Genomic DNA, 104,515 nt, shown 5'->3' on the forward strand with positions numbered 1-104,515 from the left:
ACCTCCGCGGCCACCCACCTCACCTACGGGTCGCAGCCGACGGCGATCGACCACGAGGGCTGCAACGCCTGACCCCCGGGACGGACCCCGCGCCTCCTGCCTCCGACGGACCGTCGGAGGCAGGGTCCGACGCGGACCACGACGACGGCCCCGCACGCGCGGGGCCGTCGTGCGTCCCGGGGTGGGACCGACGTGGGACCGCCGTGCGGCGGACGCACCGCTCCGAACGTGACGGACGACGTGTTCACACCGTCATCCAGGGACGAGCATCCCCGTATCCCACCCCTTCCCCTCGCACATCGGACGACCATGCCCCGCACACGCACCACCCGCCGCGCCGCCCCGCTCCTCACCGCCGCCCTCGGCGCCGCGCTGCTCGCCGGCCCCGGCACCGGTGTCGCCGCGGCCGCGAAGCACACCCCCTGCCCGACCGCCGGCAAGACGATCGCCAAGGCGACCGGCCCGAACCTCCGCGTCTGGCGCGAGGGCACGACGATGAAGGCGTGCACCCGCAAGCCCGGCCAGCGCCGCTACGTGCGGACGCTCGGTCCCTGGAGCACGGCGACGAAGGTCGCCGTCGGCGAGGGCACCGTCGCGTGGACGACGACGAGCCAGTCCGACGAGCACGGGCTCGTCGACGCCATCACGACGAAGGACGTCCGGACGGGGGCGACCTGGCTGAAGACGCTGCGTGCCGCCCCCGCGACCGACGCGGCGACGCCGGCCTCCGACGACCGGGTGCTGAACCTGATCACCGACAGCCGGGCGACGTCCTGGGTGACGTCCCGCGGCGTGATCGCGTCCGCGGTGCGGAAGGTCGACACGGAGGCCACGACGCTCTACGGCGAGGGCATGCCGGGCGCGGTCCCGTTCCACGTCGACCGGATCTTCGCGCTCGGCGTCGCCGGACCGGAGAACGCGGAGGCCGTCGCCAAGGGCCTGAAGATCGCCTACGGCGGCGACGGCGACGAGTGCGGCGGCGTGACCGACTACCAGGTGCGGATCCCGGCGTTCGGGACCCGCAAGGAGTCGACCTTCGTCTACGCGTCGGAGGACTGGACGAACCCCGCGAGCTACTGCCACTGACGCGCCACGCGGCCGCCCCGGACGACGGACGGCCCGGCCCCGGCGACGTCGCCGGGGCCGGGCCGGGCCACTGCGGCCGGACCGTCGGGGCGCGGGGCGGCGGTCACTTCACCTCGCGCCGCATCGTCCGCCAGACGCCCACCGCGATCGGGATCGCGATCCAGAGCGCGCTCGCGGTCGCGACCCGGGCCCACTCGGTGCCGGAGGCGTTCCCGTCCGCGAGCGGGGACAGCGCGAGGTTCGGGTCCACCCACCTCAGGGGATCCTCGAGCCCGCTCGCGAGCTGGCCGAGCAGCGTGAAGATCGTCGGCAGCACGAAGAACGCGACGATCGCGACGGCCGGCGCGAACAGCACGAGCCCGAAGCCGAGCCCCCACAGCACGCTGAGCTCCTGGAACAGGACGGCCTGCGCGAACGCCCCGCCGCTCGTGGTCCACGGGTCGGGCAGGTCCGCGGTGAGCGAGCCGACGGCCGTCGCCGCGCCGGCGGCGAGCACGGCGATCACCAACCCGGCGAGCCCGAGGACGAGCACCGCGAGGCCCTTCGCGGCGATCACGCGGTCGCGGCGCGGGACGAGCGCGAACGTCGACAGCGCCGTCCGCTGGGACCACTCTCCGGTCGCGGCGAGGATGCCGATCACGGGCAGCAGGACCCCGAACGGCAGCAGGGTGATCTGGAAGGCGTCGAGGAACGTGCGGTCCTGGACGTCCCCGGTCAGCATCCGCGCGAGCGCCGCGGCGACCGCGATCAGCGCCGCGGCGATCAGGAGCCAGCGGCCGGCGCGGGTGTCGACCATCTTCCGGAGCTCCACGCGGGCGAGGGCCGGCGCGGAGGGGGCCGAGCCGCGGAGCCCGCGGACGGCGGTGGCGGGTGCGGTGGCGGTGCTCATGCGGCGATCTCCTCCCGGCGCTCGGCCGGGGTCGTGGTGAGGGACAGGAACAGGTCCTCGAGCCCGGCCCGGTCGGCGGGCCGCAGCTCGGTCAGCACGAGGCCGTGCTCGGCGGCGACGCGGCCGACGGCCTCGGCCTCGCCCTCGACGCGCTGGGCGCCGTCCGTCGTCGTGACCGACGGCAGCTCCGCCGCGGCGAGCGCGCGGCGCAGCGCCGCGGTGTCCGTGGCGCGGACGACGACGCCCGCCCCCGCGAGGAGCGCCGAGAGGGAGTCGTCGGCGACGATCCGGCCCCCGGCGATCACCACGAGGTGGTCGGCGACCGCCTCGATCTCGTGCAGGAGGTGCGAGGACAGGAGCACCGTCCCGCCGCGGTCCGCGAAGTCGCGGAGCAGACCGCGCATCCAGTGGATCCCCTCGGGGTCCAGGCCGTTGGCCGGCTCGTCGAGGACCAGGACGCGAGGGTCGCCGAGCAGCGCGTGGGCGATGCCGAGGCGCTGGCGCATGCCGAGCGAGTAGTCCCCCGCCCGGCGCCGCGCGCGGTCGCCGGACAGCTGCACGAGCTCGAGGAGCTCCTCGACGCGGTCGTCGCCGACGCCGAGGACGCGGGCGGAGACCGTCAGGATCTCGCGGCCGGTCCGCCCGGCGTGCTGGGCCGAGGCGTCGAGCAGCACGCCGACCTCGCGGCCGGGGTTCGGCAGCTCGCGGAACGGCACGCCGAGGACGCTCGAGCGGCCGGCGCTCGGGGACGTCAGTCCGCAGAGCATCCGCATGGTCGTGGACTTGCCGGCGCCGTTGGGGCCGAGGAAGCCGGTGACCGTCCCGGGCTCGCAGCGGAACGACACGTCCTGCACCGCGGTGTGGGCGCCGTAGCGCTTGGTCAGGCCTTCGATGTCGATCATGCGATCCACACTGGCGCCGGGACTCCCGGACGGCATCGGCCGGCGGGCGGTCGTGACCCCCGACCTTCGGCGGGGCGGCATCGTCCTTCGTCGGTGGTCCCGTCCCGACCCTGCGCGTACGCTTGCGCCATGGGACGTCCGACGGCGAGCTCCGCGCCCGTGCGCGCCATCAGGACGCTGCTCCCGTCGGTGCTGCTCGGCGCCGACCGCGGTGCCGCGCCCCCGGTCGGTCCGCGCACCACGCGGGACTGGGCCGTCGACGTGCTGTGCTTCGTGATCGCGATCGGCGTCGGCGCGCTCGGATACCTCGGGCAGTACGGCTCGCCGCTCCACGACCCCGTCGCGGCGCTCGACCTGATCGCCGGCGCCGTCCTCACCGTCGGCCTCTGGTTCCGCCGGCGGTGGCCGATGGGCCTCGCGGTGCTCGGGACGCTGCTGAGCGCGTTCTCGCTCTCCTCCGGCGGCGCCGGGCTGATCGCGCTGTTCACGCTCGCCGTCCACCGGGACGCCCGGTACGTCGCCGCGATCGCGGTCGTCCAGTCCCCGACGATCTTCCTCTACGCCGCGATCTGGCCCGACGACACGCTGTCGTTCTGGTGGCTCGTCCTCTTCGTCCACGTCCTCCTCGCGTTCGTGCTCGCGTGGGGCATGGTCGTCCGCGCCCGGAGGCAGCTGGTGGCGTCGCTGCGCGAGCGCGCCTCCCGCGCCGAGGGCGAGCAGCAGCTGCGCGTCTCGCAGGCCCGGACCCAGGAGCGCGCCCGGATCGCGCGGGAGATGCACGACGTCCTCGCGCACCGGATCTCCCTCGTCAGCCTCCACGCGGGCGCACTCGAGTTCCGCCCCGACGCGTCGCCGGAGGAGGTCGCCCGTGCCGCCGGCGTGATCCGCGCGAGCGCCCACGACGCGCTCGAGGACCTCCGCCAGGTCATCGGGGTCCTCCGCGACGGCGACTCCACGGGCGAGGACGGGGCGCCGGTCCCGGGGGCCGAGGAGATGCGCCCCCAGCCGGGGCTCCGGGACCTCCCGTCGCTGCTGCGCGAGTCGCGCGAGGCCGGGGTGCGGATCGACGAGCAGCTCGACGCCGACAGCGCCGCGATCCCGGCCGCGACCGGGCGGACGGCCTACCGGGTCGTCCAGGAGGGCCTGACCAACGCGCGCAAGCACGCGTGGGGCGCGGTCGTCCGGGTGCGGTGCGGCGGATCGCCGGGCGACGGGCTCACGGTCGAGGTCGCGACGCCCGCCGCCGTCGGCGCCGCCGGGCCGGCGTCCGGGATCCCCGGCGCGGGGACGGGCCTCGTCGGGCTGCGCGAGCGCGTCGAGCTCGCCGACGGCCGGCTCGAGGCCGGCCCCGCCCCCGGCGGCGGGTTCCTGCTCCGCGCGTGGCTGCCGTGGCCCGCGTGAGCGGTCCCGTCAAGGTCCTGCTCGTCGACGACGACGCGCTGGTCCGCTCCGCGCTGAAGATGATGCTCGACGGTGCAGAGGGCGTGCGCGTCGTCGGCGAGGTCGACGACGGCGACGGGGTGCCGCGGGCGGTCGACGACCTCCGTCCCGACGTCGTCCTGATGGACATCCGCATGCCGCGGGTCGACGGCCTCACCGCCACCGAACGGCTGCGCTCCCGACCCGCGCCCGGCGGCGACCCGCCGCAGGTCGTGGTCCTGACGACCCTGAACGCCGACGACCAGGTCCTGCGGGCCCTGCGCGCCGGCGCGGCCGGGTTCCTCCTGAAGGACACCCCGCCGGCCGACATCGCTCGGGCGGTCCGCCTGGTCGCGACCGGCGAGGCGATGCTCTCCCCCGCGGTCACGCGCCGGCTGATCGACCACGTGGCCGACCCGGCCCGCGACGACCGGCGCGGCCGGGCCGAGGAGCGCCTGACCGAGCTCACCGACCGGGAGCGCGAGGTCGCGGTCGCCCTCGGCCGTGGCGGCTCGAACGCCGAGATCGGCGCCGAGCTCCACATGAGCGTGGCGACGGTGAAGGCGCACGTCTCGAGCGTCCTCCAGAAGCTCGACCTGAACAACCGCGTCCAGATCGCGCTCTTGGCGCACGACGCCGGACTGGTCTGACGGGTCGCCCGCCTACAGGACGACGAGCCGGTCCCGGTGGACCGCCTCGGCGGGGGCCCGGGGAAAGACCTCGCGGACCTGCTCGGTCCGCTCGCCCATGACGCGGCGCAGGGCGCCCGACGCGTAGCCGGAGATGCCCTTCGCGACGAGCTCGTCGCCGTGACGGACGTCGACGGCGTCGCCGACCTTGAAGTCGCCCGTGACCCCGACCACGCCGACGGGCAGGAGCGACGTGTCGTCCCGCGACAGCGCGCGGCGCGCCCCGTCGTCGACCTCGATGGTGCCGCGGGCGGGCTTCGCGTAGCGGAGCCAGAGCTTGAAGCTCGACCAGCGGGCCTCGCCGGCGACGAACCGCGTGCCCTCGTCCTCGCCCGCCAGGACGCGCGCCAGGGCCTCGGGGCGCAGTCCGGACGCGACGACGGTTGGGATCCCCGCGGCCGCCGCCATGTCGGCCGCCAGGGCCTTCGAGCGCATCCCGCCGGTGCCCAGCGACGAGGTCGTGGTGCCGACGTCGTTCTCGGTCAGCGCGGCCTCGACGTCGTGGATCTCGCGCACGAGCCGGGCGGAGGGGTCGGTCCGCGGGTCGGCGGAGAACAGGCCGTCGGTCGACGTCAGCAGCACGAGCCGGTCGGCGCCCTGCATCATCGCGACCTGCGCGGCGAGCAGGTCGTTGTCGCCGAACGAGATCTCCTCGGTCGTCGTCGTGTCGTTCTCGTTGATGATCGGCACGGTGCCCATGTCGACGAGCTTCGCCAGGGTCCGGCGGGCGTTGACGAACGCCTCGCGGTCGCCGAGGTCGTAGAGCGTCAGGAGCACCTGCGCGGCGATCAGGCCCTCAGCGGCGAAGAGGTCGTCCCACGAGCGGAACAGGCGCCCCTGCCCCACTGCGCTGGCGGCCTGCAGCGCGTCGATGGCCGTCGGCCGGCTCGGGAGCCCCAGCTGCTGGATCCCGCGGGCGATCGCCCCGCTGGACACGAGGACGAACCGCTCGCCCTCCGCGTGACGCCCGGCCACGGTCGCGCACAGCGCGGCGAGCAGATCGGTCCGGAGCAGGCCGTGGTCGTCGACGACGACGCTCGAACCGAGCTTGATGACGGTCAGGGACATCGACCGTGGAGGGTAGTGCTCTGGGAAGCGATACTCGTGGCGGTTCCACCCCAATCGGGCGGCGGCGCTGCTTTCTCGCTCGCGACCGAGTTCGACCTCGGCCGAGTACGCTCGGGGTGTGCGAGGCCCGGCTGTCATCCCCCTCATCGTGCTTGCGTGCGTGTGGGGGTCCTCCTACCTGTTCATCGACGTCGCACTGGATGACTATTCACCCGCCGTCGTGGCATTCGGCCGTCAACTCCTCGGAACTCTCGTACTCGTGCCCATCGCCCTCCGGAGTGGCGCGCTCCACGTGGACAGGACGTCGGTCGCATGGGTCGTCGTCGCCTCCATCGTCATGGTCACCGCTCCGACGCTCTTGATCGGGCTTGGTCAGCGAACGGTGTCGCCGTCCCTCGCCGGTATCCTGGTCTCGACGACTCCGGTGCTTGCGGCAATCGCGGCACTCGCATTGCACGATGCAGATCGCCCGGGACCTGCTTCGATCGTCGGCGTGCTGGTCGGAATGGTCGGCATCGTGCTGATCTTCGGCGTCGACCTGCAAGGACGCGACGCGATCGGCGGAGGCCTCCTCCTCCTGTTGGCGAGCTGTGGGTATGCAGCGGGAGGCCGAATCGTTCAACGGCGACTGCAAACAACCCCGCCTCTGGGCCTCGCGGCATATGGAAGTGCAGTGAGCGCTGTCGTCCTGGCACCCCTCGCCGTCATCAACCTGCCAACACATGCTCCAAGTCTGGGCCCAACCCTAGCCGTTATCGAGCTTGGTTTGCTCGGCACAGCACTCGGGTGGGTGTTCTACTACGGACTGATTCGCCGTATCGGCTCCCAACGAGCCGCCCTGTCGATGTACCTCGCGCCCGTAGCGTCGGTGGCACTCGGCGTCTCCTTGGCCGGCGACCCCTTGCGTGGAACGACGATCGTCGGACTCGGCCTCGTCCTGACCGGCAGTTGGATCGCAGCAAGTTTCCGGAGCCCTCACGCGCACCGAGCGAGCCCTCCGGGCTGAGGTGCCCTCGAGACGACGACGCCCACGGAACGGGACCATCGCTCCCTGCTCCCTCTGGTCGATGCGCCTGAACACCGTCGTCCTACCGAGGTGGATGCCCTACCGAGTTCGAGACGGACGGGCGATGGGCCCTCACGACGAAGCGTCGCGCTCAGATCTCGCCAGATCCACTTCCTCGGCGAACTCCTTGATCAACCGAGGCCGAATATCCTCGAGCACGATCTCGAAGTAGCGACTGTTGCACCACGTCGTCAGCCACGCGTGCCATTTGGCCCACGTGTCATCCCCGATCATGTTCCGACGTTTGACCTCCCACGCCTGCTCGAAGATCTCGATCGCCGCCCGCGTGTATCGGTAGCAGCGCCGCTCATCGACGGTCATGGTCCTCCATGCCCCCCAGTGTTGGCCTCGCTGAGCGACGTTCAAGACCGACACCCGATCGTCGTGCCACGGATCCCAGATGCAATCGAGCGACGGATCCTCGACTGCTCGCCACAGGTGTTCCATGTAGGAATCGTTGACGTGTGAATAGGCCGCGAACCCCGCTGCGACTCGTTCCCCACGCACCTGTGAACCCAAATACCAAAGGCTGACGACGACGACGACGAGTTGTGCGAGAGTCAAGAGGACGGTCACGTCCTCCGAGCTGAGTCCTGCGACACTCGCGACGAACATCGGGCCAATCTACCCTCCCGGTAGTGCGCGCGCAGCGCCGCAGAATCTCGGCGCATCGGCGCCCTTGCGCGCCGCTGATGACTCGCTCTGGGTGGGGTCGGTGCTCGTCATACCGCCACGGTACGATCGCCTCGATGCCTCTGTGCGAGGTTTCTGGTTGCGAACCGTGACCCGACGCGAGCCACGCGCCGACGGAAGCACACCCACGACCCAGCCGCAAGCCACCACGGCCTCGGAGACGAAGTGACAGACGAACCCGCTCGTCCGGGCGGCACGCAGGAGGTAGCACCGTCCGATCGTTCCCCGGGGGACGCTCGAGGCGCGTCGCGATCGCGAGCGATGCGGTTGACGAAGGACCTCGACCTGCTGCGCGGTCTCGCGGCCGACAGCACCGGCGAGGGTCTCGGGGTCGTCCGCCTGGCCACCGCGATCGGCCGCGACAAGAGTCAGGTCTCCCGCAGCCTCCGCGCGCTCGTGGAGACCGGTCTGGTCGAGCGCGACCCGTCGACCGGCCGGTACCAGCTCGGCCTGGAGCTCTACGCGCTGGCGGCGGCGACCGCGCAGCGCCGGCTGATGTCGGTCGCGCCCGACGTCCTCCGCCACCTGGCGGGCGAGCTCGACGAGACGGTCCACCTGTGCACGCTGCACGGCATCGACGTCCTCACGCTCCGTTCGGAGTCCCCGCCGGTCCGGGCGACGGCCTGGGGCGCGTGGGAGGGCGAGACCGCTCCGGCCCACGCCACCAGCGCGGGCCGCGTGCTGCTGGCCGGGCTCCCCCCGGCGGCGCTCCGGGACCGCTACCGGGCGGCCGAGCTCTCCGGGACGGCGCCGCGCAGCCGGGTGCAGAGCGTCGAGGAGCTCATGGCCGTGCTCGCCGACGTCCGGGCCGACGGCACCGCGATCGTCCGCGAGGAGCACGAGGAGGGCGCGGTCGGCGTCTCCGCGCCCGTCCACGACTTCCGCGGCGACCGCGTGGCGGCGATCAACGTCAGCGGCGAGCGCCGCCTGATGGAGCCGCACCTCGACGACGTCCTCGCGTCGGTGGCCGCGGCGGCGGTCCGACTCTCCCGTCTGCTCGGCGCGCCGACGACGGTCGACGGCCACATGCCGCGCCGCCCGACCTGAGCCGGCCGGCTGGTCGCAGCATCGCGGCCTGCGGCGCACCACCCGCAGCCCTCCGCGGCGTCGGGACGCGCCGCGGCCTGCGGGCGGCTACGCGTCGGGGTCGAACTCGAACAGGACGCCGGCGATCTCGACGTCGTCGCCTGGCTCGAAGCCCTGCTCCTGCAGCGCCTCGATGACGCCCATCTTCCGGAGGCGGGTCTCGACGTACTCGAGGGCCTCCTCGTTCTCGAGGTCGTGCCGCGAGAGGAGCCTCATGATGCCGGCGCCGAAGACGCGGTAGCCGTCCACCGTCCGCTCGACGGCCCAGTCGCGCTCCACGCGGGGGCGGTACACCTTGTGGTCGGCGAGCGGCACGTCCGAGAGGTCCGGCGCGTCCGGGCCGAACGCGGGGCGCTCGGGGACGGTGCGCAGCAGCAGCGCGCGGAGGGCGTCGACGCCCTGCCCGGTGGCGGCCGAGGTGACGACGATCGGCACGTCCGGGACGGGCGGCTCCTCCCACTCCTCGAGGACGGAGGCGTCGGGACCGTCCAGCCGGGTCCGCCACTCGCGGGCCGCCTCGTCGGCGGCCTCGGGGGTCAGGAGGTCCGCCTTGTTGAGGACGAGGACCCGCGGGAGGCTCGCCAGCCGCGGGTCGTACGCCGCGATCTCGGCCTCGATCGTCGCGTGGTTCTGCACGGGGTCTGTGCCGTCGAACGGCAGGAGGTCGACGACGTGCACGAGCATGCGGCACCGCTCGACGTGCGCCAGGAACTCGTGCCCCAGGCCCTTGCCCTCGCTCGCGCCCTCGATCAGCCCCGGGATGTCCGCGAGGATCAGCTGGCGGCGCTCGCCGTCGATGGTGCCGAGGTTCGGCTCGAGCGTCGTGAACGGGTAGTTCGCGACCTTCGGGCGGGCGCGGGTGGCGCGGGTGATCAGCGACGACTTGCCGGCGTTGGGCATGCCGATCAGCCCGACGTCCGCCAGCAGCTTCAGCTTCAGGTCGATCCATCCCTCGTCGCCCGGGAGGCCCTTCTCGGCGAACCGCGGGGCCTGACGCGTGGCGCTGGCGAACCGGGCGTTGCCCCGGCCCCCCGACCCGCCGCGGGCGATGACGACGCGCTGGCCGGGCAGGACGAGGTCGTGGACCGTCCCGTCGAGGCCGGTGACCTGCGTGCCCGGCGGGACCTTGACGACGAGGTCCTCGCCGTCGTGCCCCTTCTTCAGCGCGCCCTCGCCGTGCCGGCCGCGCGGCCCCTTGTAGTGGACCCGCCGGCCGAACGACTGCAGGTCCCGGTACGAGTCGTCGCAGAGGAACTCCACGTTCGAGCCCCGTCCCCCGTCTCCGCCGTCGGGCCCGCCCATCGGCACGTGGGCCTCGCGCCGGAACGACATGCACCCGTCACCACCGTTGCCGCCCTGGACGAAGATGTGCGCGGAGTCGGAGAGCACCGAGGGATGGTCGCAGGTGGGGGTCGGGCGGCGGGGTGCGGGCGCGGATCGATGCGGTGCCGTCAACCGGCAGGCGACCGGCACGGGGCGCGGGTGGCGCGAGGTCGTGAGCCGGGGTGTGCTGCGGTGCAGCCGCTCGAGGCGGGACGCCCGTCGAGTGGCAGGGTGCTGCGGGCCGCTCGGGAGCCTTCGCGAATCGGGACACCGTCGGGCCGCGAGATGCGCCGGGGACCGCGATGTGCCAAGCCCCCCGGAATCGTCTGACCTTGGCACTTCGCGGTCGTGCAGCGACCACCAGGTGCCACGGTCCCGCCGCGATCCGGGGGCTTGGCACCTGGTGGTCGTAGGCGACCCTCCCGGACGGGCTGGAGTTCCGACGCCGCGGGTCCGCTTGGGGTCGACGTCGCCGACGACGCCGGCCACACCGTCAGCGACGCGGTCCGCCCCGAGGCCGCTCGCGGGCCACGGCCAGCACGGACGCGATCACCCCGACCACCACCTCGGGGTGCTCCGTGAGGTCCTCCCAGATCACCGGAACGACGTCGTATCCCTGGGCCTGGAGGCGGGCGCTCTTGCGGCGGTCGCGACGAACGGCGATCCGGTCGCCGTGGAAGGTGAAGCTGTCGAACTCCACGACGGTGCGCTCGGCGTCCCAGAGCCCGTCGACCTCGAACCCCCCGACGCGCGTATTCATGCGCGGCTGGGGCAGTCCCGCACGGCGGAGCAGCTCCAGCAGCAGGCGCTCTGCCTCGGAACGGGCGAAGACGCTGCCCGCACCGATCACGCGCGCCACGATCGGCAGCCCCGTACGGCCTCGCGACCGCGAAAGCAGTGCCCGGACTTCGGGGCGTCGGCAGGATGTCGAGAAGCAGCGCGGCACTCGCATGGCTCACGAAGGCCCCGGGGCCGGCCGCGAGCACGGCGGCCATGGCTCGGGTCTGGAACGTCGGCGGCACGTGGCCCGTGGCGTACACCCCGACGAGCATCCGGGTCATCCAACCGCTCGCGAGGCGGCTCCGGACCACTGATCGGCTGACCCCGCAGGCCTCGAGCTGCCAGGTCGCGACGACCCCGTGCTGCGCGGCAGCGAGGAACGCGATCGCGTGATCGCCACGCAGATCCGAAGGGACCGTGACGCCGGCACGCGGCACGACGAATCGCGCGACGAGGCCGGGAGTCTTCAGGTCCCGGTCACCGGTCGCCTGGAGCTCGATCGCGGAGACGCGGCCCATCCGCCCATCGTGCCCGCGCCCGCCGCCCCACACCGGGGGGACACGGTTCCGGTGCGGTCCCGTCACCGGTCCGACACGTCCCGCGCCCGCTCCCACCGACCCACCCCGCCCCCTTTGCCAGACTCGCCCCATGAGCGACCGCAAGACCCTCCTGATCACCGGCGCGTCCACGGGCATCGGCGCTGCGACCGCGCGTACCGCCGTCGCGGCCGGCTGGAACGTGGCACTGGCCGCACGGTCGAGGGACAAGCTCGACGCGCTGGTGGAGGAGATCGGTGCGGAGCACGCGCTGGCGACGACGTGCGACGTGACCGAGTTCGCCGAGCTCGAGCAGGCCGTCGTCGCCACGCAGGAACGCTTCGGCGGGCTCGACGCCGTGTTCGCGAACGCCGGGTTCGGGGCGAAGCGGGGCTTCCGGGAGGAGTCGCCGGAGCAGTGGCGCGACATGGTGCTCACGAACGTCCTGGGCGCGGCGCTGACGATCCGCGCGACGATCGACCCGCTGACCGCGTCGAAGGGGCACTTCGTCATCACCGGGTCCGTCGCCGGCCGTCGCCCGCTGCCGGGCAGCCTCTACTCGTCGACGAAGTTCGCGGTCGGGGCGATGGCCGAGTCGTTGCGTCAGGAGCTGAACGGCACCGGGGCGCGAGTCACCCTCGTCGCGCCCGGCATGGTCGACACCCCGTTCTTCGACACGAAGCCCGAGCTGGAGGCGCTGCACCCGGAGGACGTCGCGAACGCGGTCGTCTGGGCGCTCTCGCAGCCGGCGCGGGTGGACGTCAACGACATCCTGATCCGGCCGACGGCGCAGGACGGCTGACCGACGGGCCGGGTGACGGGACCGCACGTCCAACGAGGCCCGGCGGACCGCCGGGCCGACAGCAGACCGGCAGGCCACCCGGCGTGCGGACCGCCCGGCCGGCCGGCGGGGACGGGCAGGCCACCGGCGCACCGCCCTCCCACCGGGGCGCGGACGCCTCGCCCGGCCCGGAGTCGGTCCGCACCGGACGGCGTCGCCGGTGCCCCGAACCCCTGGCGTGGGGCCGCCCCGTGCGGGTAGCGTGCCGCCCATGAGCCTGATCTCACCCGCCAACGCCATCCGCTTCCTCGGGGCCGGACGCATCGTCTTCGGGATCGCGATGATCGCGGTGCCCGAGAAGGTCGGGCAATCGTGGCTCGGTGCGGGCGGCACGACGCCCGAGGCCGGCGTGGCGATCCGCGCGGTCGGCATCCGTGACGCCCTGATCGGGATGGCGCTGGTGCACACCGCGACCGATCCACAGCGCGGCTACCGCTGGGCCCGTACGAGCTCGTTCGGCGACATCACCGACCTCCTCGCCACGCTGGCCGCGGCGAAGGCACTCCCTCGCTCCGGCGTGATCGGCACGGTGGCGATGGCCGGTGCGGCCGCCGCGTCGAGCATCGCCGTCAGCGAGTGGGTCCGCCGCGAGGAGGCCTGAGCCGCGGAACCCGGTCCGAGGCCTCGCCCGGCGCGGCGCGGTCGGCCGTCGGAGGCGTCGGCCGCCGCGGGCGCGAGGTCGTCGGCCGCCGGGGCCGCCCGTGAGCTTCGCGCCGCCCGGCCCGCGCGCCTGGAACGACGACGACCCGCCGGTGGCGGGTCGTCGGTCCTGCCCCGACCGCGACGTGCGCGGCGGGTCCTGCGAGGTCTGGTCGCTCAGTCGGCGGCGACGGCCTCGGGGGCCGCGTTCGGGACGACCGAGACGGTTCGGCCGCGCCAGCCGCGCGTGAACGCGACGGTGCCGACGGCCTTCGCGTAGAGCGTGTCGTCCTTGCCGATGCCGACGCCGACGCCGGGGCGGAAGACGGTGCCGCGCTGGCGGACGATGATCTCGCCACCGGTGACGGACTGGCCGCCGAACACCTTGACGCCGAGGCGCTGGGAGTTCGAGTCGCGGCCGTTGCGGGAGGAGCCGAGGCCCTTCTTGTGTGCCATGAGTTCTGGTGCTCCTTCGAGGTCGGCGTTACGCCGAGATCGAGTCGATGCGGATCTTGGTGAGCGGCTGGCGGTGGCCCGTGGTGCGCTTGTAGCCGCGCTTGGGCTTGTACTTGAAGATGCGGATCTTCGGGCCCTTGACGTGCTCGACGATCGTGGCGCCGACCGTGGCGCTCTTCAGCGCGGACGGGTCGACGGTGATCGCGTCGCCGCGCACCAGGACGGGCTCGAGCGTGACGGTGCCGCCGACCTCGACGTCGAGCTTCTCGACGAGGAGCTCGAGGCCCTGCTCGACGCGGTACTGCTTGCCACCGGTCTTGACGATTGCGTAGAGGCTGCTCATGCGGTTACGGCTCACTCGGACGAGATGGGCTCTGCGGTCTCACCGGAGGCGAGGTCCTCAGGGGACGCGGCAGAGCGGCGCGCACCTCTGGTGCGGCGCCGGACAGGAGACGATACGTCATCGGGATCGTCCGCGTCGGCTGCCGTGTCCGGGGTGTTCTCCTCGGAGGTCGCCTGCTCGGCGGCCTTCGCGCCTCCCCGGCCGCGACGTCCGCGTCCGCGGGACCGGCGACGCGGCTTCCGCGGCTCCCCGTCCTCGTCCTCGCCCCCGTCCTGCGACGTCGTCGTCCCGACCTCGTCGACGGCCGCGACGATCTCCGAGGCGGCCTCGACGACCTCGTCGGCGGCGTCCTCGAGCTCCTGCGGGTCGAGGGGCGCGTCGTCGTCGGCACCGACCTCGTCGAACGCGGCGTCCGGCTCGGCGCGCTCGTCGCGCGGCACGTCGGACTGCTCGTCCTCGGACTCCGCGACGGCGTCGATCTCGGCCGCGCGGGCCTTGGCGCCACGGCGCCGGCGCGAGGAGCGCTTGTTCGTCGCGCCGGTGGCGGAGCCCGAGGGCGCGCCGGCGGCGGCGTCGACGGGCAGGACCGCGTCGGGCCCGACCAGCACGGCGCTGGCCGACGTGCGGCCGGCGCGCTCGATGCGGACGAGCTTCTTCTCCCCGACGAAGCGGCCCCCGTTGGTCACGGACACGACGTAGCCGCCGACCTTCGCGACCGCGTCGTCCACGTTGTACATGTGGGGCTCGACGATCTGGACGAGGACCTCCTCGCCCTCCTGGAAGGGGATCGCACGCTCGCGGACGTCGTCGATCGAGCCCTCCATGACGACCTCGAAGTCGTCGAGCGGCAGGCGCTCGGTGCCCTCGAAGACGAAGTAGCGGCCGGTCTGGGCCTCGAGCTGGTGGAGCACCTTGGCGCTCTGGCCCGTGAACTCGGCGACGACGCCCGGGTGCATCCGGACGAGGAACGCCTGCGAGGACTCGGGGGCACGGGAGGCGAGCTCGCGCAGCTGGCGCTCGAACTCGATCGCCAGGGTCTCCTCGCTCTTGATGACGCCGTCGCCGTCGCACGTCGGGCAGGCGCGGGTGATGACCTCGCGCACGCCCTCCGTGACGTTCTGGCGCGTCATCTCGACGAGCCCGAGCTTCGAGATCTCGGCGGTGAAGGTCTTCGTGCGGTCGTCGCCGAGCTTGTCGCGCAGCGTCTTCAGGACGTCGCGCTGGTTCTTCGCGCGCGCCATGTCGATGAAGTCGATGACGATGATGCCGCCGATGTCGCGCAGGCGGAGCTCGTTGACGACGGCCTCGGCGGCCTCGAGGTTCGTCCGGGTGATCGTGTCCTCGAGCCGGGCCTGCTTGCCCTTGCCCGTGAACGACCCGGAGTTGACGTCGATGACCGTCAGGGCCTCGCCGTAGTCGATCATCAGGTAGCCGCCGGAGGGCAGGTCCACGCGCCGGCCGAGCAGGCCGTCGATGACCTCCTCGACGTCGTGGGACTCGAACAGCGGCTGCGACTCCTGCCACAGCTCGACCTTGTCGACGAGCTCCGGCGCGGTGCGCGTGAAGAACGACTGCAGGCGCTGGACCTGCTGCGGGTCGTCGACGATCGCCTTCTCGAACTCCGAGGAGAAGATGTCGCGGACGACCCGGACGGAGAGGTCGGCCTCCTGGAAGACCATGCACGGACCGGTCGTGTCCTGCGCCCGCTGCTCGAGGACCTCGTGCAGCTTGAAGAGGTACGGCAGCTCGCGCTCGAAGTCCTCGCGGACCGCACCGCGCGCGGCGGTGCGGACGATCGCGCCGCCGCCGTTCAGCTCGAGGTTCTTGACCTCCTTGCGCAGCCGGTTGCGCTCCTGGTCGTCGACCTTCTTGGAGACGCCGACGCCCTCGCCCTTCGGCGCGTACACGAGGTAGCGCCCGGCGATCGTCAGGTCCATCGTGACCCGCGCGCCCTTCGTCTTCAGCGGGTCCTTCGTGACCTGCACGACGAGCTCGTCGCCCGGCTTGATGAGGTCGGAGATCTTGACGTGGTCGCCCCCTCCCCCGTGGCCGCGCCGCTGGACCTTGACGCCCGGCAGGCGGATCTCGTCGACGTGGAGGAAGGCGTTCTTCTCCAGCCCGATGTCGACGAAGGCGGCCTCGAGGCCGGGGAGGACGTTGTCGACGCGGCCCTTGTAGACGTTGCCGACGATCGAGCGGTTCGAGCGGCGCTCGAAGTAGAGCTCCGCGACGCGGTAGCCCTTCGGGGACCCGGACCGGCCGCGACCGCCCCGTCCGCGACGCCGACGACCGCCGGCGGACGCGCTCTCGCCGTTCTGCTGGCCGGCGCCCTTGGCGGCCTGGCCGGACGGGCGGGCGTCACCGGCTTCGGTGGACTCCAGGAGCGCCACGCGGGTTTCGCCGCGATCCACGCTCACGAGGACCTGTTTCCTCATGGGGTTGCCTTCAATCGGTTCTGTCCACGGTCGGGCCGCGTCTCGCAGCTGCCCTGCCCTGCGCGTAGATCGCCTGCAGCAGGCCGATCGCGAGATAGGTGGACAGCACGGAGGACCCTCCGTAGCTCACAAGTGGGAGTGGGATGCCGGTGATCGGCATGATGCCGACGTTCATCCCTGCGTTGACCAGGACCTGGAACAACAGCATGGCCAAGATACCCGCCGCGAGGACCGCGCCGTAGAAGTCTCTGGCCGTCGAGAGGATCCGGAGCCCTCTCCACATGATCAAGGCGAAGAGCGAGAGTATCGCTGCGGCGCCCACGAAGCCGTACCGCTCGCCGGCGGAGGCGAAGATGAAGTCGGTCTGCTGCTCGGGCAGGTAGCCGAGGGTCTGCTGCGTCGCCTCGTCGCCGCGGCCCGTCTTCTGGCCCGAGCCGATGGCGGCCTTGGCCTGCTTGAGCTGGTAGCGCGGGTCGGTCTGGCCGGGCTCGACCCGGTGGTTCGCGTTCGGGCTCAGGAAGGCCGTGATGCGGTCCGCCTGGTAGCCCTTCAGCACGTTGACCCCGGCGGCGGGCAGCACGCCGAGGGCACCGACGATCACGATCGTCGCGATCGTCCCGATGATCGCCAGGTGCCGGCCGGGCGTGCCGCCGATCAGCAGCACCGCGAGGGCGATGGCGCCGTAGACGAGCGACGTCCCGAAGTCCGCGGTCAGCGCCCCCGGGACGCCCGCGAGCGCGAGCACGCCGAACGTCGTCGTCCAGGAGTGGACCGCCGTCCTGCGTCCGACGATGAAGCTCGCGGCGACCACGACGACGAGGACCTTGCCGAGCTCGGACGCCTGGAAGCTGAAGAACCCGAGGTTGATCGACAGCGTCGAGCCGTTGACCTTCTGGCCGAGGAACGCGACGGCCAGGATCGACCCGATCATGAAGGCGTAGAGCGGCCAGCGGATCGCCTGCCAGCGGGCGTAGTCGATGCGGGAGACGACGGCCGCGACGCCCAGGCCGACGATGCCGTAGGCGACCTGGCGGACGACGAAGGCGTTGCCCGTCGTCGCGCCGGCGATCGCCAGGCACGAGCACGCCGTCAGCGCGATCGCGGCGAAGGCGAGGACGGGGTCGAACGGCAGGCCGACGTCGACGATGTCGGAGAGCGTGCGCCTGCGGCGCTGCGGGGAGCGGAGGCCGACCTGGCCGGCGGAGCGTCCGGTGGCCATCACTCGGTCGCGTTCGCGGAGCTTCTGGCGGCCTCGCACGGGGCCGTCGATTTGGGCTGCTGGTACCACGTGCGCAGCATCCGGCAGACGACCGGGGCGGCGGTCGTGGTGCCGAAGCCGCCGTTCTCGACGGTCGCGACGACGACGATCGGCCGCTCGGGATCGGGGACCATCGCGGCGAACCACGCCTGGTCCGGGCAGGACGACTCGTTGCAGCGCTGCGCGGTGCCGGTCTTGCCGTAGACGGGGAACGCGTTCTGGTCCCAGCCGGCGAAGACCCCGGCCGCCGTGCCGTCGGGCGTGGCGGTCACCGCGTTGAGGCCCTTGAGGATGTCCTGCTTCCAGGTCGGGTCGCCGACCTGGACCGTGCGGCGCGGCTTCGGCTTGAAGGCCTGGAGCAGCTCGCCGTCCTGCTTCTGGATCTGCATGCCGAGCTGCGGCGTCGGGAAGTGCAGGTCCTGGGTCGGCCGGCCGCGCGGGTCGTAGAGCCCGGCGTATGCGACGGCCACCTGCAGCGGCGTCGCGAGGAAGTCGCCCTGGCCGACGGAGAGGTTGATGTTGTCGCCCAGCAGGAACTGACCCGTCGGGTCGAAGACGAGGCCGCAGGACGCCTTCCCCTCGTCCTTGCGGCACTGGAGCTCGCGCTCGTTCTGCTTCTTCCGCCACGCGGCGTCCGGGACGGTCCCCGGCGTCTCGCCCGGCAGGTCGATCCCGGTGTCCTTGCCGTAGCCGAAGAGGCGGGCCCACGTCTGCAGCGGCTTGTTCTGCTGGCGGAACAGCTGCTGACCGATCTCGTAGAAGTAGACGTCCGAGGAGATCTGCAGCGCACCCTCGAGGTTCGAGCTGCCGAGGTCCTCCTTGCCGGCGTTGCAGAACTCCTGCTTGAGCGTGCCGACCGTGATGCACGAGCCGCTCGGGCCCTGCGTCTCCGGGGTGATCACGCCCGTCGAGAGGCCCGCCAGCGCCGTCACCGGCTTGAACGTCGAACCCGTCGCGTACTGGCCCTGGATCGCCCGGTTCAGCAGCGGCACCCCGGCGCGCTTGCCGACCAGGCGGCGGTACTTCTTCGTCGACAGCGGCCCGTAGACGGTGTTGAGGTCGACCGTCGGGTAGGACCCCATCGCGAGGATCTCGCCGTTGCGCGGGTCCATCGCCACGTAGGCGCCGCCGGCGCGGTAGCCCGTCTTCGAGTCGATCGAGTCGCCGGACTTGGGGCCGATGACCTTGGACATGCCGAACTGGCCGGTCTTCTCCAGCGCGGTGTCGATCGAGAGCTGCAGGCGGCTGCCCTGCTTCGGGGCCTCGTCCGAGACCTTCCCGGTCGGGCGGCCCTGGGCGTCGACCTCGACCGTCTGCTCGCCGTCCTTGCCCTGCAGGAAGCTGTTGTACTCGAACTCCAGGCCGTTCTGACCGATCAGCTGCCCGGCCTTCAGGTCGCGGTACTTCGCCTCCTTGAGCTGGTCCTCGCTGATCTGCCCGACGTTGCCGAACAGCTGCGCGGCGACCGACCCGTTCGGGTACCGCCGCAGGTACTCCTTCGTCACCGTGATGCCCGGGAACTCCGCCTGGCGCTCCAGCAGGTAGTTGCGCAGCCCGGCGCTGACCTTCCGGCTCTTCAGCGCGACCCCGCCGTAGGGCAGCTTCACGGTGCTCGAGACCACGCGGTCGTAGAGGGTGCGGGTCGACGACCCGAGCAGCGGGGCCATCCGGGTCAGGAGCGCGCGGAGCCGCGGCGACGCGTCGCGACTGACGCGCAGCTGCGCGGGCTGCCTGCCCGCGAGCGTCCGCTCGGCCTGACGGTCCGCGGCCTTGCGGTAGCGCGCCACCCGCCGGCGGGTCTGCGTCAGCCGCCGCGCCGCCTGCGCGGGCGTCTGCCGGGCGATCCGCCGCTTCGCCGTCGCGCTCAGCGCGTTGTCGTGGTTCCGCTTCTTGTCGTCGACGAGCTGGTCGGACAGGTTGCCGACCGCGACGTCGTACTCGCCCTGCTTCTGGCCCCAGTTCGCGATCGTGGTGCGGTCGTCCTCCGGGATCGCCTCGGCCTGCAGCGTCACGACCGTCGACGCGTCGTTCTCGACCAGGGGCTTGCGGTCGCGGTCGACGATGTTGCCCCGCGGGGCCGCGACGCGGACGACGCGCGCACCGTTGCTGGCGGCCTCGGTCAGGTACTGGTCGCCCTGCAGGATCTGGAGGAACCAGAGCCGCAGGAAGAGGATCGCGAAGACCCCGAACGCGATGATGCCGAAGGCGGCCACGCGGAGCGCGAGCTGCGGGGTCGGTGTCCTGCGGTCGAGGGAGCTCATCGGATGCGCACGTCGATGTCGGACGATGCCGAGCGGCGGCCGTAGTTGCGGCGGCGTCGTCTGCGGCGGGCCTCCTCGGGGAGCATCGGGAGGAGCCAGGCCCGGGTCCGATTATGCACGGGCAGCGCGATCAGGGCGTCGATCAACGACGTGCCCCCGATCACCCACACCATCCGGACGTTCACGGTGACGCCCTGGGTCAGGAGCAGCTCGACGAAGCTGTAGACGAGCAGCCCGGCGGCGGTGCCGAACAGGCCGATGACCACCGGGACGACGCTGGACTCCGGGTCGCGCATCTCCCCCAGGCGTCCGGCGGCGTACGCGACGACGACGTACACGAGCGACGTGATGCCGCTGGTCTGGCCGGTGATCTGGTCGATCAGGAGCCCGACGCCGAAGCCGTACGCGATCCCGCTGACCGGGCCGGCCAGCAGGGCGACCATCAGGACCGAGAGCAGTCCGAGGTCGATCCCCATGCCGAGGAACTGGACGCGCCCGAAGAACGACAGCTGGAGCATCGCGACGAGGAACCCGAGCAGCACGAGCCGCAGGACGGGCTTGGGCCCGAGCGCGGCGTGGTCGGGGAGCCGCGGCCGCCGTCGCCGGCGGCGGCCGGACCGACGGACGGTCGGCGGCCGGTTCACGGAGCCCCGGACGTCGTGGTCCGACCGGACGTCGCCCCGTCGGTGCCGGTCTGGCCGGTGTCGGTGCTCCCGGCCCCGGTCGTCCCGGCGCCCGGGGTCGTCGTGCCGGTGCCGCCGGTCGCGCCGTTCTCGCCGGTCGTCGCAGGGGTGGAGCCGGTGGTGGTCGCCGCGGTGCCCGTGCTCGTCGTCGGCCTGTTCGCGGACCCGGAGGTCGTCCGCCCGCCGCGGTCCGGCTGCGCGGTGCTCGGGCACGAGGCGACCCTGCCGGTCGGCCGCGCGCCGCTCGCGCGGTTCCCGTTGACGACGCGACGGAGCACCTGGACGTCCTCGAGCGTCTGGAGGTCCACGAGCGGCTTGATGTGGCCGATCTGCTCGTCGGTGCGCCGGTCGCTGACGCTCGTGATCCTCCCGATCGGGAGGTACGGCGGCGCGTTGGACGGGAACTTGCTCGTGTCGTCGACCGTCCCCGACGTGTACACGAGCGCGTTCTGCTTGATCGTGCTCGTGGACGGCACGAACTCGAGCTCGAGGTCCGAGAGCGTCCCGGCCCCGGCGCCGCGCACCGTCAGGACCGGCTTGACCCCGGGGAGGTACGCGCCGACGGCGACGTCCTGACTGGGCAGCAGGGAGACCGTCGCGTTGTTCAGCCGGACGCCGCTGACGAAGCCGACCAGCCCGGCGCCCTCGCCCGCGGCCCCGACGACGGCCTGGCGGTCCTGCACGCCCTGGGCGGTGCCCTGGTCGATCGTGATCGTGGTCGCCCAGGCGGTCGGGCTCTTGCCGATGACGTTCGCGGGGAGCGGGTCGTTGCGCTGCAGCTTGAGGCTGTCGACCATGTTCGACAGGCACTGCATGTTCGGGAACTTCCGCAGCTCGCCGTTCAGCCGGGCGTTCTCGGCCCGCAGCTGCGCGGCGTCCTTCTTCAGGTCCTGGTTCTCGCCCTTGGCGTCGGCGGTGTCCCCGACCCAGTGGACGAGGTCCCGTGCGGGCTTGGCGATCTTCGAGCCGCCCTCGCCCAGGGCGCCGAGCGGTCCGCCGGACGCCCCTCCCGCGGCTCCGAAGCCTGCGGTGATGAGGACGAGGCAGACCGCCACGAGGGCGGCCAGGATCAGGCGGCGTCGGCGGCGGGCGGCGGGATCGATCACGTGGGAGGGTGGGTGCGCGGGGAGGACGACCGGGGAGTCGGCGCGCGGGGAGCCTAGCTCCTAGTAGCGGTTGCGACGCCCGCCGCGACGCGAGTGGCCGCGGTTCATCCGGTGGATGACCTCGAACTCCTCGAGCGAGCGGCCGGAGCCGACGGCCACGCAGGTCAACGGGGACTCTGCCAGGTGTGCGGGCATCTGCGTCTCCTCGCGGAGCCGCTCGTCCAGGCCGCGGAGCAGCGAACCGCCGCCCGCCAGCATGATCCCGCGGTCCATGATGTCGGACGAGAGCTCGGGCGGCGTGCGGTCCAGCGTCTCCTTCACGGCCTCGATGATGGTCGACAGCGGCTCCTCGAGCGCCGTACGGACCTCCTCGGACGTGATGACGACCGTCTTCGGCAGGCCCGAGACCATGTCGCGACCGCGGATCTCCGTCTGGACCTCCTCGACCATCGGGTACGCGGACCCGACCTCGAGCTTCACGTCCTCGGCCATCTGGGTGCCGATCAGCAGCTTGTACTCGCGCTTGGCGTAGGCGACGATCGCCTCGTCGAACTCGTCGCCGCCGACCCGGACGGACTGCGAGACGACGATGCCGCCGAGCGAGATCACCGCGACCTCGCTGGTGCCGCCGCCGATGTCGACGACCATCGAACCGGTCGGCTCGGCCACGGGCAGCCCGGCACCGATCGCGGCGGCCATGGGCTCCTCGATGAGGTAGGCCTGACGGGCGCCGGCGGAGATCGAGGCCTCCTCGACCGCGCGCTTCTCGACGCCGGTGACGCCCGAGGGCACGCAGACGACGACCCGCGGGTGCGCGAACCGGTTCTGGTGCGCCTTCTGGATGAAGTGGCGGAGCATCTCCTCCGTCACGTCGAAGTCCGCGATGACGCCGTCCTTCAGCGGACGGATCGCCTGGATGGTGCCCGGCGTGCGGCCGAGCATGCGCTTGGCCTCGATGCCAACGGCGTGGACCTCGCCGGATCGTGAGTCGATCGCCACCACGGATGGCTCGGAGAGCACGATCCCGCGGCCCCGGACGTACACCAGGGTGTTGGCGGTGCCGAGGTCGACCGCCATGTCGCGGCTGCCGATCCCGGTCAGGTAGCTGAAGATGCTCATCGAGGCAGGTTCCGGTTCCGCGAGGTCTCGGGGGTCGGGCACTCGTCGGGGGGACGCCGTGCCACGCCACCGCCGCGGAACGAGGGCGGAGTCTATCGGAGGGGCCCCGTCCGCCCGCCGGTGCATCCGGCCGTGCAGGCCCGCGCGAATCGCCTGCTCGCATCGGGGCTACCGCCGGTACGGTCGGGGTGGTCGCACGGGGAGCGTGCGGGGCGTCACGGTCGGAGCACGGGAGTCCGGTCGGCGACCGGGCTCAGGACCGCAGCAGCCCCGGCACCGCCCGGACGATCAGGCCTACCGGCAGGCCCACGACCGTCCACCAGTCGCCCTCGATGCCGTCGACGAGCAGGGCGCCGCGGAGCTGGATCGCGTAGCCGCCCGCGCGGCCCTCCCACTCCCCCGTGCCGACGTACCAGGCGACGTCGTCGTCGCTCAGGGCCCGGAAGCGGACGAGGGTGAGGGCGGCGTCGGCCAGGAGGACCTCGTCCGCCCCGTCGGGGCCGCCCGCGCGGACGACGGCCGCCGAGGAGGCGACGTGGTGGCCGTCCCCGGACCACCGGCGCAGCATCGTGGCGGCCTCGGCGGCGTCGGCCGGCTTCCCAACCGCCCGGGGCGCGTCGGCCGTGCGGTCGACGATCACCGTGTCCGAGCCGAGGATCAGGGTCCCGGCCGGCTGGTCCCGCGCGACCGCGCGGGCCTTCAGGAGGGCGTTCTGCACCGCGACCGCGACCGGGTCGCCGTCGGTCAGCTCGTCGACGCCGGGGACCACGACGCGGTGCTCGACGCCGAGGGTGGTGAGGATCGCCCGGCGCTGCGGGGATCCGGAGGCGAGGACGAGCTCGCTCACGGGCGGGTCCGGACCGTCGGGGCGGACGGGGCCGGCCGGTGCCCGGTGGGTGCCGCGTCCGCCCGCCGGGAGCGGATCCCGGGAGGCGGCGCGGCACCCATCGATCAGCCGATCTCCGGGAAGAAGCGCTTGATCTCGATCTCGGCGTTCTCGTCGGAGTCCGAGCCGTGGACGACGTTCTCGCCGGCCTCGATGGCCAGGTCGCCGCGGATCGAGCCGGTGGCGGCCTCGAGCGGGTTCGTGGCGCCGATGATCTGGCGGGCGACCTCGACGGCCGACGGGCCCTCGAGGATCGCGGCGACGACGGGGCTCTGCGTCATGAAGGACACGAGCTCGCCGAAGAACGGCTTGTCGTCGAGGTGCGCGTAGTGCTCCTCGACGACCGACGTCTGCAGCGGCACGAGCTTGAGCTGCTGGATCTTCAGGCCCTTGCGCTCGAAGCGGCCGAGCACGTCGCCGACCAGCTGGCGCTGGACGCCGTCCGGCTTCACGAGGATGAGGGTGCGGGACATTCGGTCACTCCTGCGCGGCGCTGCGCGCGTCTGGGTCTGCGGACGCCGGACAGTCAACCAGTCGCGGCGCGCGCGCGACGCGAGGGTGCCGCGGCACCCCGGAACGACGACCGCCCGCGACGGGGCGGGCGGTGGCGGGACGCCGCGGGGCGGCGCCGATCCGGGCGGGACGGGACGGGACCGTCCCGGGCTACGCCTGTTGCTCGGTCTCGCGCGCCTCGGAGCGCCCACGGCGCCGGCGGCGCGGCGTGCGGCCGGCGATCTCGGTCTCGCAGTACGGGCAGATGCGCCACTCGGGATCGAGCGGGCGCGCGCAGCCGGTGCACTGGTCGCGCAGCTTCTTCAGGCACGACGGGCAGCGCAGGAAGTCCTTTTGGACCTGGTACTCGCAGTGCGGGCAGAGAAGCACGCCGGACTGCAGGAGCCGGGCCTCGGCGGCCTGCATCTCGAGCTCGCGCTCGCGCACGTCGTCCAGGTACTCCGGGGGCCGCACGACCATGTAGATCACGGTGCCGGCGAAGGGGAGCACGAGCGCGGCGACCGTCGCCGTGCCGATGAGGACCGGGTCCGTGATGCGGCGCCGGGCGTCCGCCCACGTGTAGTAGACCAGCGCGAGCCAGATCAGGACGACGAACAGCACGAGCAGCTTGACGACCACGTCGAGCGTCGAGTTGTCGATGCCGAAGACAGCGAGGAGATCAGGCATGGGGATCAGTCATGTGGATCACAGGGCGGGGGTTCGCCGTCGCAGGGGGGATTCCCTGCAACCGGCCGGGATCGGTCAGACGAAGGCCCGTCCGAGCCCGTAACCGACACCGAAGAAGACCAGGATCACGAGGGCGACGACGGCAGCCACGGCCAGCACCATCCGGAGGACGGGGATCGAGTCGTCGTGGCGGGGCGTCGTCGGGGCCATGGTCAGAATCGCGCTCCCGGTCCGGCGCCGCGACCTCGACGGAGGTCCGCCACCAGGTGCAGGGAGCCGGTGACGAGCACCGTACCGCGCGATCCGGCAAGTGTACGGGCCCGGAGCAGGGCGTCGTGCGCACCCTCCACGACGTGGACGTCCCGGCCGGCGAGCGCGGTGCCCGCGGCCTGCGCCAGGGCGTCCGCCGGCAGTCGGCGCGGGTTCGACGGCGCGGTGGCCACGAGGACGTCGCACCAGCGGTCGAACGCGGCGAGCATCCCCGCCGGATCCTTGTCGTCGAGCACCCCGACGACCGCCACCACCGGCCGGGACGGCGCGGCGTCGTCGAGCGCGCCGGCCAGGGCCTCGAAGCCGGCCTCGTTGTGCGCGCCGTCGTGGATCACCACGACGCCGTCCTCGCCGGGTCCCGGGCGCTCGACGGTCTCGAAGCGGCCGGGGACGACGACGTGGGTGGCGACCTCGCGCTCGGCCGCGTGGTCGCGGTCCGCGCCCGGGCCCAGGTGCGCACCGACCGCGGCGATCGCCGTCGCGAGGTTGCGGCGCTGGTAGCGGGCCGCGCCGGGGGTCGGGACGTCGGCGCCGGGGTCCGGGTCGGCCTCGACGACCGTCCCGCCCTGCTCGGCCGCGCGGGCCTCGGCGACGTCGTGGGCGGACGACGGCAGCCCGTCGGCGAGGACGAGCGTCCCGCCCGGCCGGAGCACGGCGACCTTCTCGGCGGCGATCTCGGCCACGGTGTCGCCGAGCCAGCGGGTGTGCTCCAGCGAGATCGAGGTGAGGACCGCGACGGCCGGGCGTGGCGTCCCGTCCGGCCCCGGGCGTCGGGCGTCGGGCAGGACGTTGGTGGCGTCCCAGCGGCCGCCGAGCCCGGCCTCGACGACGGCGCAGGCGACGCCGGACTCCGCGAGGACGAGGAACGCCGCGGCCGTCACGGCCTCGAACTGCGTGACCGGTCCGTCGAGGGCGTCGTCCGCGGCCTCCGGTCCGTCGGCCTCCAGCGCCTCGGCCGCCTCCCGGACCCGCTCCACCGCCGCCGCGAAGAGCCCCGGCGCGGCGGGCTCGCCGTCGACCATCACGCGCTCGCGGAACGACACGAGGTGCGGCGACACGTACGCGCCCGACCGCACGCCGCGGCGGGCCAGGAGCGCCGCCGCCATCGTCACGGTCGACGTCTTCCCGTTGGACCCGACGACGTGGATCGCCTCGAAGCGGGTCTGCGGGTCGCCGAGGCGCCGCAGCAGCGCGGCCATCCGGGCGAGGCCGGGCCGGATGCCGAAGAGCTCCCGGCCGAGCAGCCACTCCTCGGCGGCGCGCAGGCGATCGTCGGACCCGAGCTCGTCCTCGCCGGACGGGACGTCGGCGATCACAGGGTGCGGAGCTCCTCGCGGAGCGCATCGACCTTCGCGCGCTCGGCGGCGATCACCTCCGCCGGCGCCCGGGAGACGAACTTCTCGTTCGACAGGCGGCCCTCGGTCGACGCGATCGCCTGCTCGACCTCGGCGCGGCGCTTCTCCACGCGGGCGCGCTCGGCCTCGGGGTCGACGTGCTCGCCGGCGAGGATCGCCAGCTGACCGCCGGGGATCGCCACGGGGACGGCGTCGCCGGCGTCGGTCGAGGACTCCAGGCGGGCGAGGCGCGCGATCAGGGCGAGCGCCTCGTCGTCGTAGCCCTCGGCCTCCACGCGAACCGGCAGGACCGGGCCGGGCGGCACGTTGGCGCCGTTGCGCCACGAGCGGACGGTCGTGATGACGTCGATGACCCGGCCGAGGCGCTCCTCGGCGTCGGACGACAGCAGCGCGTCGTCGGTGGCCGGCAGCGGCGAGACGGCGAGCAGCCCCTCCGCCCCGGGCAGGGTCGACCAGGACTCCTCGGTCACGAACGGGATCACCGGGTGCGCGATCTGGAGCGTCCGGCGCAGGGCCCAGCCGAGCACGCGGGCGAGGTCGGGGTCGGTCGCGGCGTCGCGGCCCTTGACGAGCTCGAGGTACCAGTCGCAGAGCTCGCCGTAGACGAAGTCGTAGAGCCCGAGCGCGGCCTTCGAGAAGTCGAACTCGTCGATCCGCTGCGCGGTCTCGCGGGCGATCCGCTCGGTTCGCGAGACGATCCAGCGGTCCTCCAGCCGGGTCGGGAGCGTCTCCCCCGTGACCCCGGCGGCGGCGCCCTCGAGATGCTCCTCGAGACGCCCCACGGCGAACCGCACGGCGTTGCTGAGCTTCGTCGTCAGCTGCTTGCCCTGCGCGATCTTCTCCTCGGAGAACCGCACGTCCTGGGTCGAGGACATGGCGAGCAGGCCGAAGCGCACGGCGTCGGCGCCGTAGGCGGGGAAGTCGCCGGGATCCTCGAGCTTGCCCTTCTTGCCCTTCTTCGCGAAGACGGCCGGGCGGGGGCCGCCGTCGATGAGGTCGAGCGGGTCGATGCCGGTGCCCAGCGACTTGCTCATGCGGCGGCCGTCGGGCGCCTGGATGACGGAGTGGCAGTAGACGTCGGTGAACGGCACGTCGCCGGCGAAGCGCAGACCGGTCATGACCATCCGGGCGACCCAGAGGAAGAGGATGTCGCGGGCCGTCGAGAGGACGGAGGTCGGGTAGAACGCCTCGAGCTCGGGCGTCTCCTCCGGCCAGCCGAGGGTCGCGAACGGCCACAGCGCCGACGAGAACCACGTGTCGAGGACGTCGGGGTCGCGCTCCCAGCCGTCGCCCTCGGGGGCCGTCGTGCCGCAGTAGACCTCGTCGGCGCGGTACCAGACGGGGATCTGGTGGCCCCACCAGAGCTGGCGGGAGAGCACCCACGGGCGGATCTCGTCGAGCCACGCCAGGTAGCGGCGCGACTGGCTCTCGGGGTGGATCCGGACGCGGCCGTCGCGGACGACGTCGGCGGCGGGCTTCGCGAGCTCGTCCATCCGCATGAACCACTGCAGCGAGATCAACGGCTCGATGCGCTCGCCGGAGCGCTGCGAGAACGGCACGGTGTGGACGTAGGGCTCCTCGCCCCGGATGGCGCCCTGCTCGCGCAGCGCGTCGACGATCGCCGTCCGCGCCTCGGCGGCCGTCAGGCCCTCGAACTGCGGGGCGTACCCGCCGGTGATCCGGCCGTCCTCGCCGATGACGTTCAGCGGCTCGAGGCCGTGCCGGTTGCCCAGCTCGAAGTCGTTGGGGTCGTGCGCCGGCGTGATCTTCAGGCAGCCGGTGCCGAAGTCCGTCTTCACGTAGTCGTCGCCGATGATCGGCAGCTCGCGGCCGACGAACGGCAGCACCACGGTCGACCCGATGAGGTGCTTGAAGCGGTCGTCCTGCGGGTTCACGGCGACGGCGACGTCGCCGAGCATCGTCTCGGGACGCACCGTGGCGACGACGACCTCGGTCAGGTCGCCGACGGCCTCCTTCAGCGGGTACGCGATCTCGACCAGGGTGTCGGTCTCCTCGCGGTCCTCGACCTCGAGGTCCGAGATCGCCGAGCGCGACCCCGGGTCCCAGTTGACGAGGTAGGTGTCGCGGTAGATCAGGCCCTGCTCGTAGAGCGCCACGAAGACCTTCAGGACGGCCTCGACGTACCCGTCGTCCATCGTGAAGCGCTCGTGCGCGTAGTCGGCGGAGCAGCCCAGGCGTCGGAACTGGCCGATGATCGTGCCGCCGTACTGCTGCCGCCACGCCTGCGTACGCTCGAGGAACGCCTCGCGACCGACCTCCTCGCGGCTCGTGCCCTCGGCGACCAGCGCCTGCTCGACCTTCGTCTGCGTGGCGATGCCCGCGTGGTCGGTCCCGACCGTCCAGCGGACGTTCTTGCCGCGCATCCGGTTCAGCCGGATCAGGGCGTCCTGGATCGAGCCGTTGAGCGCGTGGCCCATGTGCAGCGCGCCGGTGACGTTCGGCGGCGGGATCGCGATCGAGAAGGTCTCCCGACCGTCGTCCGCGGGGTCCGACCGGAAGACGCCCGCGTCCTCCCACCGCGCGAAGACCTCGGGTTCGGCCCGCGAGGGCTCGTAGCGCGTGGTCTCCGGCGAATCGGGCATCAGGAGCCAGTCTAGGATCCCCCTCGGAAATGCGTTCGCCCCTCGCCCTGAATCCGCATCCGGTCCGAAGCGCCCGTCGTACGAGCAGATGATGGACATGTACCTCGAGCGGCACCCGTCGCGATCCCGTCGGCGCGTCGCCGCCCCGCCGGTCGTCCTGATCCACGGCCTCGGCGGGGACCGCACCACCTGGAAGCACGTGATCGACGGGATCACCGAGTTCTACGACGTCGTCGTCGTGGAGGTCCCGGGGTTCGGACGGTCCCGCCCACTGCCGTCGAACGTGACCCCCACCCCCCGGGCCCTGGCCGAGACCGTCCACGGGCACCTGCGCGCCAACGGCGTCAAGCGCTTCCACCTCGTCGGTCACGGCCTGGGCGGGTGGATCGCGCTCGAGATCGGGGACATCGCGCCGGACGGCGTCGTCTCGGTGACCGGCCTGTGCCCGGCCGGGTTCTGGCCGCACCCGTCCGGCGACCGGCAGCGGAAGGCCATCCGCTCGGCCCGCCGCTGGTCGGCACTGGCCCCGATCGTCTTCACGCTGCCGTTCATGCGCAACGGTCTCCTCGTCGGGACGCTCGGCGGCCCGGGCGGGCTCCCCTACTCGGACGGCCTCGAGATCGTGCGCGCCTACGGCGCGGCGGACGACTACGTCCGGGTCAACGAGGCGATGCTCGCCGAGGTCTACAACGTGACCCGCCGCCTGACGCCGTTGGCCAAGCGCGTCCCGGTGTTCCTCGTGTGGGCCGGCGACGACCGCATGGTCACGCCGCCGAAGATCAACCCGCCCGAGGGCGTCTACCAGCACGTGATCCCGTACGCGGGGCACATGCCGACGTTCGACGAGCCGGAGCGGTGCGTCGAGGTCCTGCTGGCCGCGGTCGACAAGGGCATGATGCTCACGGAGGCCGTGTGATGCGGGTCGCGGTCGTCGGCACCGGCAGTGCCGGCCTCGCGTGCGCCCACCGCCTGGCGGAGCGGCACGACGTCCGGATCTTCGAGTCCGCCGCGCGGCCCGGTGGTCACACCCACACGCGCGACGTGCACGTCGACGGCGGCACGTTCGCGGTCGACTCGGGCTTCATCGTCTGCAACGACCACACGTACCCGAACTTCCTGGCGCTGATGGACGAGCTCGGCGTCGCGCTGCGGCCGACGAACATGAGCTTCGGCGTCACGGCCCGCGAGTTCGACTTCGAGTACCACGCCGAGTCCGTCAACGGCCTGTTCGCCCAGCGCCGCAACGCGATCGACCCGCGCTTCCTGCGGATGGTCGCCGAGTACGTGCGGTTCAACCGGGTCGCCCGGCGCTTCCTGGCCTCCGGCGACGAGACGACGTCGCTGCGGGAGCTCCTGCGCCGCGAGCGCTTCTCGACGTGGTTCGCCGAGCGGCTGATCGTGCCGCAGGCCAGCGCGGTGTGGTCCGCGGACCCCGCCCAGCTCTGGGACTTCCCCGCGATCTTCCTGATCCGCTTCTTCGAGAACCACGGGATGCTCTCGCTGCGCGACCGGCCGCAGTGGATGACGGTCGTCGGCGGCTCGCGCGCCTACGTCGACGCCCTGCTCCGGCCGCTTCAGGACCGCCTGGCGCTCGGGACACCGGTCACCGGCCTCACACGGCACCCGGACCGCGCGACGGTCCGCACGGCCGACGGGGCGACGGAGGACTTCGACCACGTGGTCCTGGCGTGCCACAGCGACCAGGCGCTCGCCCTCCTGGAGGATCCGACCGACGCCGAGCGGGACGTCCTCGGGGCGATCCCGTACCAGGAGAACGCGGCGACCCTGCACACCGACACGTCGGTGATGCCCCGCCGCCGCGCAGCCTGGTCGAGCTGGAACGCCCACCTGCTGCGCGAGCCGAAGGACCGCGCGACGCTGACCTACGACATGAACCGGCTGCAGGGCTTCGACACGCCGACGCGGCTGCTCGTGACCCTGAACATGGACGAGTCGATCGCCGAGGACCACGTGCTCGAGCGGATGACCTACCACCACCCGGTGTTCACGTCCCAGGGGCTCGTCGCCCAGCGGCGCTGGGACGAGGTCTCCACCGTCGAGGGCCGCACGCACTACGCCGGCGCCTACTGGCGCTGGGGGTTCCACGAGGACGGCGTGTGGAGCGGCCTGCGGGTCGCCCGGGCGCTCGGGTCGACCGTCCCGCTGCACGAGCCCCAGCCGGCCCTCGCGTGAGCGTCGTCCCCGAGAGCGTGGTCGTGGTGCCCACCACCGCGCGAGACGCCGCGCCGCCGGCGACCGCCCGCACCACGAGCGCCGCGGGCACCGGCGGGCACGGCGTCGACCGCGGGTCCGCGGTCTACCTCGGGGACATCCGCCATCGCCGGCACCTCCCCCGCGAGCACGCATTCGCGTACCCGACCGCGATGCTCCTCCTCGATCTCGACGAGCTGCCCGGGTCGCTCGACGGCCACCGCGGCTGGGGCGTCGAACGCCGCGCGCCGCTGTCCTTCCGACGCGCGGACCATCACGGCGACCCCGCGGTCCCGCTCGCCGACGCGGTCCGCACCACGGTGGACCGCGAGACGGGCCGCCGCCCCGCGGGCCCCGTCCGCCTGCTGACCAAGCCGCGCATCCTCGGCCGCGACTTCAACCCGGTGACGTTCGCGTACTGCTACGCCGCCGACGGCCGGACCCTCGAGGCCGTCCTCGCCGAGGTCACGAACACGCCCTGGGGTGAGCACCACGCCTACGTCGTCGACGTCCAGGACGCCGAGGTCACGGGCGGCGCCGCCGACCCGCAGTACACCTGGGGCATCGAGAAGGCGTTCCACGTCTCGCCGTTCATGGCGATGGACCACCGCTACCGCTGGCGCCTGAGCGCGCCCGGCGAGCGCCTGTTCGTGCACCTCGAGAGCCACCGCGAGGGCGAGCGCGTCTTCGACGCCACCCTCACGCTGCGCCGGCGTCCGCTCGACGCCGCCGGGCTCCGCTCCTTCGTCCGCCGCCAGCCGCTCGGCACCCTCGCCGACGTGGCCCGCATCTACGGCCACGCGCTCGCGCTGGCCGTGAAGCGCGTCCCCCACTTCCCGCACCCCGACCGCTGAGCAGCCCATGCCCCGCCTCATCACCGACGACACCGCCCGCTCGATCTCGCTGCGGATCCTGCGCGCCACGGACCACGGCGAGCTCCTCGTGCGCGAGCCCGACGGCCGCGAGCACCGCTTCGGGACGGTCGGCGCCCCGCTCCGCGGCGAGATCCAGCTCCACGACGAGGGCGTCTGGCGCGAGTTCCTGCGCGGGTCGCTCGGCGTGGGTCGCACGTACGCCGAAGGCCGCTGGAGCAGCCCCGACCTCGTGTCGCTGGTCGCGGTCGGCGCGCGCAACATGCCCGCGTTCGACCGGCTCCGCGGCCGCTTCAAGCACCTGCTGCTCCCCGTCCAGCACGTCCGCAACGGGGCCCGGAACACCGTCGCCCGGGCCCGCCGCCAGATCTCGGCGCACTACGACCTCAGCAACGACCTCTTCGGGCTCTTCCTCGACCCGACGATGAGCTACTCCTGCGCCGTCTTCGAGCGGCCGGAGATCGACCTCGAGACCGCCCAGGTCGAGAAGATCGACCGCCTCTGCCGCAAGCTCGGCCTGCAGCCGGGGATGTCGCTCGTGGAGATCGGGACGGGCTGGGGCGCGCTCGCGATCCACGCCGCCCGCGAGTACGGGGTCGACGTCACGACGACGACGATCAGCCGCGAGCAGCACGCGCTCGCGCGCCGGCGCATCGACGAGGCGGGCCTCGCGGACCGCATCGACCTGCGGCTTGAGGACTACCGGGACCTGAAGGGCCAGTTCGACCGCCTCGTGTCCGTCGAGATGATCGAGGCCGTCGGCTGGCGCGACCTGCCGACCTTCTACCAGTGCTGCGACGCCCTGCTCAAGGAGGACGGCCTGATGGCCGTCCAGGCGATCACGATCGACGACGGCGCCTACGAGATCGAGAAGCGCCAGCGCAGCTTCATCAACACGATGATCTTCCCCGGCGGGTGCCTGCCCTCGCAGCAGGTCATGGGGCGCCTCGTCACGTCCGACACGCGCCTGCGCACCGTGGACGTCGAGGACCTGACGCCGCACTACGCCGAGACCTGCCGACGCTGGCGCGCGACCTTCAACGCGCGACTCGACGAGGTCCGGGCGCTCGGCTACGACGAGACCTTCATCCGGCTCTGGGACCTCTACCTCGCCTACGTCCAGGCGGGCTTCCAGGAGCGCCGGATCGAGCTCGTGCAGGAGGTCTACGCGGCCCCCGGCTACGCGGCCGCCGACGAGGCGCGGGTGCTCGAGGCCCGGACGGCGGGCGCGACCGCCTGACCCGTCAGCGGCGCTTCTTCCGCGCCGCACGGAGGCCGACGCCGGCGACCGCGGCGCGCTTGCCCAGCGCGACGAGGTCGAGCTTGGCGGTCAGCGCGCGGAACTCGGCCTGGTCCTTCGCCGTCAGGCGCGACGGCACGCCCTTGCTGTCCTTCAGCAGGCCGATCAGCCGCGAGCGCTCCCGCTTCGTCAGCTGCTCCTGCCAGTGGGCCTGGCCCTCGCGCAGCAGGTCGAGCACGACGAGCCACGGGAGGACACGGCGACCGGCGATGCGGGCGGGGGCGCGGCGGAGGAGCGACATGCCCGGGACGCTACCCGGCGGCGCGCCGTGGCACGCCGCCGCTCGCCGGGACCGCGCCCGCTAGGCGGATTCGGCGATGTCGTCGCGGTCGTCGCCCGCGACGGCCTCGGTGACGAGCGTCGGGCGACGGCCGTCGGCGATCGTCTCGCGCGTCACGACGCATTTGCGGACGTCGCGGCGGCTCGGGAGCTCGAACTGCACGTCGAGGAGGGCCTCCTCGAGGATCGACCGGAGGCCTCGGGCCCCGGTCTCGCGCTCGAGCGCCTTGTCGGCGACGGCGTCGAGGGACTCGTCGGCGAAGACGAGCTCGATGTCGTCGAAGTCGAAGGACGCCTGGAACTGCTTCACGAGCGCGTTCTTCGGCTCGGTGAGGATCGTGATCAGGTCGCCGCGGGAGAGCTGCCGCACGGCGGTGACGACCGGCAGGCGACCGATGAACTCCGGGATCAGCCCGTACTCGACGAGGTCCTCGGGCAGCGCGTGCTCGAAGAGGCGGTCGGCGGGGAGGTCCTCCCGCTTCTCGGCCCCGGCGTCGACGAATCCGACGGACCGCTGGCCGGTGCGGCGCTTGACGACGTCGTCCAGACCCGCGAACGCGCCGCCGCAGATGAACAGGATGTTCGTCGTGTCGATCGTCAGGAACTCCTGGTGCGGGTGCTTGCGCCCGCCCTGCGGGGGCACCGACGCCTGGGTGCCCTCGAGGATCTTCAGGAGCGCCTGCTGCACGCCCTCGCCGGAGACGTCGCGCGTGATCGACGGGTTGTCCGCCTTGCGCGCGATCTTGTCGATCTCGTCGAGGTAGATGATCCCGGTCTCGGCCTTCTTCACGTCGAAGTCGGCGGCCTGGATCAGCTTCAGGAGGATGTTCTCGACGTCCTCGCCGACGTAGCCGGCCTCGGTCAGCGCCGTGGCGTCGGCGATCGCGAACGGGACGTTGAGGATGCGTGCGAGCGTCTGGGCGAGCAGCGTCTTGCCGCAGCCCGTCGGCCCGAGCATGAGGATGTTCGACTTCTGCAGCTCGACGTCGACGTCGGCCCGCTGGGCGAGCCGGACGCGCTTGTAGTGGTTGTAGACCGCGACCGCGAGCGTGCGCTTCGCCGCGTCCTGGCCGACCACGTACTCGTCGAGGATCCCGAAGATCTCCTGCGGCTTGGGCAGGTGCTCGATGTCGAAGCCGGGCTGCGCCGAGAGCTCCTCGTCGATGATCTCGTTGCAGAGCTCGATGCACTCGTCGCAGATGTAGACGCCCGGACCGGCGATGAGCTTCTTGACCTGGCGCTGCGACTTCCCGCAGAACGAGCAGAGGAGCTGCTCGCCGCTCTCGGTGGCTCGGGCCATGGTCGTCGCGTCCGTTCCGGGGTGTCTCGGGGTGGTCCGGCCGTCAGGCCTTCGCGACCACGTTGTCGATGATCCCGTAGGCCTTGGCCTCCTCGGGATCCATGAAGTAGTCGCGCTCGGTGTCCTTCTTCACCTTCTCGAGCGGCGTGCCCGAGTGGTGGGAGATGATCTGGTCGAGCTTGCCGCGCAGCTCGATGATCTCCCGCGCGTGGATGTCGACGTCCGTCGCCTGGCCCTGGAAGCCGGAGCTGACCTGGTGGATCAGGATCTTCGAGTTCGGCAGCGACATCCGCTTGCCCGGCGCGCCGCCCGAGAGGATGACCGCGCCCATCGACATCGCGATGCCGACGCAGATCGTCCGCACCTGCGGCTTGATCATCTGCATCGTGTCGTAGATCGCCAGACCGGCGTACACGGAGCCGCCCGGCGAGTTGATGTAGATGGAGATGTCCTTGTCCTCGTCGTCCGAGGCCAGGTGCAGCAGCTGCGCGACGATCAGGTTCGCGATCTGGTCGTCGACGGGCGTCCCCAGGAAGATGATCCGCTCGTTGAGGAGGCGGCTGTAGATGTCGAACGCGCGCTCGCCGCGGGCGGTCTGCTCAACGACCATGGGGACCATCGGACTCATGCTGGGGTTCCCTCTTCGGTGTGGGGATGACGGGTCCTGCCGGCGCCGGGGCGTCGACGGACGGGACTCTGAAAGACCTGCGCTTGAGCGTACCAACCGCTCCCGCGCACCCCGCCGCCCGGGGGAGCCCCGGGCGGAGGGGCGACGCGGCCGGGACTACGCCTCGGTCGGCGCGTCCTCGGTCGGGGCGTCGGCAGCCTCGGCCTCGTCGCCCTCGGGGGCGTCGGCGGCCTCGTCGGCCGCGGCCTCCTCGGCGGCCCACGGGCGGCCGCCGCCGGTGGCGGCGTCCTCGCCGGGCTCCGGCGTCCAGAGCAGGCCCTTGGACTTCGCGTCCTCGACGGACACGGCGGTCGCGGCCTCGACGAGCTTCTCGATCGCCTGCTGCTGCGCGACGTCGGAGACGAGCTCGTCGCGGTGCCCGTCGCGCACGAGGCGCTTGAGCAGCTTCTCGGGGGTCGTGCCCTGCTGCGCCGCCGGGGCGTTCAGGACGTCCAGGAGGTCGCCGTCGCCGGGCTCGATGCCCTCCTGCGCGATGTACGCCTCGACCGCGGCCTCGCGACGGAGCGACCGGGCGGCCTCCGGCGAGGCCTCGCCGATCAGCTCCTCCTCGGTCTTGCCCGACATCTGGAAGTAGAGCTCGCGCTGGATGCCCTGCTGCGCCAGCTGGTTCAGCGTGCGCTCGAGGAGCTCGGCGGCCCGCGCCCGCGCGAGGGAGTCCGGGATCTCGACCTCGGCCTTGAGCATCAGGGTGTCGATGACGGCCTCGCGGTACTCGCGCTCGACGTTCGTGCCGTCCTGCTCGCTGAGGCGCTGCCCGATGTCCTCGCGCAGCTCGTCGAGCGTGTCGACGCCGGCGGCCTCCTCGGCGAAGCTGTCGTCGAGCTCGGGGAGCTGCTTCTCCTGCACCTCGTGCACGGTGACCGAGAAGATCGCCTCGACGCCCTGCAGCGCCTCGGCGCCGTAGTCGTCCGGGAACTGCACGGTGACGTCGCGGTCCTCGCCGCCCTTGGCGCCCTGCAGCTGGTCCTCGAAGCCGGGGACGAGGCGGCCGGAGCCCAGCTCGACGAGCTGGTCGCGGCCGGCGCCGCCCTCGAACTCCTCGCCATCGATGCGGCCGACGAAGCTGATGAGGACGGTGTCGCCCTCCTTGGCCTCGCGGTCCACGGCGACGAGCTTCGCCTGGCGCTCGCGGAGCTGCTCGATCTCCTTGTCGACGCGCTCGGCGTCGGCGACGGCCTCGCGACGGCCGACCTCGAAGGGCTCCAGGCCGCCGAGGGTGGCGACGGGGCGGACGCTGATCTCGAAGTCGAACGTCAGCGGCTGGCCGGCGGCCGGGGCCTCGCCGATGTTGACCTCGGGCTCGCCGACGGTCTTGATGTCGGCCTCCTCGATCGCCGCGACGAGCCAGGTGCCCATCGTGCGGCGCAGGGCCTCGTCGAGCACCGTCTCGCGGCCGTAGCGACGGATCACGACCGGGGGCGGGACCTTGCCCTGTCGGAAGCCCGGCATGCGGAGGTCGCGGGCGAGCACCTTGGCGGTGTCGAGCATCGCCTGCTCGAGCGCCTTGGTGGTCACCTCGGCCTCGACCTTGACGCGGGAATCGGGGAGTTCGGTGACGGTCGTGGAGACAGCGGACATGAGAATCGGCAACGATAGCGTCGTGACAGACCCCGGGGCTCCCACGCGGCTGGACCGCACCCTCCTCGCGGTCGTCTCCGGCCCGGTCGGGCACCTGGTGGGGACGGCGCTGGAGGTCGGGGCCGCGCTGGCGCCCGTCGTCGCGGCGCGGGTGCGCGCCCGGTTCGCTCGCCGCGGCGCCTGAGCGTCGCCCGCGACACCCCGGAACGGCCGCGGCGCCCGTGAGGGCGCCGCGTGGTCCTGCGGGTGCCGCGCCGGAGCGCGGCGGGTGTCCGTCGGCTCAGCAGGAGACCGTCAGGGCGACCTGACGGTCGGCCGGCTGGTTGGCCGAGTTCTGCACGATGACGCGGAGCTGGTTCGCGGCGGCCGCCTGCACGTTCGCGGTCGCGCCCGGCGCGGCGTCGGTCCCGTAGACGGTGACCTGCGGGACGCACTTGCTGATGTCCGCGTCGGCGGTCACCAGGTACCGGCCCTCGGACTCGCGGGCACCGGCGGTGAAGCCGCTCTGGTTGGCCAGCGCGCCGTCGGTGCCGACGATGGTCTTCTTCGTGCCGGCCTTCGCGGCGGCGGCGGCGGTGTCGGCGATCTGCGACGCGTCGAGGCCGTCGACCTTGTCGGCGTTCAGGCCGGTCGCGACGCCCGTGGCGTTCGTCGTGAACGGGGCGACCTTGCTCTTGTCGGAGGCGATCGTGTTGATCGTGCCACCGAGCACGCCGCGGAAGCGGAAGTTGAACGCCTGGCCGTTGCTGAGGTTCGAGGCCTCGATGCAGCCCTGCCCGGAGGCCGCCGCGCGGCAGCCGTAGATCGCGCCGCCGCCCGCGCCGAGGTTGGACTGGCGGGTGCCGAAGTTCGAGCTGTTCGCGATGACGCGGGTCTCGGACGTGAAGGTGCCGTTGCGGGTGCCGCCCTTCAGTTCCTTGCCGTTGCTCGCGCCGACGGCGAGCGGGGCGGCGATGGCGACGGACACGGTGGCCGCGGCGGTGACGGTCAGGACGCGGCCGGTGAAGGCCGAGCGAATGCGGGACATGGGGGGTGTCTCCTCGTACTGGTGTGCGTTACACCTCCATCAACCACGCGGGCGGCGCGGAGTTGCGGTGCACGCCGAAATGCCTGGGCGATGCAACGTCCCGCCCACGGGCATCCGGCGGCCGGACCAAGAGGTCCCCGGAACGAGCGACGGCGCCGCTGCGGGGCAGCGACGCCGTCTGCGCGAGGGGCGAACGACGGGGCTCGAACCCGCGACCGCCTGGACCACAACCAGGAGCTCTACCGACTGAGCTACGTCCGCCGCGCGCTGGTCAAGATACCGCGTTGCCCGCCGGTCCGCCCGCCGGGCTCGCCGTCACTGGATGATGCAGGGCTGCGACGGCTGGCCCTTGATGCGGAACTTGATCTGGGTGACGAGCTTCGGCTTCTTCTTCTGGAACGCCGCGCACTTCAGGTTGGCGTCCGCCGTGTCCGTGGCGTCGACCACCCCGTTCTGCTTGACCTTCGGCAGGCTCTTGATGAGCTTCTGCTGGGCCTCGTCCTCCTTCGAACCGCCCCCACCGCACCCGGAGACGCCCAGTGAGGCGACCAGGAGCACCGGGAGGGCGACGGATCTCGTGCGCGCGTGCATCGCGCGAACCTATCCGCTCGGCGCGAGGGACGTGCACGTCGTCCGCGCACGCCCGGGTGAGGCGCCCCCACTTGGATTCGAACCAAGGACCTGCGGATTAGAAGGCCGCTGCTCTATCCAGCTGAGCTATGGGGGCAGGGGTCCTCGAGGGACGCCGGTCAGGCTAGCGCGGGGCGTCGCGCCGCGGTCGGTCGGGCGCGGTGCGGAAGACGCGGTCCCACCACGGGGCGCTGATCCCGAAGCCCCGGGTGTCGTCCTGGAAATGGTGGCGCATGTGCTTCTCGCGCAGGCGGCGTCCGAACGCCGTCCGCGGCGTGTGGTGGTGCAGGGCGTGGTGCGTCATGTCGTACACGAGGTACCCGACCAGGAAGCCGACGCCGACGGACAGGCCCGAGCCGATCCCGAAGAGCGCCACGAAGCCCAGCACGAACGCCGCGGAGCCGGGGACCGAGACCGCCGGCGGCATGACGAGGCGGAGCGGGTCGTTCGGGTGGTCGTGGTGCACGCCGTGGACCATCCAGTGCAGGCGGGCGCCGAACCCCTTCTCGGGCTCGATGTGGAAGACGATCCGGTGCGTCCAGTACTCGACGAGCCCCCAGAACGCCCAGCCGCAGAACGCGAGCAGCGCGAGCTCGCCCGTCCCCACGCGGCGGTCCGCCAGCACGGCGACGACGACGATCGCCGGGACGAAGACGAGCACGGGGACGATCGGGTGCACCCGGGTCACCTTGTCGACGACCGGCGTGCGGAACATCGGCGGCGAGGCCTTCAGCACGTCCGTGCGGGTCGCCGGGGCGGGCGTCGGCGCTGGCGGTTCCTGGACCTCGCTGGACACGCCGACATCTTCGCACGTCCGTTCGGTCGCCCGAAGCGGATCTCCCTGGCTCTGCTCGTCGGGGGCCGCCGGGTGCGGGGCGCGGGACCGTGGTCCTCTCGCGCGTCCGCGGTCCTCGTCGATCGGGGCGCCCGGATTCGAACCGGGGACCCCCGACACCCAAAGTCGGTGCGCTACCAGGCTGCGCCACGCCCCGTCCCTGCCGGGCGAGTATAGGCATTCGTCCACGCGCTCGGACAGCCCGCCCGCGGTGGCATACTGGACCTTCGGCCTCGATCCCGGAACCACGAGGGAACAACGATGCAGGTCAACGCTCGCGCGAACCGCGACGACCATCTCCGCCACACCGTGCGGATGCGGCACCACAGCACGACCGTCGACGAGCCGGCGGAGATGGGCGGTGAGGACGCCGGACCGACGCCCCAGGAGCTCATGGCCGCGAGCCTCGCCTCCTGTACGGCCATCACGCTCCAGATGTACGCCGACCGCAAGGGCTGGGACATCGGCGACATCGAGGTGGAGTGCTCCTACAAGCCCGCGCCCGAGCGCGGCTGCCCGACCCGCTTCGAGCTCGTGATGCGCGTCGACGAGGGCGTCTCCGACGACGTCCTCGACCGGCTCCGCGTGATCGCCACCAAGTGCCCGGTGCACCGCATCCTCGACGGCGAGGTCATGTTCGACGAGCGCGTCGAGCGGGTTGCCCGCGTCGCCTGATCCGCGCGAGCGCATCCGCGCGTCCCTGCTCCGGACGGAGCCGGCCGCGGAGCTCGCGGCCCACGGCTCGACGCGGGCCGCGGTCCTCGTCCCGCTCCTCGAGCTCGACGGCCGCCTCCACGTCGTGCTCACGCGTCGCCGGAGCGACATGCGCCGGCACGCCGGGGAGATCTCGTTCCCGGGCGGCCGGTCCGACCCCGAGGACGTCAGCCCCACGGCGACGGCGCTGCGCGAGGCCCACGAGGAGGTCGGGCTGCCCCCGGACCACGTCGAGATCCTCGGTGCCCTGTCGCCGGTCGGCACCTTCGTCACCGGGTTCGCCGTGTACCCCGTCGTCGGCTGGGTCGACCATCCGGGCGAGTGGCAGCTCTCCCCGCGCGAGGTCGACGCCGTCCTCGAGCTCGAGCTCGGTGCCCTGAAGTCCGGGTACGAGCGGCGTCGGCTCGTCCGGCGCGGGGTCCCGTTCACCACGGACGCCTACGTCGTCGGCGACCACGTGGTCTGGGGGGCGACCGGCCGCATGCTGAAGGAGCTCCTCGAGCGCATGCCCGAGGACCTCGTGGGCGCTCCGCAGCCCGCGCGCCGCTGACGCCGGGCCCGCGGCCGAAGATCAGCCGCGGTCGCGCGCCAGGATGCGCTCGACCGCGTCGGCCGCGGAGGCCGCCCAGCCGTCGACGTCGGTCGTCTCGTGGTGCAGGAGGCCCCACGGGATCTCGTTGTGGCGACACATGCGCTCGACGGTCCGGGCACCCTGGCTGAGGAGCTCCACCGGGAGCGTGCCCCCGCACTCGTAGAGGACGCCGCGCACGGTCGTGTCGATCGTCCGCTCGAGCAGCATCTCGAGGCGCGTGCCGTGGAGGGCGTGCACCCGCAGCGGGTCGCCCTCGGCGGTCCCGAGCGCCCAGACCAGGACGGTCACGTTGTCGAGCGCGTACCGGAGCGTGCCGATGCGGTCGGGGTCGCCGTCGTAGGGCTCTCCCCCGGCCTCCGCGATCGCCGCGTGACGCTCGGGGTCGCGGGTCACCACGCGGACCGCGTGGCCCTCGGCGGCCAGGAGCCGCGTGAGGGCCAGGCCGCGTCGACCGCCGCCGATCAGCAGCAGCCGCACGACGCCGGGAGGGTTCGGAGATCCATGCCGCGAGTCTAGGTCACCCGCCGCGCTCGTCACCTGCGCCCACCGCCGGGAGCCCGGAGGCGTCGGATACAGTCGACGCACCGGTCCCGCCGGTCCGACCCGATGTCCCAGGCCCACCTCAACGAGCTCACCGCCGCCGACGCCTCCCTCCTGCGGGAGGAGCGCGCGGCGTCGGCGCACATGCACGTCGGCGGGGTGTCGCTCTTCGCCGGGCCGCCGCCGTCGATCCAGGACATCCGGGCGCACGTGCTCGCACGGCTGGAGCGCGTGCCGCGGTACCGCACGACGCTCGTCCGGCCGCCGCTCGGGATCGGCCGCCCGCACTGGGCCGTGGATCCGAACTTCGGCATCGAGTACCACGTGCGTCACGTGGCGCTGCCGTGCCCGGGCGACGAGCGCGAGCTCCTGACGGCGACGGCGCGCCTGTTCTCGCAGCGCCTCGACCGCCGGAGGCCGCTGTGGGAGCTGTGGGTCGTCGAGGGGGTCGAGGACGAGCGCTTCGCGATCGTGACGAAGTCGCACCAGGCGCTGGTCGACGGGGTCGTCACGCTCGACCTGATGGAGGCGCTCCTCGACGCCGACCCGGAGCCGGCGCCCCCGGAGCCCGGAGCGCGCCCCGGACGATGGCTCGCGCCCCCGTTGCCGACGTCCGCGCAGCTCGTGGCCTCCGCCGTCCGGGAGGCCGGCAGGATGGTCGTCGACCGGCCCGTGCGGCTCGCCGCGGCGGTCACCCGCCCGGCGGAGGCGCTCGCCGAGGCGGCGGCCGGTGCGGCCGGCCTCGGAGGACGCGTGTCGCGTCGGCTCAAGCCGGCCCCGCCGTCGCCGTTGAACGTGCCGATCGGCCCGCACCGCCGACTGGCGCGGGCCGCCGTCCCCCTCGCCGACCTCAAGCGCGTCAAGGACACCTTCGGGGGCTCCGTCAACGACGCGGTGCTGGCGCTGGTCGCGGGCGCGGTGCGCCACTGGATGACCGAGCGCGGTCTGCAGACGACGGGCGTGGAGCTGCGGGTGGCGGTGCCGCTCGCGGTGCAGGCCCGCAGGCGCGAGCCGCGGACGATCACCCTCGTCCACGCCCCGCTGCCGATCGGCGAGGCCGACCCGCTCGTCCGCCTCGAACGGATCCGGCGGGCGATGTCCGAGAACACCGCCGGGCGCCACCCCCTCACGGCCGAGCGCCTGACGTCGGCCGAGCGGTTCGCGCTGCCGAGCGTGCTGGCGCAGGTCTCCCGGCTGGAGATGGACACCAGGCGCTTCAACCTGGTGGTCAGCAACGTCCCCGGACCCCGGAGCGACGAGTTCTTCCTGGGCCGGCGTCTGCAGGCCACGATCCCGATCCCGTTCCTCTCGGGCGACCGGACGCTGGCGATCGCGGTGACGTCCTACGCCGGGACGGCGGAGTTCGGGCTGCTCGGGGACCTCGACAAGCTCGCGGACCTCGACATCCTGGCCGACGGGGTCACGCGGTCGCTCGCGGAGCTCCTGGAGCTCGCGGCGGACGGGCGCCGGTCGCGGAGCGCGGGCCGCGGCACGGGCGGGCGGGCGACCGCCCCGACCCCGACCGACCGACCGGACTGACCGGCGCCCGTGGGCGCGGGCCGGCTCCGGGACGACGGCGGTGCGTGCGGCGGGAAGCGTCCCCGTCACCCCACCGTCGCGGACGACTAGTGGTCGTCGTGGTGGTGCAGCGGCAGCGCGTTGGTCTCGCGGATCGCGTCGCGCACCCAGGCCACGAGCGTGCCGACGGTGATCAGCAGACCGACCGCGATGATCCAGTGGCTGGTGGTGACGCCGACCAGCAGGATCGTGACGCCGACGGTGAGGATCAGCGGCTGCGCGCTGTTCCCGGGGAGGTGGATCTCGTCGCCGGCGGGCGGGACGGGCTTCTCGAGCTCGCTCATGGTGCTCCTAGGAGACGTAGATCACGGCCGCGACGAACGTCAGCAGGAACATCACGAGGATGACGATGCCGGCGATCAGCGCGTCGCGCAGGTTGCGCTTGGCGAGGTTGCGATCCATGTGAGGGTGCTTCTTCCGGGGTCAGATCTTGGCGTCGAGGACCATGCCGGCGAACAGCACCGTCAGGTAGATCAACGCGTAGAGGTGGAGGGAGAGCGCGGCGGCGCGGGTGCCCTTGCGCAGCAGCACGAACGACTGGCGCATCAGCTCGACGCCGAGCACGAGCGCGAAGGCGAGGTAGATGGTCCCGAACGCTCCGGTGATGACCGGGACGACGGACACCACGACGGTGATCGCGGACCAGACCACGATCGCCTTGAAGGTGTACGAGTCGCCCTTGACGACCGGCAGCATCGGGATGCTGGCCGCCGCGTAGTCGTCCTTGATCAGCATCGACAGCGCCCAGAAGTGCGGCGCCGTCCAGGCGAAGACGATCGCGAACGGGTACAGCGAGTCGACGGCGAAGCCGCCGGTGACCGCGGCCCAGCCGACCATCGGCGGGAACGCGCCGGCGAGGCCGCCGATGACGATGTTGTTCGTCGTGCGGCGCTTGAGCCACATCGTGTAGACGCCGACGTACCAGACGAACCCGGCCAGGGCCAGGAGCGCCGCGGTGATGTTCGCCGCGAGCGCGAGCAGGAAGAACGACGCGATCGTCAACCACAGGCCGACCCAGAGGGCGACGTGGGGCTCCATGCGACCCGAGGGGATCGGACGGTCCTGCGTCCGCTCCATGAGCCGGTCGATGTCGCGGTCGTACCAGTGGTTGACGGCGCTGGCGCCGCCGGAGGCCAGCGAGCCGCCGACGACCGTCCAGAGGACGAGCCACGGCGACGGGCTGCCGGCGGCGTACATCGCGGTGATCGTCGTCAGGAGCAGGAGGACCTGCACCTTCGGCTTCGTCAGCGCGACGAGGTCGGCCACCAGCTGACGCGAGGTGGAGGCGACGCGCACGGGCGCCGCGCCGGTCTTCGGCGGTGCCGAGACGGTGGTGGACATGCGGGTCACCTCCCCCCGGACGTGCTGTCGGTCGTCGAGGTCACGCCTCGACCGGCTTGGGCTCGTTGTTCCGGCGCTCGATCTCGGCGCGGATGTCCTTCATCGGCTCGACCGAGCGTACGCGCGGGACCGCGTCGAAGTTGTTCTGCGGCGGCGGCGACTGGGTGAACCACTCGAGCGTGTTCGCCTTCCACGGGTCGGGACCCGAGACGGCGCCGTGCTTGAGGCTCCGCAGCGCGTTGTACGCGGTGATCAGGATGCCGACGCCCAGGATGAACGCGCCGATCGTGGAGATCAGGTTGTAGATCGCGAGGTTGCCGACGTCCGCGTACTCCGGGATGCGTCGCGGCATGCCGTCGAGGCCGATGGAGTGCTGCACCAGGAACGTGGTGTGGAAGCCGATCAGCATGGTCCAGAAGCTGATCTTGCCGAGCTTCTCGTCCATCATCCGGCCGGTCATCTTCGGGAACCAGTAGTAGAGGCCCGAGAAGACCGCGAACACCGCGCCGCCCATGAGGACGTAGTGGAAGTGCGCGACGACGAAGTACGTGTCGTGCAGCTGCCAGTCGACGGGGTAGATCGCGAGGATGACGCCGGTCACGCCACCGATCAGGAACGTGCCGAGGAAGCCGACCGCGAACAGGAGCGGCGTGGCGAAGATGATCGTCCCCCGCCACAGCGTGCCGATCCAGCTGAAGATCTTGATGCCCGTCGGGATCGAGATCAGCATCGAGCTCACCATGAAGAACACGAGCACGACGCTCGGGCTCGGCGTGGTGAACATGTGGTGCGCCCACACCATCAGGCCCAGGAAGGCGATGGTGAGGGTCGAGGCCGCGATCGCCTTGTAGCCGAAGATCGGCTTGCGGGCGAAGACCGGGAGGACCTCCGAGATGATGCCGAACCCTGGCAGCACCATGATGTAGACCTCGGGGTGCCCGAAGAACCAGAACAGGTGCTGCCACAGGAGCGGGGATCCCCCCTCTGCCGGGTCGTAGAAGTTCGTGCCGAAGTGGCGGTCCGTCAGGAGCAGCGTCACGGCCGCGGCGATCGCCGGCAGGGCCAGGATCAGGAGCACGGAGTACGTCAGGATCGTCCACGCGAACAGCGGCAGGCGGCTCCAGGTCATGCCCGGTGCCCGCAGGTTCGCGATCGTCACGTAGAAGTTCACCGAGCCGACGAGCGAGCCGATGCCCGTCAGGTGGACGAGGAAGATCCAGGAGTCCACGCCGCCGTTGGGCAGGTAGTCCTTCGACGCCAACGGGACGTAGCACGTCCAGCCGCACTCCGGCGGGTTGAAGAAGATGGACGCGTAGAAGACGAGTCCGCCGGCGGCGAGCATCCAGAACGACAGGGCGTTCAGCTTCGGGAACGCCATGTCCCGGGCGCCGATCATCAGCGGCACGAAGTAGTTGCCGAATCCGGCCATCACCGGGACGACGAACAGGAAGATCATCGTCGTCCCGTGCATCGTGATCAGCTGGTTGTACGTCTTGAAGTCCAGGAGCGTGTTGTCCGGGACCGCCAGCTGGAGACGGATGAGGAGGGCCTCGACCCCACCGACGCCGAAGAAGGCGAAGGTGAGGACCAAGTACATGATCCCGATCTTCTTGTGATCGGTGGTGGTGACCCAGTCGACCCAGCCCGTGACGGGCTTCTCGACCTTGTGGGCGACGACCTGAGGGATCGGCGTGGCGGTGACGGTGGCCATGGGAAGTCTTCCTCGTTACCGGGCGGCTAGCGCTGTGCGCCGGAGGGCGCCGCGGAATCGGTGGGCTCGGTCGCGTCGTCCACGGCGGCCGCGGCAGCGGCCTCCGCCTTGTCGGACGCGGCCTGCTTGGCGCGGAACTCGACCGCGGCCTCGTGGGCGGCGATCAGGTCGGCCTTCTGACGGTCGAGCCACTCCTGGAACTTGGCCGGGGTGACGGCGCGGACCTGGGCGGTCATGTTCGCGTGGTTGCGGCCGCAGAGCTCGGCGCAGTTGCCGGTGAAGACCCGGCCGTTCTCGCGCTCGTCGTCGTTGCGGAGGGCCTTCGCCGGCACCTTGAACCACGTGTGGTTCGTGTACCCGGGGAGCGCGTCGGCCTTGCCGCCGAGCTTCGGGATCCACCAGGCGTGACCGACGTCGGACGACCGGATGTCGAGCGTGACGGTGGTGCCGGTGGGGACGACCATCTCCTCGTACGCCTGGACGTTGTTCTGCCGGTCGGCGTCCTTGTCCGGGTACGTGAAGCGCCAGGCGTACTGCTGCCCGTTGACGTCGATGTTCAGGGACTTGCCGTTCGGGGGCAGGAGGTCCTTGTCCTTCGCCGTCTGGTACCCGGCGAGGTCGAAGCCGTCCTTGTCGGAGTTGTCCGGGTTCCGGATGCCCGGGAGCATCAGGAACGTGACGATGCCGAGGATCAGGACGATCCCGGCGGCGCCGGCGGTCCAGCCGATCTCGAGCCGCGTGTTGCCGTGCAGCTGCTCGGCGACGGCGCCCGGGCGCGCCCGGAACTTGACCATCGCGTACACCAGCGCACCGAAGACGGCGACGAAGATGATCACGCCGACGACGAACACGACGGCATAGAGGGTGTGGATGCGGTCCGCGTTCGGGGAGCCGCCCTTTTGCGGCGCCCAGAACGAGGCTGAGGCTGGTCCGGCGGTGACGAGCGTCAGGCCGATCGCGAGGGCGATGGCGGACGTCGCAGCGCGCCAGGAAGCCCTTGTGAGGTGAGGGATCCGGTTCAAGCGTCGCAAAGCGCGCTCGATTCTAGTGTTCGGCAGCACGGGAAGGAACCACCCTCCGACGTCGGACCGCGAACCCCCGTGGGAACGGGGGATCCGGGCGCGTCGCGGGGAGCGCGAGCGCGCCGTCATCGTCCCGCGTACGTCGGCTGCTCCTTCTTCATGAACGCCGTGACGGCGGCCGCGAAGTCCTCCGACTCCCCCAGGAGGCCCTGCTCGCGGGCCTCGATCTCGAGGACCTCCTCGAGGCTCCGGAGCACCTGCGCGTTGATCGCGCGCTTCGCCGCCGCGTTGGCGAGCGTCGGCCCCGCGGCGAGCGCCCGGACCTCGGCCTCGACGGTCTCGCGGAAGCCCTCGGTCGGCGCCTTCCGGTTCACGAGGCCGATGCTCACGGCCTCGTCCGCCTCGACGACGCGGCCCTCGAGCATGATCGCCGCGGCACGGGTCCATCCCAGGCGCGCGAGCAGGAAGATCGACGCGCCGCCGTCGGGACCCAGGCCGATCTTCGTGAACGCGTGGTTGAGCTTCGCGCGCTCGCTGACGGTCACGAGGTCGCAGGCGAGCGCGCAGCTCATCCCGATGCCGGCCGCGGTCCCGTCGACGCCCGCGAGCACCGGCTTCCGGAGCCGGCGGATCTCGCGCATGATCGGGTGGTACCGGAGCTGCAGCACGGCCTCGAGGTCCGGGCGGCCACCGGGGCGGGTCGGCATCCCGCCGTCGGAGACGGAGCCGAGGTCCGCGCCGGCCGAGAACGCACGCCCCGCGCCCGTGATGAGCACCGCGCGGACGTCGTCCTCCCCGCACGCCCGGAGCGCGGCGAGGAGGTCGTGCCCGATCTGGCCGTCCCACGCGTTCAGCACCGCCGGCCGGTTCATCTCGACGATGGCCGCCGGACCGTCGCGCAGGAGATTGACGGTGTCGTACTCGTGGACCGGCTCGAAGGCGCTCATAGGCCGCAGGATGACACAGCGCACACGACGGACTGGCTGCGCAGCCAGTCGGGCCGACCACCCGCCGGCGAAGACCGGGAGCCGATGGCCCCCGTCCCCCCGCTAGGGTCCGCGATCGTGACGTCCAGGAACCTGATCCGGGCGGCCGCGTGGGCGGCCGTCGGCCTCGGCGTCGCTGCGCCACTGGCCCGCAAGCGCCTGCGCCTGAAGCCGGCGGTGGTGCTCGCCACCGCCGCGTCGGCCCCGGTCGCGGTGACGTTCCTCGTCCCGCGCTCGAAGGCCCGCGACGTCGTCGTCTGCAGCCTGCAGATGTGGGCGTACTTCGCCGCGTACGAGATGCCCGCGGACGACCCGGAGCGCCTCCGCAGCCGCGTCCGCGTCGACTACCCGGTGCGGACCGACATGGTGATCGGCGCCGGGCGCATCCCGACCGTCCGCCTCCAGCAGGCGCTGCACCGCGACTCCGGCTTCCAGTGGTGGGAGAAGGTCCTCTGCTGGAGCCACTGGGTCTGGTTCTTCGTCCCGCACTCGACCGCGCTCTACGTGATGTTCCGGCACCCGGAGCAGTTCCCGCGCGCGGCGACCCGCATCTACGGCACCTTCGACCTCGGCGCGGTCGTCTACTGGGCCGTGCCGACGGCGCCGCCGTGGTTCGCCGCCGAGGCCGGCCGTATCGACTTCGGCCCCGACGGCCGCCCGCTCCGCCGGCTGATGCGCGAGTACGGCGAGGAGCTCTTCGGGGACCACTGGCCGCAGCTCTACGACGCGCTCGGCGGCAACCCGCTCGCGGCGATGCCGTCCCTGCACTTCGGGACGTCGGTGGCGTCGGCGCAGGTGCTGCGGGACACGGGCCCGATCGCCGGCGCCATCGGCTGGGCCTACGCCTCGACGCTCGGGTTCGCGCTCATCTATCTGGGCGAGCACTACGTCACGGACCTGGTGGCCGGCGGGTCGCTGGCCGAGGGCGTCCGTCGCGCGACCCCCCGGGCGGCCGGGCCGCTGAAGCGCGCGGGCGACTGGGTCGGGCACTGGGCCGGGCGCGCGCGGCGCGCCTGAGCTCCCCCGCGACGGCCCCTGGTGCTGCGGCACTTCATTTTGTAAAGTGAGTGAAGACGGTGGGTCGCGACCGCGCCCCGCCCGACGACCGAGAAGGAACCCTTCGATGCCGGATCCCGAGAACGTCATCATCATCGGCAGCGGCCCCGCCGGCTACACGGCCGCGCTCTACACCGCGCGCGCCGAGCTCGAGCCCCTCGTGATCGAGGGCTGGAACTGGGGCGGCCTGCTCCAGCAGACCACCGACGTCGAGAACTTCCCGGGGTACCCGAAGGGGATCCTGGGGCCGGACATGATGCAGGACCTGCGCGACCAGGCCGAGCGCTTCGGCGCGCGCCTGAAGACCGAGCAGGTCACCAAGGTCGAGCTCTCCGACGAGCCCGGTGGACTGCACTCCGTCTGGGTCGACGACACCGAGTACCGGACCCGCGCCGTGATCGTCTCCACCGGCGCGGAGCACCGCAAGCTCGGCGTCGAGGGCGAGGACGAGCTCTCCGGTCGCGGCGTCTCCTACTGCGCCACGTGCGACGCGGCGTTCTTCAAGGACCACGACACCCTCATCGTCGGCGGCGGCGACTCCGCGATGGAGGAGGCCATCTTCCTCGCGAAGTTCGGTCGCTCCGTCACGATCGTGCACCGCCGCGACGAGTTCCGGGCGTCGGCGATCATGGTCGAGCGCGCCAAGGCCGTCGAGAACATCACCTTCAAGACGCCGTACGTCGTCGAGCGCTTCGAGGCGGCCGCCGGCGACGGCCTGAAGCCCCTGTCGACCGTGGTCCTGAAGCACAGCGAGTCCGGCGAGACGGAGACCCTCGAGATCACCGGGGCCTTCATCGCGGTCGGCCACGACCCGCAGAGCGAGCTCGTCCAGGGCCAGCTGACCACCGACGACGAGGGCTACGTCGTCGTCGAGGGCGTCACCACCGAGACGTCGAAGCCCGGCGTCTTCGCGGCCGGCGACCTCGTCGACCCGTCCTACCGCCAGGCGATCACGGCCGCCGGCTCGGGCTGCAAGGCCGCGCTGGACGCCGAGCGGTACCTCCGCGACGTGCCGGTCCTCGCGGACGACGTCGCCGCCGTCTGACCTCCCGCCGGGTCCGGCGCACCCCGCCGGGGGCGCCGGACCGGTGCGGGGCCGCGTGCAGGATTTCCTGCACCGGCGACGAAGTCCGTCGTCAGCCGACGCCCCGAGCCCCGTCGACCGTCTCCCACGGCGATCGCGACGTCCGTCCACGTTCCGGGCGGTCGCTGCGACCGTCGCGCGGACCGGCCGACGACCCGGAGGACGACGAGTCGGCGCAACCGATCGCCGACTCCGGTGTTCCTGGAGGTAGACCATGACGGACCAGCACACGTACAGCTTCCCCAAGGTGTCCCCCGCCGACCCGCACGAGCTGCGGGAGAGCCTCCGCGCCGTCCGGCGACGGGCGTCGGACGCCGCGGCCACGACCCGGCGCGAGGCCGAGGCCCGCGCCCAGGACTCCGGGGACACCCGGCACTAGCCGGTCGGGGCGTCCCGCCCCGACCCCGGTCAGGCGATCCCGACCACGCCGCTCGGCGCGTTCCCGCCGCCGGCGGCCCGGCGCTCGTCGAGCAGCCCGCGCTCGCCGGCCCACGACCGTGCGATGTCGCGCACCGAGAGCACGCCGACGACGTCGGGGCCCTGCATCACGACGAGGTGGCGGAACCCGCCGTCGACCATGGCGGCCGCGGCCTCGTCGAGCGACCACGTCGGCTCGGCGTACACGACCGACGTCGTCGTGTGCTCCGCGACCGCCACGGCGGCCAGGTCGTCGCCCGCGGCGACCGCGCGGAGGACGTCGCGCTCGGTGAGGATGCCCGGGCCCGCGCCCTCGGGGTCCATGACGATCGCGGCACCGACGTTGCGGCCGGCCATCAGCCGGGCCGCCTGGGCCAGCGTGTGCCCGGGCCCGACCTCGACCACCAGGGGACTCATCGCGTCGCGAACCAGCATCTCCAAGACCTCCATCGTGTGACGATCAACACCAATGCTCGTGCACATCGGCACAAGCACGTCGAGTGTACTCCACCCCGATCCGAGCGTCTACGCGCCGGTTCGCGAACTTCCCGCCCGATCGAGTGATCCCGGATCGGCGGTGATCCGTATCCCTGGTATGCGGCGCCCCGACACGATCTTCATCCGCACGGCTCTCTACGAAGAAGCCGTCTCCGTCCTCCGCGAGGAGTACGCGTCCGACCTCACGGTCGCCGAGCTCGCCGACCGCGTCGCGTGCTCGTGCCGCCAGCTGCAGCGGGCGTTCCACGACATCGGCGGGACGAGCTTCCGCAGCGCCCTGATCGAGATCCGCATGGAGGAGGCCGCCGAGATGCTGGCCCGCGGCCCGGTCTCCGTGCGCGAGGCCGCCCGCTCGGTCGGCTACCGCCAGCCCGCGCAGTTCGCGAAGGCCTTCCGGCGCCACCACGGCGTCGCCCCGTCCCAGTACCGGATCGGCCGCCACATCGGCCGGCTGCGCGACCTCCGCGAGGCCGCGGAGCGCCCCGCCGCGACGGCCTGACACCGGCACCCTCCCGGAGCAGGTAGATTTCGCGCATGGCCGCACGTCAGCGCTACCGGTTCCGCGCGCCCTCCACGGGCCGCGAAGTCATCATCGAAGCCCAGCCCGGGCACACCTACCGGGACCGCGAGACCGGCGAGACCCTCGAGCCCGTCGGGAAGCTCGTCCCGCTCGCCCCGAGCACGTCGAACCTCCCGTGGTCGCTCGAGAACCTCCGCCACTGCCCGCACTGCGGGCAGATGGCGCAGCTCGACCTGAACGACTGCCCCACCTGCGGCCGCCGGATGACCGCGGTCGAGACGGCCACGGCCTGATCCCGGGACCGGCCCGGAGGCCGACCCTCATGCGCACCGCCCCGCTCCGCCGGCTCCTCCTCGTGGGAGCCCTGTGCGCGAGCGCGGGGGGCCTCGCGGCGTGCGGGGGCGACGAGATCGCCACCGACGTCAAGCCGAAGTCGACGCCCGCCCTGACCTCCCCCACCGGCGAGGGCCTCGCGGCCGGCGCCGGGGACCAGGCGTCCCAGGTCACCGACCTGCCGACGCAGACGACCACGTCGACCGGCCCGCTGCCGGCGTCGGGCGACTCGTCGGACCAGGGCACGGCGGACACCGGCTCCTCGGACACCTCGTCGGACACGGGCTCCTCGGACTCCGGGACCGACACGAGCTCCGGCTCGACGTCGACGAGCGGCTCGGGCACGTCGGCCGGCAACGGCGGGACCGGCGGGACCAGCACGCCGAGCGGCGGCGGGACCACATCGGGGGCGGGCAGCAGCGGTTCAGGCTCCGGCAGCAGCGGCTCCGGGTCGTCCGGGTCGTCCGGGTCCGGGACGTCCACCTCCGGCGGCGGGTCGTCGAGCTCGGGCGGATCGACGCCGAGCGAGTTCGGCGAGTTCTGCGACACCAACCCCGGCGTCTGCCGCTGAGGCCGCCCCGCGCGGGGCGGCGCCAGCACGCCCCGGCCGGCTCGGGGCGCGTGCGGTCGGATCGCCCCCGCTGGGGCTCTCCGCCCCCTACTTCTTGGTCTTCGACGCCTCGCTGGTCTTCGCCGGCGTCGGCACCAGCGTCGCGGTGTAGGACATCCGCTCGGCCTTGTAGAGGCAGTTGAACGTGCCGCTCTTGCCCATCGAGAGCGTCGTGTCGACGTAGTAGTCCTTCTTGCGCTCGTCGGTCGTCCCGCCGCAGCGTCCGGCCGGTCGGCTCGCGCGCCACGAGGTGTTCGTGCCGTAGCCCTGGACCAGCGTCGGGGCCCACGAGGGCACGGTCAGGCCGATGACGTCGCCCTTCTTCACGGAGATCGACGTCGGCAGCGCGAACGTCGTCTCCCCGCCGAAGTACGGGTCGAGCTTCTTGATCGAGGTGGCGGCGGCCACCGAGGCCGACACGCTCTTGCCGCGACGAAGGATCACGAGACCCGCGCTGGCCCGGCCGAGCTGCTTCTCCAGCGCCTTGCGGTCGTCGGCGCTCGGGGTGCCCAGCGTGATGCTCCACGCGACGATGCGGCCGTTGGCGGGCACGACGTAGACGTTGCGGTTGCCGTCGACGCTGGTGGGCAACGCGGTGGTGCGCGTCACGACGGAGCAGGAGTCCGGGCACCGCGGCGCGCGACCGTCGGTGACGGCACCGACCTCGGTGATCTTCGCGGCTGACGCACCGGCGGGGACCACCGCCAGGGACGTGGCCGCGAGGGCGAGGGAGACGACGGTACGGCGACTGCTCATGGTGATCGAAAACCCTCCCGGGGATGGAAAGTTGCGGCTGGGCGGGTTCGCGGGGGCATCCCGACGGACCGGCCACGGCGGCGTCGGGGGCACGGACGGGGTACGCGACCTGGTCCGTCGCACGGCGTCCGCGGCACCGGCCGCACGACCGCCCGAGCGGGCGGTCACGCGCCGATGATGCCCGATCGGGACGCACCGCGCCCCGGTTGCAACCGTCCGCCCGGGGGCGTGGGCCGACGGCCGGGCGACGACGCTCAGGCCGTGAGGCGGGCGTGCGTGGCGGTGATCTCGTCGCGGTCGCCCGGGGTCGGGACCCACGGCAGGCGCAGGGGGTCGTCCTCGTAGCGCGGAATGACGTGGACGTGGAAGTGGAACACCGTCTGCCACGCGCCCGCACCGCAGTTGTTGACGAGGTTGATGCCGACGGCGTCGAGGCGGTCCGAGGCCGTCGCCGCCACGCGCCGGGCGGTCGCGAGGGTCGCCTGCAGCGCGTCGTCGTCGATCGTCAGGAGGTCGCGGTGGTGCGCCTTGGGGATCACCACCGTGTGGCCGGGCGTCGCCGGGTTGACGTCGAGGAACGCGACGGTGTCGTCGTCCTCGGCGACCACCAGCGAGGGCAGCTCGCCGGCGACGATCTTGCAGAAGATGCAGTCGGGATCCTGGGCCATGCCGCCAGCCTACCCGCCGCCCGCGGACTCCCCCGCGCCGGCGGCGTGCAGCTCGCGGGCGAGCGCGACCGCCCGGTCCTCACCGTCGATCTCGCCGGCGTCGTGCGCCACCGCCACGGCGGTCAGGAGCCGCCCGAGCTCCGGGCCCGGCCGGATCCCGAGCGCCGCGGCGAGCGCGTCGCCGGTGACCGGCGGGCGGGGCGGACCGTCGCGGCCCCACCGCACGGCGCGTGCGGCGATCGCGGGCCAGGGCCGGCCCGCCGGCCCGACGACGGCGCGGGAGAACACGGCGGCGTCCACGACGTCGCTGCTGGCGGGCCCCAGGGCGGCGAAGAGCTCCATCGCGGACGGTGCGGGGCCGAGGGACGCGATCCGGCCGGCGGTGGCGACGGCCCGCGTCACGGCGCTCCGGAGCTCGCGGCTCGGGCGGAGCGGGTGGAGCGCCGACCGCGGATCCGCCGCGTGCCGGACGAGGGCGGCGAGCGCGAGCACGAGGCGGGCCTCCGGGGACGCGCCCCGCTCCCGGAGCGCGGCGGCGTCCTGCGGCCCCGCCCCGGGGATCCCCACGTCCGGCCCGAGGACTGCGGCCAGCGTCGCCGTCACGTCCGGCCGCAGCCGGCCGTCGTCCCCGACCGCCGACGGCAGGACCGCCGCGAACGCGCCCGTGGCCTCCCCCACGTCGAGACCGCGGGCCCAGCCCGGCCCGGTCAGCGCTCGCGAGAGCTCGGGCAGCATCCGCTCCCCGGGGACGTCGGTGCCGAGCGCCGGCGCCGCGCGGCGCGCGGCGTCCAGGGTCGGCTCGTCGGGGCGGGCGTCGAGCTCCGCCGCGAAGCGCGCGAGTCGCAGGACCCGGACCGGGTCGGACGAGAACGACGACGGGCCCACGGCGCGCAGCCGGCCGGTGCGCAGGTCCTCCGCCCCGCCGGACGGGTCGACGAGCGCTCCGCCCGCGAGCGGCTCCGCGATCGCGTTGACGGTGAGGTCCCGCCGCGAGAGGTCCTCGGCCAGGTCGGCGCCCTGCAGCGGGGTCAGGTCGACCTGCCATGCGCTCGCGGCGCCGGCGGTCGAGGACACCCGCCACGCGCCGTAGGCGTCCGAGAGGGGGAACGCCTGGCCGCCGGCCCGCGCGGCCAGCCCGCGGGCGATCCGCCGGACCACGGCGCCGTCGGCGGTGGCGACCGCGAGGTCGAGGTCGTCGGTGGGGCGCCCGAGCAGCCGGTCGCGCACGGCTCCGCCGACGATCCAGGCCTCCGGTCCCTCGGGCACCTGCGCACGCAGGTGCTCCAGCAGCCCGGCCGCGACGTCGTCGCTCACCGGGCGGTCGTCCCGCCCGACCGCGCTGCCCGGTCGACGGGCGGGCCCGCCGCCGGGACGGGCGCGCCGTCGCGGTGGTGCACGCGCGGGACCCGCGGCCCGATCCCGCAGGTGATCTCGTAGTTGATCGTCCCGAGGGTCCGCGCGACCTCCTCGGCACTGAGGTGCTCGTCGCCGTCGCGCCCGACGAGGACGACGCGGTCGCCGGCGCGATCCGTCGCGCCCGGGCCGAGGTCGATGCCGATGCTGTCCATCGAGACCGTGCCGGTGATCGGCCGACGACGGCCGCCGACCAGCGCGGTGCCGGTGTTCGTCAGGGCCCGACGGACGCCGTCCGCGTAGCCCGCCGAGGCCGTGCCCACCGTCGTCTCCTCCGCCGCGCGGAAGCGGCGCCCGTATCCGACGCTCTCGCCGGGGAGGAGCGGCTTGACGGCGGCGAGCCGGGTGTGCCACTCCAGGGCGGGCTCGAGGTCGTGGTCCGCCGCGTCGTGGTTCATCGGATCGAGGCCGTAGATCGCGATGCCCGGGCGCACGAGGTCGAAGTGCGACGCCGGATCCCGCAGCAGCGCGGCGCTGTTGGCGGCGTGGAGGACGGCCGACGGATGGCGGCGGCGCACGTCGGCGGCCCAGGCGGTGAACCGCGCGAGCTGGTCGGCGTAGAGGTCGTCCGGGGCGTCCGCCGTCGCGAAGTGGGTCATCGCCCCGGAGAGCCGCAGGTGCGCAGCCGCGGCGACGCGGTCGCAGAGCGCCAGGGCCTCGTCGGCGTCGCGCTGCCCGAGGCGCCCCATGCCGCTGTCGAGCTTGACGTGGACGTCGGCCGGCCGGCCGAGGCGTTCGAGGCGCTCCACGCCCTCCGCGTCCCACACGACGACCTCGGCGCCGGCGTCCAGCGCCTCCGGGAGATCGTCGTCCCGGAGCGGCCCGAGGACGAGCAGCCGCGCGTCGATGCCCCCGTCCCGGAGCGCGGTGGCCTCCGCCGCGGTCACGACGGCCAGCCACGTGGCGCCCCCGGCGACGGCGGCGCGGGCAGCGGGCACCGCGCCATGCCCGTAGCCGTCGGCCTTGACCACGGCGCAGATCGCCGTCCCCGGGCCGACGCGCCCCAGGAGGCGGGTCACGTTGCGCTCGATCGCGGCGACGTTGATGCGGGCGACGACGCGCATCCCGGGAACGCTACTGCCGGTGCTGCACGCGTGAGATCCGGGCGTGCCCGAGGCGCTCGGCGACGTCGCGGGCGACCACCCCGTCCGGGCCGTGCTCCGCGGACGCGAGCGCCCCCGCCCGGAGGTGCAGCCAGACGCCGGCGGCCGCGGCGAGGAAGGCGTCGGTCCCCCGCGAGAGCAGCGCCCCGATCGTCCCCGCGAGGACGTCGCCGGTCCCCGCCGTCGCCAGCCCGGGGACGCCGCCGGGGCTGATCGCGACCCGCCCGTCGGGCGCGACGATCAGCGTGTCGTCCCCCTTGAGGACCACGACGGCGTGGGCACGGCGCGCGGCCTCCCGCGCGTGGTGCAGGCGACGGGCCCCGACGTCGGCGGACCCGACGTCCAGGAGCCGTGCGAGCTCGCCGGCGTGGGGCGTCAGCACGGCACGACGGCCGTCGTGCGGGGCGGCCAGGGCCTCGGGGTCGCCGGCGACGGCCGCCAGTGCGTCGGCGTCGAGCACCACCGGGCCGGGGTGCCGGGCGACGAGGTCGCGGACGAGGGTGCCCCGCGAACCACCACGACCGAGTCCGGGACCGAGGACGAGGGTGCCGCCATGGCTGTCGAGCGCCTCGAGGACCGGGGACACCGCGGCCGACGTCACGCCGCCCTCGTCGTCGTGCGGGAGGACCAGGCCGAGCGTCTCGGTCGGGGCCCGGGCGAGGATCCCGGCCTCGATGCTGCCCGGCGCCGCGACGGTGACGTAGCCGGCGCCCGCACGCATCGCACCGCTCGCCGCCAGGCACGGTGCGCCGCTCATGCCGGGTCCGCCGCCGACGACCACGACGTGGCCGGAGCGGAACTTCGTGCCGTCCGTCGCGCGGGTCGGGAGGGCGTCGGGCAGCCGGTCGGTGAGGACCCCCGCCCACGGCGCCGGGACGTCGGCGCCGGGGCGGCCCGGGATCCCGATCGGCGCGACGACGAGCCGGCCGGTGCGGGTCTTGCCCGGGGAGATCCAGTGGCCCGGCGCCGCGGCGTGGAACGAGACGGTGACGTCGGCGGGGACGGCGTGCTCCCCCGGGGTCTCCCCCGTCGTGGCGTCCACGCCGCTGGGGACGTCGCAGGCCACGACGGGGACGCCCGGCGTCCCGTCGTCGGCCGGGACCGCCACCGTACGGATCGCGGAGATCGCGGCCGCCGCGGTGCCGCGCGGGGCGTCCCGGGCGCCCGTGCCGAGGATCGCGTCGACGATGACGGCCGCACCGTCGAGGGCGTCCGGCGTCCACGGCCCGGCGGGACGGAACGCGTCCCGGGCCGCCGCGGCGTCGCCCTGCAGCCGCTCGTCGGGGACGGTCGAGACGAGCCGCACCGGACGACCCAGGTCCTCGAGCAGCCGGGCCGCGACGTACCCGTCGCCACCGTTGTTCCCGGCGCCGCACACGAGGACGACGAGCCCGTCGGGCACGAGCTCCACGACGGCGTCGGCGAGCGCGGCGCCCGCCGCCTCCATCAGCGCCCCGCCGCCCATGCCGAGCTCGTCGATCGCCCAGGCGTCGGTGGCCCGCATCGCCTCGGCGTCGACGAGCGGGTCCAGGCCCGCGGGCAGGTCCGGGGCCGCGTCGCCGCTCACGCCGGCACCGGGGCCGGGTGGACGGCCCACGCGACCGCCGCGGCGCTCTCGCGTTCGTGGGTCAGGGAGATCACGACCTCGACCCCGAGCTCCTCCGCGCGGGCCTCCGCCGTCCCGTACAGCCGGACCTCGGGCGGGCCACCGTTCCCGACGACCTCGATCTCCAGCGGGCGGAACGCGTCGAGCCGGAGGGCCTTCGTCACGGCCTCCTTGGCGCAGAAGCGGGCGGCCAGGCTCCGGACCGACCGCGGAGTGCCGTCGCGCGCGGTGTGCTCGTCCGGGCGGAACAGCCGATCACGGAGCGCCGGTCGTCGCGCGAGCGCGGCCTCCAGCCGTCGCACGTCCATCAGGTCGATCCCGACGCCCTGGTCCATGGTCCGAGACTACCCGCGTGGGCGCGGCGCTCCCCGGCCCGGGCCGGTTCCGCCGACGACCGGCGGAACGACCCCGGGCCCGGTGGATCGGGGCTCAGGCGCCGACGCGCCCGGGGACCTCGAGCACGAGGGCCTCGCAGACCGCGCGCGCCTCGTCCTCGGACGGCGCCTCGGCCATCACGCGGACGAGCTGCTCGGTGCCGGACGCACGCACGAGCACGCGCCCGCGACCGGCCAGGCCCTCGTCCGCGGCGGACATCGCGGCCAGCAGGGCCGGGGCCGTCATCGCGCCGTCGCGATCGGTGACGGGCACGTTGATCAGGACCTGCGGCAGGCGCTCCATCGCGCGCGAGGACGCGAGCGACGCGCCGTCCAGCGACTCCATCAGGAGCAGCGCGGCCGCGACGCCGTCGCCGGACGGCGCGAAGCCGGTCTCGACGAGGTGCCCGGACTGCTCGCCGCCGAGGTTCCAGCCGCGCTCGTCGAGCGCGGCGACGACGTGGCGGTCCCCCACCGGCGTCGTCGCCACGGGGATCCCCGCGGCGTCCATCGCCGCGTGGAAGCCGTAGTTCGACATCACCGTGACGGCGACGCCCCCGGCGAGCCGGCCGGTGGCCTTCAGGTGGCCCGCCATGATCGCCAGCAGCTCGTCGCCGTCGTAGGCGCGGCCCGCGTCGTCGACCGCGAGCACGCGGTCGCCGTCGCCGTCGAACGCGAACCCGATCGTCGTGCCGTGCTCGATGACGAGGGCCTGCACGGCCTCCGGGTGCGTCGAGCCGACGCCCGCGTTGATGTTGCGGCCGTCGGGGGCGTCGCCGATCACGACGACCTCGGCGCCGCGACGGCGGAAGGCCTCCGGCCCGACCACGGCGGTCGCGCCGTGCGCGCAGTCCAGCGCGACCCGGACGCCCGTCAGGTCCAGCGTCCCGAAGCGCTCGTCGAGCGCGCGGAGGTGGTCCTCCACCGCGCCGAGGAACGCCGAGACGCCGCCGATGTCGGTGCCGTGCGTCGCGTCCGCCGGCAGCTCCTCCACGAGCCCGGCGACGCGGTCCTCGAGGGCGTCGGGGAGCTTCCGGCCGTCGGGCCCGAAGAGCTTGATCCCGTTGTCGGCGTGCGGGTTGTGCGACGCCGAGACGACCGCGGCCAGGTCGTAGCCGAGCCGGCGGACGAGGATCGCCGCGGCCGGGGTCGGCACGACGCCCGCGAGGTGGACGTCGGCCCCGGACGCCGAGGCCCCGGCGGCGAACGCGGCCTCGAGCATCGGACCGGACTCGCGGGTGTCGCGGACGACGAGGACGCGCGGACGCGCCCCCTCGGCGTCGTCCCGGGAGGCGACGCCCCCCAGAACGGCAGCACGGCCGAGTCGCAGGGCGAGCTCGGCCGTGAGGACCGCTCCGGCCCTCCCGCGCACGCCGTCGGTGCCGAAGAGCCGGGTCATGGCAGCGGGTGTGGGTGGCGGGTTCCGGGTCTGGGCTAGCGCTTGGAGAACTGCGGGCGCTTGCGGGCCTTCTTGAGGCCGGCCTTCTTGCGCTCCTTGACGCGCGCGTCACGCGTCAGGAAGCCACGCTTCTTCAGTTCGCCACGCAGGTTCGGCTGCGCGACCAGCAGGGCGCGGGAGATGCCGTGGCGCAGCGCGCCGGCCTGGGCCGAGACGCCGCCGCCCTGGATGCTGGCCCGGACGTCGAGGTTGCTGTCCTGGCCGACGACCTCGAGGGCCTGGCGGATGTTGCGGCGCAGGGCCTCGCGCGGGAAGTACTCGTCGAGCTCCTTGCCGTTCACCGTGTAGGTGCCGGTGCCGGGCGAGAGGATGACGCGGGCGATCGCGGACTTGCGCTTGCCGGTGGCGGCGTAGCGCGCGCCCTCGGAGAGGTCGATCGAGACGTCGGCGATCGGCTCGTTGGCCGAGTCGTCGCTGTCGGCGTTCTCGCCACCCTCGGACTCGCCCTCGGCGTCGCCCTCGGTGTAGTAGCCGAACTCGTCGGGCTTGTCGCCCTGCGCGCCGGTGCCCTCGAACACGATGTCGACCTCGAGGTCGGCACCGGGGATGGCCGGCTTGACGCGCGGCTCGGCGGGGGCGTCGTCCTCGTCGTCCTCGGCGACGGCCTCCTCGGCGGGGGCCTCCTCCGCGACGGGCTGCTCGGGCGTCTCGGCGGCGGGCGTGGCCTCGGCCGCGTCGGCCTGCGGCGCGTCCTCGGAGACGGCGGGGGTCTCCTCGGGCGTCTCGTCGGGGGTGACGTCGTCAGTCATCGGGCGTTGATCTCCAGGGCCTGCGGCTTCTGGGCCACGTGCGGGTGCTCGGGGCCGGCGTAGACCTTGAGCTTGGTCAGCTGCTTCTTCGCGAGGCGGTTCTTGGGCAGCATGCCCTTGACGGCCTTGCGGATGATCTCCTCGGGCTGCTTCTCGAGCTGCTCCTCGAAGGTGCGCGTGTACAGACCGCCCGGGAAGCCCGAGTGGCGGTGGTACAGCTTGTCGGTGCGCTTCTTGCCCGTGACCGCGATCTTCTCCGCGTTGATCACGACGACGAAGTCGCCGGTGTCGACGTGCGGCGTGTACTCCGGCTTCTTCTTGCCGCGGAGCTGCTCGGCGATCTGGGTGGAGAGGCGCCCGAGCGTCTGGTTCGTGGCATCCACCACGTACCAGGAGCGTTCACGGGTCTCGGAGCTGGCGACGTACGTCTTCACAAGAATCTCGGCTGGCGCGGGCAGGGATGGACGCGCAGCGACGGGGGAGACTAGCGCAGGACCGGTGGACGACGCCGTCCGGTCCGGAGTCGGGCCCCGTCAGCGTCGCGGGCCGGGATTCATCCCAGCTCGCGGTCGCGCGCCCAGAGCAACAGGTTGACGGCTCCGAGCAGGAAGAGCAAGCCCGCCCACGTCCCGGGACGGTGCAGGGCGGGGACGTCGACGTCCTCCAGGAGCACCGCGGCGACGCAGGCCGCCGCGAGGAGCGTCGCCCCCGGGCCCCACGGGCGCGCCGTGAGGACGAGGGGCACCACGGCGACGAGCCCGATCGCCGCGCCGATCCCGGCCGCCGTCTCGGGCACGACGTCGACCCGCGGGGCGAGCCCGGGTGCCGCGAGGGCGCCGGCCCCCGCCCCGGCGACGACCAGGGCGGCGCCCCAGGGACCGTCCGCGAGCCCGCCGGCGAGGCCCACGAGGAGCAGCACGCCGGCGACCGCGACCGCGGTCCGGGCCAGGTCGAGCTCCCCGGCGGCGACGCCGGCCGCCACGAGGGCCGCACCGGCGAGGTAGACGAGGGCCCTCGGGCCCCGTGCCGGGGGCGTGCCGGGCGGGCGCGGAGACCGTGGGCCGCCGCGTCGACCGCCCCCGGATCCCGGGGCCCGGCCTACTCCCACTCGATCGTGCCGGGCGGCTTGCTCGTGATGTCGAGCACGACCCGGTTGACCTCGCGGACCTCGCCGACCATGCGGCCCGCGACGCGGTCCAGCAGGTCGTAGGGCAGGCGCGCCCAGTCCGCGGTCATCGCGTCGTCGGAGGTGACGGCACGGATGGCGACGACGTACCCGTAGGTGCGCTCGTCGCCCTGGACCCCGACGGTGCGGATGTCCGGCAGCACGCAGAAGCTCTGCCACAGGTCGCGGTAGAGGCCCGCGGCGCGGACCTCCTCCTGCAGGATCGCGTCGCACTCGCGCAGGGTGTCGAGCTTCGCCTGCGTGATCTCGCCGCCGACGATGCGGATGCCGAGGCCGGGACCGGGGAACGGCTGGCGCCAGACCATGCGCTCGGGGAGGCCGATCTCGTTGCCGACGGCGCGGACCTCGTCCTTGAAGAGCGCGCGCAGCGGCTCGACGAGCTCGAACGTCATGTCCTCGGGGAGGCCGCCGACGTTGTGGTGGCTCTTGATCGTCGCGGCACCCGTGCCGCCGCCCGACTCGATGACGTCGGAGTAGAGCGTGCCCTGCACGAGGAACTTCGCCCCGGTGTCGCCGCCGGCGGCGTCGACCTGGCCGTAGGTCTTGACCTCGGCGCCGTCGACCTCCGCCCCGGCGCCGACCGCGAGCTTCAGCGCCTCCTCCTCGAAGATGCGGATGAACTCGCCGCCGATCGCCTTGCGCTTGGCCTCGGGCTCGGTGATGCCCTTCAGGCGCTCGAGGAAGCGGTCCTTCGCGTCGACGACCACGAGCGGCACCTGGAAGTGCTCGCCGAACGTCTTCTCGACCTGCTCGGTCTCGTTCTTGCGCATCAGGCCGTGGTCGACGTAGACGCAGGTCAGCTGGTCGCCGACCGCCTGGTGGACGAGGAGCGCGGCGACGGAGCTGTCGACGCCGCCGGAGAGGCCGCAGATGACCTTGCCGTCGCCGACCTGCTCGCGGATCAGGCGGATCTGCTCCTCGGCGATGTTCGCCGCCGACCAGTCCAGCCGGCAGTGGCAGATGTCGCGCAGGAAGGTCTGGAGCGTCTGCTGCCCGTAGGGCGTGTGGACGACCTCGGGGTGGTACTGGATGCCGTACAGCCCGCGGTCCTTCGACTCGAAGGCGGCGACCGGCGACGACGTCGAGCTGGCGAGCGCGACGGCCCCCTCGGGCGGCGTGTAGACCGTGTCGCGGTGGCTCATCCACGCGGGCTGCTCGTCCGGCTGGTCCTTGAGCAGCGTGCCGTGCTCGGTCACCGTCAGCTGCGACCGGCCGTACTCGCCGACCTCGGCGGACTCGACGCGGCCGCCGAGTTCCTTGGCGAGGAGCTGCATGCCGTAACAGATGCCCAGCACCGGGACCCCGAGGTTCAGGAGCTCCGGGTCGAGCGGCGGGGCGTCCGGGGAGTACACGGACGCGGGGCCGCCGGAGAGGATGATCCCCTTCGGCTTCCGCCGCCGGACCTCCTCCGCGCCGACGTGGTGCGGGAGGAGCTCGGAGAACACGCCGCACTCGCGGACGCGCCGCGCGATCAGCTGGCTGTACTGCCCGCCGAAGTCGAGGACGACGACCTCGTCGACGTCCGCTCCGGTCGGTAGGGGGTTCTCGGGGGCGGGCGTGGCTGCGGAGTCGGTCACGGCGTCAGGCGGTCGGGAGGTTGGCGGCGGGGGCGATGGCGATCTCCGCGCGGTTGAACTCGGCGAGGTCGAGCGACCCGCACGTCGCCATCGAGCGCCTCAGGGCGCCGACGAGGTTGGTGGTGCCGCTGCCGTCGCGGCTCGGGCCGAGGAGGATCTCCTGCAGCGGCGCGGCCGTCCCGACGTGGACGCGGCCGCCGCGGGGCAGGTCGCGGTGCGCGGCCGCCGGGGTCCAGTGCCAGCCGCGGCCGGGGGCCTCCTCGGCGCGGGCGAGCGGGGCGCCGAGCATCACGGCGTCGGCGCCGCAGGCGATGGCCTTGGCGAGGTCGCCACCGGTGCGCATCCCGCCGTCGGCGATCACCTGGACGTACTCGCCGGTCTCCAGCACGTGGGTCGAACGGGCGCCCGCGACGTCGGCGATCGCCGTCGCCTGCGGGAGACCGACGCCGAGCACGCGGCGCACGGTCGAGCCCGCGCCGGCGCCGACGCCGACGAGGACGCCGGCCGCGCCGGTCCGCATGAGGTGCAGACCGGTGTGGTAGCTGGAGCAGCCGCCGACGACGACCGGCACGGGGACCTCGGCGATGAACTCCTTGAGGTTCAGGACCTCGGAGGTCGGTCCCCCGCGGGGGTCCTCCTTGGCGACGTGCTCGGCGGAGACGACGGTGCCGAGGATCGCGAGGACGTCGAGCCCGGCCTCGAGCGCGACCTCGTAGTGCTTGCGGACGCGCTGCGGCGTCAGCGATCCGGCGACGACGACGCCGGGCTCGGACTTGATCTCGCGGATGCGCTCCGTGATCAGGTCGGCGCGGACCGGGGCCGCGTGGAGCTCCCGCAGGCGGGCGAGGGCCTCGGCCTCCGGCAGGTCCGCGAGCTTCGCGAGCTGCTCGTCGGCGTCCTCGTAGCGGGTCCACACGCCCTCGAGGTCGAGGACGGCGAGGCCGCCCAGGCTGCCGATCGCGCGGGCGGTCGAGGGCGAGATCGAGGCGTCCATCGGGGACGCGACCAGCGGCAGCTCGAAGCGGTAGGGCCCGAGCTTCCAGGCGATGTCGACCTCGTCCGGGTTGCGCGTCCGTCGCGACGGCACGATCGTGATCTCGTCGAATCCGTACGCGCGGCGGGCCTTCTTGCCCCGGCCGATCTCGATCTCCATTCACAGAAGGATCGCGCAGCGGCCGGACGGGCGTCGGGCGGCCTCCGGGCGGCCCGAGCCGCGCCGCCCGTCCCGAGGGGAGCAGGCGCGTCGAGGTCGCTCGGCGTCGCGGGTGACCCGAGCCCTGACGGAGTCCGACGCGGTCCGGACCCGCGATGCTCGGGGCGGGGCCCGCACGGCATCCCCTCAGTCGTCGAGGGGGATGCGCTCGATCTCGACCTCGTGCACGAGCCGCTCGACCTGCCGGGGGTCCACGAGTCCGGCGCCGAGGCGCTGGGTGGCGTCGGCGCCGCAGGCGACGGCGTAGCGCAGCGCCTCGTCGTCGGTGCGGCCCTCGTAGCGCGCGGCGACCATGCCGGCGAGGAACGCGTCGCCGGAACCGATCCGGGCGACGGTCTCCCGGACGTCGATGCGCGCCCGGAGCAGGTGCAGGCCCACCGGCCCGCTGGCCCCGCCGTCGTGGCGCACGCCGGCGACGCAGCCGTCCTGCAGGGTCATCACGGCCTCGGTGACGCCGTGGTCGAGGAGCTCGCGGATCGCGAGCGCGCGGTCCGTGTCGTCGGCGAACTCGTGGCCGACGATCTCCTCGGCCTCGAGCTGGTTCGGGGTCAGTCCGTCGGGCTCGGCGCGCAGGACGTGGCGCAGCGGCTCGCCGTCGGTGTCGGCGTAGACCTTGACACCGAACTTGCGCAGCTCGCGGACGAGGTCGCCGTAGACGGTCTCCGGCACGTTGCGCGGGAGCGACCCGGCGAGCACGACGATGTCCGCGCCCCGGGCGAGGTAGAGCAGCTTGTCCTGGAACAGCTCGAGCTCGCGCTCGTCGACCCGGGGGCCCTTCTCGTTGACCTCGGTCTGCACGCCGGAGGTCGGGTCGAAGATCGCGGTGTTCGTGCGCGACTCGTCGGCGATGCGGACGAAGTCGTTGAGGATCGACTCGCGGGTGAGCTGCTCGACGATGCGGGTCCCCGTCGCGCCGCCGGCGAACCCGGTGGCGATCACCGGCTGCCCGAGCGTCTTCAGGGTGCGGGCGACGTTGACGCCCTTGCCGCCCGCGAGCGTGGTCTGCTCGACCGCGCGGTGGCGATGGCCGAGGCGGATGTTCGGCACGACCAGCGACCGGTCGATGGCCGCGTTCAGGGTGACGGTGATGATCATCGCTCGAGGCCACCCTACGCGGCCGACCGCTCAGCGGGCGCGACGCGAGCGGCGCACGAGCACCGCGAGGACCACGAGGCAGACGACGCCCAGGCCGATGAGGAACCGGACCCACCCGCGGGCGAGCCCGTCGTCCAGGCGCTCCCAGAACGTCGCGGCCTCCACCGGCGTCGCGGTGACGGCCGGGATCCGTGCGACGACCTTGCCGCGCTGGAGCACCTCGATCGTGCCGAGCCGCGCGCCGCGCCGGAGCGGGCCCTCGACGTCGCGCGGCAGCCCGATGACGCGGGTCTGGAGCTTCTCGCTGCGCTCGGCGGTCCGGGTGACCGTCGCCGCGGCGACGATGTCGACCTTCGTGTCGCGGTACCGGAGCGGCAGGCGCCCGACGACGGTCGACTTGCGGAGCGGCCGGACCCGCCGGTACTTCGAGGTCGCGTACCGGAGCAGCGCGATGCTGTCCGCGTCACGCGCGGCCTCCGACGGGTCGCCGAGCACGACGGAGATGACGGAGATCCCGCGCCGCCGGCCCGATCCGACGAGCGCGTAGCCCGCCGACCGGGTGTGCCCCGTCTTCACGCCGTCGACCCACGGGTACTCCTGGACCAGCGTGTTGCGGTTGACCACGGTGATCGCCGGTGACGCGGAGTCGAGCGTCATCGACCTGCGGTCCACGATGTCGCGGAACGCGGGGAAGCGCCGCAGGAGCAGCGTGAGCTTGACCAGGTCGGAGGCGCTCGCGTGATGGCCGGGGGCGTCGAGCCCGATCGGGTTGCGGAAGCGCGCGTCGAGCCCGATCTCGCGGGAGCGGTCGTTCATCATCCGGACGAACGCGGGGATCGAGCCCGCGACGCTCCTGGCGATCGCCGCGGCGGCGTCGTTGCCCGACGGCAGCAGCATGCCGCCGAGCAGGTCCTCCATCGTCATCCGGTCGCCGGCGTGGAGGTTCGCGAGGGACTCCCCCGCGCTCGCGGCGTACGCCGGGACGGTGAAGCGCTTCGACAGGTCCGGCTCGTGCTCCAGGGCGACGAGCGCCGTCATCAGCTTGGTCGTCGACGCGATGCCCCGCTGGACGTCCTCGCGGCGACCGAAGACGACGTCGCCGGTCGAAAGCTCGACCGCGATCGCCGACGGGGCCTGGATCCGGGGGGCGTCGTCGTCGGCGGCGCGCGCGACCCCCGGTGCGAGGAGCAGGAGGGCGCTGAGGGCGGCGAGGGCGAGGACGCGGGCCGTGTGGGCGGCCCGGCGGCGCTGGTCAGTCACGCAGGCGCAACCGCTGGCCGCGGTGGATCGCCTGCGGGTCGACGCGCGGGTTGAGCTCGATCAGCCGGTCGACCGTGATGCGGTACCGCTGTGCGACCGACGAGAGGCTGTCGCCCTGACGGACCGTGTAGGTGCGCCGCTTCGGCTGGGTGTCGCGCTGCTCCGTGACCTCGGCCGCCGGCCGTGCCGTCGGCTCCTGCGTGTGCGGTTGCACCACCAGCCACACCGCGACGACCACGGCGATCAGGACCAACGCGGGGAGGATCCGGAACTTGCTCCGCGGCGGCATCGCGGGAAGGATAGGCGGACGGCGTCAGCGACGGCGCCGCCGCAACGCGCGTCACAGCGCCTGGGCGAGCGCCCGCAGGTCCTCGGCGGCGCGGCGCGCGGCCGTCGCGGGATCCTCGTGCCCGTCCCCCGCCGCTCCGACGATCGAGCGGGACGCGGTCACCAGCGCGGCGCCGGGACCCGGTGCGAACGCTGGTGCGAGGTCCTCGACGCGGCCGCCCTGAGCGCCGACGCCGGGCAGCAGGAAGGGGGTCCGCGGCATCAGCTCCCGCAGGCGGAGCAGCCGGTCCGGCGCGGTGGCCCCGACGACGGCGCCGACGTCGGAGACCGGCGCCCCGGCGTCCGGGCCGTCGTCGCCGAGACCCGCCACGAGGCGTGCGGTCAGCGCCCAGACGGGCTCGCCGTCCGCGAGCTCGTGCTCCTGGAGGTCGGCGGCCCCGGGGTTCGACGTCCGGACGAGGACGTAGGCGCCGCCACCGAGCGGGCGGCCGGCGTCGAGGAACGGCCGGATGCTGTCCCGCCCCATGTACGGAGCGACCGTGACGGCGTCGGCGCCGACGCCGGGGACGTGGCCCCACGGCGTGTCGGTCCCGCCGAAGGACGCGGCGGCGTAGGACGCGGCGGAGACGTCGATGTCCCCGCGCTTGGCGTCGAGGAGGACGAGGAGGTCCAGCTGCCGGGCGTGCTCGGCGACGTCGCGCAGGGCGCGGGCACCCTCGGGACCGAGGCGCTCGAAGGAGGCGCTCTGGAGCTTCACCGCCACGCAGGCGGGGGCCGTCGCGTCGAGGACGCGGCGACAGTGGTCCGTCACGGCGGACGCTGCGGCGACCGAAGGGTCACCGCTCGGGACGGACTCCCCGCCGCGCCACAGACGGGCGGGGTCGGGGTCCAGTCCGACGGCGATCGCGCTCTCGCGACGCCGTACCGCGGACGCCAGCCGGCTCCCGAACCCGGGAACCGACCGGTCGTCGAGGACCTGGGTCCTCAGGCGACCGACTTCTTCAGCGCGGCGCCGGCGGAGAACTTCGGCAGCTTCTTCGCCGCGATGTCGATCTGCTGGCCGGTGGCCGGGTTGATGCCCTTGCGAGCGCTGCGCTCGGCGACCGAGAACTTGCCGAAGCCGGAGAACGTGACGTCGCTCCCGCGGGACAGCGCGTCGGTGATCGTGTCGAGCACCGCGTCGACTGCGGCCTGCGCGTCCTTCTTGCCGAGACCGGCCTTCTCGGCCACGTGGTCCACGAACTCTGCCTTGGTCATCTAACCGCTCCTCCTGTGGTGGGGCACGTTTCGGGTTGCGACGCTATCGCGTCTGCACGCCCCCCGCACGAGCGGGACGGCGGTCCGTCCGACGCCTGACGGCGAGGGGCGGACGGCGAGAGTGTGCCTTGAACACAGGACGGAACGTCGTCCGGCCCCCTGGCGGCGCCGCTCCCGGGGCCCCCCGGGAGCACCCGGGGAGGCCTCGCGGGACCGCCCGACGCGGACCCGGCGGACCGGCGCCGCCCGCCGGCGGGGACGAGGTGCTTGGATGTCGACCATGACCCTCGAGCGCGCCGCCTGGTCGATCGTCATCCTGGCGTGCCTGATCACCGCGATCGTGCTCGTCGTCCGGAACTTCCTCGGCTACGCGGCCGTCTCCGCCGCCGTCGGGATGGCCGCCGCGACGAACCTCCGCTGACGGGCCCTCGGCCCCGGCCCGTCCCGGGCGCTCAGGCCTGGCCGCGGAGGAGCTCCAGAAGTGCCCGGGCGGCGATCCCGCGGTGGGAGATCGAGGCCTTCTCGGCCGGCGTGAGCTCCGCCATCGTGCGGCCGCGGGCCACGTCGGCGTCGTCGGGCAGGAACACGGGGTCGTACCCGAAACCCCCGTCCCCACGGGGCTCCGCGGCCATCGTGCCGGTGCAGCGCCCCTCGACGACGTGCTCCGTCCGCGTCGCGGGGTCGACGTAGGCGATCGCGCAGACGTAGGCCAGTGCGGAGCCCACCGGGACCCGCTCCAGGAACAGCGCCAGGTTCTCCCCGTGGGTCGCGTCCTCGCCGGCGAACCGGGCCGAGCGCACGCCCGGAGCGCCGTCCAGGGCGTCGGCGACGATCCCGGAGTCGTCCCCGAACGACGTCCGGCCGGTGCCCGCCGCCGCGGCCCGCGCCTTGCCCAGCGCGTTCTCGGCGAACGTCGTCCCGGTCTCCGGCGGCAGGTCGACGTTGTCGGGCAGCGGGACGACCGTCCACGGCCGGAGCAGCTCGTCGAACTCCTCGGCCTTGTGCGGGTTGCGGGTCGCGAGCACGAGTCGGGGCACGTCGCCATCGTACGGCGACGTGCCCGGCCGACCGGGGTCCCGGGGACCCCGGTCCGCTCACTTCTTGCCGGTGGCGGTGATCGCGGACTTGACCTTCTCGACGACCGCCTGGGCGATGCCGCCGCCCTTGAGGCCGCCGGCCGCGACGACGACGCCGGCCATCACGGCGGCGATCAGCATCGCGAGCGCGACGTACTCGACGGTGCCCTGGCCGCGCTCCTCGTCGCGGAGCCGGATCAGGCGGTGGTGGGCGCGGGCGGCGAGGCCGAGCGACGCGGCCGGGACGACGGCGAGGGACGCGGACGGGACGGCCGCGGGGGCCGGGGACTGCTGGATGCGGGACACGGGAAGTGCTCCTCTGGGTGGTGGATCGGATGCGTCTCCATCGTGCGACCGGACCCCGTGACCGCTCCAGCCCGCAACAGTGCCCATCCCGTGCCGGAACCGCGCCCGGTCTCCACCCTCGCCGGGGGTCCGTGGGAGACCCGGCGGACCGCGTCCACCGCGCCGTTACACTCGCACCGCGGTCCGGCGAGACGAGAACCCCCGAGGGCCGCAAGACCCATGAGCGAGCTTCCCGACCGCACACCCGATCCCCGCGACCAGGACGGCCAGTCCGGCGAGGGGCCCGCGCAGCCGCCCACGGCGCTGCCGTCGTCCGAGCGCGAGCCCGAGGTCTCCTTCGGCTACGACGACGAGGAGCGCACGGCCGTCCACGAGACCGCCACGCCGCCCGCCGCGGACCCGGACATCACCGGCTTCACCCCCGCGCCCCGCGAGCGCACCGCCGTGCCCCCCGCCCCGGAGCAGCCGCCGATCCCGGACGTGGCACCCGCCGCCCAGGTCGCCGCGCAGGCCGTCCCCCGCAAGGTCAACGTGCGCAACCGGGGCCGCATGCGTCGGCGTCTCCGGTACCTGCGCCGGGTCCGCGAGCTCGGCTACCGCGACCTCGGGGGCCTCGTGTTCGAGCTCCGACGCGCCCGGGCCGACAACGAGGTCCTCGTCGGGGCGAAGGTCGACGCGCTGTGGTCGATCGACCAGGAGCTCCGCGCCCTCGAGCACGGGCTGCGGGACTTCCGCAACGTCGAGGAGCTCCACGAGCCCGGCGTCTCCGTCTGCCTCCGGTGCGGCGCGCTCCACGGCAGCGACGCGAACTTCTGCCCGCAGTGCGGGATCCGGGTCGACCAGCACACCGCGGCGCCCGGCCACGCCGAGCCCGCGACCGTGGTCACCGGTCCCGGCGACACGGGGTCGATCGCGGCGGGCCAGACGACCGGCACCGGACGCCGGCCGCGATGACCAGCGTCCCCCCGGCGCCCGTCGTCTGCCCGCGCTGCGGGAACACCGTCGAGGCCGAGCAGTCGTGGTGCCTGAGCTGCGGCGCCCCGGCCCGGACGCGGATGCGGCCGACGCCGAACTGGAAGCTCCCGGTCGCGACGATCGCCGCCGTGGTCCTCGTCGTCGCCGGCGGCACCCTCGGCGCGTTCGTGGCGCTGACCACGACGGACGACGACGCGCCCGCCGCGACGACGACCGCACCGCCCGCGCAGGTCGCGCCGCAGCCCGACGTCGTCGCGCCGGCGCCGACCACCTCCGCGTCGCCGACCACGGCCGCCCCCGGCACCCCGCCCGCGCAGACCGCCACGCCGCCGGCCGGGACCGCCGCGCCCCCGGCGACCACCGCGTCGCCCGCCGGCGGCGCCGGCACGACCCCCGCCGGACCGGGCTGACCGGCCGCCGGGCCGTCGCCGGACGCCGAGACCCGCGCCGTCAGTCGCCCTGCAGGACCGGCCAGCGCGCCGCGAAGTGCTCGCGAGCCCGCAGCACGACCGGGTCGGCGGACGGCGCGGACGGCGCGGGACCCGGCGCCGCCGACCACGTCTCGAGCGTCGCCGCGACGGACCGGGCGAGCGCGTCGACGTCGTAGCCGCCCTCCAGCACCATGCCGAGCGGCACGCCCAGCTCGTCGGCGAGCCGGTGCGCGGCCGCGGCGATCCGCGCGAAGCCCTCGTCGGTGACCTCGCAGCCCGCCAGCGGGTCGTCGGCGTGCGCGTCGTACCCGGCGGAGACGAGGACCAGCTGCGGCGCCCACGAACGCGCGATCGGCAGCACGACGTCCTCGGTGAGCCCGACCCACGTGTCGTCGCCCGTCCCGCCGGGGACCGGCAGGTTGACCGTCAGGCCCTCCCCCGCGCCGTGCCCGACCTCCGTCGGCCGGCCGGTGCCCGGGTACAGCGGGAACTCGTGGATCGACGCGAACAGCACGTCGCCGGCGCCGGCGAAGATCTCGGCGGTCCCGTTGCCGTGGTGGACGTCCCAGTCGAACACGAGCACCCGCTCGAGCCCGTGGACGCCCGTCGCGTGGCGCGCGGCGATCGCGACGGAGTTGAAGAGGCAGAAGCCCATCGGCTCGGCGGTCTCGCAGTGGTGACCCGGCGGGCGGTGCAGGGACACCGCGCGGGTCGCGCCGCCCGCCAGCAGGCGGTCGACCATCGCCACCGCGCCCCCCGCCGCGTGCAGCGCGGCCTCCCACGAGCCCGCGGAGACGATGGTGTCCGCGTCGATGCGCCCGCCGCCCGCCGCGGAGAGCGCGCGGATCCGCTCGACGTGCGGTCGAGGGTGGACCGCGAGGAGCTGCTCGACGGTCGCCTCGGGCGAGTCCTCCGGGGAGAAGCCGCACCAGTCGCGGGCGGCGAGCTCGCGCTCGACGGCGACGATCCGTCCCGCGCGCTCCGGGTGCGAGCCCGTGTCGTGGCGGAGCGAGGACTCGTGACGGAAGAGGGGGCGGGCCACGACGGATACGGTACCCGCCATGTCCGCCGCCGCCGACGCGACCACCGACGTCCTGGTCGTGGGAGCCGGGGCGGCCGGGCTCTACGCGGCGCTCTGCGCCGCGCGCGACGGGGCGCAGGTGGCCGTGGTGTCGGCGACGCCGCTGGCGGAGACCGCCTCCTACTGGGCCCAGGGCGGCGTCGCCGCGGCGCTCGCGGTCGACGACTCCCCCGCCGCGCACCTCGCCGACACGGAGCGCGCCGGCCGGGCGCTGGTGCGGCGCTCCGCCGCGGACGCGCTCTGCCGCGAGGCCCCCGACGCCGTGCACGACCTGGAGTCGCTCGGCGTGCGGTTCGACGCCGACCGCCACGGCCGGCGGGTGCTCGGGCTCGAGGGCGGCCACACGCACCGACGGGTCGTGCACGCCGGCGGCAGCGCGACGGGGCGCCGGCTCGTGCGCCAGCTCTCCGCGCGACTCGTCGCCCATCCCGCGGTGACCGTCTACGAGCACACGCGGGCGTCGGCGGTCTGGACGTCGGAGGGCCGGGCCGTCGGCGTGGTCCTGGACGACGCCCGCGCGATCGTCGCCCGGGCGACGATCCTGGCCTGCGGCGGGTCGGCGGCGCTCTGGAGCCGCACGACGAACCCTCCCGGCTCGGTCGGCGTCGGCGCCCAGCTGGCGTTCGCCGCCGGCGCCGAGCTGGCGGATCTCGAGTTCGTGCAGTTCCACCCGACGGCGGTGGCGGGGATCCCGGGGCGCGAGGGCTTCCTCGTGACGGAGGCGATCCGCGGCGAGGGCGCCACGCTCCTCGACGGTTCCGGGGAGCGGTTCGTCGAGGAGCTCGCACCCCGGGACGAGGTCGCGCAGGCCGTCTGGCGCACCATGCTCGCCGAGGGCAGCCGCTCGGTGATGCTCGACATGCGCCGGGTGGACCCCGGGGCCTTCCCGAACGTCGTCGGGGCGCTTCGGGAGTCCGGACTGGACCCCGTGACGGAGCTCGTCCCCGTCTCGCCGGCGTGCCACTACACGATGGGCGGCGTCGCCTGCGACCTCGACGGCCGCACGCGGGTGCCGGGCCTCCACGTGATCGGCGAGACCGCCTGCACCGGTCTCCACGGTGCCAACCGGCTGGCCTCCAACTCGCTCGCGGAGTGCATCGTCTACGGCGGCAGGTCCGCGCGTGCGGCCCTCGACGCCCCCGCGCTCCCGGACGCGTTCGACGCGCCGCCCGCGGGGCCCGCCGTCCACGCCCCGTCCCGGGAGACGCGGGAGGCCCTGTGGCGCCACGCGGGGATCGAGCGCGACGCGGACGGGCTCCGCACGCTGCTCGACGACCCGCATCCCCTCGCGCGGGCCATCGGCGCGGCCGCCCTGGCGCGCGAGGAGAGCCGCGGCGCGCACCGCCGGTTGGACCACCCGGCCCAGGACCCCGCGCTCGACCTCGTCCACACAGTGGTCGAACCGACCGGCGACGCGACGCGTCGCGAGCGCTGGGACTGACCGGGGTCCATCGGTCCCGGGCCGCCGCCGAGCCTCGCCGGACCGGGGCCGCGTCGGTCGAACGACCGTCCGGCGTTAAACCGCAGATAACGGCCGAATCAATAAATTCGCCTTTATCAGTTGCGGCGACCCGAAGCGCCGTTTCTTCATCGAAACCCAACATTCGGGGTGTTTCAAGGTGTGGACGGTCCCGACCCACCGTCCCTCTCCCATGTACCACCTCTCCAGGACCCTCTTCCGCGACGTCACCCGCAACCTGCCCGGCGGCGGCTCCCGCACGACCCAGGAGCGTGTGCTCCGGGCCTGCGAGACCACGATCGAGCGGCTCGTGACCGATCCGCACTACTTCGCGCACCCGGCGAAGAGCCTGTTCAACGAGATCAGGTTCCTCTTCCCGATGGCCGCCCAGGCCCAGGTGTGGCGCACCGTCGACCTCTACGTCGGCACGGTCGCCGAGGAGCTCCGGCGGCGGCCGGACCTCGGGCACGACCTGACCGGCACGAAGCCGACGTGCCAGGCGACGACGCGGCGCGGCCAGCCGTGCCAGCGCGACCCGCTGCACGGGTCCCGCTACTGCCCGTCGCACCAGCACCTCAGCGAGACCGAGGAGCCGATGGAGGAGTTCCGGGAGCGCGGGCCACTCGAGGCCGTCGCGGCCTGACCGCGGCCACCCGCGGCCACGCGGGTAGCCTCGGGCGGATGCTCCTGGGGGTCGACGTCGGCGGAACGTTCACGGATGCGGCCCTCGTGGCCGGAGGTCGCGTCCACACCGCCAAGACCCCGACGACCCCGGACGACCAGTCCCGCGGTGTGCTCGCCGCGATCGAGGCCGTCCTCGCTGACGCGGACGCCGACCCGTCGGAGGTCGAGGGTCTGCGCCACGGCATGACGGTCGCCACCAACGCGCTCCTGGAGGGGCGGGTGGCCACGACCGTCCTCTGTGCGACCGAGGGGTTCGTCGACGTCGTCGAGCTCGGGCGCCAGGACCGGCCGCACCTGTACGACCTGGCACGGGCGCGGGTCGCACCGCTGGTCCCCGCGGAGCGCCGGGTCGCCGTCCCCGAGCGCTGTGGCCCCGACGGCGCCGAGCGGCCCCTCACGGCGCAGGACGCCCGTCGCGTGGCCGGTGAGGTCGCCGCGATGGAGCCCGAGGCGGTGGCGGTCGTCCTCCTGCACGCCGACCGCCACCGGGAGCACGAGCGGCTGCTCGGCCGCGCCCTGCGCGACGCCCTGGGGGACGACGTCCACGTGTCGCTCTCGCACGAGGCGGTCGGGACGTTCCGCGAGTACGAGCGCGCCGCCACGACCGAGGTCGACGCCGCCGTGTCGCCCCTCGTCGGGCGCTACCTCCGCCGGCTCGCGGAACGCTGCACGAGCGCCGGCCTGCCCCGCCCCCGGATCCTCCAGTCGTCGGGCGGCGTCTGCGACCTCGAGGACGCCGCGGCGCGCGGTGCCACGACGGTGCTCTCCGGCCCGGCCGGGGGCGCCGCCGCGGCGGCGATCGTCTCCCGCACGACCGGCGAGCCGGACCTCCTCTGCTTCGACATGGGCGGCACCTCCTGCGACGTGCTCGTCGTGTCCGGCGGCCGGGTCCGCGAGACCGGCGGCGGCGCGATCGCCGGACGCCCGATCGCGCTGCCGACCGTGGACATCCACACCGTCGGGGCGGGCGGGGGATCGATCGCCTGGGCCGACGCCGGGGGCGCCCTGCGCGTCGGTCCCCGCTCGGCGGGCGCCGTGCCGGGCCCGGCGGCCTACGGCGGCGGGGGCACCGAGCCGACCGTCACCGACGCCCACGTGGTGCTCGGCACCCTCGATCCCGCCGAGCCGCTGGCGGGCGACGTGACGCTCGACGTCGACGCCGCCCGCGACGCCGTCGGCGGGCTCGCCGAGCGGACCGGGCTGTCCCTCGACGCCTGTGCCCGGGGGATCCTGCGCGTCGCGGACGCCGAGATGGCTCGCGCCCTGCGGGTGATGACCGTGGAGCGCGGCGTCGACCCGCGGGGCTTCGCGCTCCTGGCCTACGGCGGCGCGGGCGGGCTGCACGCCGCGGGCCTCGCGGCCCGCCTGGGGATCGGCCGCGTGCTCGTCCCGCGGGCGGGGGGCGTGCTCTCGGCGCTCGGCCTCGCCGCGGCCGAGGACCGCGCGGACGCCGCCCGGACGGTCCTGCTCCGCGGCGACGCGATCACCGCCGAGGTGCTGGCGGGCGACGACGCGACCGACGGCTCCGGCTCGGAGGAGCGCGTCGAGCGGGCCTACGACGTCCGGTACGCCGGTCAGGCGTTCGAACTGACCGTCCGGGACGTCGCGCCGGACCCGGCGGCCCTGCGCACCGCCTTCGACGCCGCGCACCTCGAGCGCTACGGCTTCGCCAACGAGGACGCCGAGCTCGAGCTCGTGACGGTCCGCGAGACGCGCCGGACCCCGGCGCCGGACGTCGCCCTCGGCGAGGACGCGGACGACGGGGACGGCGGGCGGACCGGCGGACCGGGCGTCGTCCGCCTCGCGGGCGCCACCGTCGTCGTCCCCCGCGGCTGGACGTCGTGGACCGACGAGCACGGCACGCTCCACGTCGAGGCGGACGACGACGTCCCCGCGCCCGCCCCGTGGGAGGCCGACGGCTCGGCGGAGCAGGACGGCGGCCCCCGGGACGGCGACGGCGACCCCGCCGCCCTCGACGCCGTCGACCTCCAGGTCCTCGTCGGTGGCCTGCGTGCCGCGTGCGACGAGATGGGCGCCGTCCTCGTCCGCAGCGCGCACTCCCCGAACATCACAGAGCGCCGCGACTGCTCGACGGCGCTGTTCGGGGCAAGCGGCGAGATGATCGCGCAGGCCGAGCACATCCCCGTCCACCTGGGCGCGATGCCGGCGTCGGTCGCCGCCGTCCGGGACGAGGACCACGAGCCGGGCGTCTCGTGGATCCTCAACGACCCGTACGCGGGCGGGTCGCACCTGCCGGACATCACCGTCGTGACCCCGGTGTTCGTGAAGGGGGACGGTCGGGCGCCGCACCTGATCGGCTTCTCCGCCGCCCGCGCCCACCACGCGGACGTCGGGGGCCGCACCCCGGGCTCGATGCCCGCCGACTCCACGACGCTGGACGAGGAGGGCGTCGTGATCGCCCCCCGCCCGCTCACCCCCGGGCTGGTGGACGAGCTGGCCGCGCAGATGCGGCACCCGGAGCAGCGCCGGGCAGACCTCCGGGCGCAGGTGGCGGCCTGCGAGGCCGGTGCGGCACGGCTCGCCGACCTCGCGGCGGCCCGCGGCGCCGACGCCCTCCAGTCCGCGCTCGAGGAGGTCCTCGCGTACGGGGAGCGCCGGATGGTCGCCGCGATCGGGTCGCTCCCCCGCGGGGAGCACCGGTTCGAGGACCTGCTCGAGGGCCGCGACGGGCCGATCCCGCTCCGGGCCGTCGTGGAGGTCCAGGACGACGCCGTCGTCGTCGACCTCCGGGACGCCCCCGACCAGGGCGCCCACAACCTCAACTGCCCGCGCGCCGTCACGGAGTCGGCGTGCCTCTTCGCGGTGCGCGCGGCGGTCGCGGACGCCGAGCTGCCCACCGACGATGGCACCAGGCGACGGATCCGGGTGCTGACGCGGCCCGGCTCGATCCTCGACGCGCGGCCCCGTGAGGACGGGACCCGTCCGGCGGTCGTCGCGGGCAACGTCGAGACGAGCTCGCGGGTCGCCGATCTCGTCCTCGGGGCGCTCGGGCGGGCGCTCGGCCAGGGCACGATGAACAACGTCACGCTCGGCGACGAGGGCCGGACGATGTACGAGACGATCGCCGGCGGCCAGGGCGCCCTGCCGGACGCCGACGGTCCGACGGCGGTCCACGTCGCGATGTCGAACACCCGGAACACGCCGGTCGAGGCCCTGGAGATCGCCTTCCCGGTGCGCCTGGACCGCTACGCCGTGCGCCGGGGCAGCGGCGGCGACGGCACGTTCCGTGGCGGCGACGGCGTCGTCCGCGCGATCCGGGCGCTCGAGCCGTTGGAGTTCCAGGTCCTCGGCGAGCGTCGGACCGTCGGCGCCCGCGGAGCCGCGGGCGGCCTCGACGGCATGCCCGGCGTCCACTCGCTGGACGGGGACGTCCTCCCGCCGAAGGCCGGCGGCCGCATGAAGGCCGGTCAGGTGCTGCTGATCGAGACCCCCGGAGGCGGCGGATACGGACCTCCGCCGGGGTCGCCGGACCCCGGTGCCGACGCGTCCTCCGACGTTCCCGGCCGACCGCGGGGCGGCTCCTAGCAGGATTGCTCGAGATCCGTGCGCTGCCGCACGGATTTGGTCGAATCGCTTGGTTTTTGCAGCGGTGTCTGCAACGATGGCTTCTCCGGCCTGGAGCGATCTCCGCATGTTGTTGCGGCTGCGCCCAGGTTCGTTTCATCTCCAACAGTTGGTTCCGCCATGCCGATTGCTTTCAAGGAATGGGCGGTCACGGTCCGTGCCCTCGCCGAGGGTGAGCAGCTGCTCACGCTCCGGAAGGGTGGTGTCCGGGAAGAGCACAAGCACTTCCGGCTCGACCACGATCGTTTCTTCCTCTACCCCACCTTCGATCACCAGCGCAACGACGTCATCCGGGAGTCCCATCTCCCTGAGCTGCGTCGTGCCCTCGAGGAGGGCGTGTGGCCTGACGGCGACCCGCCCCCGACCGCGCTGACGGAGGACGGCGGCATCCCGCAGCCGGAGCGCGTGCGCATCCGTGCCTGGGCCGAGGCCGTGGCGCACTACACCGTGACGGACGCGCGCGTCGTCGAGGCGCTCTCCCCGTACTACGTGTGGACCCCCGACTACGCCGAGAAGCGGCTGAAGTGGAAGCACCGCCACCCGCTGCACGTCGTGCTGCTGCGCGCCTACCGGATCCCGCGTCCGGTGACCGTCCGCGTGCGCGACGACTTCGGCGGATGCCGTTCGTGGCTCGAGATCCAGCGCGACCTGCCGTTCGAGGGCACCCCGGTGCTCTCCGACGACGAGTTCACCCGCGCGACGGACCAGATCGAGTCGATCCTGGACGGTGCCGCCGAGCGCGCCGACCTGCCCGAGCTGGTCTGAGCATCGCCGCCCGCCGCGCCTCCGGGCACGGCGGGCACCGCAGGACGACGAAGGGCCGCCCATGGCGGCCCTTCGTCGTTCCCGGGCTCCCGTGGGGCTCCGACCCGCGACCCGGCTGCCGGCCGCCCGGGGTGGCATACGGGGACGCACGCCCGCGTCGGGCGGGCGACGGGTCCTCAGTCGACGACGGTGACCGGAACCTCGGTCACCCCGCCGTCCTCGGCGATCAGGTAGCTGCGGATCTCGGGCTCCTCGCCCTTGGTCCCGATGATGAGCCACTCCACGCCGGGGAGCCGCTGGGGATCCCGGCCGAAGTTGATGTCCGTCTGCGACGGGTAGGGCTTCGAGCGCGTGTGCGAGTGGTACAGCACGCCGGCATCGGCCTCCTCGTCGTCGATCGCCATCATCGCCCGGGGGTACGACGACCCGCCGAGCTCGAAGCCGAAGACCTTCGGGCCCTGGAGCACGTTCTCGAGTTCGTGGACGCTGACGACGTCGCCGTCCTTGACCCCGAGGAGGCCACAGCACTCGTCCGGGGCGTCGCGCAGCGCGTGCGCCACGACCTGATCCAGGAGCTCCTGCGAGATCCTCATCGGTCCGTCCGGTCGCGATGTGCGCCCTGCGGCGCGACGTGCGCCGTCACGACTTGTTCGCGCCGAAGGCGTCCTGCGCCTCGCGGTCGCCGTCGGACGACGGCGCGGAAGGCTCGTCCTCGGGGTCGGGCGTCTTCGCGGCCTCGACGGGCGCCGGACGGCGGCGCGGGGCCGCGGGACGGTCGTCCTCGTCGTCCTCGTCGAACGGGTTCGCGTTCGCGAGGCTGTCCTTGAACTCCCGCATCCCCTTGCCGAGCGACTTGCCGACCTCGGGGAGCTTCTTCGGTCCGAGCACGAGGAGCGCGATCACGAGGATCACGATCAGCTCGGGTGCGCCGATTCCGGGCATCTACTTCACCACCAGAGTGTCGATTCGAGATCCTTGATCTCCTCGATCGGGCGGGTGTAGATGCCCGAGGAGAGGTACTTCCATCCGTCGTCGCAGACGATGAAGACGACGTTGCCCTCATCCATCTCGTTCGCGATCCGGACCGCGACGCGGGCGATGGCGCCGGAGCTGACCCCGGCGAAGAGGCCCTCCTCGTCGAGGAGCTTGCGCGTCCAGACGATCGCGTCGGAGTTCGTGACGAAGATCTTCCGGTCCAGCAGCGACAGGTCGATGATCGGCGGGATGAACCCGTCGTCCAGCGACCGGAGGCCCTGGACGGGCTCCCCCTGCATCGGCTCGGCGGCGACGATCTTGACGCGGTCGCCGAGCTCCTCCTTGAACCGGCGGCCGTTGCCCATCAGGGTGCCGCCCGTGCCGAGGCCGGCGACGAACGCGTCGACCTGGCCGTCGAGCTCGTCGAGGATCTCGACCGCCGTGCCGTTGTAGTGGGCCAGCGGGTTGGCGGGGTTGCCGTACTGGTACGGCATCACGTACGTCGGGTCGGAAGCGGCCATCTCGTTCGCCATCGCGACCGCGCCATTGCTGCCCTGGTCGCCCGGGGAGTAGACGATCTCGGCGCCGTACATCCTCAGGAGGTCGGTGCGCTCCTGCGTGACGTTGTCGGGCATCACGACCTTGAGCCGGTAGCCCTTGCGGCGGCAGATCATCGCCAGCGCGATGCCGGTGTTTCCGGAGGTCGGCTCGAGGATGATCGAGTCCGGCCCGATCGTCCCGCGCTCCTCGGCGTCCTCGATCAGCGCCTTCGCGACGCGGTCCTTGACCGAGCCGGTCGGGTTCGCGGACTCGAGCTTGGCCCAGATCCGCACGCCGGGCTTCGGCGAGAGGCGCTTGAGCTCGATCAGCGGCGTATGACCGATCGACTGCACGATGTCGCCGTAGCGACCCGCGCACGGCCGGTTCTCCAGAGGGGGCATCGCCATGACCTCCGAAGTGTAGCCACGGACGGGCCCGATCCCCGCCACCGCGGACGATCCGGGCGTCGCGGCGTCCGCGCCCGTCCCAGGACGCCACCACGGGCGGTGGGCCCCGGGGCCGCCCGGGGCCTGCGGCCCGCCCGGTCAGTTCGTGGTGCTGAGGACGAGCGGGAAGACCGGTCCGGAGCCGCGGCGTCGCAGCTGGCCCCCGACCATCGCCGTCGTCCACCCGCTCTGGCGCAGGTCGTCGACGAGGAGGCACCGGCCGTCCGGGACGTCCGCCGACACCGCGAAGGCCCCGCGGACGTTCGCCGCCTGCTGGGCCGCCCCGCGCTGCCCTGCCTGCCTGGGGCGGTCCTCGCGCCGGGCGACGACCGGGTGGAAGGGGAGCTGCAGCGCGCCGGCGAGGCGTTCGGCGAGGTCGGAGACGGGATCCTGCGGGCGCCGTGACGGCACCGCGGCCAGCCACGTCGGCCGGACGCCCCAGCCCCGGACGAGGTCGGCCATCGCGGCGACGACGTCGTCCCCGACCCGCCCGGCGTCGACCTCGGCCCGGACCTGGGCGTCCCACCCGGCGTCGCCCCGCCGGGCGAGCGCGCGTCCCGGCTCGGTGCGTGCGTCCTCCGGGATCTTCTTCATCTTCCCGCTGCCCTGCTCGGGGGCCATCCGCTTGGGGTCGAACGACACGGGACGGGAGCGCAGCGCCGTCTGCCCCGCCCGGACGAGATCGCGATCGGGCGCGTCCCCGTACTTCGGTGCCGTGCAGACGGCGCAGCGTCCGCAGTCGGCGGCGTCCGGGTCGTCGAGCTCCTCCTGCAGGGCGCGCATGAGGCAGCGGCCGTCGGCGCCGAACGCCGCCATGGCGTCCTGCTCCGCCCGCCGCAGCTGCGTCACGTGGTGGTAGCGCTCCTCGTCGTAGACCCACCCGGAACCCTCGACGTGCCCCCACCGGCCGGAGGACCGCCAGACCGCGCCCTCGACGTCGAGCACCTTGAGCATGGACTCCAGACGGGTCAGGCCGAGGTTGACCCGGGCCTGGACCTCGCGCGTCGTCGCCCCCGCGTCGCCGGCGTCGGACAACACCTGCCGGACCTCCGCGACCCGCTCCGCGCTCGGGAACGCCTGCGTGATGAAGAAGTCCTGGATGCGGCGGTCCTCGGCACCCCGGAGCAGCACGACCTCGGCGTGGTCGACGCCGCGGCCCGCGCGGCCGACCTGCTGGTAATAGGCCACGACGGACCCGGGCGCCTGGTAGTGGACGATGAACCCGAGGTCCGGCTTGTCGTAGCCCATCCCCAGGGCGCTGGTGGCGACGACGGCCTTCACGTCGTCGCGCTGGAGCCGCTCCTCGAGCGCGATCCGGTCCTCGGACGCCTGCTGGCCCGTGTAGGCCTCGGCACCGACCCCCTGGTCCTGCAGGAACGCCGCGACCTGCTCGGCGTCCGCGACGGTCAGCGTGTAGACGATGCCCGAGCCTTCGAGCGCGTCGGGGCCCCGCAGGTGCTCGACGAGCCAGGCGAGGCGCTCGGCGGGGTGCGGCAGCTCGACGGTCTCCAGCCGCAGGCTCGTCCGCGCGAGGGACCCGCGGTAGGTGCGCAGCCCGGCGCGCGGAGCGTCCCCGTCGCCCCCCGCGGCAGCGCCCTCGTCGAGCCCGCCGTCCCCGGCGTCCGCCGCGTCGGTCGTCCCGGCGCCGACCGGGGCCGTCAGCTGCTCGACGACGTCGGCGACCACGCGGTCGTTCGCCGTCGCCGTCGTCCCCAGGACCGCGGCGTCGGCCGGCAGGTTGGCGAGGACGTCCTTGATCCGGCGGTAGTCGGGGCGGAAGTCGTGCCCCCAGTCGGAGACGCAGTGGGCCTCGTCGATCACGAGCAGGCCCGTCCGCGCGGCCACCACCGGCAGCAGCCGCTCCCGGAAGCGGTCGGCGTTCAGGCGCTCCGGGCCGATCAGCAGGAGGTCGACCTCGTCGGACTCGATCAGTCGCTCGATCGTCGACCACTCCCCCGCGTTCGTGGAGTTGATCGTGTGGGCCCGCAGCCCCATCGCCTCGGCGGCCTGGAGCTGGTTGCGCATGAGCGACAGCAGGGGCGAGACGATCAGCGTGGGCCCCGCGCCGCGGGCGCGCAGGAGCGCCGTGGCGACGAAGTAGACCGCGCTCTTGCCCCAGCCCGTGCGCTGGACGCAGAGCACCCGCGCCCGGTCCTGCACGAGATCGCGCACGGCGTCGAGCTGGTGCTCGCGGAACACCGCGTCCGGGTCGCCGGTGAGCCGGCGCAGGCGCTCGAGCGCCTCGTCGTCGAGGGGGATGTCCGTCGCGGTGACCACGTCCTCCATGCTGCCGGACGACCCGTGACGCGTGGGTGCCCGCGTGTGCCGGATCAGGACCGACTCACGCGCGGACCGACGCGGGATCGGCGAAGAACGCCGCGTCCTCCTCGCCCAGCGGGGTCGCGGGGGCGTCGCCGTACAGGACCTCCCCCACGATGCCGCCCCAGTCCGCGCCCGCCCGGAGCTGCCCGAGCACGATCGCGACGACGTCGAACATCCGGCGGGTGAGCACCGCCTCGGATGGGAGCGTGAAGCGGTTGGCCTCGGCGCGCACGGCCCTCATGCGCTCGCGGGAGGCGGCGCGGTCGCGCTCCGGGCGCTCCGGCGAGTCGCCCGTCGCCCCGGGCCCGTCGTCGGGCGCCGGCGCCGCGTCGTCACCCTCCCCCTCGGGGGTCGTCCAGACCCGCGGGTCGCCCGCGTCGGGCGCGAACCGCCGCTCGCCCGGGACCGCGTACCAGCCGGCCATCGCGCGCATCAGCCGCAGCACGAGGTCGCCGTCCATGTCGGCGGCGCGCTCCGGGGGCAGGTAGCCCGTCGAGATCAGGGCGTCGCGGAGGGCGTCCGCGTCGGAGTCCCGGGTGGCGGCCGCGATGCAGCGCTCGCCGTCCAGGTAGGCCGGCGCGACGTCGCGCAGCAGCCCGAAGTCGAGGAAGCAGACCTTCCCGTCCGGGCACCGCAGGTAGTTCCCGGGATGCGGGTCCCCCAGCGCGATCCCCTCCCGGAAGAGGAGCCCGAAGAAGAAGCGGACGACGATCTCGCCGTAGCGGTCGCGCTCGTCCTGGTCCAGCCTGCGCACCGCTTCGAACCGCTGGCCCTCGACGAACTCCGACACCAGGACGCGGCGGGTCGAGAGCTCGGTCAGGACGCGCGGGATCCGGACGAACGGGTGCCCGCGGTAGATCCGCTCGATCCGACGGTGGTTCTGGGCCTCGAGCTCGTAGTCGAGCTCCTCGGAGATGCGCTCGCGGAGCTCCTCGGCCAGCGCCTTGGCGTCGAGCCCCGGCGCGAGGCGCTTGACGAGCGGCAGCAGCAGCACCGCGTTGCGCAGGTCGGTCTCGACGGCCTCGGCGACGCCCGGGTACTGGACCTTGACGACGACGTCCTGCCCGTCGAGCGTCGTGGCGCGGTGCACCTGGCCGATCGACGCCGCGGCGAACGCGTCCTCGTCGAACGACGAGAACACGGACGAGAGGGGGCCGCCGAGCTCCTCGCGCATGAGCTTCTCGAGCTTGCGGAACGGCACCGCGGGGACGTCGTCGCGGAGCCGGGCGAGCTTGGCCTGCAGCTCTCCGCGCTGGTCCTCCGGCAACCCGTCGAACTCGACCATGGAGAGGATCTGGCCGATCTTCATGGCGGCGCCGCGCATCTGGCCGAGCTGGTCGACCAGCTGGTGGACGAGCGCCGCGGTGCGGTCGGAGCGCGCCTGGTCGGCGCGCTCGGGCGAGCGGACCTTGTTGGCGGCCCGCATGCCGGTCCAGCGGAGGCCCTGCCCGGCGACGAGGCGGCCGACCCGCGCGGTGCGGGCGACCCGGCCGGTCGGGAGCTCCCCGGCGGCTTCGGGCGAGGTGTCGGTCGGTCCGTCAGGCACCCGCGGAGGGTACCCGGCGGACCTCAGCGGCACATCAGGACGGGAGACGCGACCGTGGCCCGCGCGATGTGCGCGAGCCACGGACCGCGCCGCGAAGCGGGGCGGCCTGAGGCGTGCGAGGACCGAGCAGGTCGGTTCGCGCGGGCGGAGAGCCGTACTCCGTACTGCCGAGGCCCGCGCGGACCGAGATGCGAAGCGTCGGCGTGCGCCTCAGGCCGCCCCGCCGGCCATGGCGGGCAGGATCTGGAGGGTGTCGGCGTCGCCGACCGCGGTCTCCAGACCGCCGAGGACGCGGACGTCCTCGTCGTTGAGGTACACGTTGACGAAGCGGTTCAGCTCGCCGTCGGCGCCGAAGAGCTGGCTGCCCAGCTCCTCGTGCGAGGCGACGAGGTCCTTGAGGACGTCGCCGACCGTGGCGCCGTCGGCGGACACCTGACGCTCGCCGCCGACGGACGGGCGCAGGACCGGAGGGATGCGGATGGTGGCCATGAGGATCGGGACCCTAGCCCGCCGCGGCGCAGAACGCCTCGTAGTCGGGGAAGACGCCCAGCTCGTCGTCGGAGATCGACGCGCGGTCGCGGGAGCACACGGGGCACTCCGGGTCCTTGCGGACCTTGACCTCGTTGAACTCGGCGGCCAGGGCGTCGTACATCAGCAGGCGGCCCTGCAGGGAGTCGCCGACGCCGATGATGAGCTTGATGACCTCGGTGGCCTGCAGCAGCCCGGCCGTGCCCGGCAGGACGCCGAGGACGCCGTTGGCGCCGCACGACGGGGCGAGCTCGGCGGGCGGCGGCACCGGGAAGAGGCAGCGGTAGCACGGGCCGGACTCGTGGCCCTCGTGCGAGCGCGTGTCGAACACGGAGAGCTGCGCCTCGAAGCCGAGGATCGCGGCCGAGACGACCGGCTTGTCCAGGCGCACCGCGGCGTCGTTGATGAGGTAGCGCGTCGGGAAGTTGTCCGTCCCGTCGACGATGACGTCGTAGCCCTTGAAGAGCTCGAGCACGGTGTCCGCGTCGAGGCGCTGCTGGTGCTGGACCACTTTGACGTCCGGGTTCAGGTCGTTGATCCGCTTGGCGGCGGACTCGACCTTCGGCGTGTCGATCGTCGACGTGCCGTGCACGACCTGGCGCTGGAGGTTCGAGAGGTCGACGACATCGTCGTCGACGATGCCGATCGTGCCGACGCCCGCGGCCGCGAGGTACAGCGCGTTCGGCGAGCCGAGCGCGCCGGCGCCGATCAGGAGCACCTTCGAGTCGATGAGCTTGATCTGGCCCTCGAGCCCGACCTCGTTGATGAGGATGTGGCGGCTGTAGCGCTCGCGCTGCTCGGCGGAGAGCGTGCGCGGGACGTCGACCTCGTAGCCACGGTCCTTCCACAGCGTGTAGCCGCCGGTCATCGACTCGACGTTCGCGTACCCGAGGTCCTCGGTCAGCGTGCGCGCGGCGAGCGCCGAGCGGTTGCCGGACGCGCAGTAGAGGACGACGCGCTTGTCGCGGTCGCCGACGGCGCCGTCGATGCGCGACTCGAGGAAGCCGCGCGGGACGTGGACGGCGCCGGGCAGCTTGCCCGCGGCGACCTCGTCGCTCTCGCGGACGTCGACCAGGACGACGTTCTCGTCCCAGAGGACGTCGTGGACCTGCGCCGGATCGACTTCCGCGATCTGGCCCTTGATCTGACGGACGAACTCCGCACCCGAGGGGGTCATGTCTTCACCTGAAGGTCCATAGGGTTTCCTTGCTTTACAAAGTGTAGCGCCCGCGCACGGCGCGGCCGACGGCGGAGAGGGACTACCCTCGAACGGCCGTGAACGCCCGTCTCAGACTCTCCCTCATGACGACCGCGGTCGTCCTGCTCGGCGTCATCGTCGTGCTCGTCGTGTCCCGCCCCGACGACTCGGGCACGAGCGATCCGGACGGGATCCAGTCCGCCGGATCGCCGTACGAGGGGGCGAGCCGGCGCGGCATCCCCTCCCCCGCGTTCGACCTCAAGGACCAGGACGGCAGGCAGGTGTCGCTCGCGTCGCTGCGTGGGAAGCCGGCGATCGTGACGTTCATGTACAGCACCTGCGAGGACACGTGCCCCGCCACGGCCCGGCAGATCTCGTCGGCCCTCGACGACCTCGGGGACGACCGGGTCCCGGCCGTGATCATCAGCGTGGACCCGAAGAACGACACGCCGTCCAACGCGCAGCAGTTCCTCAACAGGATGCGGCTCGGCGGCCGTGCGGAGTACGTCCTCGGCAGCCGGGAGCAGCTCGAGCCGATCTGGCGGGCCTACGGGATCCAGGAGCAGGGCAAGGGCTTCGAGCACACGGCCACGGTGCTCGTGCTCGACGCGCAGGGACGCCAGCAGGTCTCGTGGCCGGTCGACCAGATGACGGACAAGAAGCTCGCGCACGACGTCCGCGTCGTGCAGTCGCAGGGCGCGGGCGCAGCCCGCTGAGCTCGCGGGGCCTCAGCCCCGCGCCGTCGACGGGACGGCGGCGCGCCCGAGCGCGGTGAAGGCCGCGTCCTCGCGGTCGCTCGCGGCGACGAAGACGGCCCACCCGTCGCGGCCCGGTCGGCGGGACCAGGCGGCCCAGGCCTCGAGCGCATCGTCGCGGGCGGCCTCCCAGACCGCCTGGGCGAGGTCCTCGGCGTCCGCGCGCCGGACGATGACGTCCCGCGTGTCCGGGACGGAGTCCAGCAGCTCGTGCAGCTCGTGGGTGTCGACGGGGAGCATCGTTGATCTCGGTATCGGACGGTTGCCGCTCGTCCTTGAGAACCCCGTCGACGCTCTTCGGTTGCGCCATGACGCAACCCGTGCGCGATCCCACACGGAAGGCCGGCCGCGAGCGGGCGCCGAGGACGTCGTGACGGACTCCGGGCGTCCTCACGGACACGCGTCCGGGGCTCGCGCCGTCGACCTCGTGATGGCCCGGCCGCGCGGCCGGGCGCGCCGTCATGCGCCGCGGGCGTCCTGCTCCAGCGGGTCGCCGTCGACGTCGAACTCGTCGGGGCCCTCGCCCTCGTCGGGCAGGCGCTTCCCGGCGAACCACAGTCCTCCGGCGACGATCACCACGGGCGCCAGGTAGAGGAACACGTGGTACCAGTGGCCGATGTGGGCGACGACGGTCACGACAGCAACCATAGACCCAGCGACGTGAACGCCACCATCACGGCCAGCATCCAGTACTGCGACCGCGCCGCCGCCCGCGGGCCGCGGAACGTCCGGAGCGCCAGGTCGTGCGAGGCCACGAGGCCGGCGACGTGGCCGAGCAGGAGGGCTCCGACCTGGAGGTACCAGACGAGGGTCCCGCCGAGCAGCACGCTCTCGACGTTCACGCCCGCCGTCCCGAACCAGTCGGCGCCGGTCCCGCGCGGGTCCGACACGAGCGGGATGACGAACTTGCCCGTGTCGACGAGGTAGGAGATGTAGTGCGCGACCGCGTAGCCGATCGCGATCGGGGCGATCGTCGGCGCGAACCGCCCCATCAGGTCGCGGGACTCCAGGCGCTTGGGGTCGACCGACCGCACGCCGGCGATCCCGAGGCGGACGAAGCCGGTGACGAGGCCGATCACGATCGCGAGCCCGAGCGTCTCGGCCGCGGTCGCCGACCCGCTCGCGGTGAACCCGAGGTCGGCCATGCGGTCCGTCAGCCAGACGCCCGGCGAGCCGTTGGCGGTCCAGAGCTCACCGGCGGAGACGCCGTCGAAGGTCGTGGAGCCGACGAGCACGAGGACGACGGCCGCGAGCCCCGTCTCCGGCTTGACCCCGGCGAGCCCGGTGCCCGGCCAGCGCACGTGGACCCGCCCGTCCGCCCAGTGCAGCGGCGCGAGCGACGCGGCCAGGCCGAAGTAGCGGCCGAACCCGTCGACCTGGTCGAGGAAGCGCGTCCCGTAGACGCCGCAGCCGATGAGCATCGCGGCGCCGTACAGCAGCGCGAGCAGGCCGAGCAGGTCCGGGTCGTCCTTGCTCGGGGCCGCGAGCTCCAGCCACGCGAACGCGAGCAGGACCGCCGCGGCGGGCCAGAGCCCCAGGCGGGCGGGGAACGGCATCGGGGCGGGCAGACCCTCGGGACCGCCCGCCTTCCGGGCGACCCAGGCGGCGGCGTCGGCGATCGCCCGCCAGGGGCTCAGCACCCGCCAGAGGTCCCCGACGAACAACGACACGACCGGCAGGCCCACCCAGAAGATGACGTAGACCATGTTCGGCGCGATGTTGCGCTGGATGTTCTGGGTGCCGCTCAGGCCGGCCCAGACGGTGAGGCCCCAGAGCGCGATGCCGAGCGCCCCGAGGACGACGCGGCCGCCGACGCGGACCGCTGCGGGGACGGCGTAGGAGCGGCCCTCGGACAGCTGCGCGAGGCGCGGGCGGGGCCAGAGGATCGACAGCCCCACGAACGAGATCACGAGGACGATCGCGGCCGCCCAGGCGAAGAGCCACTCCGGGATGGGGAGGCTGCGGGTCCCGCCCAGGCCGTGGGCGGCGGCCGTCGACGGCGCCAGCAGCGCACCGAGGGCGACGGACGTCCCGGCCGCGATCCACCGGCGCGGCCGTCCGCGTGAAGCGTCGAGCATTCGGAGGATGGTAGGGACGCGGAAGACGGACCGGCCGCACCCCGGCGGGGCGCGCGGCCAGGGGCGGGATGTACCGTGTCGGCCCTCATGCGCGTCCCCGCGGAGTCCATCCCCGCTCCCCCGTTCCCTCGCCCGGCGCTCTGGGCCAACGTCGCGATGCTCCGGATGGACCAGCAGAAGGGGCGCCCCGTGCTGATCGAGTTCTTCGACGTCGCCCGCCCCGCGTCGGTGCGCAGCGTGCGGTACCTGCAGGCCTGGCACGAGCGGTACGAGACGGACGGGCTTCGCGTCGTCGGGGTGCACTGGCCCGGGTTCGAGTGCTCGCGGGGCTACCGCACGGTCGGCGAGGCGATCAAGCGGCTCGGCCTGACGTTCCCGGTGCTGATCGACGACGAGGGCGCGTACCGCGACGAGTTCGAGGCCCCGGGCTGGCCGTCCCGGTACCTGTTCGACGGGAAGAGCTGGCTCGTGGACTACGAGCACGGCGAGGGCGGCTGGCGGGCGACCGAGGAGGTCCTGCTCGAGCTCCTGGGGCTCGACGCCGAGCCGCTGGCCCCGTTGCGCCCCGTCGACGCGGACGATGCGCTGCTCGTGATGCCGACCCCCGACCAGGACGGGCCGTGGTCGGGGTCCTACACGGCGGGCGAGGTCTGGGCGACGCTCGAACCGCCCGCCGAGGGCCTCGGGTCGCTCGTCGTCAACGGCGAGACGATCGTCGTCGAGCACCCGGGGGCGCAGCGGCTGCTCGCCCACGACGTGTCGACGACGGGCGAGCTGCGCCTGGAGCCCGGTGACGGCACGACCGTGCACGCCGTGAGCTTCGCGCCGGGACTCGCCGCGCCCGACGCCGGCTGAGTCGACGACGCGCGCCGGATCTCCGGCTCGACCCCACCGTCCGTCGCGGGACGGCGGCGCGAACGACTGCGGGCCGGGTCAGCGGCGGCCCACCCGGATCCTCACGGTCTTCGCCTTTCCGCCCGTCGGACGGACGGTGAGCCGCACGAGCTTCCCGGCGTCGGACCGGGATGCCTCGAAGACGTAGCGCTTCACCGCCGTCCGAACCCGCTTCAGGGTCTTCAGGGTGCGGGACCCGCGGACGATCCGGACCGTCGCGGGACCGTTCACGACCTGCACCCGCAGGGTCGTCCTGCCGCCCGGGGCGATACGCCGCTTCGAGGCGGACACGCGGACAGAGGGTTTCGCCTTCGCCGGGACGACCGCGCCGCCTGCGCCCGTGTCGGTGGGCGTCGGGCACCCTGCGGGGAGCGCCGGCGGTGCCGGCGCCCCGGCCACGACGTTCGCCGCCCCGTCGCTCACGCGGCTCGTGCCGTCGGACGCCGAGACGAACGCGCGGATCCGGTAGGCGCCGGGCGCCGTGGGGTTCGTGGCTCCCGGCGTGGTCGTGGCGCATCCCTTGTCGTCGACGTTGAGGCGCAGCGTCACGCTCGTGACACGGGCCCCGAGTGGGAGATCGGTCGGGACGCTGACCCCGACGAGCGTGCTTCCCGCCGCGGCGGCCGGGGCCCCCGCGGCGTCGAGGTCGGTGCCGGGCCGGACGGTGGCGTTGAACGTCCCGACCCCGGGCGCGGTGAGCGCCCAGCGGCCGGGCGCGCCGTCGCCCGGCCCGGCGGTCGAGATCGCGAGCCCCTTGAACGCGCCGAGGGTCGTCTCGAAGTCGACCGAGCCGATCCGCTTCCCGGACGACGTCCCCGGGTCGAGGAGGAGCCCCTGGACGGCGATCCGCACGTCCTTCGGGGCCGGGTCCGCGGTGGGCTGGGCGATCCGGATGGTCAGCGGCCGGGGCACGGCACCGGGCCGGGCGTCCGTCAGGCCGACGGCGGTGATCCCGCCGTCGTAGGCCGACGCGACGGACGGCGCGGCGAGCAGGACGGCGGCGAGCCCGAGCGCGGCGGACGCGGCTCGGGGGGACGGGGAGCGCATGTCCCGAACCTACCCCGCGGGCGCGTCCGGGGACGCCGGTGGGTCGACCACGTCGCCGGGGCCCAGGAGCTCGAGGAGCCGCGGGACGCCGTCCTCGTCGACCCGGACCGCGCGCCCCGGCCAGTACGGCGTTCCCGGCCCCTGCGGGCCCGCCCCCGGCGCGTCGCCCGCGTGGACCCAGGACCCGGTGTTCCAGAGCTGCCCGCCGCCGGTCAGCCGCCACTCCCACGCCGCGTCGCCGGGGAGCGGGCCCGCGCGGTGCGTGTGCCCGGAGATCAGGTGCGCCGGGCGCACGCCGAGGGACGACGCGACGCGGTCCATCCCCCGGAGCCCGGCGATCCGCAGCGTGTCGGGCGTGAGGCGGTCGTCGAGCCCGTCGATCCCGAGCCGGCGGAGCACCGCGACGGCGCGGGGCACCGCGAGCCGGAGCCCGCGCCCCGACCACGTGCCGCGCTCGTTCAGGCGGGCCCAGACGTTCGCCGACGCCTTCTGCGACGCCCCGACGCGGGTCCCGTCCGCGTGGTCGGCGAGGGCGTCCATCCAGCCGTAGCCCGGAGCGAGCAGCCGCTCGAAGTCCGCGGGCGTCCGCAGGCCCCCGATCGTCGTCCCGTGGCTCCGGGCGGCCAGCCCCGCCGAGAGGCGCTCGAACGTGGGCATCCGCCAGACCGCGTCGATGTAGTGGCCGTGGGTGACGAGGACGCCGCCGGGCGCGCCGGCGGGCGGGGGCACCAGCCAGGCCGCCGGGTACGACACGCGGAGCCGCGGGCCGGCGGGCCCGCCGAGGGCGGCGCGCAGTGCCGCGGTCAGCGGCGCCCCGTCGACGGGGACGTCGGTGTCGAGCCCGAGCGGCTCGCCGCGCATCCGGGCGTCGTGGAGCCAGTGCCGCACGACGCGGTGGTCGTGGTTCCCGGCCAGGAGCAGGAGCTCACGGTCGGGGCCGAGGGCCTCGCCCAGGCGCCGCAGGAACGGGGCGGCCCGCTCGAGGATCACGCGCGGCGGGGCGTGGCGCAGCTCCAGCAGGTCGCCGGCGACCACGAGCCGCCGCACGCCGTGCAGGGCCCCGAGCAGGGCGTCCTGCGCCGCTCCGGGCCGCCGCAGGAGGTCGGTGCCGGAGTTCGCCCCCAGGTGGAGGTCCGAGACGACGAGCGTCGGGACCGCCGGATCGGCCACGGTGGCGCTCAGGCCTTGAGCGCCTCGCGGGCGTGCTGCTCGACGCGGATCGCCTTCGGCAGCATGAACCGCACGTCCTCGCGGACGACCTCGAGCTCCCGGAACTCGGTCGTCCCGCGGGACCGGAAGTGCTCCACGAGCCCGGCGACGAGCTCCTCCGGCGCGCTGGCGCCCGAGGTGATGCCGACGACCCGCTTGTCCTGCAGCCACTCGTCCTGCACCTCGTCGACGTGGTCGATGAGGTACGAGTCGGTGCCGAGCTCGCGGGTGACGTCGACGAGGCGCAGCGAGTTCGACGAGTTCTTCGACCCGATCACCAGGACGAGGTCGCACTCGCCGGCGAGCTCCTTGACGGCCGCCTGGCGGTTCGTCGTGGCGTAACAGATGTCGTCCTTGCGCGGACCCGTGATGTGGGTGAACCGCTCGCGCAGCCGGGCGATGATGTCCTTCGTCTCCCCCACCGAGAGCGTCGTCTGCGAGATGTAGGCGAGCTTCTCCGTGTCGGGGTCGATGTCGAGCGTGTCGACGTCGGCGATCGTCTCGACCAGCGTGATGTGGTCGGGGGCCTCGCCCATCGTGCCCTCGACCTCCTCGTGGCCCGCGTGGCCGATGAGGATCATGTGGTAGCCCTCCTCGGCGAACTTCACGGCCTCGCGGTGGACCTTCGTGACGAGGGGACAGGTCGCATCGATCGTCTTGAGCCCGCGCTTCGCCGCGTCCTCGTGGACCGCCGGGCTGACGCCGTGGGCGCTGAACACGGTGATGGCCCCCGGCGGGACCTCGTCGGTCAGCTCGTCGACGAAGATCGCCCCGCGGGCGCGGAGGCTCTCGACCACGTGCTTGTTGTGGACGATCTCCTTGCGCACGTAGACCGGCGGGCCGTAGAGGTCCAGCGCGCGCTCGACCGTGACGACGGCCCGGTCGACGCCGGCGCAGAAGCCACGCGGGCGCGCCATGAGGACGGTGTCCGGGGTGGGGAGCGAGGTCACGACACCATGGTAGCTGTCCGGGCGCCCCACCGACACCGATTCCCGACCACGGGAGTCGGAGATGCGTCACGCGAGCGCGGCGACCGGATACCTGCATTCCACAAGGATCACGTCGCCCTCGCGCTACCGTCGGACGATGCGAGCGCTCACCGTCGACGGCCCCCGATCCCGTCCGAGGGTCCGCGACGTCCCCGCGCCGGTCCTCGGGCCCGGCGAGCTCCTCGTGGAGGTGCGCTCCAGCGCGGTCACCGGGATCGACCGCGCGATCGCCGACGGGCGCCTCCTGTCGCGCGTCGACCACGTGTTCCCGGTCACGCTCGGGCGCAGCTGGGCGGGGGTCGTGGTCGACGTCGGCGACGACGTCCGGGGCCGGTCCGCCAGCGACCGGGTGTTCGGCCTCGTGCTCGGCGACGTCGTGCAGCGCGGGTCGTGGGCCGAACGGCTCGTCGTCGCCGACGACGCCCTCGTCGCCGCGACGCCCGACGGGGTGGGCGACGACGTCGCGGGGGCCCTCGGGCTCGCCGGCGTCGTCGCCCAGAACCTCGTGTCGGCCGCCCGGGCGCGCGAGGGCCGAGAGGTCCTCGTCGACGGCGACGTGCTCGGGCTCGCCCCGCTCGTGGTCGCCCTCGCCGCCCGGACGGGCGCCCGGGTGATCGTCACCGGCACCGCCGCCGACGAGGACGTGCTGCGAGCGCAGGGCGCCCACGACGTGCTCGAACCCGGGGACGACGTCGTCGCAGCGCTCACCGCGCTGCGACCCGACGGCGTCGACGCCCTGATCGACCTCGTGGATCGCGACCACGACGGGTTCAAGGCGGCCCTCGGGGTCCTGCGCGAGGGCGGGTACGCGGTCTCGGCGTTCGGGGCCGCGACCGGCTCGGGACGCCCGGACGTCGACGTGACCAACGTGTTCCTCGAGCCGAACCCGGGCCAGCTCGACGAGCTCGCGGCGCTCGTGGCGTCGGGCGAGCTGCCGGTCCCCGTCGCACGCTCCGTGGACCTGGACTCCGTGGGGTCGGTCCTCGCCTCCGGGACGGACGACGGGCGCGGCCTGGTCGTCGTGACGGTCGCGCCGGTGCCGGTCCGGGACCACGGCGGGACGTGAGGCGGGATCCGCGCCGCCTCCGGTCGGCCACGTCGCCGCAGCGACGTCCTCGGCGTGCACCGGGCGGCCGTCAGCGGCGGCGCTCGGCGTCGAGCCAGCCGACGACCGTCTCGCCGGTCGCGTCCAGCGCTCGCAGCGAGAGGCGGTCGATCGTGTCCTGCGCCGTGTTCTTCTGCGCGTAGTCCCAGTCGATCAGGTCGACGGCGGGGACCCCGGACTCCAGGAACGGCAGGTGGTCGTCGACGATGCCGATGCCCGTGCCGGCGAAGATCCGGCCGACGCCCGCGCGACCCGCGGCCGCCCGCACCCGGGCCCACAGCCGCGGGTCCGAGCCGAGCTCCCGCGGCAGCCGCAGCCCCCGGTTCGCCACGTAGTCCGCCAGCACGAGCGCGCCGACCTCGCCCCGGTGCGCCACCGCGTAGGCCTTCGACCCGCGCAGGCCGTCCTGCTCGAATGTGGCGTCCGAGCCCCCTGGCGGCAGCTCCTCGCCGTCGAACAGGACGAAGCGGACCTCGCGCGCCCCCGCCGGCCGGGGGCGACGCGACAGGGCACGGGCGGCCTCGAGCACGACCGCGGTGCCGGCCGCCGAGTCGTTGGCGCCGACGAAGCCCTCGGGCCGGAGCTGGGTGTCGTAGTGCGCCGCCAGGACGACCGCCGGTGCCCTCCCCGGGATGCGGCCGACGACGTTGACGAGCCCCGGGCTGCCGGCGACCGCCTCCGTGGTGGCGCGCGGGAGTCGCCGCACGAGCTGCCTCCGGACGGCCGCGAGGGCGTCGCTGCCGGCCGGGCGGGGCCCCGCGGCCACCTGCAGGCGGACCAGCGAGAGCGCCCGGTCCGCGTCGAACGCGCGGGTGCGGGCCCGCGGCACGCCGGCGACGGGCCGGCGGGCGGCGGCGACCTGGGCGTCGAGCTCGGCCGCCGACGGGCGGCCCGTCGCGACGACGGACGTGCGGGCCCCGGTGCCCGTGCCGGCGGCCGACGCGGGTCCGGCGACCCGGGCCGCGGCCGCGTTCCGCGGCACCGTCGTCGTCGCGGCGGCGGTCGTGGTCCGCGGCGCCCGCCGCTCGCCCCGCTCGCCCGTGGCGACCGAGAGCAGCGCGATCAGGAGGGCCGCCGCCACGGTCGTCGCGACGACGATCAGCACGATGCGGAGGGCCGGGGGACGGTCGCGGCTCACCCGCCCAGCGTACGCGGCGCCGCGGGCGATGACGCGGGGCACCACCGGGGGTAGGGTGGTCGGAGTCCCGGGCCGGCCGCCGACCCGGGTCGCCGCAGCACGACGACGGAGGATCCTCCCCATGGCCCAGCAGCGCTCCGACCGGCTCACGGCCGTCGACGCCGGCTTCCTGCACCAGGAGGGCCCGGCCTCGCACATGCACATCGGCGGACTGACGGTCTTCGAGGGCCCGCCCCCGCCCTTCGACGAGGTCCTCGACACCATCCGTGGCCGCCTGCACCTCCTGCCGCGCTACCGGCAGCGGCTCGAGCACGCGCCCATGCAGTCCGGCAACCCGGTCTGGATCGACGATCCGGCCTTCAACCTCGAGTACCACGTCCGGCGCACCGCGCTCCCGGCCCCCGGCAAGCGCGACCAGCTCCGCGAGGCGACGGCCCAGGTCTTCTCGCAGCGCCTGGACCGCTCCAAGCCGCTGTGGGAGCTCTGGATCATCGAGGGCATCCAGCGCGACCGGTGGGCGATGATCTCGAAGACCCACCACGCGCTGATCGACGGCCTCAGCGGCATCGACATCGCGACGGCGCTGCTCGACCTCGGGCCGGAGCCGATGGAGGTCCCGCACCCGGACGAGGCGTGGCAGCCCCGCCCCGTCCCCTCGACGGCCGAGCTCCTGGCCGACGGCGTCAAGGGCGCGGCGCGGGCCGGGATCCTCGGGGCCGCCCGGGCGGTCGAGGCGATCACCCGCCCGAAGGCCGCGCTCGGCCGCGTCCGGGAGGTCGGCGAGGGCGTCGGCGAGATGGCGTGGGCGCTCATGAACCCCGCGCCCGCGACCCCGCTGAACGTGCCGATCGGCCCGCACCGGAGGTACCGCGCCGTGGAGTGCGACCTCGCGACGTTCAAGCGGATCAAGGACGCCTTCGGCGGCACCGTCAACGACGTCGTGCTCTCGGTCGTCACCGCGTCGCTGCGCGAGTGGCTGCGCGCCCGCGGGGTCCGGACGGAGGGCCTCGAGCTGCGGGCGCTCGTGCCGGTCTCGACCCGGCAGAAGGACGAGCGGGGCCAGCTCGGCAACCGCCTGACGGCCATGCGCGGGCCGCTGCCCGTCTACGTCGACGACTCCGTGCAGCGCCTGACGCTGATCCGCGAGGCGATGAAGGACCTGAAGGAGAGCAAGCAGGCCCTGGGTGCCGAGGCGATCGCGAACGTCCAGAACTTCGCGCCGCCGACGATCCTCGCGCAGGCGTCGCGCCTGACGTTCTCCACGCGGCTCTTCAACCTGCTGGTGACGAACGTCCCCGGCCCGCAGTTCCCGCTGTACTTCCGCGGCCGGCGGATGGAGCGCGCGTTCCCGATCGCGTTCCTCCCCCAGGACCACGCCCTGGCGATCGCGATCCTGTCGTACGACGGGGCCGTGAACTTCGGGCTGATCGGCGACCACGACGCCCTGCCGGACCTCAAGCTCATCGCCGACGGGATCGCGGCGGAGATCGAGCGGCTCGACGCCCTGGCGGCCGAGGTGACCGCCGGGCGGGACGCCGCGCGCGCCTGAGCGCGCGACGTCCGGGCGGGACCGCGGCTCAGCGCGGTCCCGCGAACCTCACGGCTTCTTCCCGAAGCAGTAGAGCTCGATCGGAGCGATGCCCAGGAACGACGTGGCGGCGTCCTTCCAGTTCTTGCCGAGCTTGCCCTTGAGCTTCGAGACGAACGTGCCCTCGTTGCGCGAGGCCGCGATCAGCTTCACCACGCCCTTGGGGCCTCCGAGCTTCTTCGCGAACTTGTAGACCTTCGCTCCCGGATAGATGGCGACGGCGACGGCGGCCGAGCAGCGCACGATGTTGAGGCCGTTGCGCTTGACCCACTTGATGCCGTTCCAGATCGTGGTCGCGACGTCACCGATGCAGTCGAGCGGGTCGGTGAACGAGCAGGCACGGGGCACGGCGCGCCCACGGATGTCCTTGACGCTGATGTCCGCCCGGTACTTCGAGCTCGGGGACGGCGTGACCGTGACCCGGACGCTCCCCTCGGTCCAGGTGTCGGGCGTGACCTCCGCGGAGGCCGCGTGGGCGGAGCCGGCACCGGCGCTCAGTCCGACGACGAGGAGGGTGAAGAGGGTGGCGGCCGCGACGCGCCACCGCGTGAGCCGTGCGGAGACGCGCGACGGATCGGCCACGGGCGGCGAGCCGATGGCAGGGGACAGCTGGGTCATGGGGTGCTCCTGGATTCGTTGGGGGATCGTGTCTTCGGGGAAGTGTGTGCGGCGCTCAGCAGGAGGAGAACCGGCGGCGGTCGGCGGCGACGCGCTTCGGCGTCTTCGCCACGTACGCCTCGACCCGGATCGTGTAGCGCCCGCGGCGCTCCAGGGCCTTCGCGATCAGTCCGGAGAGGACCAGGCGGGCGGCGCCGCCCCGCACCCGGACCGTGACCTGCCCACGGCGTCCGGTGGAGGGTCGTCGCGCGGGCACCGCGCGGCGCGGGCAGATCGTCGGTCGGCCGCCGAGCGCCTTCCCGGAGAGATAGCGCTCGCGGAACAGGGTCACCCGCAGGCGGTCCGCGTCACGCGCGCGGACGGTCACCACCCATCGTGCGCCGGACCTGCGGATCCGGAGCACCCGCACGCTCGGGCGTCGCTTCGCCCCGGGCGTGCCGCTCGGTGGGATCGGGGTGGTCACGGGAGGTGCGACCGGGGTCGTCGGCTCGGGTGTCCCGGCCGGCCCCGGGTCGACCGGCGCGGGGGGGTCCGTCGACCCGGTGTCCGGGATCCGCACGTCCTGCTCCCGCACGGTCGCGTTGCCCGCCGCGTCCACCGCCGTCCCGGTGATCCGGTGGGTCCCGGCGGCCAGGCCCGAGAGGCCCAGCGTCCCGCCCGGCGCATCGGCGGCGACGCCGTCGACCTTCCACGACACCGTGACCGGTCCCCACCCGTCGGACGAGCGCGCGACGGCGCGCACCGGCCGGCCGCCCTCGGCATCGATCCCGACCTCGAGCGCGGGCGCGGTCCGGTCGAGGACCGCGATCGCGCCGGGGGCGGGCTGGCCGACCGCGGCCACCACGTCGTCGGCGGCGTCCGAGGCCGCGACGATGGCCGGGGCACGCGGGACGGCCGCCGAGAAGACCGGGGCCGCCTGGTCGCACCCCGCCCCCGTGATCGCCGTGGCGGAGAGCCGGCCGTCACCGACGCCGGCGATCAGGGCGGGCGCTCCGCCGACGCTCGTCGCCGGCGTCCCGGACGCGGGCGCGGTGCAGACGAGTGCCGCGTCGTCGCCGAGCACCGCGATCCGGGTGCCCGTCTCGTCGGCGTACGGGACCACGACGCGGCCCTGCGCGGTGCGGGACGGCGCACCCAGGAGCTGCAGCACGCCGGGGGACGTCACCACGTCGGCAGGTGCTCCGCCGAGCCGGACGGCGCGCACGGCCTGGGCGTCCTCCGTCGCCTGGACCCAGACGGCCGTCGGCACGTCCGTCCGTGCCGCGGCCGCGGCGGCGGACACGGTCGGGTCGTCCGCGGTCGGGTCGGTGGGCGCCAGCCGCGCGAGGAGCGTCCCCTTCGCCTCTGCGCCCGCGATCACCCGCGCGCCCCAGATCTGCGGTCCGTCCGCGCCCTCCCGGTTCCAGGCGACGTTGACGCCCGCGGTGGCGCCCGGGGCCACCGAGACCTCACCGACCGCGGAGCGTCCGTCGATCTCGGCGTCCTGCCGCACGAGGGACGGGTCACCGGCCTTCCCGCTCAGGACGCTCAGCTGGCCGCTGTCGTCGTCGGTGATCGCGGCGGCCACCGTCCCGTCCGGTCCGGCGGCGACCGCGCCGGCACTGACCGATCCCGGGATGGCGCTCGAGCCCGCGGAGCGCCAGACGCCCCGCGAGTCGAACGCCCCGATGTCGACCGTCGTCGTGGAGTCGTCGCTGTCGTGCACGACCACCAGCGCACCGCCGGGCCCGGCGAGCACGTCACCGTCGAAGGTCGTCGTGGACGCCACGCGCCAGCCCGCCCCGGAACCCGGGTCGTGGACGTACGCCCGGAACGTGCCGGCGTCCGCCGCGACCACGGCGACGTCACCCGGCGCGGCACCGGTGGCGATCGTCTGGGGTGATCCGGCGATCGGTTGCGGGGGGAGCCAAGCGGCGGCCGACGCGGCACCGGGCGCGGTACCGGCCGCGGCCACGACGACGAGGATCGGCAGGCCGGCGACGAGGCGCGGCCGGCGGGATGGCTGTCGGTGCACGAACGTGTGCTTCCTGCTCGGGGGACGGGACGGCGTACGCCTACCCCCCGCGGCCTCGACCTCACGGGGCGCCGCCACGGACCCGACGTTCGGGGGGGCACGTCGGTGCCCGGCGGCGCCGACCTCAGCGGCGCGTGAGCTTCAGGGCGTCCTTCGCCACCAGCGGCGCGCGGTTCCCGGCGCGGTCCACGGCGCGGAGCACGAAGCGCACGGTCCCGCGAGGTATGTCGGCCCGGAGCCCGTCGCGACCGCTGCCGACCCTCCTGAACCGCCCGCCTTCGACGCTCCGCCAGAGCTCGACGGTCCGCAGGCCGGACGGGATCTGGGGCTTCGGCGAGCGGTCGCTGCCGCGCCACGCGAGGCGGACCGTCGCCGACCGGACCGGCTTCGGCGTGGTCGAGAAGACGGCCGACGGTGCACGGCGGTCGAGGCGGCGCCCGGCGTCGACCGCGGCCCGAGCGTCCACGATCCCCCAGCCGACGTCGGCGGTCCACCCTCCGGACCGCCGCGCGGTCCGCTTCAGCACGCCGAGGACGTCCGGCGCGCTGAGCTCCGGGTTCGCCGAGCGCACGAGCGCCGCGACACCCGCGACCATCGGGACCGCCATCGACGTGCCCTTCTCGTAGGCGTAGCGGGCGTCCCCGCGGACCGTCGTGCGCGCGGCCCGGCCCTCCGCCTCGAGCGTCGTGGCGTTCGCCGGGAACGCCGCGAGGATGCCCGGCGGTCCGCCGGTCTCGGCGTACGCCCCGTAGGCCGCGATGCTGATCTGCGATCCGAACCCGGCGAAGCTCGCCCGTGCGTCGGCGGCGGTCGTGGCGGTCACGGTGAGCCCGATGCCCGCCGACCGGTCCGGGCCGGTGCCGGTCGGCTGGAGGACGTCGGCGGGCCAGCCCTGCTCGTCGGTGGGCACGTCGTCCGCCGCAGCGGCGACCAGGACGACGCCCTTCCTGGCCGCGTCGTTCAGCGCGGTCGTGAGGGCGAGGGTGGCGGGCTCCCTGCCGTCGCTGCCGAAGCTCATGACGATGGCGTCGACGTGCAGGGCGGTGGCCCGCCGGACGGCGCGCGCCACGCTCAGCGGGTAGAGGTCGCTCTTGATCGTCACCAGACGGCAGCGGCCACCCGCGCCGACGGTCCCGGCCCCGTCGTTGAAGGCCGAGCAGGCGAGCGACGCGACGTGGGTCCCGTGGCCGTCCTCGTCGGTGTGCGCCGTCCCCGTGATGCCGACGACCTTCGAGGTCAGCGCCCGGTCGACGACCGGCGCGAGCTGCGGGTGCGAGAGGTCGAAGCCCTTGTCGATCACGGCGATCGTCGTGCCCTTGCCGTTGGCGACCTCCCACGCCTGTGGCAGCCGCAGCTTCGTCGCCCACCACGCCTGGGTCACGCCGGGCGGGCCGAACGTGTCGCGGTCCCGCAGGACCGGGTCGTCCGGGAGGGACCGGGTCGCGGCGCGCTGCTCGTCCACGACCTGCACGACCTCCGGGGTCCGGGCCAGCGCCGCCCGCAGCGCCGCGCGCGCCGCCGCCCCGCGGACGGGGACCGCCGCGGTCCGCCCGAGCGTCTCGGTCGCCCGTGCCGTCGAGCCCCGCGACGCGAGCGCGGCGTCGACGCGGGTGGTGGTGTCCTGCGGCGAGGCGTCGCCGCCGCGGATCGTCACGAGCAGACGGCCCGTGACGCCCGACGCGGCCCGCGCGTCGGCGACGGCGGGCAGCGCGGCCGTGGGGCCGAGGGCGGCCGCGACGACCGCGAGGACGGTCCGGGAACGAGGGGTCACGGTCCTCGGAACACGCCCGGGGACGCTTCGATGCGTCCGGGGCGGCCGGCGAAGGGACGTTCCCGCGCCGGCGACGGTCGCGGTCCGCTCAGAAGCCGAGCGCGAACTTGGCGTCCTCGCTCATCTTCTCCGGCGTCCACGGCGGGATGAAGGTGACCTCGGAGCCGACCGTCTCGACGCCTTCGAGCTCGGAGACGAACTCCTCGATCTGCGACTCGACCTGGGGCCCGATCGGGCAGCCCGGCGTCGTCAGCGAGTACGTGACCTGCACGTGCTCCTTCTCGATCTCGATGCCGTAGATGAGCCCGAGCTCGACGAAGTCCAGCCCCAGCTCGGGGTCGATCACGTTTGCGAGCGCGGCTTCGACGTCTTCCACGGTGGCCATCGGTCGAGTGTGACAGACGGGGCGCCGGGTCCCGGCCGGACGCGTACGGTAGGAGGATGCCGCTGCTGATCCTGGTGCTCCTCCTCGGCGGCGTGGTGCTCGAGGTCTGGGTGGCGATCCAGGCGGCGGACGCGATCGGCGTGCTGCCGGTGCTCCTGCTCCTGGTCGCCGGCCCGTTCGTCGGTGCGCGCGTCCTCGGCCGCGGGACCGTGCGGGCCTGGCGGCGGGTCGCGGACGCCTCGCGCAGCGGCGAGCGGGTCGGCCGGAGCGTCCTGGACGCCGGGCTCGTCGTGTTCGCCGGGTTCCTGCTCGTGCTGCCGGGGCTCGTCAGCAGCGCCGTCGGGCTGCTCGTCCTCCTGCCGCCCGTCCGGGCGGCGCTGCGCCCGTTGCTGGCCGGGCTCGTCGCGCGGCGCGCCCTCCCCGTGATCCTCACCGCGCGCGGTGCCGGCTGGGCGCCGGGCCGGCGCCCCGGGGGCCCGGCCGACGTCGAGGGCCACGCCACCGACGCCGGGCGGCCGGCCGAGCCGGAGGGCCCGGTCCGCGGCGAGGTCCTGCCCGCCGCCGACGACCGCCCGCACCGCGGCGATCCCCGCTGACCCCGGGTCCGCGGCCGCGGACCCGTCCCGGCGGCCCCGTGGCATGATCGCGCGATGGTCCTGGACCCCGATCTGGAACGGCCGCGCGTCTCGGAGGCCCCCGGCTTCAGCGACGCGGTCACCTGCGCCTTCGCCGACGAGGCCTCGGGCGTGCAGGGCACGATCCGGATCGGCCTCGCCGCCGGGGCCGCGTCGGGGCTGACGATGGTCTTCGTGGGCGGCGTCCCCGCGGTCGCGCACGCCGAGGGCGGGATCGCCGTCGACGCCGGCGTCCGGGACTACGGCGAGCTGTCCGCGGCGGGGATCACGCACCGCGTCGTCGAGCCGCACCGCCGCTGGACGGTGTCGGCGACGCTCGAGGGCGTCGTCGTCGAGCTCGACCTGGAGGCCACCGGGCCCGCGTTCGTCCTCTCCCCCACGCACGCCGCAGCGCGACGCGGGGGCATGGAGGGGTACGAGCAGCCGTGCCGGGTCCGCGGGCGCGTCGAGCTGCAGGTGCCGGACCAGCCGCTCCGGCGGATCGAGATCGACGGCGTCGGGCAGCGCGGCCACCAGTGGGGCGCCCCGGACTGGGAGTCCCTCGAGCTGTCCCGCACCGTCACCGGCTGGTTCGGCGACGACCTGGCGTTCAACGTCAGCGCGATGCGGCCGGCGGGCGCCGCGTCGCACGCCGACGAGGTCGCCTGGGCGTCGGTCGCCCGGCCCGCCGCGATGGTCGCCCGCGAGGACGAGGACGCCCCGGACGGGAGCGACGCCCCGGACCCGGGCGCCGGCCCCGAGGCGGTGGAAGCCCCGGAGCCCCGGATCTCGACGACGGTCGACGGAGAGGGCCACCACACCTTCGCGACCGTCGAGCTCTGGGAGAGCGACGAGGGCCCGGTGTGGACCGCGACGGGCGAGCCGATCTCGGGCACGACCCTCGAGCTCGGCCGGCTCCGGCTCGACATGGCGTTCTTCCGGTGGCGCCTCCACGGCCGCACCGGCCTCGGCCGCTACGACATCCTCCGCCGCGTCGGCGACTGATCAGTTCTCGGAGCCGAGGCGGTCCCAGCAGTAGAGCTCGAGCGCCTCCTGCACGATCAGCTCGGCGCTCTCCCGCGAGAGGTGCGGGAGGACCGCCTGGAGCGCCTGCTCCTCGGCGACGCCGGCGTCGAACGCGTCGTCGCCCCGGAAGCCGGCGGCGATCTTCATGGCCTCGCGCCGGTTCTCCCCCAGCGTCGGGAACACGCGGACGAGGAACTCGCGGTTGGCGAGCGGCTGACCGACCTCCATCGACGCGTGCCAAGCCGCGAGCATCGAGAGGTCGTTGTCGTCCAGCGCCGCGAGGGTCCGCGAGTACTGGCCGACGAGCTCGGGCTCCGGGATCTCGTCCACCCACGCGCGGACGACCTCGCCGACGAGCTGGCGGCGAGCCTCACGGCCGATCGACTCGGCGATGACGCGGATGGCGTCCTGGGGGTTGATGAAGACGAGTTCCACGGGGTCCGTTCTCCGAAGAGGTCGACCGCAACGGTACGGGCAGGGGCGGACGGAGACCCCGGGCGGGCCCGCGACCTCCGGCACTCACTCGAAGCCGAACTCCGAGGCCGCACCGCCGCCCGGGGACGACCCGCCCCCGGAGGACGACGTCCCACCGCCGGAGCCCGACGACCCGCCGCTCGCGGCGGGGGCCCCACCCGTCGCCCCGGAGGCCGGCGGGGCGACGGGAGGCGTC

The 104,515-nt window shown here is 73.9% G+C and carries 109 protein-coding genes and 3 tRNA genes (1 of these 112 only partly in view); 36 read left to right on the forward strand and 76 right to left on the reverse strand.

The features are described from left to right. Both PATMI_RS0123960 and PATMI_RS0123965 read left to right on the forward strand, forming a co-directional pair. On the forward strand, positions 1 to 72 hold the end of the coding sequence (locus tag PATMI_RS0123960) for a hypothetical protein (protein WP_026912735.1). Its footprint begins 708 nt before the window's first position; the window shows 72 of its 780 coding nt (coding positions 709–780); its start codon lies off the left edge, out of view; it ends in the stop codon at positions 70 to 72. A gap of 237 nt (positions 73 to 309) precedes the next feature. After that, complete coding sequence (locus PATMI_RS0123965) at positions 310 to 1,086, forward strand: hypothetical protein (RefSeq protein ID WP_026912736.1); 777 nt, start codon at positions 310 to 312, stop codon at positions 1,084 to 1,086. Between the two features lie 103 nt (positions 1,087 to 1,189). Here PATMI_RS0123965 and PATMI_RS0123970 read toward each other — a convergent pair whose 3' ends face one another. Both PATMI_RS0123970 and PATMI_RS0123975 read right to left on the reverse strand, forming a co-directional pair. Further along, positions 1,190 to 1,975 carry an ABC transporter permease gene (locus PATMI_RS0123970; protein WP_026912737.1) on the reverse strand — a complete coding sequence of 262 codons (786 nt, stop codon included), beginning with the start codon at positions 1,973 to 1,975 and terminating at the stop codon, positions 1,190 to 1,192. Then, the gene (locus PATMI_RS0123975; protein ID WP_026912738.1) at positions 1,972 to 2,877 is read right to left on the reverse strand and encodes an ABC transporter ATP-binding protein; all 906 of its coding nucleotides are present in this window, start codon (positions 2,875 to 2,877) and stop codon (positions 1,972 to 1,974) included. Before PATMI_RS0123975 ends, PATMI_RS0123970 begins: the two co-directional genes overlap by 4 nt. Positions 2,878 to 3,006: 129 nt before the next feature. On the opposite strand from PATMI_RS0123975, the gene PATMI_RS0123980 reads away from it, so the two are divergent. Together PATMI_RS0123980 and PATMI_RS0123985 are read left to right on the forward strand one after the other, a co-directional pair. Further along, complete coding sequence (locus PATMI_RS0123980) at positions 3,007 to 4,278, forward strand: sensor histidine kinase (RefSeq protein WP_051472231.1); 1,272 nt, start codon at positions 3,007 to 3,009, stop codon at positions 4,276 to 4,278. Between the two features lie 59 nt (positions 4,279 to 4,337). Next, positions 4,338 to 4,946, forward strand: coding sequence for a response regulator (locus PATMI_RS0123985; RefSeq protein ID WP_051472445.1), 609 nt, complete (start codon positions 4,338 to 4,340; stop codon positions 4,944 to 4,946). 12 nt (positions 4,947 to 4,958) lie between these two features. Here PATMI_RS0123985 and proB read toward each other — a convergent pair whose 3' ends face one another. After that, positions 4,959 to 6,053: a glutamate 5-kinase gene (proB, locus tag PATMI_RS0123990; RefSeq protein ID WP_026912741.1), complete on the reverse strand. Its 1,095-nt coding sequence runs from the start codon at positions 6,051 to 6,053 to the stop codon at positions 4,959 to 4,961. Positions 6,054 to 6,201: 148 nt separating this feature from the next. Here proB and PATMI_RS0123995 point away from each other — a divergent pair, with 148 nt between their 5' ends. Then, the gene (locus PATMI_RS0123995; protein ID WP_483825109.1) at positions 6,202 to 7,059 is read left to right on the forward strand and encodes a DMT family transporter; all 858 of its coding nucleotides are present in this window, start codon (positions 6,202 to 6,204) and stop codon (positions 7,057 to 7,059) included. A 132-nt stretch (positions 7,060 to 7,191) separates the two neighbouring features. On the opposite strand, the gene PATMI_RS0124000 is transcribed toward PATMI_RS0123995, so the two are convergent. After that, positions 7,192 to 7,734: a hypothetical protein gene (locus PATMI_RS0124000; protein WP_026912743.1), complete on the reverse strand. Its 543-nt coding sequence runs from the start codon at positions 7,732 to 7,734 to the stop codon at positions 7,192 to 7,194. A gap of 339 nt (positions 7,735 to 8,073) precedes the next feature. On the opposite strand from PATMI_RS0124000, the gene PATMI_RS32940 reads away from it, so the two are divergent. Continuing rightward, the gene (locus tag PATMI_RS32940) at positions 8,074 to 8,859 is read left to right on the forward strand and encodes an IclR family transcriptional regulator (protein WP_051472232.1); all 786 of its coding nucleotides are present in this window, start codon (positions 8,074 to 8,076) and stop codon (positions 8,857 to 8,859) included. An 87-nt stretch (positions 8,860 to 8,946) separates the two neighbouring features. Here the strand turns inward: PATMI_RS32940 and obgE are convergent, their stop codons facing one another. Together obgE and PATMI_RS32945 are read right to left on the reverse strand one after the other, a co-directional pair. Further along, a complete protein-coding gene (gene obgE, locus PATMI_RS0124010; RefSeq protein WP_026912744.1) occupies positions 8,947 to 10,287 on the reverse strand; it encodes a GTPase ObgE in 1,341 nt (446 codons plus the stop codon). 427 nt (positions 10,288 to 10,714) lie between these two features. Beyond that, positions 10,715 to 11,071, reverse strand: a complete 357-nt coding sequence (locus tag PATMI_RS32945) for a DUF559 domain-containing protein (protein WP_051472233.1) — start codon at positions 11,069 to 11,071, stop codon at positions 10,715 to 10,717. 143 nt (positions 11,072 to 11,214) lie between these two features. Here PATMI_RS32945 and PATMI_RS0124020 point away from each other — a divergent pair, with 143 nt between their 5' ends. The 3 genes from PATMI_RS0124020 (at position 11,215) to PATMI_RS0124030 (ending at position 12,979) form a co-directional block, all read left to right on the forward strand. Further along, positions 11,215 to 11,394, forward strand: coding sequence for a hypothetical protein (locus tag PATMI_RS0124020; protein WP_026912745.1), 180 nt, complete (start codon positions 11,215 to 11,217; stop codon positions 11,392 to 11,394). Between the two features lie 255 nt (positions 11,395 to 11,649). After that, entirely contained in the window at positions 11,650 to 12,339 is a 690-nt protein-coding gene (locus PATMI_RS0124025) for an SDR family oxidoreductase (protein ID WP_026912746.1), read from the forward strand. 250 nt (positions 12,340 to 12,589) lie between these two features. Beyond that, positions 12,590 to 12,979 carry a hypothetical protein gene (locus tag PATMI_RS0124030; RefSeq protein WP_026912747.1) on the forward strand — a complete coding sequence of 130 codons (390 nt, stop codon included), beginning with the start codon at positions 12,590 to 12,592 and terminating at the stop codon, positions 12,977 to 12,979. A 215-nt stretch (positions 12,980 to 13,194) separates the two neighbouring features. Here the strand turns inward: PATMI_RS0124030 and rpmA are convergent, their stop codons facing one another. From rpmA to PATMI_RS0124100, 14 genes are all read right to left on the reverse strand, one after another. Further along, positions 13,195 to 13,473, reverse strand: coding sequence for a 50S ribosomal protein L27 (gene rpmA / locus PATMI_RS0124035; protein WP_026912748.1), 279 nt, complete (start codon positions 13,471 to 13,473; stop codon positions 13,195 to 13,197). A 28-nt stretch (positions 13,474 to 13,501) separates the two neighbouring features. Then, entirely contained in the window at positions 13,502 to 13,816 is a 315-nt protein-coding gene (gene rplU / locus PATMI_RS0124040) for a 50S ribosomal protein L21 (protein ID WP_036726351.1), read from the reverse strand. Positions 13,817 to 13,827: 11 nt separating this feature from the next. Beyond that, a complete protein-coding gene (locus PATMI_RS0124045) occupies positions 13,828 to 16,233 on the reverse strand; it encodes an Rne/Rng family ribonuclease (protein WP_245604264.1) in 2,406 nt (801 codons plus the stop codon). A gap of 28 nt (positions 16,234 to 16,261) precedes the next feature. Continuing rightward, positions 16,262 to 17,470 carry an FtsW/RodA/SpoVE family cell cycle protein gene (locus PATMI_RS0124050; RefSeq protein ID WP_026912751.1) on the reverse strand — a complete coding sequence of 403 codons (1,209 nt, stop codon included), beginning with the start codon at positions 17,468 to 17,470 and terminating at the stop codon, positions 16,262 to 16,264. After that, on the reverse strand, positions 17,470 to 19,770 hold the full coding sequence (locus PATMI_RS0124055; protein ID WP_026912752.1) for a penicillin-binding transpeptidase domain-containing protein: 2,301 nt from the start codon (positions 19,768 to 19,770) through the stop codon (positions 17,470 to 17,472). The genes PATMI_RS0124050 and PATMI_RS0124055 overlap by 1 nt, the downstream gene beginning before the upstream one ends. Next, complete coding sequence (gene mreD, locus PATMI_RS35425; protein WP_026912753.1) at positions 19,767 to 20,414, reverse strand: rod shape-determining protein MreD; 648 nt, start codon at positions 20,412 to 20,414, stop codon at positions 19,767 to 19,769. The genes PATMI_RS0124055 and mreD overlap by 4 nt, the downstream gene beginning before the upstream one ends. Then, positions 20,411 to 21,559, reverse strand: a complete 1,149-nt coding sequence (gene mreC, locus PATMI_RS0124065) for a rod shape-determining protein MreC (RefSeq protein WP_026912754.1) — start codon at positions 21,557 to 21,559, stop codon at positions 20,411 to 20,413. Before mreC ends, mreD begins: the two co-directional genes overlap by 4 nt. Before the next feature lie 60 nt (positions 21,560 to 21,619). Beyond that, entirely contained in the window at positions 21,620 to 22,660 is a 1,041-nt protein-coding gene (locus tag PATMI_RS32955) for a rod shape-determining protein MreB (protein ID WP_051472446.1), read from the reverse strand. 271 nt (positions 22,661 to 22,931) lie between these two features. Beyond that, on the reverse strand, positions 22,932 to 23,525 hold the full coding sequence (locus tag PATMI_RS0124075; RefSeq protein ID WP_026912755.1) for a Maf family protein: 594 nt from the start codon (positions 23,523 to 23,525) through the stop codon (positions 22,932 to 22,934). A gap of 104 nt (positions 23,526 to 23,629) precedes the next feature. Beyond that, a complete protein-coding gene (ndk, locus tag PATMI_RS0124080) occupies positions 23,630 to 24,037 on the reverse strand; it encodes a nucleoside-diphosphate kinase (RefSeq protein ID WP_026912756.1) in 408 nt (135 codons plus the stop codon). 190 nt (positions 24,038 to 24,227) lie between these two features. Continuing rightward, complete coding sequence (locus PATMI_RS32960) at positions 24,228 to 24,743, reverse strand: zinc ribbon domain-containing protein (protein WP_245604266.1); 516 nt, start codon at positions 24,741 to 24,743, stop codon at positions 24,228 to 24,230. A gap of 75 nt (positions 24,744 to 24,818) precedes the next feature. Continuing rightward, a complete protein-coding gene (locus PATMI_RS38610; protein WP_281171338.1) occupies positions 24,819 to 24,953 on the reverse strand; it encodes a hypothetical protein in 135 nt (44 codons plus the stop codon). A gap of 2 nt (positions 24,954 to 24,955) precedes the next feature. Beyond that, complete coding sequence (locus PATMI_RS0124095; protein WP_051472234.1) at positions 24,956 to 26,329, reverse strand: bifunctional folylpolyglutamate synthase/dihydrofolate synthase; 1,374 nt, start codon at positions 26,327 to 26,329, stop codon at positions 24,956 to 24,958. Further along, a complete protein-coding gene (locus PATMI_RS0124100) occupies positions 26,326 to 28,971 on the reverse strand; it encodes a valine--tRNA ligase (RefSeq protein WP_026912759.1) in 2,646 nt (881 codons plus the stop codon). The genes PATMI_RS0124095 and PATMI_RS0124100 overlap by 4 nt, the downstream gene beginning before the upstream one ends. Before the next feature lie 88 nt (positions 28,972 to 29,059). Between PATMI_RS0124100 and PATMI_RS35430 the strand changes: the two genes are divergently transcribed. The 4 genes from PATMI_RS35430 to PATMI_RS32975 are packed head-to-tail and all read left to right on the forward strand — an operon-like array spanning position 29,060 to position 33,294. After that, entirely contained in the window at positions 29,060 to 29,887 is an 828-nt protein-coding gene (locus PATMI_RS35430; protein ID WP_084270218.1) for an alpha/beta fold hydrolase, read from the forward strand. Then, positions 29,887 to 31,164: an NAD(P)/FAD-dependent oxidoreductase gene (locus PATMI_RS32970; RefSeq protein ID WP_051472235.1), complete on the forward strand. Its 1,278-nt coding sequence runs from the start codon at positions 29,887 to 29,889 to the stop codon at positions 31,162 to 31,164. Before PATMI_RS35430 ends, PATMI_RS32970 begins: the two co-directional genes overlap by 1 nt. Then, on the forward strand, positions 31,161 to 32,036 hold the full coding sequence (locus PATMI_RS0124115) for a DUF1365 domain-containing protein (protein WP_211241787.1): 876 nt from the start codon (positions 31,161 to 31,163) through the stop codon (positions 32,034 to 32,036). The genes PATMI_RS32970 and PATMI_RS0124115 overlap by 4 nt, the downstream gene beginning before the upstream one ends. Positions 32,037 to 32,043: 7 nt before the next feature. Then, positions 32,044 to 33,294 carry an SAM-dependent methyltransferase gene (locus PATMI_RS32975; RefSeq protein ID WP_051472236.1) on the forward strand — a complete coding sequence of 417 codons (1,251 nt, stop codon included), beginning with the start codon at positions 32,044 to 32,046 and terminating at the stop codon, positions 33,292 to 33,294. Positions 33,295 to 33,298: 4 nt separating this feature from the next. Here PATMI_RS32975 and PATMI_RS0124125 read toward each other — a convergent pair whose 3' ends face one another. The 4 genes from PATMI_RS0124125 to tig form a co-directional block, all read right to left on the reverse strand. Next, on the reverse strand, positions 33,299 to 33,595 hold the full coding sequence (locus tag PATMI_RS0124125) for a hypothetical protein (RefSeq protein WP_026912762.1): 297 nt from the start codon (positions 33,593 to 33,595) through the stop codon (positions 33,299 to 33,301). 60 nt (positions 33,596 to 33,655) lie between these two features. Next, positions 33,656 to 34,933, reverse strand: a complete 1,278-nt coding sequence (gene clpX / locus PATMI_RS0124130; protein WP_026912763.1) for an ATP-dependent Clp protease ATP-binding subunit ClpX — start codon at positions 34,931 to 34,933, stop codon at positions 33,656 to 33,658. Positions 34,934 to 34,976: 43 nt separating this feature from the next. After that, the gene (locus PATMI_RS0124135) at positions 34,977 to 35,561 is read right to left on the reverse strand and encodes an ATP-dependent Clp protease proteolytic subunit (RefSeq protein WP_036726354.1); all 585 of its coding nucleotides are present in this window, start codon (positions 35,559 to 35,561) and stop codon (positions 34,977 to 34,979) included. Positions 35,562 to 35,717: 156 nt separating this feature from the next. Beyond that, positions 35,718 to 37,199: a trigger factor gene (gene tig, locus PATMI_RS32980; RefSeq protein WP_051472237.1), complete on the reverse strand. Its 1,482-nt coding sequence runs from the start codon at positions 37,197 to 37,199 to the stop codon at positions 35,718 to 35,720. 22 nt (positions 37,200 to 37,221) lie between these two features. On the opposite strand from tig, the gene PATMI_RS37030 reads away from it, so the two are divergent. Continuing rightward, positions 37,222 to 37,383 carry a hypothetical protein gene (locus PATMI_RS37030; protein ID WP_157260955.1) on the forward strand — a complete coding sequence of 54 codons (162 nt, stop codon included), beginning with the start codon at positions 37,222 to 37,224 and terminating at the stop codon, positions 37,381 to 37,383. Positions 37,384 to 37,479: 96 nt separating this feature from the next. Here PATMI_RS37030 and PATMI_RS0124150 read toward each other — a convergent pair whose 3' ends face one another. The 6 genes from PATMI_RS0124150 to PATMI_RS0124175 form a co-directional block, all read right to left on the reverse strand. Next, complete coding sequence (locus PATMI_RS0124150) at positions 37,480 to 38,226, reverse strand: hypothetical protein (RefSeq protein WP_026912766.1); 747 nt, start codon at positions 38,224 to 38,226, stop codon at positions 37,480 to 37,482. 188 nt (positions 38,227 to 38,414) lie between these two features. Then, positions 38,415 to 38,487 (reverse strand) — tRNA-His (locus tag PATMI_RS0124155). Positions 38,488 to 38,541: 54 nt separating this feature from the next. Next, on the reverse strand, positions 38,542 to 38,817 hold the full coding sequence (locus PATMI_RS0124160) for a hypothetical protein (RefSeq protein ID WP_026912767.1): 276 nt from the start codon (positions 38,815 to 38,817) through the stop codon (positions 38,542 to 38,544). Between the two features lie 62 nt (positions 38,818 to 38,879). Then, a tRNA-Arg gene (locus PATMI_RS0124165) sits at positions 38,880 to 38,953 on the reverse strand. A gap of 27 nt (positions 38,954 to 38,980) precedes the next feature. Then, positions 38,981 to 39,652, reverse strand: coding sequence for a sterol desaturase family protein (locus PATMI_RS32985; protein ID WP_051472238.1), 672 nt, complete (start codon positions 39,650 to 39,652; stop codon positions 38,981 to 38,983). Positions 39,653 to 39,774: 122 nt separating this feature from the next. Continuing rightward, positions 39,775 to 39,848, reverse strand: a tRNA-Pro gene (locus PATMI_RS0124175). Positions 39,849 to 39,952: 104 nt separating this feature from the next. Here PATMI_RS0124175 and PATMI_RS0124180 point away from each other — a divergent pair. Together PATMI_RS0124180 and PATMI_RS0124185 are read left to right on the forward strand one after the other, a co-directional pair. Then, positions 39,953 to 40,366, forward strand: a complete 414-nt coding sequence (locus PATMI_RS0124180; RefSeq protein WP_026912768.1) for an OsmC family protein — start codon at positions 39,953 to 39,955, stop codon at positions 40,364 to 40,366. Further along, the gene (locus PATMI_RS0124185) at positions 40,350 to 40,955 is read left to right on the forward strand and encodes an NUDIX hydrolase (protein ID WP_026912769.1); all 606 of its coding nucleotides are present in this window, start codon (positions 40,350 to 40,352) and stop codon (positions 40,953 to 40,955) included. The genes PATMI_RS0124180 and PATMI_RS0124185 overlap by 17 nt, the downstream gene beginning before the upstream one ends. A gap of 21 nt (positions 40,956 to 40,976) precedes the next feature. Here the strand turns inward: PATMI_RS0124185 and PATMI_RS37725 are convergent, their stop codons facing one another. Further along, positions 40,977 to 41,474, reverse strand: coding sequence for an NAD(P)H-binding protein (locus PATMI_RS37725; protein ID WP_026912770.1), 498 nt, complete (start codon positions 41,472 to 41,474; stop codon positions 40,977 to 40,979). 129 nt (positions 41,475 to 41,603) lie between these two features. Between PATMI_RS37725 and PATMI_RS32990 the strand changes: the two genes are divergently transcribed. Continuing rightward, the gene (locus tag PATMI_RS32990) at positions 41,604 to 43,076 is read left to right on the forward strand and encodes a wax ester/triacylglycerol synthase family O-acyltransferase (protein WP_051472239.1); all 1,473 of its coding nucleotides are present in this window, start codon (positions 41,604 to 41,606) and stop codon (positions 43,074 to 43,076) included. Positions 43,077 to 43,162: 86 nt separating this feature from the next. On the opposite strand, the gene PATMI_RS0124200 is transcribed toward PATMI_RS32990, so the two are convergent. From PATMI_RS0124200 to PATMI_RS0124225, 5 genes are all read right to left on the reverse strand, one after another. Next, a complete protein-coding gene (locus PATMI_RS0124200; protein ID WP_026912771.1) occupies positions 43,163 to 43,399 on the reverse strand; it encodes a cytochrome c oxidase subunit 4 in 237 nt (78 codons plus the stop codon). Between the two features lie 139 nt (positions 43,400 to 43,538). Continuing rightward, a complete protein-coding gene (locus PATMI_RS0124210; protein ID WP_036726358.1) occupies positions 43,539 to 44,456 on the reverse strand; it encodes a heme o synthase in 918 nt (305 codons plus the stop codon). Between the two features lie 40 nt (positions 44,457 to 44,496). Continuing rightward, complete coding sequence (ctaD, locus tag PATMI_RS0124215; protein WP_026912773.1) at positions 44,497 to 46,167, reverse strand: cytochrome c oxidase subunit I; 1,671 nt, start codon at positions 46,165 to 46,167, stop codon at positions 44,497 to 44,499. 26 nt (positions 46,168 to 46,193) lie between these two features. Next, a complete protein-coding gene (coxB, locus tag PATMI_RS32995; protein ID WP_245604271.1) occupies positions 46,194 to 47,189 on the reverse strand; it encodes a cytochrome c oxidase subunit II in 996 nt (331 codons plus the stop codon). A gap of 125 nt (positions 47,190 to 47,314) precedes the next feature. Then, positions 47,315 to 48,136 carry an enoyl-CoA hydratase/isomerase family protein gene (locus PATMI_RS0124225; protein ID WP_026912774.1) on the reverse strand — a complete coding sequence of 274 codons (822 nt, stop codon included), beginning with the start codon at positions 48,134 to 48,136 and terminating at the stop codon, positions 47,315 to 47,317. A gap of 117 nt (positions 48,137 to 48,253) precedes the next feature. Between PATMI_RS0124225 and PATMI_RS33000 the strand changes: the two genes are divergently transcribed. From PATMI_RS33000 to PATMI_RS37035, 3 genes are all read left to right on the forward strand, one after another. Beyond that, complete coding sequence (locus tag PATMI_RS33000; RefSeq protein WP_245604273.1) at positions 48,254 to 49,192, forward strand: phosphatase PAP2 family protein; 939 nt, start codon at positions 48,254 to 48,256, stop codon at positions 49,190 to 49,192. A 106-nt stretch (positions 49,193 to 49,298) separates the two neighbouring features. Then, positions 49,299 to 50,276, forward strand: coding sequence for a thioredoxin-disulfide reductase (trxB, locus tag PATMI_RS0124235; RefSeq protein WP_026912775.1), 978 nt, complete (start codon positions 49,299 to 49,301; stop codon positions 50,274 to 50,276). 253 nt (positions 50,277 to 50,529) lie between these two features. Beyond that, positions 50,530 to 50,694, forward strand: coding sequence for a hypothetical protein (locus PATMI_RS37035; RefSeq protein WP_157260957.1), 165 nt, complete (start codon positions 50,530 to 50,532; stop codon positions 50,692 to 50,694). A 29-nt stretch (positions 50,695 to 50,723) separates the two neighbouring features. Here the strand turns inward: PATMI_RS37035 and PATMI_RS0124245 are convergent, their stop codons facing one another. Continuing rightward, positions 50,724 to 51,167, reverse strand: a complete 444-nt coding sequence (locus tag PATMI_RS0124245; RefSeq protein WP_026912776.1) for a CBS domain-containing protein — start codon at positions 51,165 to 51,167, stop codon at positions 50,724 to 50,726. 160 nt (positions 51,168 to 51,327) lie between these two features. Between PATMI_RS0124245 and PATMI_RS33005 the strand changes: the two genes are divergently transcribed. From PATMI_RS33005 to PATMI_RS0124260, 3 genes are read left to right on the forward strand one after another with little or no spacing between them, the layout of a single operon-like run. Then, positions 51,328 to 51,729 carry a helix-turn-helix transcriptional regulator gene (locus tag PATMI_RS33005; RefSeq protein WP_036726361.1) on the forward strand — a complete coding sequence of 134 codons (402 nt, stop codon included), beginning with the start codon at positions 51,328 to 51,330 and terminating at the stop codon, positions 51,727 to 51,729. Between the two features lie 35 nt (positions 51,730 to 51,764). Then, complete coding sequence (locus PATMI_RS0124255) at positions 51,765 to 52,043, forward strand: hypothetical protein (protein ID WP_026912777.1); 279 nt, start codon at positions 51,765 to 51,767, stop codon at positions 52,041 to 52,043. Positions 52,044 to 52,072: 29 nt separating this feature from the next. Then, entirely contained in the window at positions 52,073 to 52,654 is a 582-nt protein-coding gene (locus PATMI_RS0124260; protein WP_026912778.1) for a hypothetical protein, read from the forward strand. Positions 52,655 to 52,741: 87 nt separating this feature from the next. Here the strand turns inward: PATMI_RS0124260 and PATMI_RS0124265 are convergent, their stop codons facing one another. The 17 genes from PATMI_RS0124265 to PATMI_RS0124345 form a co-directional block, all read right to left on the reverse strand. Further along, complete coding sequence (locus PATMI_RS0124265) at positions 52,742 to 53,449, reverse strand: hypothetical protein (protein ID WP_026912779.1); 708 nt, start codon at positions 53,447 to 53,449, stop codon at positions 52,742 to 52,744. 254 nt (positions 53,450 to 53,703) lie between these two features. Next, complete coding sequence (locus PATMI_RS0124270; RefSeq protein WP_026912780.1) at positions 53,704 to 54,117, reverse strand: HIT family protein; 414 nt, start codon at positions 54,115 to 54,117, stop codon at positions 53,704 to 53,706. 9 nt (positions 54,118 to 54,126) lie between these two features. Next, a complete protein-coding gene (locus PATMI_RS0124275) occupies positions 54,127 to 55,431 on the reverse strand; it encodes a tRNA nucleotidyltransferase/poly(A) polymerase family protein (RefSeq protein WP_026912781.1) in 1,305 nt (434 codons plus the stop codon). Beyond that, positions 55,428 to 56,594, reverse strand: coding sequence for an alanine racemase (alr, locus tag PATMI_RS33010; RefSeq protein ID WP_051472241.1), 1,167 nt, complete (start codon positions 56,592 to 56,594; stop codon positions 55,428 to 55,430). Before alr ends, PATMI_RS0124275 begins: the two co-directional genes overlap by 4 nt. A gap of 10 nt (positions 56,595 to 56,604) precedes the next feature. After that, positions 56,605 to 58,200, reverse strand: a complete 1,596-nt coding sequence (locus tag PATMI_RS0124285; protein ID WP_157260958.1) for an NAD(P)H-hydrate dehydratase — start codon at positions 58,198 to 58,200, stop codon at positions 56,605 to 56,607. Beyond that, complete coding sequence (locus PATMI_RS0124290; RefSeq protein WP_026912783.1) at positions 58,197 to 58,574, reverse strand: holo-ACP synthase; 378 nt, start codon at positions 58,572 to 58,574, stop codon at positions 58,197 to 58,199. The genes PATMI_RS0124285 and PATMI_RS0124290 overlap by 4 nt, the downstream gene beginning before the upstream one ends. Positions 58,575 to 58,668: 94 nt before the next feature. Continuing rightward, a complete protein-coding gene (gene glmM, locus PATMI_RS0124295) occupies positions 58,669 to 60,012 on the reverse strand; it encodes a phosphoglucosamine mutase (protein WP_026912784.1) in 1,344 nt (447 codons plus the stop codon). Between the two features lie 35 nt (positions 60,013 to 60,047). Further along, positions 60,048 to 60,449 carry a 30S ribosomal protein S9 gene (gene rpsI / locus PATMI_RS38440; protein WP_026912785.1) on the reverse strand — a complete coding sequence of 134 codons (402 nt, stop codon included), beginning with the start codon at positions 60,447 to 60,449 and terminating at the stop codon, positions 60,048 to 60,050. Positions 60,450 to 60,817: 368 nt separating this feature from the next. Next, on the reverse strand, positions 60,818 to 61,255 hold the full coding sequence (rplM, locus tag PATMI_RS0124305) for a 50S ribosomal protein L13 (protein ID WP_026912786.1): 438 nt from the start codon (positions 61,253 to 61,255) through the stop codon (positions 60,818 to 60,820). 119 nt (positions 61,256 to 61,374) lie between these two features. After that, on the reverse strand, positions 61,375 to 61,803 hold the full coding sequence (locus PATMI_RS0124310; protein ID WP_026912787.1) for a hypothetical protein: 429 nt from the start codon (positions 61,801 to 61,803) through the stop codon (positions 61,375 to 61,377). Between the two features lie 116 nt (positions 61,804 to 61,919). Continuing rightward, a complete protein-coding gene (gene guaA, locus PATMI_RS0124315; RefSeq protein ID WP_026912788.1) occupies positions 61,920 to 63,584 on the reverse strand; it encodes a glutamine-hydrolyzing GMP synthase in 1,665 nt (554 codons plus the stop codon). A gap of 4 nt (positions 63,585 to 63,588) precedes the next feature. Beyond that, positions 63,589 to 64,737, reverse strand: coding sequence for a GuaB3 family IMP dehydrogenase-related protein (locus PATMI_RS0124320; RefSeq protein WP_026912789.1), 1,149 nt, complete (start codon positions 64,735 to 64,737; stop codon positions 63,589 to 63,591). 186 nt (positions 64,738 to 64,923) lie between these two features. Continuing rightward, on the reverse strand, positions 64,924 to 65,892 hold the full coding sequence (locus PATMI_RS0124325; RefSeq protein WP_026912790.1) for a 1-phosphofructokinase family hexose kinase: 969 nt from the start codon (positions 65,890 to 65,892) through the stop codon (positions 64,924 to 64,926). A 30-nt stretch (positions 65,893 to 65,922) separates the two neighbouring features. Then, positions 65,923 to 67,152, reverse strand: a complete 1,230-nt coding sequence (locus PATMI_RS0124330) for a D-alanyl-D-alanine carboxypeptidase family protein (RefSeq protein WP_026912791.1) — start codon at positions 67,150 to 67,152, stop codon at positions 65,923 to 65,925. Next, positions 67,145 to 67,441 (reverse strand): LysM peptidoglycan-binding domain-containing protein, encoded by a 297-nt coding sequence (locus PATMI_RS0124335; protein WP_026912792.1) that lies wholly within the window; start codon positions 67,439 to 67,441, stop codon positions 67,145 to 67,147. Before PATMI_RS0124335 ends, PATMI_RS0124330 begins: the two co-directional genes overlap by 8 nt. A gap of 51 nt (positions 67,442 to 67,492) precedes the next feature. Continuing rightward, positions 67,493 to 68,428: an orotidine-5'-phosphate decarboxylase gene (pyrF, locus tag PATMI_RS33015; protein WP_084270222.1), complete on the reverse strand. Its 936-nt coding sequence runs from the start codon at positions 68,426 to 68,428 to the stop codon at positions 67,493 to 67,495. Next, positions 68,425 to 68,697, reverse strand: a complete 273-nt coding sequence (locus tag PATMI_RS0124345) for an HU family DNA-binding protein (protein ID WP_022927671.1) — start codon at positions 68,695 to 68,697, stop codon at positions 68,425 to 68,427. The genes pyrF and PATMI_RS0124345 overlap by 4 nt, the downstream gene beginning before the upstream one ends. A 271-nt stretch (positions 68,698 to 68,968) precedes the next feature. Here PATMI_RS0124345 and PATMI_RS37040 point away from each other — a divergent pair, with 271 nt between their 5' ends. Beyond that, on the forward strand, positions 68,969 to 69,118 hold the full coding sequence (locus PATMI_RS37040; RefSeq protein ID WP_157260959.1) for a hypothetical protein: 150 nt from the start codon (positions 68,969 to 68,971) through the stop codon (positions 69,116 to 69,118). Positions 69,119 to 69,149: 31 nt separating this feature from the next. On the opposite strand, the gene PATMI_RS0124355 is transcribed toward PATMI_RS37040, so the two are convergent. Beyond that, positions 69,150 to 69,734: a non-canonical purine NTP pyrophosphatase gene (locus tag PATMI_RS0124355; protein WP_026912793.1), complete on the reverse strand. Its 585-nt coding sequence runs from the start codon at positions 69,732 to 69,734 to the stop codon at positions 69,150 to 69,152. Positions 69,735 to 69,791: 57 nt separating this feature from the next. Next, complete coding sequence (locus tag PATMI_RS33020; RefSeq protein ID WP_036726370.1) at positions 69,792 to 70,079, reverse strand: hypothetical protein; 288 nt, start codon at positions 70,077 to 70,079, stop codon at positions 69,792 to 69,794. A gap of 219 nt (positions 70,080 to 70,298) precedes the next feature. Here PATMI_RS33020 and PATMI_RS0124365 point away from each other — a divergent pair, with 219 nt between their 5' ends. After that, positions 70,299 to 71,033: a zinc ribbon domain-containing protein gene (locus PATMI_RS0124365; protein ID WP_026912794.1), complete on the forward strand. Its 735-nt coding sequence runs from the start codon at positions 70,299 to 70,301 to the stop codon at positions 71,031 to 71,033. Next, on the forward strand, positions 71,030 to 71,464 hold the full coding sequence (locus PATMI_RS0124370) for a hypothetical protein (protein ID WP_026912795.1): 435 nt from the start codon (positions 71,030 to 71,032) through the stop codon (positions 71,462 to 71,464). Before PATMI_RS0124365 ends, PATMI_RS0124370 begins: the two co-directional genes overlap by 4 nt. Positions 71,465 to 71,504: 40 nt before the next feature. On the opposite strand, the gene PATMI_RS0124375 is transcribed toward PATMI_RS0124370, so the two are convergent. After that, positions 71,505 to 72,527, reverse strand: a complete 1,023-nt coding sequence (locus PATMI_RS0124375; RefSeq protein WP_026912796.1) for a histone deacetylase family protein — start codon at positions 72,525 to 72,527, stop codon at positions 71,505 to 71,507. Positions 72,528 to 72,546: 19 nt separating this feature from the next. Here PATMI_RS0124375 and PATMI_RS0124380 point away from each other — a divergent pair, with 19 nt between their 5' ends. The 4 genes from PATMI_RS0124380 (at position 72,547) to PATMI_RS0124400 (ending at position 79,059) form a co-directional block, all read left to right on the forward strand. Continuing rightward, positions 72,547 to 74,007: an L-aspartate oxidase gene (locus PATMI_RS0124380; protein WP_026912797.1), complete on the forward strand. Its 1,461-nt coding sequence runs from the start codon at positions 72,547 to 72,549 to the stop codon at positions 74,005 to 74,007. A 211-nt stretch (positions 74,008 to 74,218) separates the two neighbouring features. After that, the gene (locus tag PATMI_RS0124385; RefSeq protein WP_026912798.1) at positions 74,219 to 74,668 is read left to right on the forward strand and encodes a hypothetical protein; all 450 of its coding nucleotides are present in this window, start codon (positions 74,219 to 74,221) and stop codon (positions 74,666 to 74,668) included. Positions 74,669 to 74,706: 38 nt separating this feature from the next. After that, the gene (locus PATMI_RS33025) at positions 74,707 to 78,255 is read left to right on the forward strand and encodes a hydantoinase B/oxoprolinase family protein (RefSeq protein WP_036726371.1); all 3,549 of its coding nucleotides are present in this window, start codon (positions 74,707 to 74,709) and stop codon (positions 78,253 to 78,255) included. Positions 78,256 to 78,414: 159 nt separating this feature from the next. After that, positions 78,415 to 79,059: a DUF1802 family protein gene (locus PATMI_RS0124400; protein WP_026912799.1), complete on the forward strand. Its 645-nt coding sequence runs from the start codon at positions 78,415 to 78,417 to the stop codon at positions 79,057 to 79,059. A gap of 176 nt (positions 79,060 to 79,235) precedes the next feature. On the opposite strand, the gene PATMI_RS0124405 is transcribed toward PATMI_RS0124400, so the two are convergent. The 7 genes from PATMI_RS0124405 to moeB all read right to left on the reverse strand — a co-directional run bounded on the left by PATMI_RS0124405 (position 79,236) and on the right by moeB (position 86,593). Next, positions 79,236 to 79,652 carry a M67 family metallopeptidase gene (locus tag PATMI_RS0124405; RefSeq protein ID WP_026912800.1) on the reverse strand — a complete coding sequence of 139 codons (417 nt, stop codon included), beginning with the start codon at positions 79,650 to 79,652 and terminating at the stop codon, positions 79,236 to 79,238. A gap of 46 nt (positions 79,653 to 79,698) precedes the next feature. Next, positions 79,699 to 80,001: a Sec-independent protein translocase subunit TatA/TatB gene (locus tag PATMI_RS38615; RefSeq protein ID WP_026912801.1), complete on the reverse strand. Its 303-nt coding sequence runs from the start codon at positions 79,999 to 80,001 to the stop codon at positions 79,699 to 79,701. A gap of 5 nt (positions 80,002 to 80,006) precedes the next feature. Continuing rightward, complete coding sequence (locus PATMI_RS0124415) at positions 80,007 to 80,981, reverse strand: PLP-dependent cysteine synthase family protein (RefSeq protein WP_084270223.1); 975 nt, start codon at positions 80,979 to 80,981, stop codon at positions 80,007 to 80,009. A gap of 138 nt (positions 80,982 to 81,119) precedes the next feature. Continuing rightward, on the reverse strand, positions 81,120 to 83,306 hold the full coding sequence (locus PATMI_RS0124420) for a RecQ family ATP-dependent DNA helicase (RefSeq protein ID WP_036726372.1): 2,187 nt from the start codon (positions 83,304 to 83,306) through the stop codon (positions 81,120 to 81,122). A 55-nt stretch (positions 83,307 to 83,361) separates the two neighbouring features. After that, a complete protein-coding gene (locus tag PATMI_RS33030) occupies positions 83,362 to 84,888 on the reverse strand; it encodes an ABC1 kinase family protein (protein ID WP_051472244.1) in 1,527 nt (508 codons plus the stop codon). Positions 84,889 to 85,098: 210 nt separating this feature from the next. Next, positions 85,099 to 85,377, reverse strand: coding sequence for a ubiquitin-like small modifier protein 1 (locus PATMI_RS0124430; RefSeq protein WP_026912804.1), 279 nt, complete (start codon positions 85,375 to 85,377; stop codon positions 85,099 to 85,101). 13 nt (positions 85,378 to 85,390) lie between these two features. Beyond that, positions 85,391 to 86,593, reverse strand: coding sequence for a molybdopterin-synthase adenylyltransferase MoeB (gene moeB / locus PATMI_RS0124435; protein ID WP_026912805.1), 1,203 nt, complete (start codon positions 86,591 to 86,593; stop codon positions 85,391 to 85,393). Between the two features lie 98 nt (positions 86,594 to 86,691). Between moeB and PATMI_RS35435 the strand changes: the two genes are divergently transcribed. Beyond that, complete coding sequence (locus PATMI_RS35435; protein ID WP_157260960.1) at positions 86,692 to 87,330, forward strand: SCO family protein; 639 nt, start codon at positions 86,692 to 86,694, stop codon at positions 87,328 to 87,330. A gap of 12 nt (positions 87,331 to 87,342) precedes the next feature. Here PATMI_RS35435 and PATMI_RS0124445 read toward each other — a convergent pair whose 3' ends face one another. The 3 genes from PATMI_RS0124445 to PATMI_RS0124455 form a co-directional block, all read right to left on the reverse strand. Next, the gene (locus PATMI_RS0124445; protein ID WP_026912807.1) at positions 87,343 to 87,609 is read right to left on the reverse strand and encodes a hypothetical protein; all 267 of its coding nucleotides are present in this window, start codon (positions 87,607 to 87,609) and stop codon (positions 87,343 to 87,345) included. A gap of 219 nt (positions 87,610 to 87,828) precedes the next feature. Beyond that, entirely contained in the window at positions 87,829 to 88,005 is a 177-nt protein-coding gene (locus PATMI_RS37045) for a hypothetical protein (RefSeq protein WP_157260961.1), read from the reverse strand. Continuing rightward, entirely contained in the window at positions 88,002 to 89,447 is a 1,446-nt protein-coding gene (locus PATMI_RS0124455) for a hypothetical protein (protein WP_026912808.1), read from the reverse strand. The genes PATMI_RS37045 and PATMI_RS0124455 overlap by 4 nt, the downstream gene beginning before the upstream one ends. 87 nt (positions 89,448 to 89,534) lie before the next feature. On the opposite strand from PATMI_RS0124455, the gene PATMI_RS33040 reads away from it, so the two are divergent. Continuing rightward, entirely contained in the window at positions 89,535 to 90,302 is a 768-nt protein-coding gene (locus PATMI_RS33040) for a thioredoxin domain-containing protein (protein WP_036726375.1), read from the forward strand. 78 nt (positions 90,303 to 90,380) lie between these two features. Here PATMI_RS33040 and PATMI_RS0124465 read toward each other — a convergent pair whose 3' ends face one another. From PATMI_RS0124465 to PATMI_RS0124475, 3 genes are read right to left on the reverse strand one after another with little or no spacing between them, the layout of a single operon-like run. Next, positions 90,381 to 91,388 (reverse strand): hypothetical protein, encoded by a 1,008-nt coding sequence (locus PATMI_RS0124465; protein ID WP_026912809.1) that lies wholly within the window; start codon positions 91,386 to 91,388, stop codon positions 90,381 to 90,383. A gap of 9 nt (positions 91,389 to 91,397) precedes the next feature. Next, complete coding sequence (locus tag PATMI_RS0124470; RefSeq protein WP_026912810.1) at positions 91,398 to 92,558, reverse strand: hypothetical protein; 1,161 nt, start codon at positions 92,556 to 92,558, stop codon at positions 91,398 to 91,400. An 8-nt stretch (positions 92,559 to 92,566) separates the two neighbouring features. Then, on the reverse strand, positions 92,567 to 93,547 hold the full coding sequence (locus PATMI_RS0124475) for a 4-hydroxy-3-methylbut-2-enyl diphosphate reductase (RefSeq protein ID WP_026912811.1): 981 nt from the start codon (positions 93,545 to 93,547) through the stop codon (positions 92,567 to 92,569). Between the two features lie 136 nt (positions 93,548 to 93,683). Between PATMI_RS0124475 and PATMI_RS33045 the strand changes: the two genes are divergently transcribed. Next, entirely contained in the window at positions 93,684 to 94,652 is a 969-nt protein-coding gene (locus PATMI_RS33045; protein ID WP_051472246.1) for an alcohol dehydrogenase catalytic domain-containing protein, read from the forward strand. 70 nt (positions 94,653 to 94,722) lie between these two features. Here the strand turns inward: PATMI_RS33045 and PATMI_RS0124485 are convergent, their stop codons facing one another. Further along, complete coding sequence (locus tag PATMI_RS0124485; protein ID WP_026912812.1) at positions 94,723 to 95,829, reverse strand: M28 family metallopeptidase; 1,107 nt, start codon at positions 95,827 to 95,829, stop codon at positions 94,723 to 94,725. A 121-nt stretch (positions 95,830 to 95,950) separates the two neighbouring features. Between PATMI_RS0124485 and PATMI_RS33050 the strand changes: the two genes are divergently transcribed. Then, positions 95,951 to 97,378: a WS/DGAT/MGAT family O-acyltransferase gene (locus PATMI_RS33050; RefSeq protein ID WP_036726378.1), complete on the forward strand. Its 1,428-nt coding sequence runs from the start codon at positions 95,951 to 95,953 to the stop codon at positions 97,376 to 97,378. Positions 97,379 to 97,426: 48 nt separating this feature from the next. On the opposite strand, the gene PATMI_RS0124495 is transcribed toward PATMI_RS33050, so the two are convergent. The 4 genes from PATMI_RS0124495 to PATMI_RS0124510 form a co-directional block, all read right to left on the reverse strand. Further along, complete coding sequence (locus tag PATMI_RS0124495; RefSeq protein WP_026912813.1) at positions 97,427 to 98,035, reverse strand: hypothetical protein; 609 nt, start codon at positions 98,033 to 98,035, stop codon at positions 97,427 to 97,429. A gap of 55 nt (positions 98,036 to 98,090) precedes the next feature. Next, complete coding sequence (locus PATMI_RS0124500; protein ID WP_026912814.1) at positions 98,091 to 100,049, reverse strand: hypothetical protein; 1,959 nt, start codon at positions 100,047 to 100,049, stop codon at positions 98,091 to 98,093. Positions 100,050 to 100,173: 124 nt separating this feature from the next. After that, complete coding sequence (locus PATMI_RS0124505) at positions 100,174 to 101,820, reverse strand: S8 family peptidase (RefSeq protein WP_026912815.1); 1,647 nt, start codon at positions 101,818 to 101,820, stop codon at positions 100,174 to 100,176. Positions 101,821 to 101,908: 88 nt separating this feature from the next. Continuing rightward, positions 101,909 to 102,205 (reverse strand): metal-sulfur cluster assembly factor, encoded by a 297-nt coding sequence (locus tag PATMI_RS0124510; protein ID WP_026912816.1) that lies wholly within the window; start codon positions 102,203 to 102,205, stop codon positions 101,909 to 101,911. A gap of 56 nt (positions 102,206 to 102,261) precedes the next feature. Between PATMI_RS0124510 and PATMI_RS35440 the strand changes: the two genes are divergently transcribed. Both PATMI_RS35440 and PATMI_RS0124520 read left to right on the forward strand, forming a co-directional pair. Continuing rightward, positions 102,262 to 102,801 (forward strand): FxsA family protein, encoded by a 540-nt coding sequence (locus PATMI_RS35440; RefSeq protein WP_051472247.1) that lies wholly within the window; start codon positions 102,262 to 102,264, stop codon positions 102,799 to 102,801. A gap of 54 nt (positions 102,802 to 102,855) precedes the next feature. Then, positions 102,856 to 103,824: a hypothetical protein gene (locus PATMI_RS0124520; protein WP_026912817.1), complete on the forward strand. Its 969-nt coding sequence runs from the start codon at positions 102,856 to 102,858 to the stop codon at positions 103,822 to 103,824. Here PATMI_RS0124520 and PATMI_RS0124525 read toward each other — a convergent pair whose 3' ends face one another. Beyond that, a complete protein-coding gene (locus PATMI_RS0124525) occupies positions 103,825 to 104,280 on the reverse strand; it encodes a hypothetical protein (RefSeq protein ID WP_026912818.1) in 456 nt (151 codons plus the stop codon). Between the last annotated feature and the right edge of the window lie 235 nt (positions 104,281 to 104,515).

The organism is Patulibacter minatonensis DSM 18081 (assembly GCF_000519325.1).
In the GTDB taxonomy this organism is placed as follows: domain Bacteria; phylum Actinomycetota; class Thermoleophilia; order Solirubrobacterales; family Solirubrobacteraceae; genus Patulibacter; species Patulibacter minatonensis.

Coding starts and splice junctions, on each gene's coding strand:
- PATMI_RS0123965 (WP_026912736.1), top strand. CDS start 310: ATGCCCCGCACACGCACCACCCGCCGCGCCGCCCCGCTCCTCACCGCC.
- PATMI_RS0123970 (WP_026912737.1), bottom strand. CDS start 1,975: ATGAGCACCGCCACCGCACCCGCCACCGCCGTCCGCGGGCTCCGCGGC.
- PATMI_RS0123975 (WP_026912738.1), bottom strand. CDS start 2,877: ATGATCGACATCGAAGGCCTGACCAAGCGCTACGGCGCCCACACCGCG.
- PATMI_RS0123980 (WP_051472231.1), top strand. CDS start 3,007: ATGGGACGTCCGACGGCGAGCTCCGCGCCCGTGCGCGCCATCAGGACG.
- PATMI_RS0123985 (WP_051472445.1), top strand. CDS start 4,338: ATGATGCTCGACGGTGCAGAGGGCGTGCGCGTCGTCGGCGAGGTCGAC.
- proB (WP_026912741.1), bottom strand. CDS start 6,053: ATGTCCCTGACCGTCATCAAGCTCGGTTCGAGCGTCGTCGTCGACGAC.
- PATMI_RS0124000 (WP_026912743.1), bottom strand. CDS start 7,734: ATGTTCGTCGCGAGTGTCGCAGGACTCAGCTCGGAGGACGTGACCGTC.
- PATMI_RS32940 (WP_051472232.1), top strand. CDS start 8,074: ATGCGGTTGACGAAGGACCTCGACCTGCTGCGCGGTCTCGCGGCCGAC.
- PATMI_RS0124020 (WP_026912745.1), top strand. CDS start 11,215: ATGGCTCGGGTCTGGAACGTCGGCGGCACGTGGCCCGTGGCGTACACC.
- PATMI_RS0124025 (WP_026912746.1), top strand. CDS start 11,650: ATGAGCGACCGCAAGACCCTCCTGATCACCGGCGCGTCCACGGGCATC.
- PATMI_RS0124030 (WP_026912747.1), top strand. CDS start 12,590: ATGAGCCTGATCTCACCCGCCAACGCCATCCGCTTCCTCGGGGCCGGA.
- rpmA (WP_026912748.1), bottom strand. CDS start 13,473: ATGGCACACAAGAAGGGCCTCGGCTCCTCCCGCAACGGCCGCGACTCG.
- rplU (WP_036726351.1), bottom strand. CDS start 13,816: ATGAGCAGCCTCTACGCAATCGTCAAGACCGGTGGCAAGCAGTACCGC.
- PATMI_RS0124050 (WP_026912751.1), bottom strand. CDS start 17,470: ATGGCCACCGGACGCTCCGCCGGCCAGGTCGGCCTCCGCTCCCCGCAG.
- PATMI_RS0124055 (WP_026912752.1), bottom strand. CDS start 19,770: ATGAGCTCCCTCGACCGCAGGACACCGACCCCGCAGCTCGCGCTCCGC.
- ndk (WP_026912756.1), bottom strand. CDS start 24,037: ATGTCCCGCACCCTCATCCTCGTGAAGCCGGACGGCGTCCAGCGCCAG.
- PATMI_RS32960 (WP_245604266.1), bottom strand. CDS start 24,743: ATGCCTGATCTCCTCGCTGTCTTCGGCATCGACAACTCGACGCTCGAC.
- PATMI_RS38610 (WP_281171338.1), bottom strand. CDS start 24,953: ATGGCCCCGACGACGCCCCGCCACGACGACTCGATCCCCGTCCTCCGG.
- PATMI_RS0124100 (WP_026912759.1), bottom strand. CDS start 28,971: ATGCCCGATTCGCCGGAGACCACGCGCTACGAGCCCTCGCGGGCCGAA.
- PATMI_RS35430 (WP_084270218.1), top strand. CDS start 29,060: ATGATGGACATGTACCTCGAGCGGCACCCGTCGCGATCCCGTCGGCGC.
- PATMI_RS32970 (WP_051472235.1), top strand. CDS start 29,887: ATGCGGGTCGCGGTCGTCGGCACCGGCAGTGCCGGCCTCGCGTGCGCC.
- PATMI_RS32975 (WP_051472236.1), top strand. CDS start 32,044: ATGCCCCGCCTCATCACCGACGACACCGCCCGCTCGATCTCGCTGCGG.
- PATMI_RS0124125 (WP_026912762.1), bottom strand. CDS start 33,595: ATGTCGCTCCTCCGCCGCGCCCCCGCCCGCATCGCCGGTCGCCGTGTC.
- clpX (WP_026912763.1), bottom strand. CDS start 34,933: ATGGCCCGAGCCACCGAGAGCGGCGAGCAGCTCCTCTGCTCGTTCTGC.
- PATMI_RS0124135 (WP_036726354.1), bottom strand. CDS start 35,561: ATGAGTCCGATGGTCCCCATGGTCGTTGAGCAGACCGCCCGCGGCGAG.
- tig (WP_051472237.1), bottom strand. CDS start 37,199: ATGTCCGCTGTCTCCACGACCGTCACCGAACTCCCCGATTCCCGCGTC.
- PATMI_RS0124150 (WP_026912766.1), bottom strand. CDS start 38,226: ATGTCCCGCATTCGCTCGGCCTTCACCGGCCGCGTCCTGACCGTCACC.
- PATMI_RS0124160 (WP_026912767.1), bottom strand. CDS start 38,817: ATGCACGCGCGCACGAGATCCGTCGCCCTCCCGGTGCTCCTGGTCGCC.
- PATMI_RS0124180 (WP_026912768.1), top strand. CDS start 39,953: ATGCAGGTCAACGCTCGCGCGAACCGCGACGACCATCTCCGCCACACC.
- PATMI_RS32990 (WP_051472239.1), top strand. CDS start 41,604: ATGTCCCAGGCCCACCTCAACGAGCTCACCGCCGCCGACGCCTCCCTC.
- PATMI_RS0124200 (WP_026912771.1), bottom strand. CDS start 43,399: ATGAGCGAGCTCGAGAAGCCCGTCCCGCCCGCCGGCGACGAGATCCAC.
- PATMI_RS0124210 (WP_036726358.1), bottom strand. CDS start 44,456: ATGTCCACCACCGTCTCGGCACCGCCGAAGACCGGCGCGGCGCCCGTG.
- ctaD (WP_026912773.1), bottom strand. CDS start 46,167: ATGGCCACCGTCACCGCCACGCCGATCCCTCAGGTCGTCGCCCACAAG.
- PATMI_RS0124225 (WP_026912774.1), bottom strand. CDS start 48,136: ATGAGCGCCTTCGAGCCGGTCCACGAGTACGACACCGTCAATCTCCTG.
- trxB (WP_026912775.1), top strand. CDS start 49,299: ATGCCGGATCCCGAGAACGTCATCATCATCGGCAGCGGCCCCGCCGGC.
- PATMI_RS37035 (WP_157260957.1), top strand. CDS start 50,530: ATGACGGACCAGCACACGTACAGCTTCCCCAAGGTGTCCCCCGCCGAC.
- PATMI_RS0124245 (WP_026912776.1), bottom strand. CDS start 51,167: ATGCTGGTTCGCGACGCGATGAGTCCCCTGGTGGTCGAGGTCGGGCCC.
- PATMI_RS33005 (WP_036726361.1), top strand. CDS start 51,328: ATGCGGCGCCCCGACACGATCTTCATCCGCACGGCTCTCTACGAAGAA.
- PATMI_RS0124255 (WP_026912777.1), top strand. CDS start 51,765: ATGGCCGCACGTCAGCGCTACCGGTTCCGCGCGCCCTCCACGGGCCGC.
- PATMI_RS0124260 (WP_026912778.1), top strand. CDS start 52,073: ATGCGCACCGCCCCGCTCCGCCGGCTCCTCCTCGTGGGAGCCCTGTGC.
- PATMI_RS0124265 (WP_026912779.1), bottom strand. CDS start 53,449: ATGAGCAGTCGCCGTACCGTCGTCTCCCTCGCCCTCGCGGCCACGTCC.
- PATMI_RS0124270 (WP_026912780.1), bottom strand. CDS start 54,117: ATGGCCCAGGATCCCGACTGCATCTTCTGCAAGATCGTCGCCGGCGAG.
- alr (WP_051472241.1), bottom strand. CDS start 56,594: ATGCGCGTCGTCGCCCGCATCAACGTCGCCGCGATCGAGCGCAACGTG.
- PATMI_RS0124290 (WP_026912783.1), bottom strand. CDS start 58,574: ATGGACCAGGGCGTCGGGATCGACCTGATGGACGTGCGACGGCTGGAG.
- glmM (WP_026912784.1), bottom strand. CDS start 60,012: ATGACCCGGCTCTTCGGCACCGACGGCGTGCGCGGGAGGGCCGGAGCG.
- PATMI_RS0124320 (WP_026912789.1), bottom strand. CDS start 64,737: ATGGAGATCGAGATCGGCCGGGGCAAGAAGGCCCGCCGCGCGTACGGA.
- PATMI_RS0124325 (WP_026912790.1), bottom strand. CDS start 65,892: ATGATCATCACCGTCACCCTGAACGCGGCCATCGACCGGTCGCTGGTC.
- PATMI_RS0124335 (WP_026912792.1), bottom strand. CDS start 67,441: ATGCCGCCGCGGAGCAAGTTCCGGATCCTCCCCGCGTTGGTCCTGATC.
- PATMI_RS0124345 (WP_022927671.1), bottom strand. CDS start 68,697: ATGACCAAGGCAGAGTTCGTGGACCACGTGGCCGAGAAGGCCGGTCTC.
- PATMI_RS37040 (WP_157260959.1), top strand. CDS start 68,969: ATGTCGACCATGACCCTCGAGCGCGCCGCCTGGTCGATCGTCATCCTG.
- PATMI_RS0124365 (WP_026912794.1), top strand. CDS start 70,299: ATGAGCGAGCTTCCCGACCGCACACCCGATCCCCGCGACCAGGACGGC.
- PATMI_RS0124370 (WP_026912795.1), top strand. CDS start 71,030: ATGACCAGCGTCCCCCCGGCGCCCGTCGTCTGCCCGCGCTGCGGGAAC.
- PATMI_RS0124380 (WP_026912797.1), top strand. CDS start 72,547: ATGTCCGCCGCCGCCGACGCGACCACCGACGTCCTGGTCGTGGGAGCC.
- PATMI_RS0124385 (WP_026912798.1), top strand. CDS start 74,219: ATGTACCACCTCTCCAGGACCCTCTTCCGCGACGTCACCCGCAACCTG.
- PATMI_RS33025 (WP_036726371.1), top strand. CDS start 74,707: ATGCTCCTGGGGGTCGACGTCGGCGGAACGTTCACGGATGCGGCCCTC.
- PATMI_RS0124400 (WP_026912799.1), top strand. CDS start 78,415: ATGCCGATTGCTTTCAAGGAATGGGCGGTCACGGTCCGTGCCCTCGCC.
- PATMI_RS0124405 (WP_026912800.1), bottom strand. CDS start 79,652: ATGAGGATCTCGCAGGAGCTCCTGGATCAGGTCGTGGCGCACGCGCTG.
- PATMI_RS38615 (WP_026912801.1), bottom strand. CDS start 80,001: ATGCCCGGAATCGGCGCACCCGAGCTGATCGTGATCCTCGTGATCGCG.
- PATMI_RS0124415 (WP_084270223.1), bottom strand. CDS start 80,981: ATGGCGATGCCCCCTCTGGAGAACCGGCCGTGCGCGGGTCGCTACGGC.
- PATMI_RS0124420 (WP_036726372.1), bottom strand. CDS start 83,306: ATGGAGGACGTGGTCACCGCGACGGACATCCCCCTCGACGACGAGGCG.
- PATMI_RS0124430 (WP_026912804.1), bottom strand. CDS start 85,377: ATGGCCACCATCCGCATCCCTCCGGTCCTGCGCCCGTCCGTCGGCGGC.
- moeB (WP_026912805.1), bottom strand. CDS start 86,593: ATGACCCCCTCGGGTGCGGAGTTCGTCCGTCAGATCAAGGGCCAGATC.
- PATMI_RS0124445 (WP_026912807.1), bottom strand. CDS start 87,609: ATGCTCCCCGTCGACACCCACGAGCTGCACGAGCTGCTGGACTCCGTC.
- PATMI_RS0124455 (WP_026912808.1), bottom strand. CDS start 89,447: ATGCTCGACGCTTCACGCGGACGGCCGCGCCGGTGGATCGCGGCCGGG.
- PATMI_RS33040 (WP_036726375.1), top strand. CDS start 89,535: ATGCGCGTCCCCGCGGAGTCCATCCCCGCTCCCCCGTTCCCTCGCCCG.
- PATMI_RS0124465 (WP_026912809.1), bottom strand. CDS start 91,388: ATGCGCTCCCCGTCCCCCCGAGCCGCGTCCGCCGCGCTCGGGCTCGCC.
- PATMI_RS33045 (WP_051472246.1), top strand. CDS start 93,684: ATGCGAGCGCTCACCGTCGACGGCCCCCGATCCCGTCCGAGGGTCCGC.
- PATMI_RS33050 (WP_036726378.1), top strand. CDS start 95,951: ATGGCCCAGCAGCGCTCCGACCGGCTCACGGCCGTCGACGCCGGCTTC.
- PATMI_RS0124495 (WP_026912813.1), bottom strand. CDS start 98,035: ATGACCCAGCTGTCCCCTGCCATCGGCTCGCCGCCCGTGGCCGATCCG.
- PATMI_RS0124510 (WP_026912816.1), bottom strand. CDS start 102,205: ATGGCCACCGTGGAAGACGTCGAAGCCGCGCTCGCAAACGTGATCGAC.
- PATMI_RS35440 (WP_051472247.1), top strand. CDS start 102,262: ATGCCGCTGCTGATCCTGGTGCTCCTCCTCGGCGGCGTGGTGCTCGAG.
- PATMI_RS0124520 (WP_026912817.1), top strand. CDS start 102,856: ATGGTCCTGGACCCCGATCTGGAACGGCCGCGCGTCTCGGAGGCCCCC.